The sequence below is a fragment of the Actinoplanes sichuanensis genome, assembly GCF_033097365.1.
Classification (GTDB): Bacteria; Actinomycetota; Actinomycetes; order Mycobacteriales; family Micromonosporaceae; genus Actinoplanes; species Actinoplanes sichuanensis.
This window is the reverse complement of record NZ_AP028461.1, coordinates 7,519,127-7,633,338: the sequence shown is the minus strand read 5'-3', so window position 1 is coordinate 7,633,338 and position 114,212 is coordinate 7,519,127. Positions and strand designations below refer to the sequence as shown.

Annotated in this window: 100 protein-coding genes and 3 pseudogenes; 60 read left to right on the top strand and 43 right to left on the bottom strand. The window is 70.4% G+C overall.

Annotation, left to right across the window (positions count from 1 at the left end; genetic code table 11):
* Window positions 1-86: 86 nt before the first annotated feature.
* On the top strand, window positions 87-380 hold the full coding sequence (locus Q0Z83_RS35010) for a hypothetical protein (RefSeq protein WP_317787521.1): 294 nt from the start codon (window positions 87-89) through the stop codon (window positions 378-380).
* Window positions 380-1,258: an ATP-grasp domain-containing protein gene (locus Q0Z83_RS35005; RefSeq protein ID WP_317797195.1), complete on the top strand. Its 879-nt coding sequence runs from the start codon at window positions 380-382 to the stop codon at window positions 1,256-1,258. Before Q0Z83_RS35010 ends, Q0Z83_RS35005 begins: the two co-directional genes overlap by 1 nt.
* A 171-nt stretch (window positions 1,259-1,429) precedes the next feature.
* Here the strand turns inward: Q0Z83_RS35005 and Q0Z83_RS35000 are convergent, their stop codons facing one another.
* Entirely contained in the window at window positions 1,430-2,419 is a 990-nt protein-coding gene (locus Q0Z83_RS35000) for a COX15/CtaA family protein (RefSeq protein ID WP_378078810.1), read from the bottom strand.
* A 114-nt stretch (window positions 2,420-2,533) separates the two neighbouring features.
* Between Q0Z83_RS35000 and Q0Z83_RS34995 the strand changes: the two genes are divergently transcribed.
* From Q0Z83_RS34995 to Q0Z83_RS34950, 10 genes are all read left to right on the top strand, one after another.
* Entirely contained in the window at window positions 2,534-3,256 is a 723-nt protein-coding gene (locus tag Q0Z83_RS34995; RefSeq protein WP_317787519.1) for a helix-turn-helix transcriptional regulator, read from the top strand.
* A complete protein-coding gene (gene sufB, locus Q0Z83_RS34990) occupies window positions 3,253-4,674 on the top strand; it encodes a Fe-S cluster assembly protein SufB (RefSeq protein ID WP_317787518.1) in 1,422 nt (473 codons plus the stop codon). Before Q0Z83_RS34995 ends, sufB begins: the two co-directional genes overlap by 4 nt.
* A 46-nt stretch (window positions 4,675-4,720) precedes the next feature.
* Window positions 4,721-5,848, top strand: coding sequence for a Fe-S cluster assembly protein SufD (gene sufD / locus Q0Z83_RS34985; RefSeq protein ID WP_317787517.1), 1,128 nt, complete (start codon window positions 4,721-4,723; stop codon window positions 5,846-5,848).
* Entirely contained in the window at window positions 5,838-6,170 is a 333-nt protein-coding gene (locus Q0Z83_RS34980; RefSeq protein WP_317787516.1) for a Rieske (2Fe-2S) protein, read from the top strand. Before sufD ends, Q0Z83_RS34980 begins: the two co-directional genes overlap by 11 nt.
* Entirely contained in the window at window positions 6,167-6,925 is a 759-nt protein-coding gene (gene sufC / locus Q0Z83_RS34975) for a Fe-S cluster assembly ATPase SufC (RefSeq protein ID WP_317787515.1), read from the top strand. Before Q0Z83_RS34980 ends, sufC begins: the two co-directional genes overlap by 4 nt.
* 10 nt (window positions 6,926-6,935) lie before the next feature.
* Complete coding sequence (locus Q0Z83_RS34970; RefSeq protein WP_317787514.1) at window positions 6,936-8,165, top strand: cysteine desulfurase; 1,230 nt, start codon at window positions 6,936-6,938, stop codon at window positions 8,163-8,165.
* Window positions 8,165-8,620 carry a Fe-S cluster assembly sulfur transfer protein SufU gene (gene sufU, locus Q0Z83_RS34965; RefSeq protein WP_317787513.1) on the top strand — a complete coding sequence of 152 codons (456 nt, stop codon included), beginning with the start codon at window positions 8,165-8,167 and terminating at the stop codon, window positions 8,618-8,620. The genes Q0Z83_RS34970 and sufU overlap by 1 nt, the downstream gene beginning before the upstream one ends.
* Before the next feature lie 196 nt (window positions 8,621-8,816).
* Window positions 8,817-9,263: a metal-sulfur cluster assembly factor gene (locus Q0Z83_RS34960; protein WP_317797194.1), complete on the top strand. Its 447-nt coding sequence runs from the start codon at window positions 8,817-8,819 to the stop codon at window positions 9,261-9,263.
* 69 nt (window positions 9,264-9,332) lie between these two features.
* Window positions 9,333-10,088 carry a maleylpyruvate isomerase family mycothiol-dependent enzyme gene (locus tag Q0Z83_RS34955; RefSeq protein WP_317787512.1) on the top strand — a complete coding sequence of 252 codons (756 nt, stop codon included), beginning with the start codon at window positions 9,333-9,335 and terminating at the stop codon, window positions 10,086-10,088.
* Window positions 10,089-10,288: 200 nt separating this feature from the next.
* Complete coding sequence (locus Q0Z83_RS34950; RefSeq protein WP_317787511.1) at window positions 10,289-11,149, top strand: LLM class flavin-dependent oxidoreductase; 861 nt, start codon at window positions 10,289-10,291, stop codon at window positions 11,147-11,149.
* On the opposite strand, the gene Q0Z83_RS34945 is transcribed toward Q0Z83_RS34950, so the two are convergent.
* From Q0Z83_RS34945 to Q0Z83_RS34935, 3 genes are all read right to left on the bottom strand, one after another.
* Window positions 11,118-11,867, bottom strand: a complete 750-nt coding sequence (locus tag Q0Z83_RS34945) for an alpha/beta fold hydrolase (RefSeq protein ID WP_317787510.1) — start codon at window positions 11,865-11,867, stop codon at window positions 11,118-11,120. The genes Q0Z83_RS34950 and Q0Z83_RS34945 overlap by 32 nt on opposite strands.
* Window positions 11,868-11,907: 40 nt before the next feature.
* A complete protein-coding gene (locus Q0Z83_RS34940; protein WP_317787509.1) occupies window positions 11,908-13,203 on the bottom strand; it encodes an MFS transporter in 1,296 nt (431 codons plus the stop codon).
* A 61-nt stretch (window positions 13,204-13,264) separates the two neighbouring features.
* A complete protein-coding gene (locus tag Q0Z83_RS34935; protein WP_317787508.1) occupies window positions 13,265-13,948 on the bottom strand; it encodes a histidine phosphatase family protein in 684 nt (227 codons plus the stop codon).
* A gap of 271 nt (window positions 13,949-14,219) precedes the next feature.
* Here Q0Z83_RS34935 and Q0Z83_RS34930 point away from each other — a divergent pair, with 271 nt between their 5' ends.
* The gene (locus Q0Z83_RS34930) at window positions 14,220-14,819 is read left to right on the top strand and encodes a LysE family transporter (RefSeq protein WP_317787507.1); all 600 of its coding nucleotides are present in this window, start codon (window positions 14,220-14,222) and stop codon (window positions 14,817-14,819) included.
* A 43-nt stretch (window positions 14,820-14,862) separates the two neighbouring features.
* Here Q0Z83_RS34930 and Q0Z83_RS34925 read toward each other — a convergent pair whose 3' ends face one another.
* Complete coding sequence (locus Q0Z83_RS34925) at window positions 14,863-15,543, bottom strand: DNA alkylation repair protein (RefSeq protein ID WP_317787506.1); 681 nt, start codon at window positions 15,541-15,543, stop codon at window positions 14,863-14,865.
* A gap of 91 nt (window positions 15,544-15,634) precedes the next feature.
* Between Q0Z83_RS34925 and Q0Z83_RS34920 the strand changes: the two genes are divergently transcribed.
* Window positions 15,635-16,267, top strand: coding sequence for an acVLRF1 family peptidyl-tRNA hydrolase (locus Q0Z83_RS34920; RefSeq protein ID WP_317787505.1), 633 nt, complete (start codon window positions 15,635-15,637; stop codon window positions 16,265-16,267).
* Here Q0Z83_RS34920 and ypfJ read toward each other — a convergent pair.
* Window positions 16,264-17,169, bottom strand: a complete 906-nt coding sequence (gene ypfJ / locus Q0Z83_RS34915; RefSeq protein WP_317787504.1) for a KPN_02809 family neutral zinc metallopeptidase — start codon at window positions 17,167-17,169, stop codon at window positions 16,264-16,266. The two genes, Q0Z83_RS34920 and ypfJ, sit on opposite strands and share 4 nt — an antisense overlap.
* Before the next feature lie 233 nt (window positions 17,170-17,402).
* Between ypfJ and Q0Z83_RS34910 the strand changes: the two genes are divergently transcribed.
* From Q0Z83_RS34910 to Q0Z83_RS34890, 5 genes and pseudogenes are all read left to right on the top strand, one after another.
* Window positions 17,403-19,007 (top strand): ABC-F family ATP-binding cassette domain-containing protein, encoded by a 1,605-nt coding sequence (locus tag Q0Z83_RS34910; protein ID WP_317787503.1) that lies wholly within the window; start codon window positions 17,403-17,405, stop codon window positions 19,005-19,007.
* Between the two features lie 405 nt (window positions 19,008-19,412).
* Window positions 19,413-19,640: a helix-turn-helix domain-containing protein gene (locus tag Q0Z83_RS34905; protein ID WP_020510159.1), complete on the top strand. Its 228-nt coding sequence runs from the start codon at window positions 19,413-19,415 to the stop codon at window positions 19,638-19,640.
* Window positions 19,637-20,428, top strand: coding sequence for an enoyl-CoA hydratase/isomerase family protein (locus Q0Z83_RS34900; protein ID WP_317787502.1), 792 nt, complete (start codon window positions 19,637-19,639; stop codon window positions 20,426-20,428). The genes Q0Z83_RS34905 and Q0Z83_RS34900 overlap by 4 nt, the downstream gene beginning before the upstream one ends.
* Before the next feature lie 74 nt (window positions 20,429-20,502).
* Window positions 20,503-22,362: pseudogene (locus Q0Z83_RS34895) on the top strand (ABC transporter ATP-binding protein); the annotation flags it as partial.
* An 8-nt stretch (window positions 22,363-22,370) separates the two neighbouring features.
* Window positions 22,371-22,592, top strand: a complete 222-nt coding sequence (locus tag Q0Z83_RS34890; RefSeq protein WP_317787501.1) for a hypothetical protein — start codon at window positions 22,371-22,373, stop codon at window positions 22,590-22,592.
* A gap of 275 nt (window positions 22,593-22,867) precedes the next feature.
* Here the strand turns inward: Q0Z83_RS34890 and Q0Z83_RS34885 are convergent, their stop codons facing one another.
* The 5 genes from Q0Z83_RS34885 to Q0Z83_RS34865 form a co-directional block, all read right to left on the bottom strand.
* The gene (locus Q0Z83_RS34885; protein WP_317787500.1) at window positions 22,868-24,103 is read right to left on the bottom strand and encodes a cation:proton antiporter; all 1,236 of its coding nucleotides are present in this window, start codon (window positions 24,101-24,103) and stop codon (window positions 22,868-22,870) included.
* 95 nt (window positions 24,104-24,198) lie between these two features.
* Window positions 24,199-24,828: a G/U mismatch-specific DNA glycosylase gene (mug, locus tag Q0Z83_RS34880; RefSeq protein WP_317787499.1), complete on the bottom strand. Its 630-nt coding sequence runs from the start codon at window positions 24,826-24,828 to the stop codon at window positions 24,199-24,201.
* A complete protein-coding gene (locus Q0Z83_RS34875) occupies window positions 24,825-25,586 on the bottom strand; it encodes an SDR family oxidoreductase (RefSeq protein WP_317787498.1) in 762 nt (253 codons plus the stop codon). Before Q0Z83_RS34875 ends, mug begins: the two co-directional genes overlap by 4 nt.
* On the bottom strand, window positions 25,567-26,346 hold the full coding sequence (locus Q0Z83_RS34870) for a helix-turn-helix domain-containing protein (protein ID WP_317787497.1): 780 nt from the start codon (window positions 26,344-26,346) through the stop codon (window positions 25,567-25,569). Before Q0Z83_RS34870 ends, Q0Z83_RS34875 begins: the two co-directional genes overlap by 20 nt.
* Before the next feature lie 179 nt (window positions 26,347-26,525).
* Complete coding sequence (locus tag Q0Z83_RS34865) at window positions 26,526-27,104, bottom strand: TetR/AcrR family transcriptional regulator (RefSeq protein ID WP_317787496.1); 579 nt, start codon at window positions 27,102-27,104, stop codon at window positions 26,526-26,528.
* Window positions 27,105-27,268: 164 nt separating this feature from the next.
* Here Q0Z83_RS34865 and Q0Z83_RS34860 point away from each other — a divergent pair, with 164 nt between their 5' ends.
* Together Q0Z83_RS34860 and Q0Z83_RS34855 are read left to right on the top strand one after the other, a co-directional pair.
* The gene (locus tag Q0Z83_RS34860) at window positions 27,269-27,916 is read left to right on the top strand and encodes an HAD family hydrolase (protein ID WP_317787495.1); all 648 of its coding nucleotides are present in this window, start codon (window positions 27,269-27,271) and stop codon (window positions 27,914-27,916) included.
* A 155-nt stretch (window positions 27,917-28,071) separates the two neighbouring features.
* Window positions 28,072-28,989, top strand: a complete 918-nt coding sequence (locus Q0Z83_RS34855) for a serine protein kinase RIO (RefSeq protein WP_378078809.1) — start codon at window positions 28,072-28,074, stop codon at window positions 28,987-28,989.
* A 39-nt stretch (window positions 28,990-29,028) separates the two neighbouring features.
* On the opposite strand, the gene Q0Z83_RS34850 is transcribed toward Q0Z83_RS34855, so the two are convergent.
* Window positions 29,029-29,274: a DUF2630 family protein gene (locus tag Q0Z83_RS34850; RefSeq protein WP_317787494.1), complete on the bottom strand. Its 246-nt coding sequence runs from the start codon at window positions 29,272-29,274 to the stop codon at window positions 29,029-29,031.
* A 59-nt stretch (window positions 29,275-29,333) separates the two neighbouring features.
* On the opposite strand from Q0Z83_RS34850, the gene Q0Z83_RS34845 reads away from it, so the two are divergent.
* Complete coding sequence (locus Q0Z83_RS34845) at window positions 29,334-29,924, top strand: sugar O-acetyltransferase (protein WP_317787493.1); 591 nt, start codon at window positions 29,334-29,336, stop codon at window positions 29,922-29,924.
* 121 nt (window positions 29,925-30,045) lie between these two features.
* Here the strand turns inward: Q0Z83_RS34845 and acnA are convergent, their stop codons facing one another.
* On the bottom strand, window positions 30,046-32,832 hold the full coding sequence (gene acnA, locus Q0Z83_RS34840; RefSeq protein WP_317787492.1) for an aconitate hydratase AcnA: 2,787 nt from the start codon (window positions 32,830-32,832) through the stop codon (window positions 30,046-30,048).
* A 207-nt stretch (window positions 32,833-33,039) separates the two neighbouring features.
* On the opposite strand from acnA, the gene pulA reads away from it, so the two are divergent.
* Together pulA and Q0Z83_RS34830 are read left to right on the top strand one after the other, a co-directional pair.
* Window positions 33,040-36,216: a pullulanase-type alpha-1,6-glucosidase gene (pulA, locus tag Q0Z83_RS34835; protein WP_317797192.1), complete on the top strand. Its 3,177-nt coding sequence runs from the start codon at window positions 33,040-33,042 to the stop codon at window positions 36,214-36,216.
* A gap of 37 nt (window positions 36,217-36,253) precedes the next feature.
* The gene (locus Q0Z83_RS34830) at window positions 36,254-36,784 is read left to right on the top strand and encodes a hypothetical protein (protein WP_317787491.1); all 531 of its coding nucleotides are present in this window, start codon (window positions 36,254-36,256) and stop codon (window positions 36,782-36,784) included.
* A gap of 44 nt (window positions 36,785-36,828) precedes the next feature.
* Here Q0Z83_RS34830 and Q0Z83_RS34825 read toward each other — a convergent pair whose 3' ends face one another.
* The 4 genes from Q0Z83_RS34825 to Q0Z83_RS34810 all read right to left on the bottom strand — a co-directional run bounded on the left by Q0Z83_RS34825 (window position 36,829) and on the right by Q0Z83_RS34810 (window position 42,677).
* Window positions 36,829-37,788, bottom strand: coding sequence for an alpha/beta hydrolase (locus tag Q0Z83_RS34825; RefSeq protein ID WP_317787490.1), 960 nt, complete (start codon window positions 37,786-37,788; stop codon window positions 36,829-36,831).
* 53 nt (window positions 37,789-37,841) lie between these two features.
* The gene (locus Q0Z83_RS34820) at window positions 37,842-40,565 is read right to left on the bottom strand and encodes an ATP-binding protein (protein ID WP_317787489.1); all 2,724 of its coding nucleotides are present in this window, start codon (window positions 40,563-40,565) and stop codon (window positions 37,842-37,844) included.
* A gap of 20 nt (window positions 40,566-40,585) precedes the next feature.
* A complete protein-coding gene (locus Q0Z83_RS34815) occupies window positions 40,586-42,055 on the bottom strand; it encodes an aminopeptidase P family protein (protein WP_317787488.1) in 1,470 nt (489 codons plus the stop codon).
* A 79-nt stretch (window positions 42,056-42,134) separates the two neighbouring features.
* Window positions 42,135-42,677 (bottom strand): superoxide dismutase family protein, encoded by a 543-nt coding sequence (locus tag Q0Z83_RS34810; RefSeq protein WP_317787487.1) that lies wholly within the window; start codon window positions 42,675-42,677, stop codon window positions 42,135-42,137.
* A gap of 94 nt (window positions 42,678-42,771) precedes the next feature.
* Between Q0Z83_RS34810 and Q0Z83_RS34805 the strand changes: the two genes are divergently transcribed.
* On the top strand, window positions 42,772-43,713 hold the full coding sequence (locus Q0Z83_RS34805) for a carbohydrate kinase family protein (RefSeq protein ID WP_317787486.1): 942 nt from the start codon (window positions 42,772-42,774) through the stop codon (window positions 43,711-43,713).
* Between the two features lie 94 nt (window positions 43,714-43,807).
* Here the strand turns inward: Q0Z83_RS34805 and Q0Z83_RS34800 are convergent, their stop codons facing one another.
* From Q0Z83_RS34800 to Q0Z83_RS34785, 4 genes and pseudogenes are all read right to left on the bottom strand, one after another.
* Complete coding sequence (locus tag Q0Z83_RS34800) at window positions 43,808-44,200, bottom strand: thioesterase family protein (protein WP_317787485.1); 393 nt, start codon at window positions 44,198-44,200, stop codon at window positions 43,808-43,810.
* Window positions 44,201-44,422: 222 nt separating this feature from the next.
* Window positions 44,423-45,706, bottom strand: a pseudogene (locus Q0Z83_RS34795) (PH domain-containing protein); the annotation flags it as partial.
* Window positions 45,707-46,152: 446 nt separating this feature from the next.
* Window positions 46,153-46,668, bottom strand: a complete 516-nt coding sequence (locus tag Q0Z83_RS34790) for a PH domain-containing protein (protein ID WP_317787484.1) — start codon at window positions 46,666-46,668, stop codon at window positions 46,153-46,155.
* Between the two features lie 9 nt (window positions 46,669-46,677).
* Complete coding sequence (locus Q0Z83_RS34785; protein WP_317787483.1) at window positions 46,678-46,899, bottom strand: hypothetical protein; 222 nt, start codon at window positions 46,897-46,899, stop codon at window positions 46,678-46,680.
* A gap of 356 nt (window positions 46,900-47,255) precedes the next feature.
* Here Q0Z83_RS34785 and Q0Z83_RS34780 point away from each other — a divergent pair.
* The 7 genes and pseudogenes from Q0Z83_RS34780 to Q0Z83_RS34750 all read left to right on the top strand — a co-directional run.
* Window positions 47,256-48,356, top strand: a pseudogene (locus tag Q0Z83_RS34780) (AAA family ATPase); the annotation flags it as partial.
* 365 nt (window positions 48,357-48,721) lie between these two features.
* The gene (locus tag Q0Z83_RS34775; RefSeq protein WP_317787482.1) at window positions 48,722-49,735 is read left to right on the top strand and encodes a DUF58 domain-containing protein; all 1,014 of its coding nucleotides are present in this window, start codon (window positions 48,722-48,724) and stop codon (window positions 49,733-49,735) included.
* Window positions 49,732-50,682, top strand: coding sequence for a VWA domain-containing protein (locus Q0Z83_RS34770; protein ID WP_317787481.1), 951 nt, complete (start codon window positions 49,732-49,734; stop codon window positions 50,680-50,682). The genes Q0Z83_RS34775 and Q0Z83_RS34770 overlap by 4 nt, the downstream gene beginning before the upstream one ends.
* A 475-nt stretch (window positions 50,683-51,157) precedes the next feature.
* Window positions 51,158-51,862, top strand: a complete 705-nt coding sequence (gene fabG / locus Q0Z83_RS34765; protein WP_317787480.1) for a 3-oxoacyl-ACP reductase FabG — start codon at window positions 51,158-51,160, stop codon at window positions 51,860-51,862.
* 34 nt (window positions 51,863-51,896) lie between these two features.
* Window positions 51,897-52,664: an enoyl-ACP reductase FabI gene (gene fabI, locus Q0Z83_RS34760; RefSeq protein ID WP_317787479.1), complete on the top strand. Its 768-nt coding sequence runs from the start codon at window positions 51,897-51,899 to the stop codon at window positions 52,662-52,664.
* Between the two features lie 20 nt (window positions 52,665-52,684).
* Window positions 52,685-53,716 (top strand): ferrochelatase, encoded by a 1,032-nt coding sequence (locus Q0Z83_RS34755; protein ID WP_317787478.1) that lies wholly within the window; start codon window positions 52,685-52,687, stop codon window positions 53,714-53,716.
* Entirely contained in the window at window positions 53,656-54,492 is an 837-nt protein-coding gene (locus Q0Z83_RS34750) for an HAD-IIA family hydrolase (protein WP_378078824.1), read from the top strand. The genes Q0Z83_RS34755 and Q0Z83_RS34750 overlap by 61 nt, the downstream gene beginning before the upstream one ends.
* Here Q0Z83_RS34750 and Q0Z83_RS34745 read toward each other — a convergent pair.
* Window positions 54,458-54,931: a signal peptidase I gene (locus Q0Z83_RS34745; protein ID WP_317797191.1), complete on the bottom strand. Its 474-nt coding sequence runs from the start codon at window positions 54,929-54,931 to the stop codon at window positions 54,458-54,460. The two genes, Q0Z83_RS34750 and Q0Z83_RS34745, sit on opposite strands and share 35 nt — an antisense overlap.
* Before the next feature lie 83 nt (window positions 54,932-55,014).
* On the opposite strand from Q0Z83_RS34745, the gene Q0Z83_RS34740 reads away from it, so the two are divergent.
* The gene (locus Q0Z83_RS34740) at window positions 55,015-55,137 is read left to right on the top strand and encodes a hypothetical protein (RefSeq protein WP_317787476.1); all 123 of its coding nucleotides are present in this window, start codon (window positions 55,015-55,017) and stop codon (window positions 55,135-55,137) included.
* Window positions 55,134-55,535, top strand: a complete 402-nt coding sequence (locus Q0Z83_RS34735) for an NUDIX hydrolase (protein ID WP_317787475.1) — start codon at window positions 55,134-55,136, stop codon at window positions 55,533-55,535. Before Q0Z83_RS34740 ends, Q0Z83_RS34735 begins: the two co-directional genes overlap by 4 nt.
* A gap of 12 nt (window positions 55,536-55,547) precedes the next feature.
* Here the strand turns inward: Q0Z83_RS34735 and Q0Z83_RS34730 are convergent, their stop codons facing one another.
* A complete protein-coding gene (locus tag Q0Z83_RS34730) occupies window positions 55,548-56,054 on the bottom strand; it encodes an NUDIX domain-containing protein (protein ID WP_317787474.1) in 507 nt (168 codons plus the stop codon).
* The gene (locus Q0Z83_RS34725; RefSeq protein WP_317787473.1) at window positions 56,051-56,833 is read right to left on the bottom strand and encodes a hypothetical protein; all 783 of its coding nucleotides are present in this window, start codon (window positions 56,831-56,833) and stop codon (window positions 56,051-56,053) included. The genes Q0Z83_RS34730 and Q0Z83_RS34725 overlap by 4 nt, the downstream gene beginning before the upstream one ends.
* A gap of 89 nt (window positions 56,834-56,922) precedes the next feature.
* On the opposite strand from Q0Z83_RS34725, the gene Q0Z83_RS34720 reads away from it, so the two are divergent.
* Window positions 56,923-57,738: a DUF3097 domain-containing protein gene (locus Q0Z83_RS34720; RefSeq protein WP_317787472.1), complete on the top strand. Its 816-nt coding sequence runs from the start codon at window positions 56,923-56,925 to the stop codon at window positions 57,736-57,738.
* On the opposite strand, the gene pdxR is transcribed toward Q0Z83_RS34720, so the two are convergent.
* Window positions 57,680-59,065, bottom strand: a complete 1,386-nt coding sequence (pdxR, locus tag Q0Z83_RS34715; protein ID WP_317797190.1) for a MocR-like pyridoxine biosynthesis transcription factor PdxR — start codon at window positions 59,063-59,065, stop codon at window positions 57,680-57,682. The genes Q0Z83_RS34720 and pdxR overlap by 59 nt on opposite strands.
* A 131-nt stretch (window positions 59,066-59,196) precedes the next feature.
* On the opposite strand from pdxR, the gene Q0Z83_RS34710 reads away from it, so the two are divergent.
* A complete protein-coding gene (locus tag Q0Z83_RS34710; protein WP_317787471.1) occupies window positions 59,197-60,108 on the top strand; it encodes a DMT family transporter in 912 nt (303 codons plus the stop codon).
* A gap of 118 nt (window positions 60,109-60,226) precedes the next feature.
* Here the strand turns inward: Q0Z83_RS34710 and Q0Z83_RS34705 are convergent, their stop codons facing one another.
* A complete protein-coding gene (locus Q0Z83_RS34705) occupies window positions 60,227-61,531 on the bottom strand; it encodes a serine hydrolase domain-containing protein (RefSeq protein WP_317787470.1) in 1,305 nt (434 codons plus the stop codon).
* Between the two features lie 74 nt (window positions 61,532-61,605).
* Between Q0Z83_RS34705 and Q0Z83_RS34700 the strand changes: the two genes are divergently transcribed.
* The 3 genes from Q0Z83_RS34700 (at window position 61,606) to Q0Z83_RS34690 (ending at window position 63,917) form a co-directional block, all read left to right on the top strand.
* A complete protein-coding gene (locus tag Q0Z83_RS34700) occupies window positions 61,606-62,055 on the top strand; it encodes an NfeD family protein (protein ID WP_317787469.1) in 450 nt (149 codons plus the stop codon).
* A gap of 9 nt (window positions 62,056-62,064) precedes the next feature.
* Entirely contained in the window at window positions 62,065-63,138 is a 1,074-nt protein-coding gene (locus Q0Z83_RS34695) for an SPFH domain-containing protein (RefSeq protein ID WP_317787468.1), read from the top strand.
* A 110-nt stretch (window positions 63,139-63,248) separates the two neighbouring features.
* Window positions 63,249-63,917 carry a hypothetical protein gene (locus tag Q0Z83_RS34690; RefSeq protein ID WP_317787467.1) on the top strand — a complete coding sequence of 223 codons (669 nt, stop codon included), beginning with the start codon at window positions 63,249-63,251 and terminating at the stop codon, window positions 63,915-63,917.
* On the opposite strand, the gene Q0Z83_RS34685 is transcribed toward Q0Z83_RS34690, so the two are convergent.
* On the bottom strand, window positions 63,852-64,700 hold the full coding sequence (locus Q0Z83_RS34685) for a TrmH family RNA methyltransferase (RefSeq protein ID WP_317787466.1): 849 nt from the start codon (window positions 64,698-64,700) through the stop codon (window positions 63,852-63,854). The genes Q0Z83_RS34690 and Q0Z83_RS34685 overlap by 66 nt on opposite strands.
* A gap of 51 nt (window positions 64,701-64,751) precedes the next feature.
* Between Q0Z83_RS34685 and Q0Z83_RS34680 the strand changes: the two genes are divergently transcribed.
* Window positions 64,752-66,323, top strand: coding sequence for a flavohemoprotein (locus Q0Z83_RS34680; protein WP_317787465.1), 1,572 nt, complete (start codon window positions 64,752-64,754; stop codon window positions 66,321-66,323).
* A gap of 234 nt (window positions 66,324-66,557) precedes the next feature.
* Here Q0Z83_RS34680 and Q0Z83_RS34675 read toward each other — a convergent pair whose 3' ends face one another.
* Window positions 66,558-66,920 carry a cupin domain-containing protein gene (locus Q0Z83_RS34675; protein WP_317787464.1) on the bottom strand — a complete coding sequence of 121 codons (363 nt, stop codon included), beginning with the start codon at window positions 66,918-66,920 and terminating at the stop codon, window positions 66,558-66,560.
* Between the two features lie 97 nt (window positions 66,921-67,017).
* On the bottom strand, window positions 67,018-67,404 hold the full coding sequence (locus tag Q0Z83_RS34670; RefSeq protein WP_378078808.1) for a serine hydrolase: 387 nt from the start codon (window positions 67,402-67,404) through the stop codon (window positions 67,018-67,020).
* 184 nt (window positions 67,405-67,588) lie between these two features.
* Here Q0Z83_RS34670 and Q0Z83_RS34665 point away from each other — a divergent pair, with 184 nt between their 5' ends.
* Window positions 67,589-68,041, top strand: a complete 453-nt coding sequence (locus tag Q0Z83_RS34665; RefSeq protein WP_317787462.1) for a MarR family winged helix-turn-helix transcriptional regulator — start codon at window positions 67,589-67,591, stop codon at window positions 68,039-68,041.
* Here Q0Z83_RS34665 and Q0Z83_RS34660 read toward each other — a convergent pair.
* Window positions 68,008-69,297 carry a hypothetical protein gene (locus tag Q0Z83_RS34660; RefSeq protein ID WP_317797189.1) on the bottom strand — a complete coding sequence of 430 codons (1,290 nt, stop codon included), beginning with the start codon at window positions 69,295-69,297 and terminating at the stop codon, window positions 68,008-68,010. The genes Q0Z83_RS34665 and Q0Z83_RS34660 overlap by 34 nt on opposite strands.
* 88 nt (window positions 69,298-69,385) lie before the next feature.
* Between Q0Z83_RS34660 and murD the strand changes: the two genes are divergently transcribed.
* The gene (murD, locus tag Q0Z83_RS34655) at window positions 69,386-70,738 is read left to right on the top strand and encodes a UDP-N-acetylmuramoyl-L-alanine--D-glutamate ligase (RefSeq protein WP_317787461.1); all 1,353 of its coding nucleotides are present in this window, start codon (window positions 69,386-69,388) and stop codon (window positions 70,736-70,738) included.
* A gap of 1,056 nt (window positions 70,739-71,794) precedes the next feature.
* Here murD and Q0Z83_RS34650 read toward each other — a convergent pair.
* Window positions 71,795-72,334, bottom strand: a complete 540-nt coding sequence (locus tag Q0Z83_RS34650) for a hypothetical protein (protein ID WP_317787460.1) — start codon at window positions 72,332-72,334, stop codon at window positions 71,795-71,797.
* Window positions 72,335-72,805: 471 nt separating this feature from the next.
* Here Q0Z83_RS34650 and Q0Z83_RS34645 point away from each other — a divergent pair, with 471 nt between their 5' ends.
* The 10 genes from Q0Z83_RS34645 (at window position 72,806) to Q0Z83_RS34600 (ending at window position 87,147) form a co-directional block, all read left to right on the top strand.
* Window positions 72,806-73,804: a MurR/RpiR family transcriptional regulator gene (locus tag Q0Z83_RS34645; protein WP_317787459.1), complete on the top strand. Its 999-nt coding sequence runs from the start codon at window positions 72,806-72,808 to the stop codon at window positions 73,802-73,804.
* A 41-nt stretch (window positions 73,805-73,845) separates the two neighbouring features.
* The gene (locus Q0Z83_RS34640) at window positions 73,846-75,159 is read left to right on the top strand and encodes an extracellular solute-binding protein (protein WP_317787458.1); all 1,314 of its coding nucleotides are present in this window, start codon (window positions 73,846-73,848) and stop codon (window positions 75,157-75,159) included.
* 74 nt (window positions 75,160-75,233) lie between these two features.
* The gene (locus Q0Z83_RS34635; RefSeq protein WP_317787457.1) at window positions 75,234-76,208 is read left to right on the top strand and encodes a carbohydrate ABC transporter permease; all 975 of its coding nucleotides are present in this window, start codon (window positions 75,234-75,236) and stop codon (window positions 76,206-76,208) included.
* A complete protein-coding gene (locus Q0Z83_RS34630; protein WP_317787456.1) occupies window positions 76,208-77,065 on the top strand; it encodes a carbohydrate ABC transporter permease in 858 nt (285 codons plus the stop codon). Before Q0Z83_RS34635 ends, Q0Z83_RS34630 begins: the two co-directional genes overlap by 1 nt.
* Before the next feature lie 16 nt (window positions 77,066-77,081).
* Window positions 77,082-78,527: an N-acetylglucosamine/diacetylchitobiose ABC transporter substrate-binding protein gene (gene ngcE / locus Q0Z83_RS34625; protein ID WP_317787455.1), complete on the top strand. Its 1,446-nt coding sequence runs from the start codon at window positions 77,082-77,084 to the stop codon at window positions 78,525-78,527.
* Window positions 78,528-78,573: 46 nt separating this feature from the next.
* On the top strand, window positions 78,574-79,479 hold the full coding sequence (locus Q0Z83_RS34620; RefSeq protein ID WP_317787454.1) for a carbohydrate ABC transporter permease: 906 nt from the start codon (window positions 78,574-78,576) through the stop codon (window positions 79,477-79,479).
* 23 nt (window positions 79,480-79,502) lie between these two features.
* The gene (locus tag Q0Z83_RS34615; protein WP_317787453.1) at window positions 79,503-80,402 is read left to right on the top strand and encodes a carbohydrate ABC transporter permease; all 900 of its coding nucleotides are present in this window, start codon (window positions 79,503-79,505) and stop codon (window positions 80,400-80,402) included.
* A 64-nt stretch (window positions 80,403-80,466) separates the two neighbouring features.
* On the top strand, window positions 80,467-82,104 hold the full coding sequence (locus tag Q0Z83_RS34610) for a bifunctional 3'-5' exonuclease/DNA polymerase (RefSeq protein WP_317787452.1): 1,638 nt from the start codon (window positions 80,467-80,469) through the stop codon (window positions 82,102-82,104).
* A 122-nt stretch (window positions 82,105-82,226) separates the two neighbouring features.
* The gene (metH, locus tag Q0Z83_RS34605) at window positions 82,227-85,826 is read left to right on the top strand and encodes a methionine synthase (RefSeq protein WP_317787451.1); all 3,600 of its coding nucleotides are present in this window, start codon (window positions 82,227-82,229) and stop codon (window positions 85,824-85,826) included.
* A 136-nt stretch (window positions 85,827-85,962) separates the two neighbouring features.
* Window positions 85,963-87,147 carry a zinc-dependent alcohol dehydrogenase gene (locus Q0Z83_RS34600; RefSeq protein WP_317787450.1) on the top strand — a complete coding sequence of 395 codons (1,185 nt, stop codon included), beginning with the start codon at window positions 85,963-85,965 and terminating at the stop codon, window positions 87,145-87,147.
* 21 nt (window positions 87,148-87,168) lie between these two features.
* On the opposite strand, the gene Q0Z83_RS34595 is transcribed toward Q0Z83_RS34600, so the two are convergent.
* Both Q0Z83_RS34595 and Q0Z83_RS34590 read right to left on the bottom strand, forming a co-directional pair.
* Window positions 87,169-87,990: a metal-dependent hydrolase gene (locus Q0Z83_RS34595; RefSeq protein WP_317787449.1), complete on the bottom strand. Its 822-nt coding sequence runs from the start codon at window positions 87,988-87,990 to the stop codon at window positions 87,169-87,171.
* A gap of 111 nt (window positions 87,991-88,101) precedes the next feature.
* Window positions 88,102-88,530: a DUF1707 SHOCT-like domain-containing protein gene (locus Q0Z83_RS34590; RefSeq protein ID WP_317787448.1), complete on the bottom strand. Its 429-nt coding sequence runs from the start codon at window positions 88,528-88,530 to the stop codon at window positions 88,102-88,104.
* Window positions 88,531-88,888: 358 nt separating this feature from the next.
* On the opposite strand from Q0Z83_RS34590, the gene Q0Z83_RS34585 reads away from it, so the two are divergent.
* Both Q0Z83_RS34585 and Q0Z83_RS34580 read left to right on the top strand, forming a co-directional pair.
* Window positions 88,889-90,469, top strand: coding sequence for a sensor histidine kinase (locus Q0Z83_RS34585; RefSeq protein ID WP_317787447.1), 1,581 nt, complete (start codon window positions 88,889-88,891; stop codon window positions 90,467-90,469).
* On the top strand, window positions 90,466-91,143 hold the full coding sequence (locus Q0Z83_RS34580; protein WP_317787446.1) for a response regulator: 678 nt from the start codon (window positions 90,466-90,468) through the stop codon (window positions 91,141-91,143). Before Q0Z83_RS34585 ends, Q0Z83_RS34580 begins: the two co-directional genes overlap by 4 nt.
* Window positions 91,144-91,345: 202 nt before the next feature.
* On the opposite strand, the gene Q0Z83_RS34575 is transcribed toward Q0Z83_RS34580, so the two are convergent.
* Window positions 91,346-92,923, bottom strand: a complete 1,578-nt coding sequence (locus Q0Z83_RS34575) for a GGDEF domain-containing protein (protein WP_317787445.1) — start codon at window positions 92,921-92,923, stop codon at window positions 91,346-91,348.
* Window positions 92,924-92,982: 59 nt separating this feature from the next.
* Entirely contained in the window at window positions 92,983-94,893 is a 1,911-nt protein-coding gene (locus Q0Z83_RS34570; protein ID WP_317787444.1) for an amylo-alpha-1,6-glucosidase, read from the bottom strand.
* 92 nt (window positions 94,894-94,985) lie between these two features.
* On the opposite strand from Q0Z83_RS34570, the gene Q0Z83_RS34565 reads away from it, so the two are divergent.
* Together Q0Z83_RS34565 and Q0Z83_RS34560 are read left to right on the top strand one after the other, a co-directional pair.
* Entirely contained in the window at window positions 94,986-97,622 is a 2,637-nt protein-coding gene (locus Q0Z83_RS34565) for an MGH1-like glycoside hydrolase domain-containing protein (protein WP_317787443.1), read from the top strand.
* 72 nt (window positions 97,623-97,694) lie between these two features.
* Window positions 97,695-98,429, top strand: coding sequence for a hypothetical protein (locus Q0Z83_RS34560; RefSeq protein WP_317787442.1), 735 nt, complete (start codon window positions 97,695-97,697; stop codon window positions 98,427-98,429).
* An 11-nt stretch (window positions 98,430-98,440) separates the two neighbouring features.
* Here the strand turns inward: Q0Z83_RS34560 and Q0Z83_RS34555 are convergent, their stop codons facing one another.
* The 3 genes from Q0Z83_RS34555 to Q0Z83_RS34545 form a co-directional block, all read right to left on the bottom strand.
* Entirely contained in the window at window positions 98,441-98,713 is a 273-nt protein-coding gene (locus Q0Z83_RS34555; protein WP_317787441.1) for a hypothetical protein, read from the bottom strand.
* 199 nt (window positions 98,714-98,912) lie between these two features.
* Entirely contained in the window at window positions 98,913-100,730 is a 1,818-nt protein-coding gene (locus Q0Z83_RS34550) for an anthranilate synthase family protein (protein ID WP_317787440.1), read from the bottom strand.
* A gap of 234 nt (window positions 100,731-100,964) precedes the next feature.
* Complete coding sequence (locus Q0Z83_RS34545) at window positions 100,965-101,198, bottom strand: hypothetical protein (protein ID WP_317787439.1); 234 nt, start codon at window positions 101,196-101,198, stop codon at window positions 100,965-100,967.
* Window positions 101,199-101,384: 186 nt separating this feature from the next.
* Between Q0Z83_RS34545 and Q0Z83_RS34540 the strand changes: the two genes are divergently transcribed.
* The gene (locus tag Q0Z83_RS34540; RefSeq protein WP_317787438.1) at window positions 101,385-101,759 is read left to right on the top strand and encodes a response regulator; all 375 of its coding nucleotides are present in this window, start codon (window positions 101,385-101,387) and stop codon (window positions 101,757-101,759) included.
* A 4-nt stretch (window positions 101,760-101,763) separates the two neighbouring features.
* On the opposite strand, the gene Q0Z83_RS34535 is transcribed toward Q0Z83_RS34540, so the two are convergent.
* Entirely contained in the window at window positions 101,764-103,956 is a 2,193-nt protein-coding gene (locus tag Q0Z83_RS34535) for a glycoside hydrolase family 3 C-terminal domain-containing protein (protein WP_317787437.1), read from the bottom strand.
* Window positions 103,957-104,055: 99 nt separating this feature from the next.
* Between Q0Z83_RS34535 and Q0Z83_RS34530 the strand changes: the two genes are divergently transcribed.
* Window positions 104,056-104,670, top strand: coding sequence for a TetR/AcrR family transcriptional regulator (locus Q0Z83_RS34530; RefSeq protein ID WP_317787436.1), 615 nt, complete (start codon window positions 104,056-104,058; stop codon window positions 104,668-104,670).
* 47 nt (window positions 104,671-104,717) lie between these two features.
* Here the strand turns inward: Q0Z83_RS34530 and Q0Z83_RS34525 are convergent, their stop codons facing one another.
* Window positions 104,718-105,956: an NYN domain-containing protein gene (locus Q0Z83_RS34525; RefSeq protein ID WP_317787435.1), complete on the bottom strand. Its 1,239-nt coding sequence runs from the start codon at window positions 105,954-105,956 to the stop codon at window positions 104,718-104,720.
* Between the two features lie 95 nt (window positions 105,957-106,051).
* Between Q0Z83_RS34525 and Q0Z83_RS34520 the strand changes: the two genes are divergently transcribed.
* Complete coding sequence (locus Q0Z83_RS34520) at window positions 106,052-106,615, top strand: hypothetical protein (protein WP_317787434.1); 564 nt, start codon at window positions 106,052-106,054, stop codon at window positions 106,613-106,615.
* Here the strand turns inward: Q0Z83_RS34520 and Q0Z83_RS34515 are convergent.
* Genes Q0Z83_RS34515 through Q0Z83_RS34505 form a run of 3 tightly spaced genes read right to left on the bottom strand, consistent with a single transcriptional unit; the run spans window position 106,602 to window position 111,599 of the window.
* Window positions 106,602-108,395, bottom strand: a complete 1,794-nt coding sequence (locus Q0Z83_RS34515) for a vWA domain-containing protein (protein ID WP_317787433.1) — start codon at window positions 108,393-108,395, stop codon at window positions 106,602-106,604. The genes Q0Z83_RS34520 and Q0Z83_RS34515 overlap by 14 nt on opposite strands.
* Window positions 108,396-108,404: 9 nt before the next feature.
* Window positions 108,405-109,448 carry an ATP-binding protein gene (locus Q0Z83_RS34510; RefSeq protein WP_317797188.1) on the bottom strand — a complete coding sequence of 348 codons (1,044 nt, stop codon included), beginning with the start codon at window positions 109,446-109,448 and terminating at the stop codon, window positions 108,405-108,407.
* 60 nt (window positions 109,449-109,508) lie between these two features.
* Window positions 109,509-111,599 carry a sigma-70 family RNA polymerase sigma factor gene (locus Q0Z83_RS34505; RefSeq protein WP_317787432.1) on the bottom strand — a complete coding sequence of 697 codons (2,091 nt, stop codon included), beginning with the start codon at window positions 111,597-111,599 and terminating at the stop codon, window positions 109,509-109,511.
* A gap of 294 nt (window positions 111,600-111,893) precedes the next feature.
* On the opposite strand from Q0Z83_RS34505, the gene Q0Z83_RS34500 reads away from it, so the two are divergent.
* On the top strand, window positions 111,894-113,915 hold the full coding sequence (locus Q0Z83_RS34500; RefSeq protein ID WP_317787431.1) for a DNA polymerase IV: 2,022 nt from the start codon (window positions 111,894-111,896) through the stop codon (window positions 113,913-113,915).
* The last annotated feature ends 297 nt before the right edge of the window (window positions 113,916-114,212 follow it).

Below are 114,212 nucleotides of genomic sequence, written 5' to 3'. Positions count from 1 at the left end.
GAATGTTGAAACCTGCAGGTAATTGGAGTCACAAAAACCGATCAGGGTGCACACCGTGGCGTCCTTGACTGCTTAGGCTGCGCACCATGGCAGAAGGTTCCGTTACGACACTGACCTCCTCGATCAAGTCCTTCGCCGCCGGACACGGCGGCGCCAAGGCGGTGATCGAGTACGTCGGTAAGCGCGGCGCCCGGATCGTCCTCGTCGGAGAGGACGGCGAGTGGTCCGACCAGTTCGCCCAGGACACCGGTGTCGCCCGTGAGGCGTGCGACAAGGCCGGCGTCCAGGTGGAGAACGAGTGGGAGCGCGAGCTCCTGGAGCAGATGCGGCCCAGCAACGACCTGTGGCGTTCGATGTCGCGGCGGAGCATGGCCCGCTGATGGGCCGTGACTCCCGGGTCGCGCTCGTCACCTGCGCAGCCTTCCCCGACCTGTGGGACGACGACCATCCGCTGCGTGACGCGTTGCGCGCACGCGGCCTGGTCGTCGAGGCGGTGCGCTGGGACGACCCGGAGGCCGACTGGTCCGGTTACGACCTCGTGGTCATCCGGTCCCCATGGGACTACACCGACCGGCCCGACGCGTTCGTCGCCTGGGCCCGGTCCGTCCCGCGGCTGGCCAACCCGGCCGACATCATCGCCTGGAACACCGACAAGCGGTATCTGGGCGACCTCGCGGCGGCCGGCATCCCGATCATCCCGACCGAGTATGTCGGGCCGGGTCAGAGCTGGACGCCACCCGCCGACGGTGAGTGGGTGGTCAAGCCGACGATCAGCGCCGGCAGCCGGGACACCGCCCGGTACCTCCTCCCCGGACAGGCCGCGGAGGCCGTCGCGCACGTCACCCGACTCACCGGCGGCGGGCGGACCGCGATGGTCCAGCCCTACCTGTCCGCGGTGGACACCGCCGGGGAGACCGCGGTGCTGTGCACTCCGGACGAGACCGGTGAGCTGACGTTCAGCCACGGCATCCGCAAGGGCGCGATGCTCGCCGCCCGGGGTGACGTCAAGGTGGACATCGATTCCGAGCGGATCACCCCGCGGACACCGTCCCCGGCTGAACTGGACCTGGCCGCCCGGGTCCTCACCGCCGTGCCCGGCGGGGACAAGCGTCTGCTGTACGCCCGGGTCGACCTCATCCCCGGGCCGGACGGCGCGCCGATGCTCATCGAGTTGGAGCTCACCGAGCCGGCACTGTTCCTGTTGCATGCGCCGGGCGCGGCCGAGCGGCTCGCCGACGCGATTCTCGCCCGCATCTGACCGAATCAGCGTGGTGACCCACGGTCCGTTCCGGGCCGCCGGTCACCACGCTGTTCTCCTATCCGCGCCGCGTGTCTCCTGCCCGCGCCGCGTGTCTCCTGCCCGCGCCGCGTGGCGAGGTCGCGCTGTCCGGAGCAGTCGCAGCGTCACAAGACCGACGGTCGGGTGGCGTCAGGCGGTGGGGACCGGGTCGGCGGTGGCCTCGGCCGGGGTGGCGGTCGGGGCCGGCCCGGCGGCGGGGACCACCGGGCGGGCGCGCAGCGACCACAGCGCCGACAGGGTGGCCACCCAGACCAGGCCGGAGCCGAGCATGTGGGCGGCGACCAGCAGGACCGGCAGGTGGGTGAAGTACTGCACGAAGCCGATCAGCCCCTGGCCCATCTCGACCCAGAAGAGCACCGCGGCGGCGCGGATCGCGGCTGCCGGGGCGTCGACCGCGCGGAGCGCGAACCACAGCGCCACGGTCAGGCCGATCAGCAGGAACACCAGGTCGGCGTGGATCTGGGAGACCTGCTGGGGGTCGAGGTTGTTGCGCTTGGCGCCCTGGTCACCGGAGTGCGGCCCGCTGCCGGTCACCACCACGCCGGCCGCGATCACCGCGAAACCGACCGCCGTGACCACCCGAGCGAGCTGCCGCAGCGGGGCCGGGACCAGCGGCACCGGGTCGCCGTCACCCTCGTCCACCCGGCGCCACAGCGCGAACGCCCCGGTGATCAACGCGACGGACAGGATGAAGTGCAGCCCGACCACCCACGGGTTGAGGTTGGTGAGCACCGTGATGCCGCCGATCACGCCCTGCCCGGGGATCCCGAGCGCGACCGCGACCGACAGCCTGACCAGTGAGCGCCGACGCCGGGCCAGCGCGCCGAGGAAGCAGGCCACGGCGATCGCCACCAGGACGAAGGTGAGCAGCCGGTTGCCGAACTCGATGGCTCCGTTGATCCCCATCTCGGGCGTCGACACGTAGGAGTCGTCGGTGCACCGGGGCCAGGTGGGGCAGCCCAGCCCGGACTTGGTGAGCCGGACCGCGGCGCCGGTGACGATGATGCCGATGTTGGCGACCACCGAGGCCAGCGCCAGCCCGCGCAACGAGGATCCGCACCACTGAACGGGGCGGGAGGCCAGGAAAGCGGACGCAAGGGGCGCCGTGGAGGACTTCACCCCGCGCATCGTACGCTCGCTGCTGATCTTGATCTTTGCAGCTCCGGCAGGCGGTGGGGTGGATCACCGGGGGCCGGTTTGCAGGCCCCGAATGAAATACGTAACGTTGGCGTAGTGAAAAACGAGGTGCTGATCCAGATCGGCGTGACGGCTCCGGCCGCCGCGGCCGACGGGCGCACCCGTGACCGCGTCGCGCAGCTGCTTCTGAAGCGTGGCGCCACCACCGCGGCCGAGCTCGGTGCCGCGCTGGGTCTGAGCCCCGCCGCCATCCGTAAGCATCTCGACGCGATGCTCGCCGAGAGCCTCGTCGAGACTCGTGAGCTGCGCCAGAACAAGCCGCGTGGCCGGGGCCGCCCGGCGAAGGCGTTCGTGTTGACGGCCGCCGCCCGCGAGGACCTCAATCCGCATCACTACGACGGCATCGCCACCGCCGCGCTGCGGTGGATCTCCCAGCAGCACGGCCCGGAGGCGGTCTCCGCCTTCGCCGCCGCCCAGGTCGAGGCGCTCGAGGAGCGCTGCCGAGCGGCTCTGGACGTGGCCGGCCGCGATCCGATCGCCCGGGCCGAGGCTCTCGCCGAGGTGCTGACGGCCGAGGGCTACGCTGCCAACGCCTCGACGATCGCGTCCGGCGGGCAGCTGTGCCAACATCACTGCCCGGTGGCTCACGTGGCTGCCGAGTTCCCTCAGCTGTGCGACGCCGAGACCGAAGTCATCTCCCGGCTCATCGGCACCCACGTGCAGCGCCTCGCCACCATCGCGCACGGCGACGGGGTGTGCACCACGCACATCCCCGCGCCGCACGCCACCACCGCCATCACGGTTAGGACAGATACATGACTGACCAGATCGTCACTCAGGAAGAGCACCTCGCCGCTCTTGGCAAGTACGAGTACGGCTGGGCCGATGCCGACGTCGCCGGGGCTGCCGCGCAGCGCGGTCTGTCCGAGGCCGTGGTGCGCAACATCTCCGAGCTGAAGAGCGAGCCGGAGTGGATGCTCAACCTCCGGCTCAAGGGTCTGCGGCTGTTCGACCGCAAGCCGATGCCGCACTGGGGCGCCGACCTGACCGGCATCGACTTCCAGAACATCAAGTACTTCGTGCGGTCCACCGAGAAGCAGGCCACCTCGTGGGAGGAGCTGCCGGAGGACATCAAGGCGACGTACGACAAGCTGGGCATCCCGGAGGCGGAGAAGCAGCGCCTGGTCGCCGGTGTCGCCGCGCAGTACGAGTCCGAGGTCGTCTACCACGCGATCCGTGAGGACCTGGAGGAGCAGGGTGTGCTCTTCCTGGACACCGACACCGCGCTCAAGGAGCACCCGGAGATCTTCCAGGAGTACTTCGGCACGGTGATCCCGGTCGGCGACAACAAGTTCGCCGCGCTGAACACCGCGACCTGGTCCGGCGGCTCGTTCATCTACGTGCCGAAGGGTGTGCACGTCGACATCCCGCTGCAGGCCTACTTCCGGATCAACACGGAGAACATGGGCCAGTTCGAGCGGACCCTGATCATCGCCGACGAGGGCTCCTACGTGCACTACGTCGAGGGCTGCACGGCGCCGATCTACTCGTCCGACTCGCTGCACTCCGCGGTCGTCGAGATCGTCGTGAAGAAGAACGCCCGGGTGCGGTACACGACCATCCAGAACTGGTCGAACAACGTGTACAACCTGGTCACCAAGCGCGCCACCTGTGAAGAGGGCGCGACCATGGAGTGGATCGACGGCAACATCGGTTCCAAGGTGACCATGAAGTACCCGGCCGTGTACATGACCGGCCCGCACGCCAAGGGTGAGGTTCTGTCGATCGCGATGGCCGGCGAGGGCCAGCACCAGGACTCCGGCGCCAAGATGGTGCACGCCGCGCCGCACACCTCGTCGACGATCGTCTCCAAGTCGATCGCCCGGGGCGGTGGCCGTACGTCGTACCGCGGTCTGGTCCAGGTCCTGGAGGGTTCGTCGCACTCGAAGAGCACGGTCAAGTGCGACGCGCTGCTGGTCGACACGATCTCCCGGTCCGACACGTACCCGTACGTCGACATCCGTGAGGACGACGTCAACATGGGCCACGAGGCGACCGTCTCCAAGGTCAGCGAGGACCAGCTCTTCTACCTGATGAGCCGGGGCCTGACCGAGGACGAGGCGATGGCGATGATCGTGCGCGGCTTCATCGAGCCGATCGCCAAGGAGCTCCCGATGGAGTACGCGCTGGAGCTGAACCGCCTCATCGAGCTCCAGATGGAAGGGGCCGTGGGTTAATCACCCGCGCGGCCATCCCCTGAGTAAACGCGGACTAAAGGACGAAATGACTACCGAGGCCATCGCCCCGCCGAGCACCAAGTCGCAGGTGCTGCGCTCCTTCGACGTCGCCGACTTCCCGGCCCTCAACGGCCTGGAGGAGGAGTGGCGTTTCACCCCGCTCAAGCGCCTGCGTGACCTGGTCACCGCCACGTCGCTGAGCGGGGCGGCCCCTTCCGTGGAACACGGTGACCTGCCCGCCGGCGTGACGGTGTCGACGGCGGCCGGCGTGGAGTCGGTGCTCACCCCGTTCGACCGGGTCAGCGCTCTCGCGTACGGCTCGGCCGCCGGTGTCACCCTGATCGAGGTGGCGCCCGAGACCGAGCCCGCCGAGGCCGTGGTCATCCGGCTGGTCGGCAAGGGCGGCGACGCTGCGGCCGCACGCACCTACGTCAAGGTGGGCGCCTTCGCCAAGGCGACGATCGTCCTGGAGCAGACCGGTTCGGTGACGCTGGCCGACAACGTCGAGGTCGTGATCGGCGACGGCGCGCAGCTGACCTTCGTGACGCTCGCCGAGTGGGACCGCGACGCGGTCCAGGCGCAGCACGTCAAGTTCAAGGTCGGCCGGGACGCCCGCGTCCAGCACGTGCAGGTCACCCTCGGCGGCGACCTGGTTCGCCAGTTCACCTCGGTGGAGTACGCGGGACGCGGCGGCGACGCCGAGCTGTGGGGTCTCTACTTCGCCGACTCCGGTCAGCACCACGAGCACCGCCAGCTGGTCGACCACGCCGTTCCGGACTGCCGCAGCTACGTGGGTTACCGCGGCGCGCTGCAGGGCTCGTCGGCGCACACCGTCTGGGTCGGCGACGTGCTGATCCGGGCCGCCGCCACCGGCACCGACACGTATGAGATCAACCGGAACCTGCTCCTCACCGATGGGGCGCGGGCGGACTCCGTACCCAATCTGGAGATCGAGACCGGCGAGATCGCCGGCGCCGGGCACGCCAGCGCGACCGGGCGTTTCGACGACGAGCAGCTCTTCTACCTGATGGCCCGCGGCATCCCCGAGTCCGAGGCCCGCAAGCTGGTCGTCCGTGGCTTCTTCGCCGAGCTGATCAACAAGATCCCCGCCGAGGCGCTGCGCGAGCGGCTCGGTGACGCCATCGAGGCCCGGCTGGTCGACAGTGGCTTTTGAGAATGTCGGCCCGGTGACCGACATCGCGAAAGGCACCGCTCTCCAGGTGGAGATCGACGGTGTCGAGATCGCTGTCGTGCACGCCGACGACGACAACTTCTACGCCGTCCGCGACGAGTGCAGCCACGCCTCCGTGGCGCTCTCCGAGGGGGAGGTGGACGGGTGCACGCTGGAGTGCTGGTTGCACGGTTCCCGTTTCGACCTGCGCACCGGCCAACCCTCCGGACCGCCGGCCTTCAGCCCGGTGGCGGTCTACCCCGTCGAGATCCGCGACGGCGAAATCTACGTTTCGACGACACCTAGCAATGGAGTAGAGCCGTGAGCACCCTGGAGATCCGCGACCTGCAGGTTTCGGTGAAGCTGCCGGATGGCGAGCTGAAGCCGATCCTCGCCGGGGTCGACCTCACCATCAAGTCGGGCGAGACGCACGCCATCATGGGCCCGAACGGCTCCGGCAAGTCGACGCTCGCCTACTCCATCGCGGGCCACCCGAAGTACGAGATCACCGGTGGCTCGGTGACCCTGGACGGCCAGGACATCCTGGAGCTCAGCGTCGACGAGCGCGCCCGGGCCGGCCTCTTCCTGGCCATGCAGTACCCGGTCGAGGTCCCCGGCGTCTCGGTGGCGAACTTCCTGCGTACCGCGAAGACCGCGATCGACGGCGAGGCGCCGAAGCTGCGCACCTGGGCCGGCGAGCTGCGCGGCGCCATGGAGAAGCTGCAGATGGACCCCGCGTTCGCGCAGCGCAACGTGAACGAGGGCTTCTCCGGTGGTGAGAAGAAGCGGCACGAGATCATGCAGCTCGAGCTGCTCAAGCCGAAGATCGCGATCCTCGACGAGACCGACTCCGGCCTCGACATCGACGCGCTGCAGATCGTCAGCGAGGGCGTCAACCGGGTCCGCGCGACCGGGGCGACCGGCTTCCTGCTGATCACCCACTACACCCGGATCCTGCGCTACATCAAGCCGGACTTCGTGCACGTGTTCGTCGGCGGCCGGATCGTCGAGGAGGGCGGTCCCGAGCTCGGTGAGCAGCTCGAGGCCGAGGGCTACAAGAAGTACCTGGTCAAGGCCTGAGAGGTCACTGATGAGCTTCGACGTCGAGCGGGTCCGTAAGGACTTCCCGATCTTCGAGCGGGAGGTCAACGGCCACCCGCTGGTCTACCTGGACAGCGCCAACACCTCGCAGAAGCCGGTTCAGGTGCTCGACGTCATGCGCGCGCACCAGGAGCGGTACAACGGCAACGTGTCCCGCTCCGTGCACACGCTCGGCACCGAGTCGACCGAGGCCTACGAGGGTGCCCGGGCCCGCATCGCGACCTTCATCGGCGCGGCGAGCCCGGACGAGGTGGTGTTCACCAAGAACTCCACCGAGGCGATCAACCTGGCGGCGTACTCGCTGGGTCAGATGCTGCGCCTGGGCCCCGGCGACGAGGTGGTGATCTCCGAGATGGAACACCACTCCAACCTGGTGCCGTGGCAGTTGCTCTGCGAGCGGACCGGCGCGACTCTGCGCTGGTTCGGCATCACCGACGAGGGTCGGCTCGACGAGTCGAACCTCGACGAGCTGATCACCGAACGAACGAAGATCGTTTCGGTCGTGCACATGTCGAACGTGCTGGGCACGGTCAACGACGTCGCCGGGCTCGCCTCCCGGGCGCACGCGGTCGGCGCTCTGCTGATGCTGGACTGCTCGCAGTCCGTTCCGCATCTCCCCATCGACGTGTCGACGCTCGGCGCCGACCTGATCGCGTTCACCGGTCACAAGATGCTCGGCCCGACCGGCATCGGTGTCCTGTGGGGGCGCTTCGATCTGCTCGCGCAGATGCCGCCGTTCCTGGCCGGCGGGTCGATGATCGAGACGGTCACCATGGGCGGCACCACCTTCGCCGCGCCGCCCGCGCGGTTCGAGGCCGGCACCCCGCCGATCACCGAGGCCATCGGCCTCGGCGCGGCGGTCGACTACCTGACCGGGCTCGGCATGGCGGCGATCCACGAGCACGAGCAGACCATCACGCGGTACGCGCTGGACGCGCTCTCGTCGGTGCCGGGAGTTCGGATCTTCGGTCCCGCGACGATCGAGGGCCGCGGCGGTACGGTGTCGTTCGGCGTCGACGGGGTACACCCGCACGACGTGGGACAGATCCTGGACGCGCTCGGCGTGGAGGTGCGGGTCGGGCACCACTGCGCGCGGCCGGTGTGCTCGCGATTCAGCGTGCCCGCGATGACCCGGGCCTCGTTCTACCTCTACACGACCACGGCGGAGATCGACGCGCTCGCGCGTGGGCTCGACCAGGTCCGGAAGGTGTTCGGCTGATGCTGCTCGACGGTCTGTACCAGGAGATCATCCTCGACCACTACAAGAACCCGCACGGGCGCGGTCTGCGGGACCCGTTCGACGGGGAGGCGCACCACGTCAACCCCACCTGCGGTGACGAGATCACCGTGCGGGTGTCGGCCGATCTGGGCGACATCTCGTACGACGGTCTCGGCTGCTCGATCAGCCAGGCCTCGGCCTCGGTGTTGCACGAGCTGCTGGAGGGTAAGGACGCGGCGTCGGCCTCGGCGATCCACCACGCGTTCGTGGAGCTGATGCAGAGCCGCGGCCAGGTCGAACCGGACGAGGAGGTCCTCGGCGACGGGATCGCCTTCGCCGGGGTGGCCAAGTTCCCGGCCCGGGTGAAGTGCGCGCTGCTGCCGTGGATGGCGTTCAAGGACGCCGCGGCGCGCGCCGGTGTGGACGTCGGCGTGAGCCCCGAGGTGAAGGCATGACCGCCGAACCGACCGACAACCGCGTATACGAGGGCCAGATGGGCACGCCCGAAGGAGGCACAGCATGACTGAAGCTTTGGATACTGCCCGGACCGTCGCCTCGGCTCCGGCTTCCGGCGCCGCCCCCGGCGACGGCGAAGAGGTGCCGAACTGGCTGGCCGAGGAGCGGGCCGCCGCGGCCGAGGCCGGCGAGCCGGTGGAGACGCCGGCGGTGAGCGTCGCCGCTGCGCCGTCCGGTGAGGCCGCCCCGGTCGAGACCGCCGAGGCGGAGGCCGGGACGCCCGCCGACGTCGAAGAGGCGCCGAAGACCGACGTGAAGAAGGCGTCGATCGCGGACGTCGAGGAGGCGATGAAGGATGTCGTCGACCCCGAGCTCGGCATCAACGTCGTCGACCTGGGCCTGGTCTACGGCACCCACGTGGACGACGACAACGTGGTCACCATCGACATGACGCTGACCTCGGCGGCCTGCCCGCTGACCGACGTCATCGAGGACCAGACCCGTCAGGCGCTGACGACCGGCCCCGGTGGTGGCCTGGTGCAGGACTTCCGGATCAACTGGGTGTGGCTGCCGCCGTGGGGCCCCGACAAGATCACCGACGACGGCCGGGACCAGCTTCGGGCTCTCGGTTTCAACGTCTGAAGTACGACGTGAGGGCGGTCCGCGATCATGCGGCCGCCCTTTGTCGTACCCCGGTGATAGAAACCGGGTATGACTTCGACACCGCCTTTTCCCGAGCTGCTCGCTCTGATCGAGGGACGGTCGGCGGCGTTCCGAGAGGCCGTGGCCGCCGCCCCGGATCTGTCCGTCACCGTCCCCGGCTGCCCCGATTGGTCGATCACCGATCTGGTCGCCCACCTGGGCGCCGTGCACCGCTTCTGGGCCGCCGCGGTCGCCGCCGGTGACGAGTCCGGGCCGCCGTCGGCCGACCAGCTCGGTGACCGGGAGCCCCACGGTGACCTGTTGGAGTGGTCGGCCGCCTCGACCGCGCTGCTGCTGGCGGCCCTGCGTGACGCGGGCCCCGGCGCACCCTGCTGGACGTGGTGGGGCGCCTCCGACGCCCCGCTGACCTCCACCGCGGTCGCCCGCCATCAGGTGCAGGAGGCGGCCGTGCACGCCTACGACGCACAGGAGTCGATCGGCCGGGCCGAGCCGCTGCCGGCCGCCGTCGCGGTCGACGGGGTCAGCGAGTTTCTCCAGGTCGGCCTGGGTTCGCTCGGCGCGTGGCCACACCGGCCCGCCCGGGTGGCGTTCCAGGCGATCGAGGGCCCGTCCTGGACGCTTGATCTCTCCCCATCCGGGGCCAAGGCCGACCCGCCGGCCAGTGGCGAGCCGGTCACCCGGATCCAGGCCACCGCGAGTGACCTGGTCCTGGCGCTCTACCGACGCATCCCCCTGGTCGACGTCCGGGTCGACGGTGACCGGTCGGTCGCCGGAGAGCTCACCGAGTGGAGCAAGGCGGGTTAGCCGGCGAGCATCGTCTCCAGTCCGGTCACCGGCCCAACGGACCACGTGTCCCGCCACCGGGCTGTCCGGTGACACTGTCCGCCGGCATTCCTGGTAGGCATGGAACGGTACGAACGCCGTCCGGTCACCTCCTGGTTCGCGAGGCTGGACCCGCACCAGCTGTGCCGGTGGATCACGTCCCACGAGGAGAGGGTGCCAGCGTGACCGTTCTAGGAGCCATCGCCCTGCCGCAGTTGCCGCCGGACCGCCTGCGCGGAGTCGTCGAGGCCGCCGACGAGTCCGGGCTCGACGAGCTGTGGCTCTGGGAGGACTGCTTCCTGACCAGCGGCGTCGCCACCATGGCGGCGGCGCTCGCCTGGAGCGACCGGCTCAAGGTCGGAGTCGGCCTGCTCCCGGTGCCGCTGCGCAACGTGGCGATCGCCGCGATGGAGCTGGCCACCCTGCACCGGCTCTTCCCGGGCCGGGCGCACATCGGCGTCGGTCACGGCGTGCAGGACTGGATGGGTCAGGTCGGTGCCCGTGCCGCCTCGCCGATGACCCTGCTCCGCGAGCACGTCACCGCGTTGCGGCGGCTGCTCGCGGGCGAGCGGGTGACAGTCGACGGGCGCTACGTGCATCTCGACGGCGTCGCCCTGGACTGGCCGCCGACAGCGGCCGCGCCCGTCCTGGTCGGCGCCTCCGGCCCGAAGACCCTACGGCTGGCCGGCGAGATCGGCGACGGCGTCATCATCAGCGCGGGCAACACCCCCGATGACGTACGGGCGGCGCGCGCCGTCATCGGCGACACCCCACTCGTCGTCTACCTGCACACCGCGACCGGCCCCGGATCGGCCGACCGGCTGGAGGGGGAGCGGGTCCGCTGGGGCTACGACACCATCGCGGACCGGGCCGTCACCGGCGGCGTCGACGCGGTCGCCGAGCAGGTCGAGCGGTGGGCCGGGGCCGGCGCGGACACGGTGGTCCTGCAACCGGCCCCGGACGATCCCGACCCGGAGGGGTTCGTGCGGTTCGCCGCCGAGGTCGCCGCGGTCAGGCGAGGAAGTCCCGCAGCAGCTCGTTGACCGCCTCGGGGCGCTCCAGGCTCGGCAGGTGACCGGCCCACTCCAGCTCCACATGCCGGGCCCGTGGCAGCACACCGGCCAGGTGCAGGGCGATCTCCCGGAAGTCGGGCAGATCGTGGGCGCCGGTCACCAGCAGTGTGGGTGCGGCGATCCGGGACAGGTCGGGGTCGGTGCGGACCGGCTCGTACGCCACGTCCTCGGCGGCCAGCTGCACGTCGAACGCATGCCGCTGCATCGTCCGGACCAGTTCCCGGGTCGCGTCGTCGGCCTCCGGGCCGAGCCACAGATCCACGTTCAGGTCCACGGCGCCGGCCACGTCACCCGCCTCCAGGAGCGCCTCCTCACGCTCGTCGAAGGCCTCCAGCTCGGGGCTGCCCGGGTGGCCGCGCAACGCGGTGCAGAGCAGAGCCAGCGCGGTCACCCGGTCCGGCTGACGGGCGGCGAACTCCAGGGCCAGGCGGCCGCCGCCGGATGCGCCGACCAGGGCCAGTTCGTTGATGCCGAGCCCGTCGAGGAGTTCGGCCACGGTGGCCGCCTCGTCGAAACGCCCGGTCGGCACCGGGGTGCCGCCGTGGCCGACCAGATCCAGGCGCACCACCCGATGGCCGGCGGCGGCGAGCGCAGCCACCTGGGGATCCCACATGCGGCGGTCGCAGACGGTCGAATGCAGCAGAAGTACGGCCGGGCCGTCGCCGGTCACGTCGAAGTCGAGAGTCATCGACGTGACCGTAGCCGGTGCGTAGCTTCTCCGCCGATCTTTACGCCGCCACCATCGCCGGCTTCGCCTCCGAGCGGGGACGGGCGTCGAGTTCGCGCCAGGCCGGGAAGAGGAACGGGGAGACGGTGACCGCCAGATAGCCGACCGCGGCGATCAGGGCCGCCGTCTGCAGCCCGAACCGGTCGGTCGCCCAGCCGCCGACCACCCCGCCGAACGGGATGCCCGCCCAGGAGACCGCGATCAGCACACTGATCACCCGGCCCTGAAGGTGGATCGGGATCCGGCGGTACACCTCGGCCATCAGGATCGGGTTGACCGTCGACATCAGTGCGCCCGCGATCGCCGCCGTCACCAGCACCGTCCACACCCGATCGGTCAGTGCCAGCGCCAGCAGCTGTGCCGGTCCGCCCAGGAAGAAACACAGGCCGAACGTCATCCGTCGTGGCAGTCGGGGAGCGACCACCGTGTACAGGATGTTGCCGGCCACCGCGCCTAGACCGAAGGCGGTGCCGATCACCCCCAGAGCGGCCGGGCCGTGCGGGCCCGCACGCACCCACACCGGCACGAACACGGTCGCGAACGCCTGGTCGAACATGTTCGTGGCGAACAGCATCGACATGATTCCCAGTATCAGCCGGTCCGAACGTACCCAGCGGAAGCCGTCGCGCAGGGCGTCCGCGTACCCCTGCCGCTCGCTTTCGGCCCGAGCCGCGGCGTCGGCGCAGCCGACCCGCACCAGCAACCCGATGATGATCGCGCTCACCGCGAACGACAACGCGTCGAAGAGCAGCACCGCCGCCGGGCCGAACGCGGCGATCAGCACCCCGGCCAGCGGCAGCCCGACCAGCGTCGACGCGCGGCAGACGCCGTCGTACATCGCGGTGCCTCGCTCGGTGGAGAGATCGGCCGCCGCGATCGTCCGTGGCAGCAGCGCCCGTTTCGCCGCGTCGCCGAACCCGCGCAGCGCACCGGCCACGGCGATCAGCAGCAGCAGGGCGCTCAGCGAGACGCCCTCCCAGTAGGCGACGAGCGGAATGCCGGCGACCGCCAGAACACTCGCGGTGTCCGCGGCCACCGCGGTCGGGCGGGGCCCGACCCGATCCACGATCGGGCCACCGATCAGGCCGGCCAGCACATACGGCAGCATTTCGGCGAGACCGGCGAGGCCGGCCAGCAACGCCGAGTCCTGGGTGGTCAGGACCAGCCACGGTACGGCCACGAAGGTGATCCGACTGCCGAGCATGGAGAGCGCCTCGGCGGTGAGAAGAGCGCCCAGCTGACGGTTCACCGTGACGGGCGGGCGGGTCGGCCCGCGGGAGGCAATGGCGACGGGCACTGACCGAACCTAATTTTCCCGGCGATCCAAAGCAAGACAGTCATCGATGTCTGGGCCGGTGTCACGCCGGCGGCAGATGGTCGATCACGTTGTATCGGTCCAGCTTGAGCACACCCGAAGAACCGTCGAAGCGAGTTATCGAGGCGTTGCGCACACTTCCCGAACTCTTCTCCACGGCGATCACCCCATCCCAGTCCAGCTGTTCGATGACGGCCCGCATCATCAGCACCACCGCGTCGTGCGCGACGACGATCACCCGCTCACCCGGATGGTCGGCGTGCAGATCGTCCAGAAAGGACTTGAGTCGGACCGCGATGTCCGCGAACGACTCCCCGCCCGGCGGCACGTACTCGAAATCGCCCGCCTGCGCCCGGCGTTCCGCCTCGCCCGGGAACCGCGCCGCCACCGCCGCTCTGGTCAGCAGCTCCAACTCGCCCATCAGGCGGTCGACGAGACGGTCGTCGGTGGTCGGTTCCGGCAGATCCAGGTCCTGGGCGGCGATCCGCCAGGTCTCCCGGGCCCGCAGGTACGGCGACGTGATCACCACCTGTGGGCGGCGGTCCGCCGGCAGGGCCGCCAGCCGGCGGCCGACCGCGGCGGCCTGCTCCTCGCCCGTTCCGGTCAGTGGGACCTCGGCATCGCGGCCGCTGACGACCGCTTCCATCAGCCCTTCCGCGTCGGCGGCGGGGAAGGCGACATTGGCGAGGCTCTGCCCGTGCCGGACCAGAATCAGCTCAGCGACCATGATCCGACCCTACCGAGCGGACCGCCTTCCGGTCACGCTCAGAAACCACCTCCAAACCTCCCGTGATGAACAACCGGCCATCCGTCGCCCGCCATGCCGCCGTCTCGAGGCGTCGGGACCCCGGAAAATCGGTGGCCGGGCGGGGTGGCGGGGAACAGGATGTGGGCGTGACCGAGTTGAAGCCCCGCCCTGCCGTCCCTGTCGCCGTGGCCGATCGGGCCGCGCGACAGCAGACGGCCGCCGACCGGACGGCGGTTCCACGGCAGCGGTCATGAGCGGGGCGTTCCTGGCCGGCGTGGTCGCCGGCTACGGCATCGCCGTGCCCGTCGGCGCCATCGGTGTCCTGATCGCCGGGCTCAGCGCACGAACATCACTGCGGATCGGTGCGGCCGCCGGACTGGGCGCGGCCACCGCGGACGGCGTCTATGCGCTGATCGCGGTAGTCGGGGGAGCCGCGGTGGCCGGGTTCATCGCACCCGTCGAGACGCCGTTGCGCGTTCTGGGAGCCGCGGTTCTGCTGGTCCTGGCCGGCTGGACCGCTTGGGGAGCCGTCCGCCGGCCCGGTGTCACGGAACGGGACGAGCGCCCGGCGACGGCACTCCGCGCCTTCGTCGGAGTCCTGGCCCTGACGTTGCTCAACCCGGCCACCGTGATCTACTTCGCGGCCCTGGTGCTCGCCAGTGGCGGTGCCGGCGGCGGAATCTGGTTCGTGATCGGGGCCTTCCTGGCCTCGGCGAGCTGGCAACTGTTGATCGCCGGAGGCGGTTCCCTGATCGGGCGCGCGCTCACCGGCGACCGGGGCCGCTTGATCACCGCTCTCGTCTCCAGTCTGGTGATCGCGATCCTGGCCCTACGCCTGCTGACCATCTGACGACCGCCGGGTCGGCCCGACGGTGTTGCTGGTGGGCGTGAGGTCACAGATGCTTCGCGGCCTCCCGGATCGAGAGCGGGGACAGGGCGTCGGCGTGCGCGGTGAGGAAGACCCGGACCGCGTGGGGATCGGTCCGGGCATGCCGGCGGAGCGCCCAGCCGATCGCCTTGCGGACGAAGAAGTCGCGGTGACCGGCTTGGCGAGCGCAGTAGCCGAACAGCCGATCGGTGTCGGTCGCCTCGCGATAGTGCAACTGGTGCAGGATCGCGGTGCGGACCAGCCACATGTTCGCCGTCTCGGACCAGTCGTCCATCCGGGCGACCAGCACCGGATGGTGACGGACCAGGCCGGCGACCACTCGGGTGGCGAGCGGGTCCACAGTGTCCCACCAGGACTTCGTGGTGATCAGCTCGGCCGCCGTGTCGAGGAACCCCGGACCGGCGACCTTGACGTGTGCGGTCAGATAGTCGCAGGCGAACTGCTGGAACTCCCGCTCGTCGCGAGCCCAGCAGCCCAGAGCCACCTCGCGCAGGTCGGCCTCGCCCGGTTTCGGCAGGCCGGCCACGGCGATCTTGGCCCGGCTGCGGCGGACCGCGCTGGTCAACCCGAGGAACGGGAACTGATCGCGCATGTAGGCGGCCATCCCGGCGGCCCGCTCCGGATCGCGAGCCGCCTCGAACTCCTCAGCCAGCCGACCGACGAGAACCACGCCGACGTCACCCATGTCCGCATCCTCCCACCGGGGTCCGACGAATTCCGGCGCCCGCGAGGAGGCCCCGGCGATGGCGGACGATCCTTCGCCGTAGGGTGGTGAGGTGGGGGAACGCGCGGCCGCCGGCGGTGGGAAGTGGGTCGACGTCGCTCCGGAGCGACTGCCTCGATGGCTGGCGAACTTCGGCGCGCGCCATGGGTCGTACACCGAAGAGGGTCTGACGGTGATCGGCTCGGACGGTGCGTCGGCGACGCTGCATGAGCCACCGGGAGTCGAGCCGGTCGAGGCCGTGGCCGAGTTGATCGACGCGGCGCGGGCGCCGCGGAGGCTGGGCCTGCTGCTGGCCCGCAAGGGCGCGGTCGCCGTCGGGATCGCCGACGGCGTCGAACTGGTGGCGTCCAAGGTGGACACCCACTACGTGCAGGGCCGGACCGCGGCCGGTGGCTGGTCGCAGCAGCGCTTCGCGCGCCGCCGCGACAACCAGGCGAAAGCGGCGTCGGCGGACGCGGCGGGCATCGTCGGGCGCATTCTCCTTCCGGAGGTACGGTCACTGGCCGCGCTGGTGGCAGGCGGGGACCGGTCCGCTGTGGACGCGATCCTGGCGGTGCCTCAGCTGTCCGCGGTGGCCGCGTTGCGTACCGGGAGGATGCTCGACGTGCCGGAGCCGCGGCATGCGGTCCTGGTGTCCGCAGTGGCCGCGGCCCGTGCCGTGCCGATCCTGATCCGTGAGCCTTAGAGGCTGGTGGCGCTGAACGTGTCGCACTTCTTCGGGTCGCCGGACTCCCAGCCCACCCGGAACCAGCGCTGACGCTGCTCGGACGTGCCGTGGGTGAAGCCGTCCGGGTTGATCTCGCCGCCGCCGCGCTTCTGCAGGGTGTCGTCGCCGATCTGGCCGGCGGTCTGGATGCCCTCCTGGATGTCGGCGTCGGTGAGGCTCGTGAAGATCTTGTCGCCGTCCTTGTCGACGGTGTTCGCGGCCGAGTGCGCCCAGGCGCCGGCGTAGCAGTCGGCCTGCAGTTCCAGCTTCACCGACTCCTGATTGGCGTTGCCCGGATCACGTTCCTGGCGGCGGCGCATCTCCGCCTCGGTGCCGAGGACGTCCTGCACGTGGTGGCCGTACTCGTGGGCCAGCACATACGGCTGGGCGAACTCGCCGGGCGCGCCGAGCTCCTTGGAGAGCACCTGGTAGAAGGTGAGATCGATGTAGACCTTGTCGTCGGCGGGGCAGTAGAACGGTCCGACGCCGGAGTCGGCAGCGCCGCAGCCGGTGCTGACCCGGTTGGAGAAGATGCGGGTGGGGGCCGCCTTGTACTGCTCGCCGAACGACTCCGGCAACGCCTGCTGCCAGTAGCGCTGGATCGATGTGACGTAGAGCCCGTTCCGGCACTCCAGCAGTTTGGTGCGTTCCTGCTCGTCGGCGCACTGTGTGGTCGAGTTCCCGCTGGGTGCGGTGTCCTCGCCGCCGCCCAGGGTGTTGATCCCGAAGTAGCCGCCGATCAGGGCGATGGCCAGGGTCACCACGATCCCGGCGAGCCCGCCGCCACCGATCGGCAGGCCGCCTATCCCGCCTCCGCCGCCCGATCCGCGGACGTCCTCGATCGATCCGGGGTCGATGTCGGCGCGTTCGTTGAGTTCCATGTCGTCCCACCTTCAGCACGGTTGCCCGGGCGAAGACCAGCCTTCAGCACGGTTGCCGGGCGAGTACCCGATGATCTTGTGAATTAATCGGGTGGGAGGTGCTCGTGGGCGCCCGGTAAGATGGCCGGGTGCTGCTCTGCGAAGGCTGACCTGCCCCGGCGCCGACCGTCGATCCGATGGCCGGCGCTTTTCTGCGCCCTGAGTCAGCCGTCTCACCGAGAGCGAGAAACCTCATGATCACCGCCACCGGACTGGAACTCCGCGCCGGCGCCCGCATCCTGATCTCCCCGACCACCCTTCGGGTGCAACCCGGCGACCGGATCGGCCTGGTCGGCCGCAACGGCGCCGGCAAGACCACCACCCTCAAGGTCCTTGCAGGCGAGGGCATTCCGTACGCCGGACAGGTCGAGCGGACGAGCGAGATCGGCTACCTGCCCCAGGACCCGCGGACCGGCGACCTGAACGTGACCGGCCGCGACCGGGTGCTGTCCGCCCGCGGCCTGGACACCATCCTCGCCGAGATGCAGAAGCTCGAGATCCAGCTCGAGGAGAGCTCGGAGGAGAAGCTGGTCCGGCGGTACGGCCAGTTGGAGGATCAGTTCTCCGCGCTGGGCGGCTACGGCGCCGAAGCCGAGGCCGCCCGGATCTGTGCCAACCTGGGCCTGCCCGAGCGCGCCCTGGCCCAGACGATCGGCACCCTCTCCGGTGGCCAGCGCCGCCGGATCGAGCTGGCCCGCATCCTGTTCGCCAACTCCGGGCAGAACGGCAAGGGCATCCTGCTGCTCGACGAGCCGACCAACCACCTCGACCAGGACTCGATCGCCTGGCTGCGCGGCTACATGGCGCAGCACAAGGGCGGACTGATCGTGATCAGCCACGACGTCGAGCTGCTGGACGCCGCGGTCAACAAGGTGTGGTATCTCGACGCCAACCGCTCGGTCGTCGACATGTACAACATGGGCTGGAAGACGTACCTCGAAGCCCGCGAAACCGACGAGCGGCGCCGCCGCCGCGAGCGGGCCAACGCCGAGAAGAAGGCCGGCGCCCTGATGGCGCAGGCCGACAAGATGCGCGCCAAGGCCACCAAGACGGTCGCCGCACAGAACATGGCCCGCCGCGCCGAGAAGCTGCTCGGCGGCCTCGAAGAGGTCCGGACCTCGGACAAGGTGGCCAAGGTCCGATTCCCGAGTCCGGCGCCGTGCGGCAAGACGCCGCTGACTGCCTCAGGCCTTTCCAAGTCGTACGGGTCACTGGAGATCTTCACCGACGTGAGTGTCGCGGTGGACCGTGGTTCACGGGTGGCGATCCTGGGGCTGAACGGCGCGGGTAAGACCACCCTGCTGCGGATGCTCGGTGGCCTGCTCGAACCGGACACCGGTGAGGTGCGTGCCGGGCACGGACTGCGGCTGGGCTACTACGCCCAGGAACACGAGACGCTGGACGTGGACCGGACGATCCTGGAGCACATGCGCAGCGCCGGTTCCGAGCAGACCGACACCGAGTTGCGGAAGATCCTCGGCGCGTTCCTCTTCTCCGGTGACGACGTCGACAAGCCGGCCGGGGTGCTCTCCGGTGGTGAGAAGACCCGTCTGGCCCTGGCCACGCTGGTCTGCTCGGGCGCCAACGTGCTGCTGCTGGACGAGCCGACGAACAACCTCGACCCGGTCAGCCGGGAGCAGGTGCTGGACGCGATCGCCAACTACCCGGGGGCGATCGTGCTGGTCACGCACGATGCCGGCTGTGTGCAGGCGCTCAAGCCGGACCGGGCGATCCTGCTGCCGGACGGCGACGAGGACGCCTGGAGCGACGATCTGCTGGAGCTCGTCGAGCTGGCCTGAGGTCCGATCGTCGTCGATCCTCAGTTGTCAACTGGTGCCCACACAGACAGTGCGATGTTCGGGCGTATGCCGACAGGTCGGGCAGGCGCCGGGTGGTCCGCACCAAGGTCGAGTGTCACGCCATGGAGCGATCACAGCACTCTCCGGAGCGATCGAGGGGCTCCCCTCGATCCAGTGTTTTCGCAGGTGATCGATGGTCTTGGGGGACCGCCCCGGAGGGCGGAAATGGGTCCCGAGAGGCCGACCGCAAACTGTCTGACATTGATGCCTGTGGTAACCGTCAAGTTCCTGACAGTAATAAATGGGCACGTTCACGGGGGCTAGATGCCTGGCGCATGATCGTCCGAGACGGTGTAATAGGTGGGACCGTATCTGACCGCACTGTCTGCGACGTGAGGATTCAAGATGGCAGCCACTGGCACAGCTACCAGTACTGAGAAGGGTCGTCGAATCGTCGGTAGCGAGCGGCAGTCGCTCGCCAAGGACCTGGTGAAGCGTTACACCGGCGGCGAGAGCATCCGCGCGCTGGCCGCGTCCACCGGCCGTTCCTACGGATTCGTACACCGCGTGCTCACCGAGTCTGGCGTGCAGTTGCGCCAGCGTGGTGGCGCTCGCCGCCGCAAGAAGGCGTGACGGCCGGGAACGCCGGGCCCACCACCACCGACGAGGTAGGCGTTCGCTACGAACAGGACGGGCCGGTCGCGACGGTGACGTTGTGCCGGCCCGACGTTCTCAATGCTCAGACTCCGGCGATGTGGACGGAGCTCGGCAACATTTCCCGGAAATTGCCGGGGGACGTCCGGGTCGTCATTGTCCGAGCCGAGGGACGCGCGTTTTCCGCGGGCCTGGATCTGTCGGTGGCCCGCGGTGACGGCGATTCTTCACTGTCCCGGCTGGCGCAGTTGTCAGCCACCGAGTGCGCCGATCGCATTGCCGGGTTCCAGACCGCGTTCACCTGGCTGCGCAGTCCGTCCATTGTGACGATTGCTGCAGTGCAAGGACACGCGATCGGTGCCGGCTTCCAGTTGGCGCTCAACTGCGACATGCGAGTCCTCGCGGATGACGCACGCCTCTCGATGGCCGAGGTCACCCTCGGACTGGTGCCCGACCTCGGCGGTACGAAACGGCTCACCGAGCTGGTCGGACCGTCCCGGGCGCTGGAGATCTGCGTCACCGGCCGGCGGATCTCCGCCGACGAGGCCGACCGGATCGGTCTGGCGACCACCGTCGTCGCCCGTGCCGACCTGGACGCGACCGTGTCCGACCTGGCCGCTGCGGTGCTGGCGGCGGACCGGGGAGCGGTCGCGGAGATCAAGGCCCTGCTGGCGGGTGCGCCCCTGCGGTCGTACGCGGAGCAGGACCGGGCCGAACGTGAGGCCCAGACACGGCGTCTCAGCGAGCTGCTGGGCTCCGGGGAGTAGATCACCTCCCGGGATTGTCGTACCCACGGGGCAGGATGTGTTCTGCCCGTCGAACGACGCCCGGGAGGTGAGACATGTCCACGAGCTGGAGTGTGCTGCGCTCGATTCAGAGCGCGGACCGCGTCAACCGGCATCAGGTGCGCAAGGGCACCGCTCGGCGGATCGTGCGGTTCGCCGTGCCGTACCGGCGAGACATCTCGGTCTTCCTGCTGACCGTCATGCTGGCCGCCGGTATCGGGGTCGCCACACCGCTGCTGGCCGGGCAGGTGATCAACGCGATCACCGCCGGTGGTGCCGGCGCCGCCGGAGCGGTGATCCGGCTCGCTCTGGTGATCGCCGCGCTGGCCGTCGCCGACGCGCTGCTGTCGCTCGCCCAGAGGTGGTATTCGGCGCGGATCGGCGAGGGGATCATCCTCGACCTGCGGACCCGGGTGTATGACCACGTCCAGCGGATGCCGCTGCAGTTCTTCGCGCGCACCCAGACCGGCGCCCTGGTCAGCCGGCTCAACAACGACGTGGTCGGCGCTCAGCGGGCGTTCACGTCGACCCTCTCCGGGGTGGTCAGCAACGTCATCCAGCTGGCGCTCACCGCCGGTGTGATGTTCACCCTGTCCTGGCAGATCACCGCCCTGTCGCTGCTCCTGCTGCCGGTGTTCATCGTGCCCGCCCGCCGGGTCGGGAAACGGCTCGCCGAGATCACCCGCGAGTCGTACGACCTGGACGCCAAGATGAACGCGACGATGACCGAGCGGTTCAACGTCTCCGGCGCGTTGCTGGTCAAGCTCTTCGGGCGGCCGGACACCGAGGCGTCCCGGTTCGGTGAGCGGGCCTCCCGGGTCCGCGACATCGGCGTCCAGCAGGCCATGTATTCCCGGACCTTCTTCGTCGCGATGCTGCTGGTCGCCTCACTCGCGCAGGCCTTGACATATGGGCTGGGCGGCTGGCTCGCGGTGCACGGCAACGTCTCGGCCGGCACCGTCGTCACCCTGGCCCTGCTGCTGACCAGGCTCTACGGCCCGCTCACCGCACTCAGCAACGTGCGGGTCGACGTGATGAGCGCGCTGGTCTCCTTCGACCGGGTCTTCGAGGTGCTCGACCTGGAGCCGGGCATAGCGGAGAAACCCGACGCGGTCCCGGTCCCACCCGGGTCGGGGCGGATCGAGTTCCGCGACGTCCGCTTCCGCTATCCGAGCGCCGACCAGGTGTCGCTGGCGTCGTTGGAGGATGTCAGCGCCCTCGACCGGACCGAGCAGGAGGAGGTGCTCACCGGTCTCGACTTCACCGTCGAGCCGGGGCAGATGGTCGCGCTGGTCGGCCCGTCCGGTGCCGGGAAGTCGACCACGTCGATGCTGGTGTCCCGGGTCTACGACGTGACCGGCGGGTCGGTGCTGGTCGGCGGGGTCGACGTCCGCGACGCCACCCTGGAGTCGCTGCGCGACACGGTCGGCGTGGTCACCCAGGATTCCCATCTGTTCCACGAGACCATTGCCGAGAACCTCCGGTATGCACGGCCGGGCGCGACCGAGGAGCAGATGTGGGAGGCGCTGACCGGGGCCCGGATCGCCGCCCTGGTCCGGGCGCTACCCGACGGGCTCGACACGGTGGTGGGGGAGCGCGGCTACCGATTCTCCGGCGGCGAGAAACAGCGCCTGGCCATCGCCCGGCTCCTGCTCAAGCAGCCGTCGATCGTGATCCTCGACGAGGCCACCGCCCACCTCGACAGCGAGTCCGAGGCGGCCGTGCAGCGAGCCCTGGCCGAGGCGCTGCGCGGGCGGACCGCGCTGGTGATCGCACATCGGCTCTCCACCATCCGGGAGGCCGACCAGATCCTGGTCCTGGAGAAGGGCCGGATCGTCGAGCGCGGCCGGCACGAGGATCTGGTCGCGGCAGGCGGTCTCTACGCCTCGCTGTACCGGACCCAGTTCACCGAAGCGGTGATCTGATGGCCTACCTGGCGACCTTCGCGGCGCTCGCGCTGATCTGCCTGCTGCTGATGCGGTTCGCCGGGTGGGCCCGCCGAAAGGGGATCGGCGGCGGGGTGATGGGACCGATCGACGAGGCCTGGCATCCGTCGGCTGACCGGTTCCGGCGGGAGACCGCGATCCACGAGCAGCGTGTCCTGCCACCCCGACCATCCGACGACCGCGACCGCGACCGCGACTGAGAAGGCCCCGTCCGTCCCACCCCGCCCGCACCAGTCGTCCCGCTGCCGCCGCTCTTGCCCGGTCCGCTCTCCGGGTGTGCCGCTCAGCCCGGCCGTGCCCGCCCTGCCCGTTGCGAGTGGTGTGCCGCTCAGCCCGGCCGTGCCCGCCCTGCCCGTTGCGAGTGGTGTGCCGCTCAGCCCGGCCGTGCCCGCCCTGCCCGTTGCGAGTGGTGTGCCGCTCAGCCCGGCCGTGCCCGCCCTGCCCGTTGCGAGTGGTGGGTCGGTCCGGGGCGTGGTCAGGGATCGCGGGCGGGGTGCCGGTGCAGCAGGCCGCGGGCCGGGAGGTGAGGTGCGGCCGGAGCCTCGTTCGCGGTGGCGCCGTACCTGGCCGCCAGGGGTTTCGCGGTCAGTCCGTGTGCGAAGACGCTGAACAGCACGGTCAGGCCGATCACCGCCACCGCCTGGTCGGCGGCCGGGCCCAGGTCCTCGGCGGCGAGCACGGCGAAGACGATCGACGCCAGACCCCGCGGGCCGAACCAGCCGATGAAGGCGACGGTTCGGGAGTTCATTCCGCTGCGGAGGAGAGCCAGCGCCACCGGCAGCATCCGGATCACGGTCAGGCTCAGGATCGCGTAGACGACCACCTGCCAGCCGATGTGGGTGAGGACTATCGGTACCGCGGCCGCGCCGAAGACCAACCAGGTCAGCAGCGACACCAGACCGGCCGTCTGCTCCACATAGAAGACCTCACGGGACCCGCCGCGGCCGGCCGCCGCGCCGAAGGCGATCCCGGCTACGAACGCGGCCACGAATCCGTTCCCGCCGAGCCAGTGCACGCCCGTGTAGACCGCCAGGGCCAGGGCCAGAACGCCCGGGCCGGCGAAATCCTCCGACGCCCAGCCGCGGGTCCGGGCCGTCCGCATCGCCCAGCCGCCGGCCAACCCGGCGAACACTCCGGCCGCCACCCCGATCGCCAGGCCGGTGATCGCCGTGCCCGGTCCGGTCACGGTGGCTGCGGCGCCGGCTATGGCGAGCGTCACCACCGGGGTGGCGATGCCGTCGTTGAGCCCGCTCTCCACGTTGAGCACGCGGCGGATCCGCTCCGGCACCGCCGGGTCCGTCATCACCGCCGCCCCGAGTGCCGCGTCCGTCGGGGCCAGTGCCGCGCCGATCAACAGGGCGATCCAGAAGCCGAGGTCGCCGAAGAGCAGTGCGGCGGCCAGGGTGCCGGCCCCGATCGTCAGCGGTAGTCCGACCGCGAGCAGTCGTGCGTAGAGCCCCGCGTCGGCCCGGAACTCCGGCAGCCCCACCCGGGCCGCGTCGGCGAACAGCACCCAGACCAGGGTGATCTCGGCCAGCATCCGAACCGCTTCCCGGGTGGCCTCGGGATCGGGCACCGGACCGGTGGACAGCAGCAGCCCGGCGGTGACGAACAGGATCGGAGCGGTGAGGTCGGCGCGACCCAGCCGCGCCGACCACAACCCCCAGGCGAAGACGGCGAGCAGCGCCATTGCCACCGTCGCTCCATTCATGCCCCCGATTCGACCGTGACCCCGTCACCCCACGGATCACCCCGGCCGGATGAGGGCCGGCGGCGGGCGGCTCATGTTGACCTTGGGTGGTGGGGCTACGGACTGAGTGGAAGCTCCAGGGATGGAGGGGCGGGGTGGGCCGCTGTTCGGAGGGCGGCGAACTCGGTGATCAGCGCCGGTAGCTGGAAGTGGGCGTTCAAGCCGCTCGGATTCGGTAGTACCCAGACCGGCACGCCGGAGATCGTGTCGTCCTGGGGGCCGAGTCGGGCCTTCGGGCGCCGGAACGCGGCTCGGTAGGCGGTCACGCCCAGCACCGCCAGATATCGCGGGCGCAGCCGGGCCACCCGCGCGGCGAGTCGGGCGCCGCCCTCGACGAACTCGTCGAGGGAGAGCTCGTCGGCCCGTGCTGTCGCTCGCGAGACCACGTTGGTGATGCCGAGCCCGAGTGCGGGCAGGAGATGCTGTTCGGACGGGTGCAGCAGCCGGTCGGTGAAACCGGCACCGTGCAGCGCCGGCCAGAACCGGTTCCCCGGACGGGCGAAATGGTGGCCGGTCGCGGCGGAGTAGAGGCTCGGATTGATGCCGGAGAACAGCACCAGTAGATCCGGCCCCGCCACATCGGGAATGGTGCGGTCAGCGGCCGCCGCCACCTCGGCGGCGCTGGGCCGCCGCCGGTCCGGGTCGGTATCGGTGGTGGATCGGGCGGGCGGGGCGGGATCGGTCACAGGGTTCGGAGGGCGCCACCGTCGACCGCGACCGCCACACCCGTCACGTAACTGGCCGCCGGGGACAGCAGGAAAGCGGCCGCCCGGCCGAACTCGGTGGGCTCGCCGATGCGGCGCAGCGGGATTCCCGACGCGACCGTCTCGGCGGCGGCGACCGGGTCGGCGGCCGATTCGAAGAGTTCCCGGCTGCGGTCGGTCATGAAACGGCCGGGCAGGACGCTGAGCACCCGGATGCCGCGCGGCCCGAACTCGTCGGCCATGTCCTTCGCCACCATCGCCAGCCCGGGGCGCAGACCGTTGGAGAGGCCGAGCCCGGCCAGCGGCGTCTTCACCGACGTGGACAGCACCAGGCCGATCGCGCCACCCTCCGGCAGTGCCGACGCGAACGTCCGGGCCGCCCGCACCGAACCCAGGAACACCGTCTCGAACGCGCTCGTCCACTGGTCGTCGCTCATGCCGGCCGCGCTGCCCGGCGCCGGACCGCCGACCGAGATCAGCGCGCCGTCGAGCCGCCCGAACCGCTCCTGCGCGGCATGCACCAGCTCCCGCGGGGTGCTCGGGTCGGACAGGTCGGCGGTCACGCCGAGCGCGTGCTCCGGACCGCCGAGCGCGGCGACCGCCTCGGTGACCCGGGCACCGTCACGCGATGAGACGACCACCTTCGCCCCGTCGCCGACGAGCGCCTGCGCGGTGGCGAACCCGAGGCCCCGCGATGCCCCGGTGAGGATGTAGACACGATCAGCGAGCCCAAGGTCCATGTCCCGATCCTGCCATCTCCCGGCGCAGCGCTGTCGCGGTGGCCGCGTCGGCGGGTAGGAACGCCTCGATGGCGAGCTCGGACAGGGTCACGTCACGCGGGGTGCCGAGCACCGTCGTGATGCTGAAGAACCGCAGGTCCGCATAGTGCAGCGGAACGACGAGACCGTCCGGATGGGCGGTGGTCCCGCCGCCGGGGTAGGCGGCCAGCTCGGCGCGGAGCTCGCGAAGCACCGGGTCGCCCGTCGTCGCGGCCTGCCGGTCGAGGCGGTGCAGGATGTGCGTACGCCACTCGGGCAGGTTTTTGATCTTCGGGGCCATGCCGGACGGGTGCAGTGCCAGGCGCAGGACGTTGACCGGCGGGGCCAGCAGTTCCGGCGCGCAGCCGGCGGTGAACCGGGCCACACCGTCGTTGCCGTCGACCATCGTCCAGTGCCTGTCGATCAGCACGGCCGGGTGCGGTGAGTGCCCGACGAGCACGTTGCGGAGCGCGGTCAGCACGTCGTTGAGCGGCGGCCCGTCCAGTTCGGACTCCGGGTAGGCGGGCGCGTACCCGCCGGCCAACAGCAGCTCGTTGCGGGCCCGCAAGGGCACGTCCAGTTCCTCGGCCAAGCGCAGCAGCATCTGCCGGGTGGGCCGGGACCGGCCGGTCTCCACGAACGACAGGTGCCGGGTCGACACCCCGGACCGCCCGGAGAGATCGAGTTGGCTCATCCGCCGGGTGTCCCGCCAGCCGCGCAGCAACCTGCCCACGTCGCTCATTCCGGCAGCGTAGGCGGGTGCGCGGGACGGCGGCCATTACCTCGCGGGTAATCGACGGCGTTACCCGTCGCGGGCCCGGTCGACGCTCGTCACGTCGGCGACCTCGGCCGGGGTGCCCCTCCGGCCCGGTGGTCGGGCCGAGGACGTCTCGCATCGCGGGGAGGAGATCCGCGACAGCGTCAGTGGCGGCGGACGGCTTCCTCGACCACGCCGAGGACGGCGGCCAGCTCGCCTGCCGGGCGGCCGGTGGCCAGGTGGAGGACGAGTCCGTCATAGGCCAGCTCGAGGAACTGGGTGAGCACCTCGACCGGCACGTCCTCGCGGAGCACACCGGCCTCCCGCTGGCGCTGGAGCCGCTCGCGGGTGGCGTCGGCGATGGCGGCGGACCGCTGCGCCCACCGTTTGGCGAAAGCCGGATCGGTACGCCGTCGATGCGCCACCTCGAGCTGGGTGCCGAGCCACCCGGCCGTGTCGCCCTCGCTGTTACCGGCCCGCTCGAGCAGGTCGCGCATCACCTGGACGAGGCCGTTACGGGCGACGGTCTCGGCCATCGTGGCGGCGTCGTCCTCGGCGACCGCGAGGAAGAGATGTTCCTTGTCCCGGAAATGGTGGAAAATCGCGCCGCGGGACATGCCGGTGGCCTCTTCGAGCCGGTGGACCGTCGCGCCGTTGTATCCGAACCGCGCGAAGCACGTGCGGGACGCGCTGAGGATCTCGTGGCGTCGAGCATCGAGCTGGTCCTGACTCACCCTGGGCACACCGTTGATCGTGTCATGGGCCAGGACTTTCTTGCAATCCGTACGTACGGCTTACTAGAACCGGGTGTCCCACGATCGGATGATGCGAATTTCGTCATCCTCTCAGCGTTTTGTTAACAGTCCTGGGCTGGTTGGTTCCGTGTGCGCTCACGTAAAGTGCCCGCGTGCCTCTAGTCTTCCTCGCTCTGGACGACACCCTGCTCGACCGCAGTGGTGCGTTCCGGCTGTGGGCGAAGGGGTTCCTGGATGAGATCGGGGCCGCGCAGGACGATCTGGAGTGGCTCGTCGCGGTCGACGCGGACGGTCTGACCTCCCGGTGGGACCTCGCCGACCTGATCCGCGAGCGCTACCGGCTGCGGGTCTCCTCGATCGATCTGGTCGACGAGCTGAACGGTGGGCCACAGACCTTCGAACGCCTCGACCCGATGGTCGGTTGCGCGCTGGAGATCGCCGGTGACGCCGGGCTGGTGCCGGTGGTGGTCACCAACGGGCCGGCCGAGCAGCAGGACGCCCGGATCCGGCGGACCGGTCTGGACCGGTATGTCGCCGACTGGGTGATCTCCGAGGAGTGCGGCGTGAGTAAACCCAACCCGCGGATCTTCGCGGTCGCCGCCCAGCGGGTGCGGATGCGGCTGGCCGGGGCGTGGGTGGTCGGGGACAGCCCGGAGGCCGACATCGGCGGGGCCGCCGCGCTCGGTCTGCCCAGCGTGTGGCTGCACCGCGGGCGGGAGTGGGTGGACAACAGGTTCGCGCCGACCCACGCGGTCGGTAACGTGATTCAGGGCCTGTCCGCGATCATGGCGAATCGCTGAATAAATGAGTTGCGCGCTCCGGCGTTGATCGGAAAGAGTGGGCGCGCTGTAGAGAACGTCCCGACGAGAAAGAAGGGGGTGGACCAGATGGCTGTCGTTGTGATGCCTGCTGTCCCCGCTTCCCCGAAAACTTCTTTCTCCGAGGAGAACCTCCAGTGCGCGAGCACGACTCTTACGGCTCCACCACCATGCGCGGCAAGCGCCGCAAGTTCGACGACGACGACCCCACTTTCGTAAAGCGCGGCCGGATCGAGCCGGCCCTGCAGGAGGACCCGGATCTGCCCGAAGAGGGCGACCGCTGGTCCACGTGGGACGGTGCCCTGCACGGCCCCGAGCCTCGCCCCGACTGGGTCCGCACCGAGTACGGCGCGGTCGACACCGAGCTGGGCATGCTCAAGACCGGCAAGGAAGCCGACGTGTTCCTGGTGCGCCGGGCCATCCCGGGCACCGACAAGATCAGCATGCTGGCCGCCAAGCGCTACCGCGACGGCGACCACCGGATGTTCCACCGCGACGCCGGTTATCTCGAAGGGCGCCGGGTCCGCCGGTCCCGGGAGATGCGGGCGATGACCAACCGGACCGCCTTCGGCAAGGAGATGATCTCCGGGCAGTGGTCGGCGGCCGAGTTCGGCGCGCTCGGCCGGCTGTGGGAGATCGGGCAGGAGAGCGGCCTGGTCTGTGTGCCCTACCCGGTGCAGCTGATCGGCACCGAGCTGATGATGGAGTTCATCGGCGACTGGGAGACCGGCGAGGCCGCGCCCCGACTGGCCCAGGTCCGGGTCGATCCGGATCAGCTGGCCGACCTGTGGCGGCAGATGACCGACGCGCTGTCGGTGCTGGCCCGGGCGCAGGTGGCGCATGGTGACCTGTCGCCGTACAACACGATGGTGCACGACGGGCGGCTCGTCATGATCGACCTGCCGCAGATCGTCGACGTCATCGCCAACCCGCGCGGCGGCGAGTTCATCGCCCGGGACGTGCGCAACGTGGCGAGCTGGTTCCGGTCGAGGGGCCTGACCATCGATGAGGACGAGCTGATCGAACGCCTGCACTTCGAGGCGGGTCTGCGCTGACGGGCAGCTGGGGCCGGGGCCACACGGCCCCGGCTCACCTCACTGAATGTAGCCCTCGACCTCGCCGGTGCTGTGGGCCTGCTCGGCGTCCGGATCGTGGCCGGCGTCACGGGCCGCCCGGCGGCGGCGCAGCAGGTCCCAACACTGGTCGAGGGACTCCTCCAGGTCCTTGAGGCGGGTGTGCTCCTCGTCGGACGAGATCTTGCCCTCGCTCAGCTGGCGGCGAAGCGAATGCTCCTCGTCCACCAGCTCGCTGATCCGTCCCAGAACGGTCTTGTCATCCATTCCCGAAGCCTATTCACCACCGACGGGGCGGTCACGCCGCCCCGTGGGAAGATCGCCGGGTGACGCTTGACGAGCAGCGGGAGCGCATCCTCTCCGGGGCCATGTACAACGACCTGACCAGTGAACTCGTCGAGGCTCGGGAGCGAACCGTGCTGCTGACCGACGAGTACAACTCCAGCTTCGGGCGGCCGCAGGCGGAACGCGAGGGCATCCTGCGGCGGCTACTCAAGTCGGTCGGTGACGGCTGTCACTTCGAGCCGACGTTCCGGTGCGAGTTCGGGTTCAACATCAGCATTGGGGACGCGTTCTACGCCAACTTCGACTGCGTGATGCTGGACGGCGGCGGGATCACCATCGGTGACCATGTGCTGTTCGGGCCACGGGTCGGTATCTACACGTCCAACCACGCCATCGACGCGGCCGAGCGGGCGGCCGGTGCCTGCTACGCCAAGCCGGTGACGATCGGTGACAACGTGTGGATCGGCGGCGGGGTCACCATCAACCAGGGCGTCACCATCGGTGACGGCGCGATCGTCGCCTCGGGCAGCGTCGTCACGAAACCGATCCCGGCCGGGGTGATCGCGGCAGGCGTCCCGGCGCGGGTGCTGCGCGAGATTACCGAAAAGGACAAAACCGGTTTCAAGCCCTGATTTCGGTACGGGGTGAGCGCCTCTTTCGTGAAGGCGGGGCGGGTAGCCGTACCAACGGGAAAAAGCCCGCCTCCCGGAACCGGGAAGCGGGCCTTGACCAGGCGATGTCAGCTGTGCAGCGTCAGCTGCGAAGCATCTTGCGCAGCACGTACTGCAGGATGCCGCCGTTGCGGTAGTAGTCGGCCTCGCCGGGCGTGTCGATCCGGACGACGGCGTCGAATTCGATGCCGGTGTCGGTGGTGACCTTGACCGTGCGCGGCGTGGTGCCGTCGTTGAGCTCGATGACGCCGGCGAAGGAGAAGGTCTCCGTGCCGGTCAGGCCGAGTGACGCGGCGTTCTCACCCTGCGGGTACTGCAGCGGGAGCACGCCCATGCCGATCAGGTTCGACCGGTGGATGCGCTCGTAGCTCTCGGCGATGACCGCGCGGACGCCGAGGAGCATGGTGCCCTTGGCCGCCCAGTCGCGGGACGAGCCGGAACCGTACTCCTTACCGGCCAGGATGACCAGCGGGATGCCGGCCTCCTGGTAGGCGACCGAGGCGTCGTAGATGGTGGTCTGCTCGCCGGTCAGGTGGTTGAGCGTGAAGCCACCCTCGACATCGGTCAGCAGCTGGTTGCGCAGACGGATGTTGGCGAACGTGCCACGGATCATGACCTCGTGGTTGCCGCGGCGCGAGCCGTAGCTGTTGAACTCGGCGCGCGGGACGCCGTGCTCGGCGAGGTACTTGCCGGCGGGCGAGTCCGGCTTGATCGAGCTGGCCGGGGAGATGTGGTCGGTGGTCACCGAGTCGCCCAGCTTGGCCAGCACGCGGGCGCCGGTGATGTCGGTCACCGGGCTCGGGTCGGCCTGCATGCCCTCGAAGTACGGGGGCTTCCGGACGTAGGTGGAGTCCTCGGACCACTCGAACGTCTTGCCGGTCGGGGTCGGCAGCGACTGCCACTGCTCGTCGCCGGCGAAGACGTCCTGGTAGGCGGCGCTGAAGCCCTCGGCGCCGATCGCCTGCGCGATGGTGTCGTCGATCTCCTTGGCCGACGGCCAGATCTCGTTCAGGTAGACCGGCTTGCCGTCCGACCCGGTGCCGAGCGGCTCGGTGGTGATGTCGATGTCCATCGAGCCGGCCAGCGCGTACGCCACCACCAGGGGCGGGGACGCCAGGTAGTTCATCTTGACGTCCGGGTTGATCCGGCCCTCGAAGTTACGGTTGCCGGAGAGCACACTGACCGCGGTCAGGTCGTTCTCGTTGATGGCGGCCGAGACCTCCTCGGGCAGCGGGCCCGAGTTGCCGATGCACGTGGTGCAGCCGTAACCGACCAGGTTGAAACCGATCTTGTCCAGGTACGGCGTGAGGCCGGACCGGTCGTAGTAGTCGGAGACGACCTTCGAACCGGGGGCCAGAGTGGTCTTGACCCACGGCTTGCGGGTCAGGCCGCGCTCGACGGCCTTCTTCGCGAGCAGGGCCGCACCGATCATGACCTGCGGGTTCGAGGTGTTCGTGCAGGACGTGATGGCGGCGATGACGACCGCGCCGTGGTCCAGCTCGTACTCGACGCCGTCGTCGCCCTTGACCCGGGTCGGCTTGGACGTGCGGCCGGTGGCGCCGAGGGCGGCGCTGAAGACGTGCGGCTTGTCGGCCTCGTCCTCGACACCGTTGGCCGGCGCGTCACTGGCCGGGAACGACTCCTCGCTGGCCTCGTCGGCGTGACCGTGCGGGGCGGCGTAGGTCGGCAGCGCCTCGCGCCACATAGCCTTCGCCGCGTTCAGCGGAACGCGGTCCTGCGGGCGCTTCGGGCCGGCCAGCGACGGGACGATCGTCGAGAGGTCGAGCTCCAGCTTCTCGCTGAAGTCGGGCTCCGCGTTCGGGTCGAGCCACAGGCCCTGCCGCTTGGCGTAGGCCTCGACCAGCGCGACCTGGGCCTCGCTGCGCCCGGTCATCCGGAGGTAGTCGATGGTCTGCTCGTCGATCGGGAACATCGCGGCGGTCGAACCGTACTCCGGCGACATGTTGCCGATGGTGGCCCGGTTGGCCAGCGGGACGGCGCTCACGCCGGGACCGTAGAACTCGACGAACTTGCTGACCACACCGTGCTTACGCAGCATCTCGGTGATGGTGAGCACCAGGTCGGTGGCGGTGGTGCCGGCCGGCGCCTCGCCGAACAGCTTGAAGCCGACGACCCGCGGGATCAGCATGCTGACCGGCTGGCCCAGCATCGCGGCCTCGGCCTCGATGCCGCCGACGCCCCAGCCCAGCACACCCAGGCCGTTGACCATGGTGGTGTGCGAGTCGGTGCCGACCACGGTGTCCGGGTACGCCTGGCCGTTGCGCTCCATGATGGTGCGGGCCAGATACTCGATGTTGACCTGGTGCACGATGCCGGTGCCCGGCGGGACGACCTTGAACTCGTTGAACGCGGTCTGGCCCCAGCGCAGGAACTGGTAGCGCTCACGGTTGCGCTGGTACTCCAGCTCCACGTTGCGCTGGAAGGCGTCCTCCCGGCCGAACAGGTCGGCGATGACCGAGTGGTCGATGACCATCTCGGCCGGCGACAGCGGGTTGACCTTGGTCGGGTCGCCGCCCAGGTCCTTCACGGCCTCACGCATGGTGGCCAGGTCGACCACGCAGGGGACGCCGGTGAAGTCCTGCATCAGCACCCGGGCCGGGGTGAACTGAATCTCGACGTTCGGCTGTGCGTCCTTGTCCCAGCTGCCGAGCGCATTGATGTGGTCGGCGGTGATGTTCGCGCCGTCCTCCGTGCGCAGCAGGTTCTCCAGGAGGATCTTCAAGGAGTAGGGCAGGCGCTCGTGCCCCTCCACCTTGTCGATCGTGAAAATCTCGTAGCTCGCGTCTCCGACGCGCAGCTCGCTCTTCGCACCAAAGGTGTCGAGGCTGGCCACCGTCATCTCCTTCACACCCAGCGACTGGAAGTCAAGTCTTTCGCACCGAAAGGGCGACCTCTTGGTTAGGTATGCCTAACTCTCGGTTGTGCGTCTTCGGTAAACCGTACGTCCGTCTTGCTAGCCGCTGCAAGGCGGGTCCCACGCGACGATCCTCGCAGCCTGTAGTCGAGACACCCGGAAAATGTCGTATCCCGCTGGGATGATGTGCCGGTGACGACGATGGAGATCATTGCGGGCGCTCCGGCTTCCTCCAGGACCAGGCCGCAATGGCTGATCGTGCACTACCAGCGGCCCGACGGTGACTACGCCGACTGGGTCCTGCACGCCTGGGGTGATCTCGCGCCCGGCACCGACACGCTCTATCCCGACGGCGTCCCGTTCGCCGGGGAGGACGCGTGGGGCCGGTTCGCCTGGGTGCGCATCGCGGAGAATGCTCAGGAGATCGGCTTCCTGGTGCTCAGTCGACAGGGCGGCAAAGACGTCGAGATCGACCGCTGGGTCACGCTGAGTGAGGGCAGTGAGATCTGGCTCACGGCCGGCGACAGGCGTGTCTCCCACACGCCGCCGGTCCTGCCGGAGCCGCCCGCCGAGACCGTGGTGATCCACTACCGCCGCCCCGCCGGCGACTATGCGGGGTGGGGCCTGCACGCCTGGGAGGGCGTCCCGGTCACCGAGAAGACCAGGTGGGGCCGCCCGCACATGCCGGCCCGCTTCGACGCGTTCGGTGCCGTCTTCGAGGTGCGGGTCCGGCCCGACGCCGTCGGCCTGCGTTACGTGCTGCATCGCGGCGAGGAGAAGGATCTGCCCGACGACCAGCGCCTCGACCTCACCGTGGCCCGGGAGGCCTGGCTGGTCGCCGGTTCCGTGCAGCCGGTCCGGCCCGATGTCGGCACGCACGGCCCCGAGCTCGACCCGGCCCGGGCGCACGCCGTCTTCATCGATCGGGGCACCGTCGCGCTGCCCGAGTGGTTCGCCGCCCGGGCCACGAGTCTCACCCTCGGCTCGTTGCCGCTGGTGCCACGGCCCGGCGGTCTGTTCCAGGCGCAGAGCCGCCGCTTCCCGCACCTCCGGGCGTATCGTGCGTTCGCGGTGCGTGAGCTCGACGACACGACGCTCGGTGAGCTGCTGCGCGATCAGCTGCTGGTCACCGGCCGCGACGGCGCGGGCGACGTGGTCGCGGTCACCGCCGTGCAACTGCAGGGTGTCCTCGACGATCTCTATGGTGCCGCGGTCGAGGCCGAGTTGGGCCCGGTCCTCGACGACCCGGAGCGGCCGCGCCTGTCGGTCTGGGCGCCCACCGCCCGCACCGTGGAGTTGGAGCTCTTCCGTGAGCCCGGCGAGGAGCCGCGGGTCTTCCCGATGGAGCGCGACGACACGACAGGCGTCTGGTCGGTCGTCGGCAAGCGCAAGTGGATCAATCGGTGGTATCGGTTCCGCGTCCAGGTGTGGCAGCCGGCCGTCCAGCGGATCGTCACCACCAGCGTCACCGACCCGTACTCGGTGTCGCTGGCCACCGACTCCACACACAGCCAGCTCGTCGACCTGTCCGACCCGGCGCTCGTCCCGCCCGGCTGGGCCGAGTCCACCCCGCCCGACCCGGTGCCACCGGCCCGGATGCAGATCACCGAGGTCTCGGTCCGCGACTTCTCCATCGCCGACGCCACCGTCCCGCCCGACGAGCGCGGCACCTACCTGGCCTTCACCCGCCACGGGTCGGACGGGATGCGTCACCTGCGCTCGCTGGCCGAGGCCGGGCTCACCCACGTGCACCTGCTGCCGGTCAACGACTTCGCCACCGTGCCCGACCGGCGCGCCGACCAGTCGGTGCCGCTCTGCGACCTGGCGTCGTTCCCACCCGACTCGCCGGAGCAGCAGCGGGCCGTCATGGCGGTGGCCGACTCGGACGGCTTCAACTGGGGTTACGACCCCTGGCACTGGACGACCCCGGAGGGCAGCTACGCCACCGACCCGGCCGGTCCGGCCCGGATCGCGCAGATGCGCGCGGCGGTGGCGGCGCTGCACGCGGCCGGGCTGCGGGTGGTCCTCGACGTCGTCTACAACCACACCATGGGCGACGGGCTCGACCGGTTCAGCGTGCTCGACCGGATCGTCCCCGGCTACTACCACCGGCTGCTCGCCGACGGCAGCGTCGCCGAGTCCAGCTGCTGCCCGAACACCGCGACCGAGCACACCATGATGGGTCGGCTCGTGGTCGACTCGCTGGTCACCTGGGCCCGGGAGTATCGGATCGACGGCTTCCGGTTCGACCTGATGGGTCACCACCCGCGGGCCGGCATCCTGGCCGCGCGGGAGGCCCTGCAGCGGGTCCGGCCGGATATCGCGCTCTACGGCGAGGGGTGGAATTTCGGCGAGGTGGCCTATGACGCCCGGTTCGCCCAGGCCACCCAGGTCAACATGGCCGGCACCGGGGTCGGCACGTTCAACGACCGGTTGCGCGACGCGATCCGCGGTGGCGGGGCGTTCGGCGACGACCCGGCGGTGCGCGGCTTCGCGACCGGGCTCGGCTCGGCGGTTCCGCTGTGGCTGCACGATCAGGTCAAGGTGGGGCTGTCCGGTGCGCTGGCCACCTATCGGTTCCTGGCGCACGACGGGGTCGAGCGCAGCGGTGGGCAGATCGGCTACAACGGCGCACCGGCCGGCTACGCCCACGATCCGGGCGAGGCGGTCAACTATGTGGACGCCCACGACAACGAGATCCTGTACGACGCGATGGCGTTCAAGCTGCCGGCCGGCATCGCCCAGATCGACCGGGCCCGCATGCAGGTCCTGGCGCTGTCGCTGGTGGTGCTGAGTCAGGGCGCGGGTTTCGTGGCACTCGGCACCGAGCGGCTGCGGTCCAAGTCGCTGGACCGTAACTCGTTCAACTCGGGTGACTGGTTCAACCAGATCCGCTGGGATCCGGCGCTCGGCAACGGGTTCGGCGTGGGCCTGCCACCGGAGGCCGACAACGGCGACAAGTGGGACTGGGCGCGGCCGCTGCTCGGTGACCCGTCGCTGGTCCCGGCGCCCGATGTGATCGAGCTGGCCGCCGAGCGCTATCGGGAGCTGCTGCGGATCCGCCGGTCGTCGCCGGTCTTCGGGCTGCCCACCGCCGAGGAGGTGCAACGGCGGTTGTCGTTCGCTCCGGGCGGCGGGTCGGAGCAGGCCGGGGTGATCGTGATGTGCCTGGACGGCACCGGTCTCGATCCGCACTGGGCCCGCGTGGTCGTGGTGTTCAACGCCACCGACGGCACGGTCCATCCGGCGATCCCCGACCCCGGCGGGCTGCGGCTGCACCCGGACCTGACCGGCTCGGCCGATCCGGTGCTGCGGGCGGCCACCCCGTCCGGCGTGCCGGCCCGATCGACCGCGGTGTTCGTCGCCGACATCCCCTGACCGGCGGGGCGGGCGCGGCTGCGCTACATTGCGCCGCGTGAGGCGTCGAGTGGAGGTCGTGGTGCGGGTAGAGCGTGCCCTGTGCGCGTTGGTGTTGGCCGGGCTGGTCGGGGGCTGCACCTCGTCCGGAGACGACCGGAAACCCGTCGTCCAGGACCCGAGTTCGCCGGCCGCCGCCGCGTCGGCACCGGCCTGGACCGAACCGGCCGCCTACAGCTTCACACTGACCCGCGGGTGCGAGTCCGCGCCGATCGGTGAGTACCGGGCGACCGTCAAGGACGGTGTGCTCAGCGCCGCCGAGCGGGTCGGTGCGGTCTCCGTGGTGCCGTCCTCGTCGGCCGAGGTGGAGCTCGGCCCGGTCACCGAGGGCCAGCAGGGCGAGGAGATCGACGTGCCGACCCTCGGCGAGTTGCTGACCATGGCGGCGACCGCCGGTGAGGACGGCGCCACCGTGGAGACGAAGTTCGACACCGCCGACGGTCACCCGGTCCAGGTGAAGATCAACGTCGAGGACGATCCGGCCGCCGCCGAGTGCTGGAACGTGACGGAGTACAAACCGGCGTCCTGACCGTTCTCGGGGACGCGCCGCGTCCCCGAGAGCCCGATCCTCGATCAGGGGTGCAGCGCGTCCCGCAGGAAGTCGCCGCCCTGACGGGTGGCGGCCTTCGCGGCGTGCGTGTCCTTGAGCGCGTTGAGCAGCACGAAGTCGTGGATGATGCCCTGGTAGCGGACCGCTGTCACGTCCACCCCGGCGGCACGCAACTTGGCCGCGTACGCCTCGCCCTCGTCCCGCAGCACGTCCGCCTCGGCCACGATGACCAGCGCCTTCGGCAGCCCGGCCAGTTCCTCGGCGGAAGCCCGCAGCGGCGACGCGGTGATCTGCGCCCGCTCCGCCTCGTCGGTCGTGTACTGGTCCCAGAACCACTGCATGCCGTCGCGGCGCAGGAAGTAGCCCTCGGCGAACTGGTGGTACGAATCGGTGTCGAAGCTCGCGTCGGTCACCGGGTAGAACAGCAGCTGCGCGCTGATCGCCGGGCCGGATCGCTGCTTGGCCAGGATGGTCAGGGCGGCCGTCATGTTGCCGCCGACCGAGTCACCGGCGACCGCGATGCGGGTGGCGTCCAGGTCGTGCCGGCTGCCGTGCGCGGCCACCCACTCCAGCGTGGCATAGACCTGCTCGACGGCGACCGGGTAACGGGCCTCGGGGGAACGGTCGTACTCGACGAAGACGGTGGCCGCGTTCGCCCGTACGGTCAGCTCCCGGACCAGCCGGTCGTGGGTGTTCGCGTCGCCGAAGACCCAGCCCGCGCCGTGTGTGTAGATCAGCACCGGCAGCGGGCCGGTCGCCCCGGCCGGACGCAGGACACGCACCTTCACCTCACCGGTCGGGCCGCCGGTGAACGTCAGATCCTCGACGTCGGCGGCCGGCGTCTCGACCCCGGTGCCGTCCTGGACCGACTCGACGGCCTTGCGGCCCTCCTCCGGACCGAGGTCGAACAGGTACGGCGGGTTCGCGGTCGCCTCGACGAAGGCCTGCGCGGCCGGTTCGAGCACGGGCTTCGGGTAGCTCATCGGATCCTCCTTGAGATCGGTCGAGGATCAGCCAACCCGAACTCAGTGCGTGATCAGTGCATTTCCGATGCACTCGTGATCCGGTCCACGATGGCGACGTACCGATCCACCTCCGCATCGCCGATCGCCTGCCGGTAGGCCGGTTCGTGCCGGCCCAGCAGATTCCGGAAGACGTCACACGCGGCCCGTGCCCCGTGGTGGTCGCCGAGATGGTCGCTGGCCTCGGCGAGGAAGGCGTAGATCGGGAGCCGGATATGGATCTCGCCGGGTGGGACGTGCTCGGCCGCCCACCGGGCCATCGCGGCGGCCTGCCGATGGTCGCCCAGCACCAGGGAGGTCTCGGCCAGTCGAGCCGCCGCGCTGTTGCGCAGGTCGTCGAGACCGGTGGCGAGGGCGATGTCGAACGCCTCCCGGGCCAGCGCCACGCACTCGTCCAGCTGCCCGTCCTCCTGCAGGGTTCGGGCCAGCGCGTCGATGCAGTACACCAGGACGGTCGGCTCGCCGGTCCGCCGGGCCGCCGCCACCGATCGCCGCAACAGGGGAATGGCCTTGTCACGTTCCTCCACGCGGAGCGTCAGCCCCAGGTTACGCAGCACGTGTGCCTGCCCGATCACGTCGCCGGCCCGTTCCGCGATGTCCAGGGCCCGGAGCAGCAGCAGCCGGGCGACCGCCGGATCGGTGGGGGTCTCGACGAGGGCGGCCTCGCGCAGCAGCGCCGCCTCCAGCACCGGTTCGCCGAGGCCACCGGCTACGGCCAGGACCCGCATGGTCTGCTCGCGGGAGTCCGCGTACGGCTCGGCCCGAGCCGACCGGACCGCACGTAGATAGAGCACCATCAGCACGGCTTCCCGGTGATGGCCGTGGAGCAGGGCGAGGTCGATGATGCAGGCGAGCGCTGCCTGTTCCCGGGTGTACCAGCGCAGCGCGTCGGCGAGATCCGCCATCGGCGTCGGCGTCATGTCCGGGGGGACGGGCCCGAGCGGGGCGATCTCGGGACGCCCGAAGGCCAGGTACGCCGCGCGGGCGTCGCGGAGCGAGTGCTGCACCAGCCGGCCGACAGCCTCGGCACGCTCGTCGCCGAGCAGCTCACCGGCGTACGCCCGGAGGAGGTCGTGCAACGTGTACCGCTGCCGCCCGGCCTCGGTGATCATGTGGGCCGCGCTCAACTCGGCGAGCGAGGCGCGGACGGTCGGGCCGGCGCCGGCGATGCTGGCCGCCGCCTCGACCGGGATCTCCGGCCCGGAGTGGACCGACATCAGCCGGAACAGCCGTGCGGCGGCCGGGCTCAGCGCCAGGTACGACCAGGACAGCGCGGACCGGACGTCGTCGTGCGCCTCACCGGTGGAGAGCGCGTCCAGCCGGGCCTGTGAGGACAGCTCGTCGGCCAGGTCGGCGAGTTTGAGTCCGGGCCGGACCGCGGCGTGTGCCGCGGTGATCGACAGCGCCAGCGGCAGGCCGGCGCAGAACCGGACGAGGTCGGTGGTCGCGACCGGTTCGGCGGCCAGCCGGGGCGCGCCGATCCGTTTCGCGAGCAGTTCCCGGGCGGCCGTGTCACTGAGCCGGCCGACCGGCACGGCCCGCGCCCCCTCGTGTGCCACCAGCCCGGCGAGCCGGTTGCGGCTGGTCACCAGCACCAGGCAGCCGGGCGCGCCGGGCAGCAGTGGGCGTACCTGCTCGGAGTCTCGTGCGTTGTCCAACAGGATGATCATGCGCCGGTCGGCGACCGCCGACCGGAACCGGGCCGAACGGGCGTCGACGTCGTCAGGTAGCTCGGCGAGGCCCACACCGACCGATTCGAGAAGCGTGGCCAGCGCGTCGGACGGGATCACCACCCGGCCGCTCGGGTCGAAACCACGCAGATTGAGGTAGAGCTGCCCGTCCGGATAGCGCGGTGCCAGCCGGTGCGCCCAGTCCACGGCGAGGGCGGTCTTGCCGATGCCGCCCATACCGCTGAGCACCACCATGCCGGCGCTGTGATCGGGCAGGTCACCGCGGTCCACGAAACCCGCCACCCGACGGGGCAGCTGAGCCGGCCGGTGGGCCGACGGCGGCTCCGGCTCGTCGTCGGTGAGCGCGGCCAGATGCGCGGCCCGCAACTCCGCGCCCGGATCGGTGCCCAACTCGTCGGCGAGCAACCGCCGGGTCGTGTCGAAGAGCACCAGCGCCTCGGCGCGGCGGCCGGCCACGGTCAGCAGCCGGATCACCCGGGCCTGGAGCGGCTCGTGCAGCGGCGCCGACGCGGCGATCCGCTGGAGCAGGGGGAGCAGGCGCGGCTCGGCCTGATCGGCGGCGTCCACCGCGATCTGGATCCGCTCCTGCTCGAGGGCGACGAAGGCCGGATGGGTGAGCACCTCGGCGTCCAGCCCGGCGAACACCGGCTCCTGGACCAGCTCCAGCGCCTGACGGATCGACCCCGGGGCGTCCCGTAGCGCACGGACCGCCATCAGGTCACAGCTCTGCGCGTCGGCGACCAGACGGTAGCCCTGTCCGGCCGGGAACACCCAGCTCCCGGTGGCCCGGCTGGCCAACTCCGGCTCGAACAGTCGGCGGGCCTGCCCGACCAGCCGGTGCAGCTGGTTCACCGCGCTCGGCGACGGCTCGGCGCCCCAGATCAACTCGATCAGGGTGTCCACCCCGACCGTGCCACCGCGGGCCGCGAGCAGCGCCGCCAGCAGAATCCGCAGCCGCGGCGCCCCGATGTCGACCTCGACGCCGGACCGCCACATGCGGAGCCCGCCGTAGGAACGCAGTCGCACGGCGGGCTCGGTGGTGCTCATGCCCTGATCCTGCCGGATGGTCAGCCGGGCAGGCGAGGACCGGCCTCCCGCTGCGACGCGAGCCACTGCTCGACCTCGCTCGAGGCGCGCGGCAGACCGGCCGACAGGTTGCGGCAGCCGTCCGCGGTCACCAGCACGTCGTCCTCGATCCGGACGCCGAGACCGCGTAGCTCCTCCGGGACCAGCTCGTCCTCCGGCTGGAAGTAGAGACCCGGCTCGACGGTGAGCACGTAGCCCTCCTGGAGCCGGCCCTCCCGGTACGTCTCGTTGCGCGCCGCCGAACAGTCGTGCACGTCGATGCCGAGCATGTGCCCGAAGCCGTGCAGTGTCCACCGCCGGTAGACCGTGCTGTCGTCGGCCATCGCCTCGTCCACGCTCACCGGCAGCAGGCCCAGGTCGTGCAGGCCCTCGGCGAGCACCCGCATGCAGACCTTGTGCACGTCCCGGAAGACCACACCCGGCTTGATCGCGTCCATGCCGGCCTGCTGTGACGCGTACACGATGTCGTAGACCTGCCGCTGCAGCGGCGTGAACGTGCCGTTGACCGGAACCGTCCGGGTCACGTCGGCGGTGTAGAGGTTGTCGCCCTCCACCCCCATGTCCATCAGCAGCAGCTCACCGGGCGTGGTCACACCCGTGTTGCGCACCCAGTGCAGGATCGTCGCGTGCGGGCCGGCGCCCACGATCGACGTGTAGCCGACGTCGTTGCCGTCGTGCCGGGCGCGCAGCCCGAACACTCCCTCCAGCAGCCGCTCCTTGACGCTCCGGTCGGCCGGCAGGATCCGGGCCACATCCTCGAAGCCGCGCACCGTGGCGTCGATCGCGGCCTGCAGCTGCGCGATCTCCCACTCGTCCTTGACCAGCTTGAGCTCGGAGATCACGGCGGCCAGCGCGCGGTCGCGCGGCTTGGCCCGGTCCGGCTCGTAGGCCAGCACCGCGCGGTCCACATTCGGGTCGAGGCCGCGCAGCACCCGGGTCCGGCCCGGCGCCGAACCGGCCAGCGCCGCGCCCAGGTCGCCCAGCGGTGCCGCGGTCAGCCCCAGCTCGGTCGACTTCTCCGACAGCGTGTGGGTCCGGCCCACCCACAGCTCACCGTTGCGGTCCCGGAAGAACCGGTCGGTGTCCTTCGAGTTGCGCTGCCGCGTATAAAGCACCGCGTCGTGCCCCGACCCGCTCGGGTGCAGGATCAGCACACTGTCCGGGTCGCGGTCGCCGGTCAGGTAGAAGAAGTCGCTGCCCGGGCGGAAGTGGTAGTCGGTGTCGTTGGCACGCACCTTCTCGTTGCCGCTCGGGATGATCAGGGTCTCGCCGGGGAACGCCTCGGAGAGGGCGTTGCGGCGCTTCGCGTAGTTCGGCACCTCGGGCAGGGGCGCCACGGCCAGCGGATCCTCCCGCCAACCCTGACGCATGAAGCTCAGGAACGCCTCGGGGAAGTCGGGGTCGTGTGACTCCGTCTTCGCTGCGGGCTGGGCGCCGCTGTTCTCGGCCATGTGGGTGCCTCCGTTCTCGGTGCCCCCGACGTTACCGCCGAAGCACCGGGCCCGGCAGGCCCGGGCCCGGCCACCATGATCAGGACAACGCGATCGGCAGAGTCAGGCACGCCAGCCGGGCGCCGGCCGTGCCCGCCTCACCCGGCGCGGTGTGCGTGTGCTCGGCGTGCAGCACCAGTGATCGGGCCTGCCGGTCGTCGAACGTCCAGTCCTGCGCGGTCACCGCCCGGCCGACCCCGTTGCGGTCGGCGATGAGGTCCAGCCACACCTCGTTGCGGGAGTTGGCGTAGGCCGGGTCGGTCGACGGCTTGCCCGGTCCGGCGGCGGGGTCGAGACGGTTCTGATAGTGCGGGCCGGCCGCGGCCGGATCCTTCCCACACGGGTTGGTGTGCAGGTGGGCGCCGTACGGTCGGCCGGGTGTCAGTCCGGTGGCGAGCAGGCTCACCCGTACCCCGGCATGGTTTTGGATGATCGTGACCGTGGCCCGCGCGCCTGCCGGGACCACCGCCGTGTCGTAGGTGACGGCGCGCGCCTCGTCGCGCCAGGTCTTGAAGGTCCCCTCGGTGACGGGCGGGGGCGCCAGCATCAGCGGGGCCATCATCGCCAGCACTAACGTATTCATCTCCCGATTGTCGCAAATTTCCGGAAATCGACCTGTTGATCGGTGGGGCCTGGCCCGCTTGGGACCACCCGCGCCGGGATGAGAGGCTGGCCTCGTGGGCTACGCGATGGTGATGGGCGAGGCGCTGATCGACCTGCTCGAAGCGGACGTCGACGGCGAACAGGTCTACCGGCAGGCGATCGGCGGCGCACCCCTCAACGTCGCCGTCGGCGTGGCGCGCCTCGGCGGCGACGCCCGATATGCCGGAAGTCTCAGCATCGACATCCTCGGTGACCGGATGGCCGCCTTCCTGCGCGCCGCCGGCGTCGACGGCCAGGGGGTCCGCCGCGTCGCCGCACCCACCACCCTCGCCGTCACCACGTTCGACGGGGCTGAGCCCACGTTCACGTTCTACGGCGAGCCGCCGTCCTACGCGCTGCTCGCCCCGGCCGACCTGGACCTGCCCGCGGTGGCGGGGGCGGCGGTTCTCTACACGGGCTCGATCAGCCTGCTCCGCGAGCCGTTCCTGAGCGCCGCCCGAGCCGCCTGGTCCGCGGCCGTCCCCGGGCCGCTGCGGGTCTTCGATCCGAACGTGCGGCCCACCCTGCTGCCGGACGCCGCTGCCGTGGCCGCCCTCCGCGACCTCACCGAAGAGTTCTTCGCCACCGCTGACCTGGTCAAACTCAGCTCAGCCGACGCGATCGTCCTCTACGACGAACACGATCCGGCCGCCGCCGCGGCCCGCATCCTCGCCCTCGGCGCGGGCGCGGTCGTCGTCACCTGCGGCTCCCGAGGCGCCCACGTAGCGGCCGCCGACGGCGCCACCGACATCCCGGCGCCACTGGTCAGCGCGATCGACGCCACCGGCGCCGGCGATTCGGTGATGGCCGCCCTGATCAGCCGCCTGCTCACCGACGGCCGCCCGACCGACCTCGCCGCCTGGTCCGGCCACGTCCGTTTCGCACTCTCGGTGGCCGGTCTCGTCTGCGAACGACAGGGCGGCGCCACCGCGATGCCGACCCCGTCCGACCTGCGGGCCCGCTGGGGAGATCTCTGATTCGGTACGGCCACGAGGAGCACCCACCCACACCGCGACGCGGCCCCGGTTCCGGACCGCAAGGCGTCTCACGGGCGTGGCCTCCGGTCACCGTTCAATCGCCGAGAGCCCGCGCGATGAACCGCTGCCGATCCAGCAGCACCCGCTCGACCCGGACCTCCGCGACCTGCGTGTCCCCGTCGTGGACGGTCACCTCGAACAGCAGTTTCGGCCCGTCCACCTTGGTCAGCGTGGCCTGGGCGGCGACCCGGCGGCCGACCGGCGTGGGCACCCGGTGCTCGACCTCGGCGCGGCTGCTGACCGTGGTGACACCACCGGGGATCTGCCGGGCGGTGGCGGCGACGGTGGCCGCCTCGGCGAGGGCGAGCAGCCGGGGCGTGCCGAGAACCGGCACGTCACCGGAGCCCATCGACTGGGCGGTGTCGGCGTCGGTGACCGTCAACTCGACCCGGGCGCTGAGACCGGGCGCGAACTCCGGAAGCTCCATCACCAAAGCTTAAGACTGTTCGGGCCGCTGCCAGTACGTCTCGTCGTCCGGTTCGCTGACCGGTCGATCGGCCGCGCCCGGAGGTACCGCCCCGAAACCGGGCGCCGGCGGCGTGAACCCCGCGAAGCCGGGCGTCGGTGGCGCGAAGCCGGGCTCGGCGACCGGCGGGACCAGCCCCGGCGCGAGACCGGGCGGCACGGATGCGGTGTCCGGATGCGGGACGGCGGCGCGCGCCCGCCGGGATCGGGCGGCCAGCTGGTCGGCGATCGCGTAGGCCTCGGCCAGATCCCGGTCGCGGGCTTCACCGGCCCGCCCACCGGCGGTGTCGGCGTAGACGGTGGCGAGCCCGAGCCGCCGCTGCAGCGGACCCTGGACGACCCGCACGCTCTGCAGCCGCGCATAGGGAACGAGCGTCATCTCCCGGGTGAGCCGCCCGGCCCGGCTGACGAACACCTGGTCGGCGAGCCCGGCCCCGTAGAACCGCAGCCCGAACGGGTGCAGCCACTTCGCGCGGGCGGGCGGCGGCGAGGTGGCGAGCCCGGCCAGGTCGACGCCGGGCAGGGCGGCCGCGACGAGCGCCCGTGCGGCGGCCAGGTCACCGACCGGCATGAGACGGTCGGAACCGCGGTCCTCGCCGGGTTCAGGACCGGAGACACCGGCGATGTCGAGCGTCAGGTTCAGCCACTGTTTGGCCCGCCACAGCAGCGGCCAGGTGACCCGGACGGTCTGCACGCGGTGCGGCGGCACGATCTGGCTGCGGGTCTCGGTGAGCCCGTAGTGCAGGACCAGCCGTTCCCCGCGGAACAGCCGGAAGTCCCAGTCGCGGAGCACCCGCCGGATGGGCTGCAGCAGCACACCGGCCATCGCGGTGACGGTGCTGGCGATGCCGATGAACGTCCAGGTCCCCTCCATCACGAACTGCGTGATCACCCAGGCGACACCGAACGGCAGGAAGAACGCCTGCGGCGTGAGCAGCTGACTGACCAGCAGGTCCCGGTTGCGGACCTGGTAGAGCGGCACTTCGGCGGCCGGATCACCGGGCGCGGGCACGGCGACGGCGGGCGCCCGCCCGGACAGCGCCAGCAGCCGTTCCCGCAGCACGCCGGCGTCACGCACGGTGAGATAGGCCAGCGGCGCCTCGGTCTTGCCGCCGCCGACCACTTCGAGGCGCAGTTCGGCGAGTCCGGTGAGCTGCGCGAGCAGCGGGCGCCGCACCTCGACGGCCTGGAGCCGGTCGAGCGGGATGGCCCGGTTGCGCCGCCAGATCAGCCCTTCGGCGATCCGCAGCTCCCGCCCGACCACGTGATATCCGGTGTTCCACCAGCCGATCGCCGAGAAGATCACCACGGCGACGGCCAGCCCGAGCACGATCAGCGCGAAATCGGTCGCCCCCACCTGCCCGAGCGTGTTCCAGGACAGCGCCGCGATGATCACCGCGATGCTCTTGGCGCCTTTCAGCAGCGGGCTGAGGGGATGCAACCGCTGCCGAGCCGCACCCTCCGGCAGGCCCGTCCCGGCAGGCGTTTCCCCAGCAAAACCCCCATATGGTACGGACGGCGAGCCCTCGCCGTCCGAGAGAGGCGGACTCCCGCTCCCGGGCAGGCCCGAAGACGAGAAGCCCCCGTATCCAGCCCCACCCGCCGGCACCTGCCCACCGTTGCCGACCGCACCCGCAAGAGGGCGGAAATCGTCGCCCTGGGCCCCTGGGAAAGAGCCGCCGCCCCCGGCCGGGTCGTCCGGTCGAGAGTGGGCGCCGTCGGCTGGGGCGGCCGGAGATGGGTCGGTGTCCGGTCGAGGGTGGGCGCCGTTACCGGCGGTGCCCGGATCGGAGTGGGCGGGGACACCGGCCGGAGAGGACGTGCCGGGCAGGGCGGGGGTGTCGCTTGCGGGGGCGCCCCGGACCGGGTCGCCGCCGGGGGTGGCCTGCGCGGGATGGGGGAGTCCGGCGCTGGTCACAGGCCCTCGGCCCGGTCTTCGCCGAGGGCGGTCAGCCGGTCGCGCAGGCGGGACGCCTCGTCCGGTGGCAGGCCCGGCACGCGGGCGTTGCTGGCCGCCGCGGCGGTGTGCAACTGGACGGTGGCCAGCCCGAACGCGCGCTCCAGCGGACCGGCGGTGACGTCCACGTACTGCATCCGCGCATACGGCACGATGGACAGGTGCCGGACCAGCAACCCGTGCCGGACGAGCAGGTCCTTGTCGCGCTCGGCGTAACCCCAGGCGCGGACGGCCCGGGCGGCGATGACGGCCCGCCACGCGCCCAGGGCGAGCACCGCGCCCATCCCGAACAGCCAGGGCGTGCCCTCGACGATCAGGTATCCGGCGAGCAGCCCACCGAGCAGCACCGCGGACCAGATCGCGATCCCGATGAGATGGACGATGATCAGCCGGCTGGAGACCGGGCGCCAGGCGACGGTGCCGGGCCAGGGCTCGAGGGCATCGACGGCGGTAGGCGTGGACGGCTCGCTCACAACTAGAGCCTAGGAGACGACCGCACCGTCCGACGAGGCGAAGGGAGTGACCTCACGCAGGAATCCCCGCGCGTCGAGGAACGAACTCAGGGTGGCCCGGTGCTCGCCGCAGGCCAGCCACGTCTTTCGCCGTTCCGGCGTGTGGATCTTCGGATTGTTCCAGAGGAGCTGCCACTCGGCGGCCGCACGACAGCCCTTGGAAGAGCACTGGGGTGGAAAGTCCTCGACCATGCCGCAGACATTACGGCCGGGAGAAGAAGTTTGAGCGCCGGGCGGCCACGGGGGAAGCCGCCCGGCGACGTAGCAAATGCTACACGCTTCCCAAGGTCGCGTGAGTACCCGGTGACGGTGCCCGATCCGGCGGATCGCGCAGAAAGATCCACACATTCGGCCCATGGCATTCTGGGCTGCGAAGACATGCGAATCCGGCGATGATGACGCCCGGATGACGACACGGCTCCCTATGCTGCCGTGCAGTACGGACGTGGGGTTCTTAGGAACCTCTCAGCCGTGTGCTGTTGTCTGTCGTGTAAGTCTTGACCGTCGGCGTCGAAGAGCCGGCGTTTCTCGACAGTTGTGGAGGACCGGTGGCGCAGCCGAGCACGCCCGATACCGAGACCAGCGCCGACGCCGGCGTGCCGGTGCCGCCCGCGCAGGACGCGTCGCAGCTCGAGCGGGCCATGTTCGAGGTCAAGCGGGTCATCGTCGGCCAGGATCGGATGGTCGAGCGGATGTTCGTGGCGCTGCTGGCCCGCGGTCACTGCCTGCTGGAGGGTGTGCCCGGGGTGGCCAAGACCCTCGCGGTGGAGACCCTGGCCAAGGTGGTCGGCGGCACGTTCTCCCGGGTGCAGTTCACGCCCGACCTGGTGCCCGCGGACATCGTCGGTACCCGGATCTACCGGCAGTCGAGCGAGCAGTTCGACGTCGAGCTGGGTCCGGTGTTCGTCAACTTCCTGCTGGCCGACGAGATCAACCGGGCCCCGGCCAAGGTGCAGTCGGCTCTGCTCGAGGTGATGGCCGAGCACCAGGTGTCGATCGGCGGCAAGAGCTACGACGTGCCCGACCCGTTCCTGGTGATGGCCACGCAGAACCCGATCGAGCAGGAGGGTGTCTACCCGCTGCCCGAGGCGCAACGTGACCGGTTCCTGATGAAGATCCTGGTCGGCTATCCGACCGACGCCGAGGAGCGGGAGATCGTCTACCGGATGGGGGTGAGCGCCCCCGAGCCGAAGCAGATCTTCACGCCGGCCGACCTGCTGGCCCTGCAGCGCCGTGCCGACCAGGTGTTCGTCCACAACGCCCTGGTCGACTACACGGTCCGTCTGGTGCTCGCGACCCGCGCTCCGGCCCAGCACGGCATGCCCGACGTGGCGCAGCTCATTCAGTACGGCGCGAGCCCCCGTGCCTCGCTCGGCATCGTCCGGGCCACCCGCGCCCTGGCTCTGCTGCGCGGCCGTGACTACGCACTCCCGCAGGACGTGCAGGACATCGCGCCGGACATCCTGCGGCACCGTCTGGTGCTCAGCTACGACGCGCTGGCCGACGACATCCCGGCCGACCACATCGTGGCCCGGATCATGCAGATGGTGCCGCCGCCGCAGGTGTCGTCACGCCAGGGCTCGCCGAACGGCCAGCCCGCCCCGCCCGCCGGCTTCGGCCAGCCGGGCCAGCCCGGTCACCCCGGCCAGCCGATGTTCGGCCAACCCGGCCAGCCGGTCCCGGCGCTGCCCGGCCCACTGACCCCGGTCGCCTCCGGCCAGCCCCCCACCGCCCAGTTCGTGGCCGGCCCGGCGGGAGTGACCGGCCCGGCGGGAGTGACCGGCCCGCCCGGAGCGAACGGCCCGGCGGGAATCGGCGGCCCGGCCGGAATGACCAGCGCGGCGGGAATCGGCGGCCCGGCGGGAGCGAACGGCCCGGCGGGAGCCGACGGCGGCGCGGGAGCGGGCGGCAACCCCGGCCCCGCGGGCGCGCAGCCGACCAGTGGCATCCCCGCGGCCACCTTCGACAGCCGACCCCCGCAGTCGGGCGGTAACGGCGCCTGGCCGAGCCGGTCATGACCCGGCCGGGCGCCGCGATGCCCGTCGCCCCGGAGGAGGCGGCCCGCGCCGAGGCCGTCCTCGGTCGGCTGCAACTGCTCGTCACCCGCAAACTCGACGGTCTGCTCCAGGGCGACTACGCGGGCCTGCTGCCCGGTCCGGGTACCGAGGCCGGCGAGTCCCGGGAGTACCGGCCGGGCGACGACGTGCGCCGGATGGACTGGCCGGTGACGGCCCGCACCACGATGCCGCACGTGCGCCGGACCGTGGCCGATCGCGAGCTGGAGACGTGGCTGGCCGTGGACCTGTCGGCGAGCCTCGACTTCGGCACCGCCAAATGGCTGAAACGGGATCTGGTGATCGCGGCCGCCACGGCGATGGCCCATCTGACCGTCCGGGGCGGCAACCGGATCGGCGCCGTGGTGGGCACCGGGTCCGGCGTACCGGAGAAGGGGTCTGGCGGAAGCTGGTGGCGCCGTAAGCCGGCCGCGAACCCGGAGCCGACGCCCTGGTCCCCGATTCTGCGCCTGCCGGCGCGGCCCGGCCGTAAGGAGGCGCAGGGCCTGCTGCGGGCGATCGCCGGCACGAAGATCAAGCCCGGCCGGGCCGATCTGGGTGCGCTGATCGACATGCTGAACCGGCCTCCGCGGCGGCGCGGCGTGGCCGTGGTGATCTCCGACTTCCTGGCGCCGGTGGACAACTGGGCCCGGCCGATCAAGAAACTCGGGGTCCGCCACGACGTGCTGGCCATCGAGGTGGTCGACCCGCGTGAGCTGGAGCTTCCGGACGTCGGGGTGCTGACCCTGGCCGACCCGGAGTCCGGGGCGCTGCACGAGGTGCAGACGTCCGATGCGAAACTGCGCCATCGGTACGCCGAGGCGGCCGGCGTGCAGCGTGCCGCGATCGCCCGCGCGCTGCGTGCGGCCGGCGCGAGCCACCTGCGGCTGCGCACCGACACCGACTGGCTGCTCGACATGGTCCGCTTCGTGGCCGCTTCGCGCCACGCCCGTACCCGAGGGACCACACGATGATCCGTTTCCTGGAGCCGTGGTGGCTGCTGACCCTGCTGCCGGTCCTGGCGATGGCCGGGGCCTATGTCTGGCGGCAGTTCCGTAAGCGGCAGTACGCGATGCGGTTCACCAACGTCGACCTGCTGCGCACCCTCGCACCGAAGGGCCTGGGCTGGCGCCGGCACGTGTCGGCGGCCGCGTTCCTGCTGATGCTGGGTGCGCTGGCGGCGGCGACGGCCCGCCCGTCGGTGGACACCGAGGAGCCCCTCGAACGGGCCACCGTGATGCTCGCCATCGACGTTTCGCTGTCGATGCAGGCCGAGGATGTCGAGCCGAGCCGGATCGAGGCGGCACAGGAGGCGGCGAAGGCGTTCGTCAGCGAGCTGCCACCGACGTACAACCTGGGTCTGGTGTCTTTTGCGAAGGCGGCGAACGTGCTGGTGGCGCCGACCAAGGACCGGTCCGCGGTGATCTCCGCGATCGACGGGTTGACGTTGGCCGAGGCGACCGCGACGGGTGAGGCGGTGTTCACTTCGCTGGATGCGATCCGGATGGTGCCGTCGGACGGCGCGGACGGCGCTCCGCCGGCCCGGATCGTGCTGCTCTCCGACGGGTACCGCACGTCGGGCCGGTCGATCGAGGACGCGGCGACCGCCGCCGTGCAGGCCAACGTGCCGGTGTCGACGATCGCGTTCGGCACCGACACCGGTGTGGTGGACATCCGCGGCTCGGTGCAGCGGGTGCCGGTGGACCGGCTGTCGCTGCAGGATCTGGCCGAGCAGACGAAGGGCTACTTCTACGAGGCGGCGTCGGTCAGTGAGCTGAAGCAGGTCTACGAGGACATGGGCAGCTCGATCGGGCACCGCACCGAGCCACGTGAGGTGACGCAGTGGTATGCGGCGATCGGCCTGCTGCTGGGGCTGGCCGGTGCCGCGACGAGCCTGTTGTGGACCTCGAGGCTGCCCTGATCACGGGGTGTTGTGGGCGAGCACGAACAGCACGACGACCCACGCCGAGAGCAGGGTGAAACCGAGGGGCGCGACGAAGTTACGCATGGTTGAACCGTCTTCCGCTGGCGACTGAGCAAAGGGCGCTGTGGTCGGTCGCGGCCGGAAACCATCGCACGCGGAAAAAGCCGGCGGAAAGCCGGTGGGCGTGCGGATGGGGAGTCGTCTGGTCAGCGGTCAGAAACGCTGACGAGCGTCCCGGCCACGACTAGGAGGATCGCTATCTCGCACAGCGATCACCTCCATCAGCTCGTCGGGCCTGGGAACCGGTTGGGAGCGTACTCCTTAATCGCAACTTAAGAAAATCGGCTCCGCACTGAACGGGGTGTAAGTCGGCGGGACCGTCCCTCCGCGGTGGTACGGCGGGCCGATAGTCTCGCTCTTCAGGGGCCTCTAGTGACCCTGAGTGAGTAACGCCTGTCGAATGGAGTGTGTTGTGGCTCGCACCGTTCTGGTGACCGGAGGAAACCGCGGCATCGGCCTGGCCATCGCCCAGGCGTTCGCGAAGCAGGGCGACCGGGTGGCGGTCACCCACCGTGGTTCCGGCGCGCCGGAGGGTCTGTTCGGTGTGCAGTGCGACATCACCGACTCGGACGCCGTCGACGCCGCGTTCACGACCGTGGAGAACGAGCTCGGCCCGGTCGAGGTGGTCGTCGCGAACGCCGGCATCACCGACGACACGCTGCTGCTCCGGATGAGTGAGGAGCAGTTCGAGCGGGTCGTCGACACCAACCTGACGGGCGCGTTCCGGGTGGCGAAGCGGGCCAGTTCCAAGATGCTGCGCGCCAAGTGGGGCCGGATCATCTTCATCTCGTCGGTGGTCGGCCTGTACGGCGGTCCCGGCCAGGTGAACTACGCGGCGAGCAAGGCGGGCCTGGTCGGCATGGCCCGTAGCATCACGCGTGAACTGGGCACCCGCAACATCACGGCGAACGTGGTGGCTCCCGGCTTCATCGAGACGGAGATGACCGCCGTCCTGTCGGACGCTCGCAAGGCCGAGATCATCAAGGCCGTCCCGGCCGGTCGTCTCGCCTCCACCGACGAGGTCGCCGCTGCGGTGACCTTCCTGGCAAGCGACAGCGCGGCCTACATCTCGGGCGCCGTGCTGCCGGTCGACGGTGGTCTCGGAATGGGCCACTGAAGTCCCGGGATATTTTTTCAGGAGAGAAATCAAAGTGTCTGGACTGCTGGCCGGAAAACGGCTGCTCATCACGGGGGTCATCACCGACGCCTCGATCGCCTTCTCGGCGGCGAAGATCGCCCAGGAGCAGGGGGCGACGGTCGTGCTGACCGGTTACGGCCGCCTGTCCCTGGTGGAGCGGATCGCCAAGCGGCTTCCGGAGCCGGCGCCGGTCATCGAACTGGACGCGACGAACTCCGAACACCTCGACGGGCTGGCCGACAAGGTCCGCGAGCACGTCGACGGGCTGGACGGTGTGGTCCACTCGATCGGCTTCGCGCCGCCGTCCTGCCTCGGCGGCGGTTTCCTGGACGCGCCGTGGGAGGACGTGGCCACCGCTGTCCACGTCTCCACGTACTCGTACAAGTCGCTGGCCAAGGCGGCTCTGCCGCTGATGTCGTCGGGCGGCAGCATCGTCGGCCTGACCTTCGACGCGACCAGCGCGTGGCCGGTCTACGACTGGATGGGCGTGGCCAAGGCCGGCCTCGAGTCCGCCTCCCGTTACCTGGCGCTGCACCTGGGCAAGCAGGGCATCCGCAGCAACCTGGTGGCGGCCGGCCCGCTGCGCACCATCGCCGCCAAGTCGATTCCCGGCTTCGAGCAGTTCGAGGACGCGTGGGCGGAGCGGGCGCCGCTCGGCTGGGATCTGCACGACACCAGTGCCGCCGGCAAGGCGATCTGCGCCCTGTTGTCCGACTGGTTCCCGGCCACCACGGGTGAGGTTGTGCACGTTGACGGGGGTTACCACGCGATCGGGGCATAGTCCGGTGGCAGGATGGTCGGGTGGTTTACGACGCGTTCGTCCTGCTCTCCTTCGGCGGCCCCGAGAAACCCGATGACGTGATGCCCTTCCTGCGGAATGTGGTTCGCGGGCGGGGCGTTCCGGATGAGCGCCTCGCCGAGGTGTATGAGCACTACATGCATTTCGGCGGGGTGTCCCCGATCAATCAGCAGTGCCGGGACCTGCTCGCCGCGATCGAGACCGAGTTCTCGACGCACGGCGTGAAGCTGCCCGCCTATTGGGGCAACCGCAACTGGCATCCGATGCTGGCCGACACCGTGGCGCAGATGCGCGACGACGGGGTGGAGCACGCACTCGGGTTCGCGACGAGTGCGTACGGCGGGTATTCCTCCTGCAAGCAGTACTGGGAGGACATCGCCGCGGCCCGGGCGCACGTCGGTCCGGGCGCACCGAGGATCGCCAAGCTGCGGCAGTTCCACGACCATCCCGGTTTCGTCAATCCGCACGTGGTGGGCGTGAAGCAGGCTCTGGCGAAGCTGGACCCGGCCCGCCGCGCCTCCACCCGGCTGGTCTTCACCGCCCATTCGATTCCGGTCAGCATGGCGGAGACGGCCGGCCCCACCGGCGGTCGCTACAACGCCCAGTTGGCGGAGACGGCCCGGCTGGTGCACGCCGCGGCCGCCGCCGACCTCGGTTATGACCTGGTCTGGCAGAGCCGTTCCGGCCCGCCGCAGATCCCGTGGCTGGAGCCGGACATCAACGACCACCTGGAAGGCCTCGCCGGGCAGGGGGTGACCGACGTGGTGGTCAGCCCGATCGGCTTCGTCTCCGACCACCTCGAGGTCATCTGGGACCTGGACAACGAGGCGAAGGACACCGCGGCCCGGCTGGGTCTCGGCTACGCGCGGGCCGCCACGCCCGGAGTCCACCCGGATTTCGTGTCGATGGTCCGCGAGTTGGTCCAGGAGCGGACCGATGATCAATCCCGGTCAGCGCTCGGTACGCTGCCGACCTGGGACACGTGCCAACCCGATTGTTGTCCCACCCCTGTGCGACGAGGAGCCCCCCGATGAAGGAGCGCAAGGCGATCGAGAGCTGGCTCACCGACATGGACGGTGTTCTCGTCCACGAGGGTGAGCCGGTGCCGGGCGCACCCGAGTTCGTCAACCGGATGAAGGAGAGCGGCAAGCCGTTCCTCATCCTCACCAACAACTCCATCTACACCCCCCGCGACCTGCAGGCCCGCCTCTACCGGATGGGTTTCGACGTCGACGAGAACTCGATCTGGACGGCCGCGCTGGCCACCGCGCAGTTCCTCGCCGACCAGCGGCCCGGCGGCACCGCCTATGTGATCGGTGAGGCCGGCCTGACCACGGCCATGCACGCGGCCGGCTACATCCTCACCGAGTTCGAACCGGACTATGTGGTCCTCGGCGAGACCCGCACCTACAGCTTCGAGGCGATCACCAAGGCGATCCGGCTGATCAGTGCCGGCTCCCGGTTCATCTGCACCAACCCGGACGCCACCGGACCGTCCAACGAGGGCCTGCTTCCCGCGGCCGGCTCGGTCGCGGCGATGATCTCCCAGGCGACGGGCGTGAAGCCGTACTTCGTCGGCAAGCCCAATCCGATGATGATGCGCTCCGCGCTCAACGCGATCGGCGCGCACAGCGAGACCACCGCCATGATCGGCGACCGGATGGACACCGACGTCCTCTGCGGTCTCGAAGCGGGGCTGGAGACGATCCTGGTGCTGACCGGCATCAGCAGCCGGCTGGAGAGCGAGACGTACCCGTACCGGCCGTCCCGCATCATCAACTCGGTCGCCGACCTGATCGACGAGATCTAAACCACAACCACCACGGGGGTACGGCCAGAGCCAGCGCCGTCAATACGAGGTACAGGTACCGGCCCTCGATCCACCACAGCACCGGCAGTCCGAGCCGGGGCACCCGCAGACGCCACACCCCGGTGACCGTCCCGGTCGGCACCGGGGCCGCGTCGGCGACCAGGTTCGCGTCCCCTCTGGTGACGAGCCGTCCGTCCGCGGTGGTCCCGACGATGCGGTGCAGCACGTACCGTCCGGGCCGGCGCGGGTCGTGGAACCTGATCACCAGGCCCGCCCGCAGCCGGTCCCGCGCCACCGGTGAGGTGACGACGACGTCGCCGGCTTCGACGACCGGACTCATCGAACCGGAGATCACCACCGAGGACGACCATCCGAACCGGGCCGGAACGGTGCCGCAGACCAGCACCACACCGGCCGCGACCAGGATCATCCGGATCACAACAATCCGGTCGGCCGGACCGGCTCCCACCTGAGCCCGTCCCCGTCCGCGGCCGGTCGGCGCGCTGGGATAGCGTTCCTGCCGTGCCGTGGGAAGAGCCGTACCCGAGGGAAGTCACGGGCGATCACCGGAGCCGGGCGGCGGTGCCGGTGACCCTCGACCACCTGGCCCGTTTCGAGGCCGACGAACCGTTCGTGCTCGCATGACGGCCGTGGTCGTCGCGGCGGCCTGGGTGCACGTCCGGGACCGGCGCGTCCTGACCGTCCGGGCGAACGGCTCGGACGCCTTCTACCTGCCGGGCGGCAAACCGGAGCCGGGCGAGTCCGATGCCGAGGCAGCGGCCCGCGAGGTCCTCGAAGAGGTGGGCCTGACCGTCGACCCGGCCGCGCTGCGCCCGTTTGCGACCTTCGACGCCCCGGCCCACAACCGGCCACCCGGCACCCGGGTCCGGTTGATCTGCTTCACCGGCGAGGCCACCGGCACCCCGGCCCCGGCCGCCGAGATCGCCGAACTGGCCTGGTTCACCTCGGCCGACGCCGCGCGCTGCGCCCCCGCCATCCGCCTGGTCCTGCACCGACTTCAGGCGACCGACCAGATCGACTGACCCCCAGCGGCTCTAACGGCGGTCGGTGAACCAGCGGGTCGCGATCGTCGTGTGGATGCTGAAGCCGAGTTCGGTCGGGCCGTACAGGACCTCGCGGCTCAGTGTCTCGTCGTCATCCGGCGGGGGCGGCAGATGTCCCGTGCTCGGCAACGCCGGCAGCAACCCGAACACCAGGATCGTGCCGTCCGGAGCGCTGATCGTGTCGTATAGCCGTACCCCCGAGGGGTCTGCCTCGACTCCGGTCTCCTCGAACAGCTCACGAACCGTGGCCGCCTGCCACGTCTCCCCGACGTCGATGAAGCCGCCCGGCAGGGCGAGGCGGCCACGGGCCGGCGCGATGCCGCGCCGCACCGCGAGCAGGCCCTGACCGACCGGCTGCACCGCGACGGCGACCGGGCTCGGGTTGAGATAACTGGTCTCACCGCACGCCCCGCACCGGCGTGGCCAGGTCTGACCGGTCGGGAACCGGGCACCGCAGAACGTGCAGTGCGCATACCGGTCCGGCACGGCCGTCGTCACGGGTGCAGCGGGGAGTTGCAGGCCGCGACCAGCGCCTGACGGCACGCGGCGGTGAGCGGGCGCAGCGCCTCGTCGCGCTGCTGGGCCTCGTAGCCGTTGACGGCGCCGCCCGGCGCGTTCGTCCCGGCGAGGGCGAGCACCTGGTCGAGGACGCTGGCGCGGGCGAACAGCCGACGCGAACGCGGGTCGAAGCCCGGTGGCAGGGTCTCCGTGCTCTCCGGGCGGCGTAGTGCCTGCAACGCTCCGGCGAGCTCGGGTTTCCACTGGGCGACGTCCAGTTTGGTGAGCCGGGCGGTGGCCTCGCCGAGAGCCGCGGTCAGCTGTGCCTCGGCCTCGGCGGCGCCCATCTGGAACACCGGCCGGTGCTCGGGCGCCGGCAGCACCCGCCACAGCACGGTCTCGAACTCCACACCGGAACCGGAGGTGTGCCGCCGCACCTCGGGCACCACCCCGAACGCCGGTGTCATCACCGCCTCACCGGCCAGCAGCGCCGCGCCGGTCAGGTCACCGGGGCCGGGCAGACCGCGGGGGTCGCCGGGCGCCGGCAGCACCAGGCGGATCTCGTCGGGCCGCAGCTTCGCGAAGATCGGCAGCCCCTGACCGAGCGGAACATCCGTCCAGGTGCCGGGGGCGTCGGCGACGAGGTGTTCCTCGTCCGCGGCGATCTCGTCGGCCAGCTCGTCGAACGGCACGAGGCCGGCGCGCCAGGCGCGCACCCAGGTGACGAACCTGGTGGACCGGCGTGCGGTACGGGTGGCCGCATCGGCTGCGGGAGACATGCGAGCAAGGGTACGTGGCGGCCATGACAGTTGTCTCGGCTCGGAGCGTCACCGAGGGTGTGTCCGTGATCGCGCATACAGTGCGGGGCATGTATGGGGAGGATGTGATGGCGGGCGATTGGCGCCGCCGGAAGGTGATACCGGAGGTGGCGGCCGAACCGGATCTGGTCGTCGAGGACGCCGACTCCGGGTTCTGCGGCGCCGTCGTCGGGTTCGAGCTCGGCGCCGTGGTGCTGGAGGACCGGTTCGGGAAACGCCGGAACTTCCCGCTCGCACCGGCCGCTTTCCTGCTCGACGGGGAGACGGTGACGCTGGTCCGGCCCGCGCCACGGCAGCAGCAGCGGCAGCGCCGGGTGACCGCTTCCGGATCGATCGCCGTCGACAACGTGAAGGCGCAGGTCGCGAAGGCCAGCCGGATCTGGGTGGAGGGCATCCACGACGCGGCGCTGGTCGAGCGGATCTGGGGTGACGACCTGCGCATCGAGGGGATCGTCGTGGAGCCGCTCGACGGCATCGACGACCTTTCCGCGGCGGTCGCGGAATTCGGTCCGAGTGGCCGTCGCAGACTGGGCGTCCTGGTGGATCATCTTGTCGCCGGGTCCAAGGAGAGCCGGATCGTCGCCGCCGTGACCGACCCGAACGTGCTGGTCACCGGTCATCCCTACGTGGACGTCTGGCAGGCGGTGAAGCCGGAGCGGGTCGGCCTGCGGGCCTGGCCGGTGATCCCGCCGGGCCGCCCGTGGAAGGAGGGTGTCTGCGAGGCGGTCGGTGTCCGGGAGCCGGCCGACATGTGGCGGCGGATCCTGGCCTCGGTCAGCTCCTACCGGGACGTCGAGACCCCGTTGATCAACTCGATGGAGCGCCTGATCGACTTCGTGACGGTGCTGGACGACCGTCCGAGTTGAGGGCGCGGCCGATCCGGGCGGCGGCCTCGGTGAGGCGGTCCGGCGGATGTGCGGCGTAGCCGATCACCAGGCCCGGCGGCCCGGGACCGCGTCGATGCCAGGACAGCGGATGCACCTGTACGCCGGTGGCCGCGACCCGGTCGGCCAGGACGGTGTCGTCGGCCGCGCCCGGGAGCAGCACCAGCACATGCAGCCCGGCCGCGACGCCGGCGACGCGGGCCGCCGGCAGATGCGCGCGCAGACCGGCGATCAGTGCGTCCCGGCGGGACCGCTGCCGGGTACGGACGGCGCGCAGATGCCTGTCGTGGTCACCCGAGGACAGCAACTCGGCCAGCACGAGTTGCGGCAGAGCCGGATTGCCCAGATCGGACGCGTGCTTGGCGGCGAGCAACGCGGTCTGCATGGCGCGGGGCGCGATCAGCCAGCCGGTCCGCATCGCCGGGGCCAGCGACTTCGACACGCTGCCCAGGTAGGCGACCCGCTCCGGCGCGGAACCCTGCAGTGCCGCCACCGGCGCCCGGTCATACCGGTGCTCGGCGTCGTAGTCGTCCTCGACGACCAACCCCGGCCAGGCCAGCAGCTCCCGCCGCCGCTCCGGTGACAGCACCACCCCGGTCGGGAACTGGTGCGCCGGCGTGAGCAGTGCCGCCTCCGCGCCGGTCGCGGCCAGTTCGGCGATCCGCATGCCGTGTTCGTCGACCGGCACCCCGACCGGCCGCATCCCCCAGAACACCATCTGGTCGACGGCGCCCCGCGAGCCCGGGTCCTCGACCGCGAGCAGGTCCCGGTTCTGGGCCCGCAACACCTGCGCGAGCAGGGCGAGCCCTTGCGCGACACCCGCGGTGACGATGATGTCGTCCGCCTCACAACGCACTCCACGGGTACGGGCCAGCCAGCCGACCAGAGCAGCGCGCAGCTGTGGGGTGCCGCCGGGGTCGCCGTACCGCAGGTCGGCGGCGGTCACCCGGTCGAGGACGGCCCGTTCGGCCCGCAGCCAGGCCGCCCGTGGGAACGCCGACAGGTCGGGCACCCCCGGCGACAGGTCGATGTCGACACTTTCCGGCGTGGAGATCGGTAGCCGCAGCTCGTCGAGGGTTCGCCGCCGGTCGCCGGCCGGGCGGGCCGCCCGCCGCACTCCGCGCCCGGTGACCACCGTCCCCGATCCGGTCCGGGCTTCGGCCAGGCCCTCGTCGACGATTCGCTGGTAGGCCTGCACCACCACGCCCCGGGACACGCCGAGCTCGGCGGCGAGCTGCCGGGTGGCGGGCAGCCGAGAACCGGGGGACAGCCGCCCGGCCGCGACCGCCGCCCTTAGTCCCTCGGCCAGCCATGCGGTCAGCCCTTTGGCCGGCGCCTCCTCGGCCCGTAACTGGAGGAAGTCCGATCCGGAAATTGGTCCACCTCATCGACGTCGAATTGGCCCTCGAACCGGACCATACTCCGTCCGAGCATCAACGTATGAAAGCTCTCCCGGTCCTCGCCGGTGCCACCGGCATGATCTTCGTGGGCGGTAGCGTCGCCGTCTCCGGGCACCTGACCGACGCGCCGGTCCACACCGTCCAGGCCCTCCGCTACGCCGTGGCCTGCCTCCTGCTGCTGGCCTGGGCCCGGGCCGGCGGGTCGCCGGTGCTCCGGCCGCGCGGCCGGGAGTGGCTGTGGCTGCTGGGCGTCACGGTCACCGGTCTGGTCATCTTCAACGTGGCGCTGGTGCAGGGTTCGGAGCATGCCGAACCGGCGGTGATCGGCGTGGCCGTGGCCTGCGTCCCGATCCTGCTGGCGGCCGTCGGCCCGGTCCTCGAAGGACGCCGCCCGGCCGCCCGGGTGCTGGCCGCCGCGACCGTGGTGACGATCGGCGCGATGCTGGTCCAGGGGCTCGGCCGGACCGACGCGGCAGGCCTGTTCTGGGCGGCGGTCACGTTCGGTTGCGAGGCCGCGTTCACCCTGCTGGCCGTCCCGGTGCTGGGTCGTCACGGACCGCTCGGAGTGTCGGTGCACGCGACGTGGATGGGTGCCGCGATGTTCACCGTCCTGGCCCTGACCGTCGAGGGACCGGCCGCGGTGACCCGGATCCACCGGGACGACCTGCTGGCCGGTGGCTACCTGGCGGTGCTGGTGACGGCGGTGGCGTTCCTGCTCTGGTACACGTGCGTGACCCGTCTCGGCCCCGGCCGGGCCGGCCTGCTGACCGGCCTGACCCCGATCGCCGCCGCCGCGACCGGGGTGGCCCTGGGCGGCCCGCTCCCGTCCCCGGCCGTCTGGCTCGGCATCACCATCGTGGCCACCGGCCTGGCCCTGGGCCTCACCACCCGGCCCGCCACCCGTTCCCGGCCGGTCGTCGGCGCTGCCCCCGAGCCGGCCGGACGGCCCTGAGAGGAAGGGACGGCATCAGCCCGGCGGTCGCGTCGGAGGCCGTGCCGGGCCGGTCACCTCGCGGTGTGGGTGGGGAGGGGTGGTCGCGGTCGGGGGCGGCCCACGGCGTACCGAATGATCAGGCCAGGTGCATGGGGTCGCGGCTGAAGCGGAAGGTGGCGATGTCCAGGCGTTCGGCCTGGCCGTCCGGATCGCGGAGGATACGCAGGACCTCGCCCTCGTTGGGGCCGGAGAGGCCGCGCCAGCGGTCCGGAGCCTCGCGCGCGTAGCGCGTCTCGGCGAACGGCCCGGACATCAGCAGCGTGTCGCCGTCGGGGGTGATCGAGTGTTCGCGGCCCATCCACCACCAGCGACCGCAGATCTCGGCGGCCTCACCCTGTGGCGCGGCCGGTGGGCGCCAGACCGGGACTCCGACCGGTTCGCTGTCCACGGCGGCGGTCAGGGCGTCCAGGCTGACCTGCTGGATGCTGGTGTTGTCGAGGCCGTAGGCGTTGGCGAAGACGACCGCGCCGAGCCGGCTGCCACGATGCACCGCGATGTGCGCGAGATAGCCGGGCATGGAGCCGCCGTGTCCGACGTAGACGCGTTCGCCGACCCGGAACAGTTGCGGCCCGAGTCCGTGCCCGGCGGTCCACGACTCCAGATCGCTGATCACCACCGGCGCGCACATCTCGTCGACCGTCTCCCGGGCCAGGACCGCGGGCGCCGGGTCGGCCAGGAACCCGGCCCACTTGGCCATGTCGGTGATCGTCGACCAGAGCTGCCCGGCCGGGGCCATCGCGCCGGTGTCCGGGCGCGGCTCCTCGTGCAGGGCGCCGCTGAGGGCGTGCACGACATAACCGCGGGCGTACGGCTCCATCGGGTGGTAGCTGGTGCGTTTCATGCCGAGCGGGTCGAGGACCCGTTTGCCGGCCAGCTCACTCCAGGTGGCGCCGGTGACGCGTTCCAGCACGGCGCCGAGCAGGCCGTAGGCCAGGTTCGAATAGCGATAGCGGCGGTACGGCGCACCGGCCAGCTTCTCGTAGGTCAACTCGGCCAGCAGCGCGTCCACGTCCCCGCCCGGATGGCGTTCCCACCACGGGCCGTCCGGTTCGCGCTGCAGCCCCGACACGTGCCCGAGCAGTTGGCGTAGGGTGACGCCGCCGATCGGGGTGCCCGGCAGGTGCCGGTAGAGCAGATCGTCGAGGGCGAAGAACCCCTCGTCGCGCAGTTGCATCACCATCGTCGCGGTGATCGTCTTGGTGATCGAGCCGAGCCGGTACTGGGTCTTCGGGTCCGGGTGCGGTTGTTCACCGGCGCCCGCGAAGTGCAACACCACACGGTCGCGGACGACGGCGAGAGCGAGTGACGGCACCCGGCCGGTGGACTGCGCCCGGGTGGCTATCTCATCGATGCGGCGGCACGTCTCCGGAAGCAACGTCACGCTGTGTCCTCTCCTCCTGACGAACTCATGGGTCTAACTGTTCGGAGCGTGCGCGGACGTGCCACGATCGGGGAGTGGAAGCCGTGTTATGGGTCGTCCTCGCCATTGGTCTCGCGATCGCCGAGGCCTTCACCACCACGTTCCTGGTCATCTTCTTCGCCGCCGGTGCTCTCGCCGCGGCCGGTGCGGCGGCCCTCGGCGCGGACCTGCTGGTGCAGCTGATCGTCTTCGCCGTGGTGTCCGGCATCTCGGTCGCGGCGTTGCGCCCGGTCATCCTGCGGCACGCCAAACCGGCGTTGGAGACGGGGGACCGGCCGTTCGGCATCGAGGCGATCGCGGGCTCGCTCGGCACGGTGATCGAGGAGGTGACGGGCGACCGCGGCATGATCAAGATCGACGGGGAGCTGTGGCAGGCCCGCTCCGTGGACGACAAGGAGACCTTCGTGCCGGGCGACCGTGTCCGGGTCGTCAAGCTGCACGGCGCGACTCTCCTGGTGTGGCACGACGACCTGCCCAATATTTAGGAGCGCGTGATGGAAGTGGTTCTGGCGGTTCTGGGCATCGCGATCGTCATGTTCGCGGTGATCACCCTGGCCAAGTCGGTCCGGATCATTCCGCAGCAGCGGATGGACGTGGTCGAGCGGCTCGGTAAATATCAGCGCACCCTCTCGCCCGGCCTCAATCTGCTGGTGCCGTTCATCGACTCGGTCCGGACCAAGGTCGACATGCGTGAGCAGGTCGTCTCGTTCCCGCCGCAGCCGGTGATCACCTCGGACAACCTGGTCGTCTCGATCGACACGGTGCTGTACTTCAAGGTGGTCGACCCGGTGCGGGCCACCTACGAGATCTCCAACTTCCTGCAGGCGATCGAGCAGCTCACCGTCACCACGCTGCGCAACGTGATCGGTTCCCTCGACCTGGAGCGTGCCCTGACCAGCCGCGACCAGATCAACAAGCACCTGTCCAGCGTGCTCGACGAGACCACCGGCCGCTGGGGCATCAAGGTCACCCGGGTGGAGATCAAGGCGATCGAGCCGCCGCCCAGCATCCGCGACTCGATGGAGAAGCAGATGCGCGCGGAGCGGGAGCGCCGGGCCACCATCCTGAACGCGGAGGGTCACAAGCAGGCGCAGATCCTCACCGCCGAGGGTGAGAAGCAGGCCGCGGTGCTGCGCGCCGACGGTGACCGGCAGGCCCGGATCCTGCAGGCCGAGGGTCAGGCCAAGGCCATCCGGACCGTCTTCGACGCCATCCACCAGGCCAACCCGTCGCAGAAGGTGCTGGCCTACCAGTACCTGCAGTCACTGCCGCAGATCGCCAACGGCACCGCCAACAAGGTGTGGATCCTGCCGACCGAGCTGACCAAGGCCCTGGAGGGTCTCGGTGGCGCGCTCGGCGGCCTGGCCAACATGGCCGGCGATGTGCCGCGCGACGGTGGCCTCGACCCGGCCGCCATCGAGCGGGAGGCGGAGGCCGCCGCGGCCGATGCGGCCGCCGAGGCGCGGGCCCTCGACAACGAGGCTCTGCCGGCCCCGGAGAGCATTCCGCCGGCCGCCGCTCTGGGCGGCGCCGACTACGACGGGGCGGAGCACATCGAGAAACGCTGAATATGTGAGATCGGCCGCAATCCAGGCGCGCGGTGCGGCATGCTCGCAGCAGGATTCCGACCGGTGCCCCCGGCCGCTCGGCTTGTTGCCCCTGCTACTGAGGCGGAGCCATGAGCATCAGCCATCGTCAGACGGCGAGTGGGCGGCCCCTGCGGGTCGCCCCGGCCTGGGTCGGCGCACCGACCCCGGTCGAGCTGGACGGACACCCGATGCCGGTCCGGGACGCGATCTGGATCTGGTCGGTCCGGCGGTACGCCCGGCTCGCCCTGTGGGCGCTGCCGGCCTCGGCGGTCCTCTACGGCTGGCTCACCCTCGGCGTGCAGAGCCAGCCCGGCCCGCTCGTGGTCGGGCTGCTCGCCGGCTGGCTGGCCGTGATCGCGGTGATCGCCCTGGCCGGCCTGCTCGCCGGCTCCCGGACCAGGCGGTGCGCGCTGGCCGGGCTGCTCGTCACGCTGGCCGGCGGCACCATGCTGGTCCCGCTGGCCGGTCTGAGTGAGGCGGCCGTCGAGGAGAGCGCTCCGCTGGCCGCCGGGCACGTCCCGGACCTGCTCGCCGCCGCCGTGGTCATCTCGGCGGCCGGGCTGCTGCTGCTCGGCTGGGCGGTCTTCCGGTCGAAGCTGGTGAACCCGGCCGACGGGGTGCTGCTGATGCTGGCCGCCCTGGCGATGGGCGCCGGCACCACGATGGACCAGCCGGTCCCGACCGTCGGGGCGCTACTGCTGCTGGCCGCCGGAATGGGTTTGGCCTGGACCGGTGGCCGTCTGGTTCCCCGCTCCTAGCTCGTAGAACGCGACGGCGGCGGCGGTGGCCACGTTGAGTGAGTCGACCCCGTTGAACATCGGGATGACCACCCGGACGTCGGAGGCCGCCAGCGCGGTCCGGGTCAGCCCCGGGCCCTCCGCGCCGAGCAGCAGGGCCGGCCGTTCCCGCTGCGCCGGGGTGAGCGCGCGCAGCGACACCGCGTCGGGGGCGGGTGTCATCGCCAGCAGGGTGAACCCGGCCGCCCGGATCGCCGCCAGGGTGCCCGGCCAGTCGTCGGACTTCGCGTACGGGATGGCGAACACCTCGCCCATGCTGACCCGGACCGCCCGCCGGTACAGCGGATCCGCGCAGTTCGGCGACAGCACCACGGCGTCGATGCCGAGAGCGGCCGCACTCCGGAACAGCGCGCCCAGGTTGGTGTGCGTGTTCAACCCTTCCAGCACCGCGATGCTGCGCGCCGTGGACAGGATATCCGAAATGTCGGGAAGTTCGGACCGGTGGAACGACGCCAGGATCCCCCGGTGCACATGGAACCCGGTGATCGACTCCAGCACGCCCGGCGGCGCGGTGTAGAGCGGCGCGTCCGCCGGCAGCCCGGACAGCTGGTCCACGCGTTTCTCGTCGACGAGCGCGGACCGCATCCGGTACCCGGCCCGCAACGCCCGCCCGATCACCAGCTCCCCCTCGGCGATGAACAGCCCGTTCGGCGGTTCCCAGCGGGTCCGTAGCTCGACGTCGGTGAGGGCGCGGTAGTCGCCGATCCGCGGGTCGTCCGGGTCGGTGATGGTCAGTGCGGGCACAACGGCATTATTCGCGGCGTGCCCGGTGGGGCCTGCGGGTAGGGTTCGGTTGTGTCGTCTGGTTCGGGTCCGGGGTCAGATCCGCATCTGCTGTCCCTGCTGCGCGCCATCCGGCTGCGCCAGAACGCTCCGGACGCCGCCGCCGCCGGTGCGGCCGACGCCGCCGCCGCGCTGTCTGAGATCAGCGCGAAGAAGAAAAAGGAGAAAGAGGACACTGAGCCGGAGAAGCCCCGCCCCGACGCCGGCCTGCTCTGGCGCGGCGACCCCGGCGGCACCCTGGGCCGGAGCAGTATGAAGGCGGTTCCACCGGTCGGCGGGGTCAACCCGTCCGGCCCCGCGACACCGGTGCCGCACATCCCGCCGCTCGCCGGGGCGAGACCGATCGGCGCGCCGGGCACCGAGTTCCCGTCCGCACAGAACTATCCGTCGATCCCGCGCCGCTTCCCCGGCCGCACCCTGCCCGGCGCCGGTTCCGGCCCCGGCCGCGACGGCATGGACCCGGCCGACGACGCCGCCCTCCGCGACACCCAGCGCCTGCTCAGCACCAGCCTCACCTTCGCCGGTGGCGCCGACGAGGTGGCCGGCCGCCTGTGGCACGCCCTCCAGCAGGCCCAGCCCGCCCTGCTCGACTCGCTGCCCGGCGCGCCCGACGGCCAGCGCGCCCAACTGGCCCGGGCGATCACCTGGCTGATCCACACCATGGACGATCCGCCCGCCCTGGTCACCGGCTGTTCCGCGGTCGGTGCCGCGCTCGCCGAGTGCGGCATCCAGTGGAACCAGCTGCACCTGGTCGGCGCGGCCCTCGCCGAGTCGATGCGCACCGGGATGGCCCCCGGCGCCTGGCGGCAGGACTTCGACCAGGCGTGGCGCTGGACGTGGCAGCACACCTACGAGTGGATCGTGCACGGGGGGACGCTCACCGCGTACCAGCCGACCGTCTGGGACACCGAGGTCGTCGAGCACGACCTGCGCCGCGACGACCTGGCTGTGGTCCGGCTGCGCCCGTTCCTGCCGATGCCGTACCGGCCCGGCCAGTACGCCCGCTTCGAGGTCCCCGGTGTCCCCGGGATCTGGCGGCCGTATTCGCTGGCCGGGGCCCCACACCGGGACGACGTCATCGAGCTGCACGTCCGTGCCAAGACCGAGACCGGCGTCAGCGGCACCCTGGTCCACCACACCCGCCCCGGCGACCGGATCCGTGTCACCCGCGCCGAGGGTGAGATGGCCCTCCCCGCCGAGCCTGGCCGCGGCGTCCTGATGATCGCCGGTGACACCGGGGTGGCGCCGATGAAGGCGATGCTCGCCGAGCTCGCCGCCACCGCCGACACCCGCCAGGCGGTCCTGTTCTGGGGCGTCCGCGACCTGACCGAGCTCTACGACATCGACGCGCTCACCGCGCTCGCGGCCGAGATCCCGCGCGCCACGGTCATCCCGGTCGTCGCCGAGGGCGACCCCGGGCCGTACCCGTCGGGCCTGGTCACCGACGCGGTCGCCGCCTACGGCGAGTGGTCCCGCCACGAGATCTACCTGGCCGGTCCGCCGCTCATGATCGCCGGGACCAGCGCCGCGCTCCAACAGCTCGGCGTCCCACTCACGCGGATCCACCACGATCCACCCGAATAACCCTCGGCGGTACGCCGTTCACCGCCCCCGACCGCATCCCTCCCCGTCCCGCCGCGCCACGCGAGCGACCACAGCCTCCCGACCGAACGCGCCCGCCGGGCCGAATCCGACCCTCACCGAACAGTCCACGCTGTTCTCTTCAGCCGGCCGGCCCTGGGAGCTGCTCCGGTGGGCTGTCAACAGCACTGACAGCCAGCCGGTCGGGGTGTGCGGGCTGTTTTCGAGGGTGGGGGTTCAGCGGACGGCGTAGCCGGGGATCGACGGCCAGCGCACCGTGAGGACGACGGACTCCTCGGCGGCGTACCAGGAGTGGTCCACCCCGCGCTGCCAGACCACGTAGTCGCCCCGCTTGTCGAGGACCACGGTGCGCTCCGGAAACTCCATGTGGAAGCAGCCGCTGATCAGCACCAGCAGAGCGGTCCGGTCCTCGCCGCGGACCCATTCGGCGCGTCTGTCGCCCCGTGGATGCCGGCCCCACTTGATCTCGACGTCGGTGCTGTGCCGCGGGTCGCCCTCCGGCTTGAAGTGCCCCAGCAACCAGCCCCGGTCGGCCAATGCGTCCGGGTCGGCGTTCCCCACATAGATCTCGTCACCCATCCCGGCGAGGTTACCGCCCGGCGCCCGGCCAGCCCTTCGGCCGGCTCTCCGGGCTGTCCCGAGGCCCGGGAGACAGCGCTGAGAGCCGGCCGGAAGGTCAGCGGGCCCGGAGGACCGCGGCGACCAGTGGGGCGTTCTCCGGGGCCGCTCCGCCGGGGCCGAAAACGCGGCGGGTGTAGGCGTACGTGATGTCGCGGACCGGGTCGGCGAACGCGTTGGCCCCGGCCGTCCCGGAGTGGCCGAAGGCGGACGGGCTGAGGCCCGGATAGCGGGTGTGCTGGATTTCGAAGCCGAGCCCGAAGTGCCCGCGTTCACCGGTGACCAGGTCGACGCCGGGAGAGGAGACGGCGGCGAACTCGGCGAGGACGGTCGGTTCGAGCAGTGGCGCGGTGCCGCCGGTGCCCCAGAGGGCGGCCGCGTACATGTGGGCCAGGCCGCGGGCACCGGCGACACCACCGGCCGAGGACTGGCCGAGAGCACGCATGGCCGGGACGTTGATCCAGGCGGCGAGGCACCGATCACGAACGCGTGGTAGCCGTAGGCGCGGCCGGGTGCCCAGTACGGCCGTTGGCGGGTCAGCCGGTCGACCACGAGCCGGCCACCGGCCTATAGTCACCGGAATATATAGTCAACATGGGTGACTATGAACGACTGTTACCATCTCGCGAATGCGGCGCAGTGAACGGAAACAGCAGGACCCGGACCTCGGGGTGCTCGCCGGCCGGCTCCTCTTCTCGGTGCAGGGCGAGCTGTTCGCCACGCTGGCCGAGCAGGGCCACGCGGGCCTCCGGCCGCAGCACGGCGCGGTCCTGGCCCACCTGGACGTCGAGGGCAGCCGGGCCACCGATCTGGCCCGGCACTCCGGCCAGCACAAACAGGTCGTCGGGAAACTCATCGACGAGTTGGAGACCCTGGGGTACGTGGAACGCCGCCCCGACCCCAGCGACCGCCGCGCCAAACTGATCGTGCCGACCGTCCGCGGCCTGGACCAGATGGAGCGCTCCGACGCGATCGTGGCCGCCATCGAGGAACGCGCCGCCGCCACGGTGGGCGTGGCGGCGTACGCGTCCTTCAAGGCCCTGCTGGGTCAGGTGGCCGCGGCGTCCAGCAGCTTGCGGTAGGCCGCCGGGATGTGGTTCGGCCCGCCCGGAGTGAAGACGTTGGAGTGCGATGCGTCGGCCCACGCCGAGTCGGGCACCGCAGCCCGCAACGCGACCAGCACCGGCGCGTCGTCGGTCAGCATCGAGAGGGCGACCAGGCACTCCTCGGCCTCGCCGACACACTCGAACGGCTTGTGCGCGTCGACCCCGAGCAGCTCCAGGAACCCGGGCGTCTGGGCCGGGTCGGCGAACAGATCGTGCCCGAAGATGTGCGCCAGCCGCTCGCGTGACATGTGCGGTGCCATCGCCAGGAAGACGAACCGGCACTTCGGACAGTCACCGCACCAGCGGGCCGTCGGGTCGTGCAGCTTGAACGCCTTGTTACAGCTCGTGACGACGTCGTCGTACGCGGTGTGACCGGCGAACAGCTGCGCGATGTGCAGCTCGGACAGCGGGCGGAGCAGAGAGAAGTACGGGTCGGTGAGCCCCGCGTAAGCCGCGACGGCGTCCCGCAGCAGCCCCTCCGCCTCGACCCCCTTGGACCACTGGTGGTTGACCTCGTGACCGTTCCAGATCAGGTTGGGATCGGAGGCGGACCGCTCGTTGGACATCACCACCGGCCCGAGCCCGTGCCAGACCGCGGTGGCGATCGAGATCAGCGAGTTGATTGCGGTGACCGGGATGTGCCCGTTCAGTGCGCCGGCCCTGTTCAGTTCGAAGAGCCGCGGGTCGAGTTTGCGCCGGGCGGCCAGCGCGGGCAGGCCGGAGGCGGCGTTCACGTTCTCGATCACCGGGTTCGGGTTGACCGAGAACGGCACCGGGCCGAGCCCGGCCGCCCGCAGGATCTCCAGCGTGACGATCGAGTCCTTGCCGCCGCCGACCGCGGAGAGCGGCCGGCCGGCGGGGGCGTCGGACGGTGTGGTGGCGGGCAGCACACCCGGTGTCTCGACGGTCAGTTCCAACACGTGTGGCAGCCGGTTGCGGTAGGCGTACTCCGCCATGCCCTTGGTGTAGACGGCGGTGAAGAAGGCGGCCGCCTCGACCGGCACCGGTTTCGGCGCGACCACCCGGGCCGGCGCGCCGACCTTGAAGTAGCTCACCCCGGCGACCACGTGCAGCAGGTCGAGCACCCTGGTCAGGGCCTCCGGAACGGCCGGATCGGCGGGCACCGGAAGGGTGATCGTCTCGGTGAACCGCAGCGGCGACGGCCCGTCCAGCAGGTAGTCGAACGTCGCCACCCCTGTCGCCGGATCGAACGCGTACGAGGGGAAGCGCATGACGTCGAACTGCACCCGGAACTCCTGTCGTGAAGGTCGAGGGGCAATATTAGTGCGTCCGAGGACGGCGCGACCCGAGGAGACCAACGTGCGCCTGGCAGACCTGCGGGGCCGATCGGTGGCGGTCTGGGGGACCGGCCGGGAGGGCCGGGCCGCGGTGATCGCGATCGCCCGCCACGAGCCGTCCCGCCTGATCGCGGTCGACGACAGTGCCGGCTACCTGTCCGTCGAGTGGACCGGGGAGCTGGCCGAGCTGGCCCCACTGGCCGGTGGCGAGCACGCCTTCGCGGCCCTGGCCAGTGCGGATGTGGTGGTCCGGTCGCCCGGGGTGCCCTCCACCCACCCGTTCATGATCAAGCTGCGGGAGCGCGGGATCCCGGTCACCGGCGGCAGCGCGCTGTGGATGGCCGAGCACGCCGCGACGACCGTCGGGGTGACCGGCAGCAAGGGCAAGAGCACCACGTCCAGCCTGATCAGCCACCTGCTGACCGCGGTCGGGCGGCCGAACGCCTACGGCGGCAACATCGGCGTCCCGCTGCTCGACATGCCCGAGGCCGAGCTCTACGTGCTGGAGCTGTCCAGCTATCAGTGCGCCGACCTGACCGATTCGCCCCGGGTGGCGGTGGTCACCTCGCTGTTCCCGGAGCACCTCGACGCGCACGGTGGCGAGCGCGAATATTATCGGGACAAACTAAACCTTCTCGGGTACGGACCTGAGCTGATCGTGGTGAACGGGACGGACCAGCGGCTGCGCGACGAGATCCGCGGGATCCTCGACGTGAACCACTTCCCGCCGGTCGCGGCGGCCGCTGCGGACTCCCGGTTCCGGGTCGAGGACGGCCGGTTCTGGTGCGGTGACGAGGCGCTGTTCGAGCGGGACACGTTGCGGCTCAAGGGCCGGCACAACGAGGGCAATCTGTGTGTGGCGCTGGCCGTGCTGGACGGCATGGGCGTCGACGTGCCGGGGGAGCGGGCGGTCCTGGAGGCGGCCGTGCGTGACTTCGCCGGGCTGCCGCACCGGTTGGCCGAGATCGAGGACCCGTCCGGGCTGACGTTCGTCGACGACACCCTGTCGACCAGTCCCTACGCGGCCATGCACGCCATCGAGGCGTACGAGAACCGGCCACTCACCGTATTGGTCGGCGGCACCGATCGCGGCCTCGACTACACACCGTTACGCGATTTCCTCGCCGACCGTGAACTCACCGTGATCGGCCTGCCGGACAGCGGCCCCCGGATCCTGGAGGCGCTGGCCCGGCTCCCGAGGGTCCGCACCGAACCGGCCGAGGACCTGATCGACGCGGTCCGCCTGGCCCGCAAGGTGACCCCAGCCGGCGGTGTGGTGCTGCTGTCCCCGGCGGCCCCGAGCTACGGCCGTTTCCGCAACTTCGAACACCGCTCCGAGGTCTTCGCCCAGGCGGTCCGAGAAACCGCCGAGTAGCCCACCGCCACCGACCTCCGCACCCACCCCGTCCACCCGAGCCCGCGGCCCCGGTCGGTTCCTTCCGTGCCCTTCCGCCTGTGCCCTTCCGCCTGTGGCTGCGCCGCCTGTGGCTGCGCCGCCTGTGGCTGCGCCGCCTGTGGCTGCGCCGCCTGTGGCTGCGCCGCCTGTGGCTGCGCCGCCTGTGGCTGCGCCGCATTTCCGGCGGGCCTTGCCCCGGGCCCCTCTCTGCCGCCCTTCCCTCCCGGCCCCTTCCACCCACCCCTCCGCCAGTTCCCTCAATCCGTGCGGCCCGGCCCTTTCCGGGATCTTGTGAGGCTGGGTGCCGCGGTTGGCTCAACCCTGCAAGATCGCGAAGGGGAGGCGGGGTGCGGCTCTCGCCTCGTCGTGGCGTTTGCGCGATGTTGTGAGGCTGGGTGCCGCGGTTGGCTCAACCCTGCAAGATCGGGAAGAAGGGGGCGGGGGCAGCGGTTCTCGCCTCGCCGTCGCGTTTCCGGGAACTTGTGAGGCTGGGCGCCACGGTTCGCTCAACCCTGCAAGATCGCGAAGGCAATAGGGGCAGCGGTTCTCGCCTCGCCGTCGCGTTTCCGGGAACTTGTGAGGCTGGGCGCCACGGTTCGCTCAACCCTGCAAGATCGCGAAGGCAATAGGGGTGGTGGTTCTCGCCTCGCCGTCGCGTTTGCGTGATCTTGTGATGTGGGTGCCGTCGTTGGCGCAGCCTCACAAGATCGCTGCAGCTCTTGCGGCCACCCTTCCCGCAGACATGCGAGTCCGGGCTGCCGTGGGGGGACCCCACATGATCATGCGGCGGTGCGGCGGTGCGGCGGTGCGGCGGTGCGGCGGTGCGGCGGGGTCGCGGTGCGGCGGTATGACGGTGTGGCGGTGTGGTGGGGTCGCGGTGCGGCGGTGCGGCGGGGTCGCGGTGCGGCGGTGCGGCGGGGTGACGAGCCGCGCTACGGCGGTGCGGTGGGGTCGCGAGGTCGCGGTGCGGCGGTGTGATGGGGCCGCGCTACGGCGGTGCGGCGGGGTCGCGGTGCGGCGGAGCGGCGGTGGGTGTCAGGGCTTCGGTGGGTCGGTGATCACGGTGCGCTGTTGGGGGAAGTAAGCCTGTACGTCGCGGAATTCGGCGGACAGGCCGGTGATCACGGTGGTGTTCACATACTTCGCGGAGCGGATGTCGCCGCCCCGCTCGTCCGGGCAGGGCAGGCCCGGCTCCGGGGCGACGTCCATGCTGGAGGCGCCGCTGCTCGCCCCGGTGATCCGGAAGCCGGTGAGTTCGTGGGTAGCACGGTTCCAGGTGACCACGGCGACCAGGCCGGCGCTGGTGCTGCCCGGGTTGTGGCCGACCTCCACCCGGACGCCCTTCTCGCAGGTCACCGCGTATCCGGCCTCCTTGCCGACGTGATAGGTGAACCGTACCTCCGGGGCGTTGCGGGCCAGTCCGGCCTCGTCCCAGCCGAAGGCCTTGCGGACGTCCTCGCCGTCGATGAACCCGGTGTTGGTGGCCGGGTCGAATCGGATCGCCGCGTGGGCCGGGGCGGGGGCGAGGACGCTGCCGGCGACGATCGCGCCGACGAATACGGGAAGCAGTCGCATGCCCTTTTCTCCTGATTTGTGAAGCGATCATTCGATGCTTCCACGGCGCTCCGCGGGCACTGACCAAAGGGCAGATTTCCGGCCATTCGGATGAGCCAGGCACCCACTTTCGTGGTCTGAGCGGCGGGTGGCCCGTACCGGAAATTTTTTTGATCTTGTTTCCTGCGTGACGGAGAGGTTTCGCCGCGTCACTGAGATCGTCCGAAAGACCCACCTCGTGGTGGCCGAATGGCCATCTCGCGCTCAACCAATGGATGGGTTGAAAACGGTCGTAAATCGGACATGTGATGGCGGTCACGTCGTTTCGGCCATTTGGGGATCGATGGCTGTCATGCGCCGCCGCCGAAACACGCGTTCATTCGCCCTGGCCGGTAACGGTTTTGAAAACTTCCTTCACAGTCTTGACAGTAGGGGCCCTTTAGTAAGAACTTTTACCGCGACAGTAAACAGTCCTTCCTGAAAGGGTGACCGATGGCTGAGCCGGAGATGGACGGCACCGCGTCGACCGCGGTCGCCGACTCGCTGGTTCGCGGCGCCGCCCGGATCGGGAGTGACCACGGGGGCGAGCGAATCACCACGAACGGCGTGAATCGCGCACCGGCTGACGGGGTGCTCGCTCGTGTCAGGACGCTGCTGCCGGACTTCACCGGGGCGCTGCAGCGGGTCGCCGAGCAGGTGCTCGCCGATCCGGCCGCGGCCTCCCGGGCCACCATCGTCGAGTTGGCCGAGCGCAGCGGAACCTCGCCGGCCACGATCACCCGGTTCTGCCGGGCGGTCGGTTTCGACGGTTACGCGGACCTCCGCCTCGGCATCGCGGCGGAGACCGGCCGGGCTCGCTCGGCCGGCTGGACCGTGGACATCGGCCGTGAGATCCAGCCGAACGATCCGCTCGAACGGGTCCTCGGCCAGATCATGGCGGCCGACACGCGGGCCATGCACGACACCGCCACGCTGCTGGACCTGGGCGAGGTGGAGCGGGCCGCGGTGGCGATAGCCGCCGCGCAACGCGTGAACATCTTCGGCGCCAGCGGAAGCGCGTTGGTCGGCGAGGAGATGCAGTTCAGTCTGCATCGCATCGGCATCCCGGTGTGGGCCTGGACCGACGTGCACAACGGTCTGGCCAGCGCCGCGCTGTCGCGGCCCGGCGACGTCGCGCTCGGCATCTCGCACAGTGGCGAGACCGGCGAGACGATCGAGCTGCTCGCGGAAGCGAACAGCCGGGGCGCCACCACGATCGCGCTCACCAGCTTCCCCCGATCCCCGCTGGCCGAGTTGGCGGACATCGTTCTGCTCACCGCAACCCAGGCGACGACCTTCCGGCCGGACGCGCTCAGCGCCCGCCACCCCCAGCTTGTCGTTCTCGACCTGCTGTACGTCGCCGTCGCGCAACGAACCCACGAACGTTCGCACGCCGCGTTCCAGCGCACCGCGCAAGCGGTGCACGGGCACAAGGCCGTGAAGGACAGCTGATGAAACCCTTTTCAAAGAATGAAATCCCTTCGGGAGGAAAAGTGAAGCGCAAGATCGCGGTCGCCGCGGCGCTCGCCGCGTCGCTCTTCGGGACCGCAGCCTGTGGCGGCACCAGCAGCGACGACGGCGCGACCTCGGCCAACGGCCAGGTCGACGGCAAGGGCAAGACCATCAAGGTCTGGCTCATGGTCGACGCCGAGACCTCCTGGAAGGCCGTCGTCGACGACGCCTCCAAGCGGTTCACCGACGCCACCGGCGCGCAGGTCACCGTCGAGTACCAGCAGTGGGCCAACCACCTCACCAAGCTGGACGCCACCCTGGCCGGCCAGGACGTCCCGGACGTGGTCGAGCTCGGCAACACCGAGTTCTCCAAGTACGTCTTCTCCGAGGGCTTCGCCGAGCTGAACAAGGGTGACTTCGAGAACTCCGGCACCTGGCTCTCCGGCCTCTCCGGTGCCTGCGAGTCCGACGGCAAGGTCTACTGCGTGCCCTACTACGCCGGTGCCCGCGTGATGATCTACCGCACCGACCTCTTCCAGAAGGCCGGCATCACCGACGCCCCGAAGACCTACGCCGACCTGCTGGCCGCCGCCGACAAGCTGCAGGCCGGCAACGCCGCGGACAACAAGTTCAGCGCCTTCTACATGCCGGGCCAGTACTGGTACGCCGCGATGTCCTGGGTCAAGTCGACCGGCGGCGAGATCGCGAAGAAGGAGGGCGACAAGTGGGTCGGCCAGCTCTCCACCCCGCAGTCGCAGGAGGGCCTGCAGAAGTGGGTCGACCTGACCAAGAAGTACTCCAAGGCTGACGTCACCAAGAACGAGAACGAGCAGGCCGGCATCTTCTCCCAGGGTTCCGGCGGCATCTTCTACGGCAACGCCTGGGAGCAGGGTGTGGCCGAGGAGGTCCGTAAGGACCCGAACGACCCGACCTCTCCGCTGGTCCCGACCAAGGTCAAGGGCAAGCTGGCCGCCGCGCCGCTGCCGGAGGTTCCGTCCTTCCTCGGTGGCTCGAACCTCGGCGTGACCGCCAAGAGCCAGAACAAGGAACTGGCCGCTCAGTGGATCAAGGCCTTCACCGACAGCAAGTCGATGGAGGGCCTGGTCAAGGGCGGTGCGCTGCCGAACGCCACGAGCCTGCTGGACAAGGCCGCGACCGACAACCCGAAGATCGCCCCGGCCGCGCTCGCCGCGAAGAGCAGCTGGTTCCCGCCGAACGCCCCCAAGTGGGCCGACGTGGAGAAGGCCTCCATCCTCCAGACCATGCTGACCGACATTCTGACCGGCAAGAAGTCGGTCGCCGACGGTGCCAAGTGGGCTGACGAGCAGATCGCCACGACGCTCAACGAGGCCTGATGACCCGTGCCGCCCGCTCGTCCTTCTGCCGGGCGGGCGGCACACCCCCTCCTCACGGTGGAAGAGGATCTTTGATGCACGCCGTCGACTCCCGGCCGAACCCGGCGGAGGCGCCGCAGGCACCGCCGCCGCGGCACGTGGCCCGGGTACGCAACCGAAGCCAGCGCGACTCCCGGGTGGCGTGGCTGCTCTCCCTGCCCACGCTCGCGATCCTGGTCGCGATGCTGGCCTACCCGCTCTACCGCATGATCGTGCTGTCCTTCCAGAACATGCGGCTGAAGGAGCTGTTCTCCGGTAAGACGCCGCCGTGGGCGGGTGTCGACCAGTACACGAAGGCTCTGACCGACAGCGTCTTCTGGGGCGTCGTGGGCCGTACCGCCGCCTTCACGGTCGTGTCGGTGACCCTCTCGGTCCTGGCCGGCCTCGGCATCGCGCTGCTGATGCGCCGGGTGCACGCCAAGGTCCGGCTGTTCATGATGATCGCGATGATGTTCGTCTGGGCGCTGCCCCAGCTGGTCGCCGCGCAGTCGTTCCGCTGGCTGACCGACTCCGACTTCGGTGTCCTCAACTACGTGCTCACCGAGCTGGGCTTCGACTACGCGACGCACAGCTGGTTCGTGAATCCCTGGGAGGGCTGGGCGGTGATCACCACGCTGGTGGTGTGGGCCGGCATCCCGTTCCTGGCGATCTCGCTGAGCGCCGGTCTCACCCAGGTCCCGAAGGAGCTGCTGGAAGCCGCGACGGTGGACGGCGCCTCGGCCTGGCAGGCCCTGCGCAACATCACCCTGCCGATCCTGAAGCCGCTGCTGATGATCGTCACCACGCTGTCGGTGATCTGGAACTTCGGCCTCTTCACCCAGAACTGGGCGCTGCGCGACGGGCATCCGGAGCCGGTCTACCAGACCCTGGCGACGTTCTCGTACACGCAGGCCTTCGGGCGGTCCAACTACAGCTACGGCTCGGCGATCTCGGTGATCACGGTGCTGCTGATGCTCGGCGTGATGGTCTTCTACATCCGCCAGATGTTCAAGATCGGGGAGGTGGACTGATGGCGAGGCATGACGACGGCGTCATCACCGTCGGGCGTAGCCGTATCGGTACGTTCTTCGCGAACACCACCGGTATCGTCTTCGGCCTGGTCATGATCTTCCCGGTGTACTGGGTGCTGAACACGGCGTTCAAGCCGGACTCCGAGGTTCGCAGCTTCACGCCCACGTTCTTCCCGAACGATTTCACGCTGGACAACTTCAAGTCGGCGCTCGGTGAGGAACTCTTCATCCCGAGCATGATCAACGGTTTGATCATCACGGCTATGGCGGTTGCCGCCGCCCTGGTCGTAGGGTTCCTCGCGGCACTCGCGATCGCCCGGTTCAGCTTCTACGGACGCAAGGCGATCATCCTGGTCATCCTGGCCGTACAGCTGGTGCCCTTCCTTGCTCTGCTCATCCCGCTCTTCCTGATGTTGCAGGGCGCGAACCTGACCAACTCACTGGTCGGCGTCGCACTCGTGTACCTGGTGCTGCTGCTGCCGTACACGGTGTGGACGCTCCGCGGTTTCATCTCCGGCATCCCCCGGGAGCTGGACGAGGCCGCGATGATCGACGGCTGTACCCGGGCCCAGGTGTTCTGGCGGATCATCCTGCCGCTCACCGGCCCCGGTCTGGTCGCGACCTCGGTCTACGGGTTCATCCAGGCGTGGAATGAATTCATCATCATCAACACCCTGAACAACCCGCAGAAACAGAACCTGATGGCCTGGCTGCTCTACAACCAGACCGAACGCGGTACCGCCTGGGGCCCCCTCATGGCCGGTGCGATCATCACGTCCATTCCCGTGGTGGTCTTCTTCCTGATCATTCAGCGCAACATCGCCACCGGTCTGACGGCCGGCGCCGTCAAGGGTTGACCCGAGAGGAACATCGATGTCTGACATAACGAAATCCGAGCTGGACCGTCGTAGCCTGCTGCGTCGTGCCGCCGCGGTCGGCCTGGCGGCGACCCCGGCGGTGGGCATGCTCAGCGCCTGTGTGGGTGGCGGCTCGGACGAGAAGAACGACCAGGCCACCGGTACGAAGTCGGCGGACAACCCGCTCGGCATCGACACCAAGGCGCCGGTCGAGATCGTGATCTTCGACGGCGGCCTGGGCACCAAGTACGCCACCGACGTGGACACTCCGATGTACAAGAAGAAGTGGCCGGAGTCCGAGGTCAAGTACTCGGCCACCGAGCAGATCGCCACCACGATCAAGCCGCGGCTGAACTCCGGCACCGCCCCCGACATGATCAACAACTCGGGCGCCGACATGATGGACTTCGGCGCCATCGTCAAGGCCGGCCAGGCGGCCGACCTGACCGACCTCTTCGCCGCGCCGTCGTTCGACGTCACCGGCAAGACGGTCGCCGAGACGCTGGTTCCGGGCGCCATCGAGCAGGGCACCTACGACGTCGAGGGTGGTCGTAAGCCGTTCGCGGTGAACTACTCCTTCACCGTCTTCGGCCTGTACTACAACAAGAAGCTGTTCGAGAAGAACAGCTGGACCGTGCCGACCACGTGGGCCGACTTCATCGCCCTGTGCGACAAGATCAAGGCGGCCGGCATCACCCCGTTCGCCTACGCGGGCGCCAACGCGTCGTACTACATGGTCCGCGCGATCATGACCAGTGCGGCCAAGATCGGCACCGAGCAGGTCCTCAAGGACCTCGACAACCTGAAGCCGGGTGCCTGGACGGCGCCGGCCATCAAGCAGGCGGCCGAGGCGTGGGGCCAGATCGGCGTCAAGTACATGAACAAGAGCTTCCTCGGCCTGCGTCACACCGAGGTCCAGCTCCAGCAGAACCAGGACAAGGTCGCGTTCTACCCGTGCGGCTCGTGGCTGGAGAACGAGCAGGCCGCCAGCATCACGCCGAACTTCGAGTACGCGGTCATGCCGTACCCGAGCGTCACCACCTCGGACCAGCTGCCGGCGACCGCGATCAACGCGGCCGCGGGTGAGATCTACTTCGCGTCGACCAAGGGCAGCAACGTCCAGGGCGGCAAGGAGTACCTGCGGGTCATGCTCTCCAAGGCGGCCGCGCTGGAGTTCACCAAGCTCACCAAGTCGCTCACCGTGGTGGCCGGCGCCGCCGACGGCCAGACCATCTCGCCCGGTCTGACCAGCGGTAACGAGATGCTGAGCAAGGCCGGCAAGGACATCTTCATGGGTTACCTCTGGGACACCTGGTACAAGAAGATGAACGACGCCTCGCTCGAGGCCGTCAATGCCCTGATGTTCAACGGCGGCGACGCACAGAAGTTCTGCGACACGATGGAGAAGGTGGCCCAGGACGTGGCCAAGGACTCCTCGATCTCCAAGAACACCCGCGCCTGAGCGGCCCGGTAACCCCGCACCCCGAGCAGTAGGACGGTCGAGCGCCATGCGGCACGGCAAGTACCCCTTCATCATCGGTTTCCTTGCCGTGCCGGTGGCGCTCTACGCCATCTTCGTGGTGGGCGCCTATCTCCAGATGTTCCGGCTGTCGCTGACCGACTGGTCCGGCTACGGCACCTTCAAGGACGTCGGCTTCGACAACTTCGTGAAGCTGTGGAACGACGAGGTCATCTGGATCGCCCTCCGGCACAACGGCTACCTGCTGCTCCTGTTGCCGATCGTCACGATCGCGATCGCCCTGCTGTTCGCCTTCCTGCTCAACGTGGGCGGCGGCTCCAAGGGCGGGATGACCCAGGGTGTCTGGGGCTCCAAGGTCTACCGGGTGGTCTTCTTCTTCCCGCAACTGCTCGCGCTGGCCCTGGTCGCGGTGATCTTCCAGCGCGTGTACGGCCCGGACAAGAGCGGCATGATCAACGGTCTGCTCCCGGACTCGTGGGAGCCGTGGCTGTTCCTGGCCGACGAGAAGTGGGCGCTGACCTGCATCCTGATCGTGCTGATCTGGCAGGCGGTCGGCTTCTACGTGGTGCTCTTCTCAGCCGGCATGGGCTCGATCGGGCAGGAGATCTACGAGGCGGCCGCTCTGGACGGGGCGAGCCGGATCACCCTCTTCTTCAAGATCACGCTGCCTCTGCTCTGGGGCAACATCCAGGTCGCCTGGATCTACCTCGGCATCGCCGCCTTCGACGCCTTCGCGCTGGTCAACATCATGACCGTGAACCAGGGCGGCCCGAACAACTCGACCCAGGTGCTGAGCATGCAGATCTACCTCAACGCCTTCAAGTACTCCCAGGCCGGTTACGCCTCGGCGATCGGTGTCGTGTTGTTCTTCCTGGCCCTGAGCTTCGCCTGGCTGACCCTGCGGGTCAACCGGTCCGACAGCGTCGACGCCTGATCGCCGAGAGAGGCCGAGAGACGATGACGAACCTCACCAAGACTCCCCGCGCGGCGACCACCGAGCCGGTCGTGCCGGCCAAGGACACCGGCCGCCGGGTCAACCCGCTCGGCGGGGTCGCGCACGCGGCGCTCTTCCTGTGGGCGCTGGCCACCGTCGCACCGCTGATCTGGGTCGCGCTCGCCTCGTTCAAGAGCAACGAGGAGATCTTCCTCGACGAGCCGTTCGGGCTGCCGCAGAGCTGGGCGATCGACAACTTCGCGGACGCCTGGAGCGAGGCGCACATCGGGCAGTACTTCCTGAACAGCGTCTTCGTCGTGGTGGTCAGCACGGCCGGCACCATGCTGCTCGGGTCGATGGCCGCGTACGTGCTGGCCCGTTACAAGTTCCCCGGCAACCGGTTCATCTACTACCTGTTCGTGTCCGGGCTCGCCTTCCCGACCTTCATGGCGCTGGCCCCGCTGTTCGGCATCGCCCAGGCGATGAACCTGCTCGACTCGTTCTTCGGCCTGATCGTCATCTACATCGCGTATTCGCTGTCGTTCACGGTCTTCTTCCTGGTGGCGTTCTTCAAGACGCTCCCGCACGAGATCGAGGAGGCGGCCACCGTCGACGGGGCCGGGCACGTGCGCCGGTTCTTCCAGGTGATGCTGCCGATGGCGAAGTCCGGCCTGGTCAGCATCGCGATCTTCAACATCGTCGGCCAGTGGAACCAGTACCTGTTGCCGGTCGTGATCATGCAGAGTGAGGACAAGTACGTGCTCACCCAGGGCATCGCGAACATCAGCGTGTCGGCCGGTTACCAGGCCGAGTGGGGTCAGCTGTTCGCCGCGCTGACGCTCTCCATCCTGCCGATGATCATCGTCTATGCGGTCTTCCAGCGGCAGATCCAGGCCGGTCTGACCTCGGGTGCCGTGAAATAGACAGTGGGCGCCGTCAAATCCTGCGGTCCCCGAACTTGTCATACCCCCGGGTGACAATGGCCCGGTGCGGATAGCTGTGGTGCCCGACCCGGACGGCCCTGGTGGCCGTCTGGGTCGCGCCGTCTCGGGGGAGCTGTGGCACGTTCCCGACCTGGCCGCCGAGATCACCGTGTTGGAGGCCACCGAGCAGCCACGCTGGCTCTGGACCTCGACGGCCGACGTCTACCCACCGCTGCTGCGGGCCGGGGTCCGGGTGGCCCGCTGCCACGATCTGGAGCTCACCGAGGCACTACTCTCCGGCCATGCCGGCCGCTGGGGCGAGCCACGGAGTCTGGCGGCCGCGGTCGCCCGACTGCGCGGCCTTGCGGTCCCTCCGGACCGGCCACGGCCGGATGCCGAGCCGCCAGGTTTCGCCCAGGTCGCCCTCTTCGACGCGGTCCCGGCCGATCATCCCGAGATCAAAGACCTCCTTGAGGTGTACGGGGAGCAGGCTCGCCGGATCACCGAGACGACCCACCCGGGCCGTTTCCGGCTGCTGGTGGCCGCCGAGTCGGCGGGCGCCCTGATCGCCGCCGAGATGGGTCACACCGGCCTGCCGTGGCGGCCCGACGTGCACGACGAGCTGCTGCGTGACCTGCTCGGCCCACCCCAGCCGATGGGTCCGCCCCGCCGGCTGGCCGAGCTGACCGCCGAGATCAACGCCGCGTTCGGCACCCACGGCCTGCATCCGGACCTGCCGGCCGAGGTGGTGAAGGCGTTCCATCGGGCCGGGATCGACATCCCCAACACCAGACGCTGGGTGCTGCGCCAGGTCGACCATCCGGCGGTGGCCCCGCTGCTGGAGTTCAAGGAGCTGTATCGGATCTGGACGGCACACGGCTGGGCCTGGTGCGACGCCTGGGTGCGCGACGGCCGGTTCCGCCCGGAGTATGTGGCGGGTGGGGTGGTGTCCGGCCGCTGGGCGACCCGCGGCGGCGGTGCCCTGCAGGTGCCCAAGGTGGTCCGCCGGGCGGTGATCGCCGACCCGGGCCGGCGGTTCGTGGTCGCCGACGCCGGCCAGCTGGAGCCCCGGGTGCTGGCCGCGGTCTCCGGTGACGGGCGGCTGGCCAAGGCGGCGGCGGCCGGCGATCTGTATGCGGCGCTGGCCACCGACTCGTTCGACGGTGACCGGGGCAAGGCCAAGATCGCGCTGCTCGGTGCGATGTATGGGCAGACCGGCGGCGACGCCATCCCGGCCCTGGCCGTGTTGCGCCGGCACTATCCGACCGCGTTCGAGTATGTGGAGGCTGCCGCCCGTACCGGTGAGGCCGGTGGCCTGGTCCGTTCCTGGTTGGGCCGGACCTGTCCGCCGGCGTCGGGCGCCTGGCGGGACGCCGGCCTGGACCCGCCGGACGAGGTGGCGCCCCCACCCGGCCGAGCCCGGGGCCGCTTCACCCGCAACTTCGTGATCCAGGCCACAGCCGCCGAGTGGGCGCTGGTTCTGCTGGCCACTCTGCGGACCCGGCTGGCCGGCACCGAGGCCGAACTCGTCCTGTTCGTGCACGACGAGGTGGTGGTGCACTGTCCCGAGGAGCAGGCCGAAGCGGTGGTGGAGGCGGTCCGGGAGAGCGCGCTATCGGCGGGCCGGTTGCTGTTCGGCGACACCCCGGTGCGTTTTCCTCTGGACGTCTCAGTGGTTGGTGCCTACGCCGACGCCAAATGAAAGAGTCGGTATCGTTGACGGTCCGGCCGAGAGGCGCTGCAGCGGGCCCGACACCCGTCACGCTCGACCGGTGAAACACCCGAAACAAGGGCGCCTCCGACTCACTATCGGAGGTGTTGGCGTTGACTCAGACCGTCACTCAGCTGCGCGAGCTGCTCGCCGAGCGGATCCTGGTGCTGGACGGCGCGTGGGGCACGATGCTCCAGGGCGCCAGGCTCTCCCCGGCGGACTACCGCAACGAGCTGATCCCGGCCGATCACCCGAAGGACGTCACGGGTGACCCGGACCTGCTGATCCTGACCCGGCCCGACGTCATCCTCGACGTCCACCGGCAGTATCTGGCGGCCGGCGCCGACATCACCACCACCAACACCTTCACCGCGACCAGCATCGCCCAGGCCGACTACGGGCTGGAGCACCTGGTCCGGGAGATGAACGTGCAGGGCGCCCGGCTGGCCCGGCAGGCCGCCGACGAGGCGCAGGCCCGAGACGGGCGGCCCCGGTTCGTGGCCGGTTCGGTCGGCCCGCTCAACGTCACCCTGTCGCTGTCGCCGAAGGTCGAGGACCCGGCGTATCGTGCGGTCACCTTCGACCAGGTCAAGGCCACCTACGCGGAGCAGATGTCGGCGCTGGCCGAGGGCGGCGTCGACCTGTTCCTGATCGAGACGATCTTCGACACGCTGAACGCGAAGGCGGCCATCGCGGCGGCCCGTGAGGTGGCGCCGGAGATCCCGCTGTGGATCTCCGTGACGATCGTCGACCTGTCCGGGCGCACCCTGTCCGGCCAGACCGTGGAGGCCTTCTGGCGCTCGATCGAGCGCGCCGAACCGCTGGTCGTCGGGGTCAACTGCTCGCTCGGTGCGACCGAGATGCGCCCGCACGTGTCCGACCTGGCCCGCCTGTCGAACGTCTACGTGGCCTCGCACCCGAACGCGGGCCTGCCGAACGCGTTCGGTGGCTACGACCAGACCCCGGCCGAGACCGGTGAGCTGCTCCGCGGGTTCGCGGCGGACGGCCTGGTCAACCTCGTCGGCGGTTGCTGTGGCACCAGCCCGGCGCACATCGCGGCGGTCGCCGACGCGGTCCGTGGCGCGGCTCCGCGGGTGATCGCCCCGCCCGCCCCGACCACCCGGTTCAGTGGCCTGGAGCCGTTCGAGATCGGCCCGGACACCGGGTTCGTGATGATCGGCGAGCGGACCAACGTGACCGGTTCGGCCAAGTTCCGCCGGCTGATCGAGGCCGACGACCACCAGGCCGCCGTCGACGTGGCGCTGGAGCAGGTGCGCGGCGGCGCCAACCTGCTCGACGTCAACATGGACGCCGACCTGCTCGACAGCGAGCAGGCGATGGTCACCTTCCTGAACCTGATCGCGACCGAGCCCGAGGTGGCCCGGATCCCGATCATGATCGACAGCTCGAAGTGGTCGGTGCTCGAAGCCGGCCTGAAGTGTGTGCAGGGCAAGGGTGTGGTCAACTCGATCAGCCTCAAGGAGGGCGAGGAGGTCTTCCTCGCGCACGCCCGGCGGATCCGTGACTTCGGTGCCGGTGCGGTCGTGATGGCCTTCGACGAGCAGGGCCAGGCCGACACCACCGAGCGCAAGGTGGAGATCTGCGGTCGCGCCTACGACCTGCTGGTCGCCGACGGGTTCGACCCGAACGACATCATCTTCGACCCGAACGTGCTCGCGGTCGCCACGGGTATCGCCGAGCACAACGGCTACGCGAAGAACTTCATCGACGCGCTCCCGCTGATCAAGGCGCGGTGCCCGGGTGCCCGTACCTCCGGTGGCATCTCGAATCTGTCCTTCGCCTTCCGCGGCAATGACATCGTGCGCGAGGCGATGCACTCGGCGTTCCTGTTCCACGCCGTCAAGGCGGGGCTGGACATGGGCATCGTCAACGCCGGCCAGCTCGCCGTCTACCAGGACATCCCGGCCGACCTGCTGAAACTGGTCGAGGACGTGATCTTCGACCGGCATCCGGAGGCCACCGACCGGCTGGTCACCTTCGCCTCCACGGTCACCGGCTCGGGCGCCAAGCGTGAGGTCGACCTGTCCTGGCGGGAGGCGCCGGTCGAGGAGCGGCTCAGCCACGCGCTGGTGCACGGCATCGTCGACTTCATCGAGGACGACACCGAGGAGGCCCGGCAGAAACTGCCTCGGCCGCTCGACGTCATCGAGGGCCCGCTGATGACCGGCATGGGCGTCGTCGGTGACCTGTTCGGCTCCGGCAAGATGTTCCTGCCCCAGGTGGTCAAGAGCGCCCGGGTGATGAAGCGGTCGGTCGCCTACCTGCTGCCCTTCATGGAGGACGAGAAGGAGGCGGGCTCCCGCGGTCAGGGCAAGGTGGTCCTGGCCACGGTCAAGGGCGATGTCCACGACATCGGCAAGAACATCGTCGGCGTGGTCCTCGGCTGCAACAACTACGAGGTGATCGACCTCGGTGTGATGGTGCCGACCGCGAAGATCCTGGAGACCGCGATCGCCGAGGGCGCCGACGCGATCGGGCTGTCCGGCCTGATCACCCCGTCGCTCGACGAGATGGTCGCGGTCGGTGCCGAGATGCAGCGCCGCGGGATGAGGCTGCCGCTGCTGATCGGCGGAGCGACCACGTCGAAGCAGCACACCGCGGTGCGGATCGCGCCCGCCTACGACGGGTCGACGGTGCACGTGCTCGACGCGTCCCGGGTGGTCGGCGTGGTGTCCGACCTGCTCGACCCGGAGCGCGCGGTCAAGCTCGACGAGGCCAACCGGGACGAGCAGCAGCGCCTCCGCGAGCAGCACGAGCAGCGTCACTCCAAGCCGCTGCTCACTCTCGACCAGGCCCGTGCCAACCGCGAGCAGATCGACTTCGAAGACCTTCCCAAACCCGACTTCACCGGGGTACGGGAGGTGGCGCCCACCATCGCCGAGCTGCGCGCCATGATCGACTGGCAGTTCCTGTTCCTGGCCTGGGAGCTCAAGGGCAAGTACCCGGCCATCCTGGAACAGCCGGTCGCCCGCGAGCTGTTCGACGACGCCAACACGCTGCTCGACCAGATCATCGCGCAGGGATCGTTCCAGGCTCGCGGCCTCTACGGGTTCTGGCCGGCGCACGCCGACGGCGACGACATCAAGCTGGACAACGGGACGTCCTTCCCGATGCTGCGCCAGCAGACCGAGAAGCCGGCCGGGCGGGCCAACCGCTGTCTCGCCGACTACATCGCCCCCTCGGGAGATCACCTGGGCGGGTTCGCGGTCGCCATCCACGGCGCCGACAAGCTGGCCGCCAAGTACGAGGCCGAACACGACGACTACCGGGCCATCATGGTCAAGGCGCTGGCCGACCGTCTCGCCGAGGCGTTCGCCGAGTACCTGCACCTCAAGGCCCGCCGCGACTGGTTCGAGCCGGACGCCCAGCCGCTCCTGGCCGACCTGCACGCCGAACGGTTCCGGGGCATCCGCCCGGCGCTCGGCTACCCGGCCTGCCCCGACCACAGCGAGAAGCGCGACCTGTTCGAGCTGCTCGGCACGTCCGCCATCGGGGTCGGCCTCACCGAGTCGTATGCGATGACGCCGGCCGCCGCCGTCAGTGGCCTGATCTTCGCCCATCCGGAGGCGAAGTACTTCACCGTCGGACGGCTCGGCAGGGACCAGATCGAGGACTACGCGGTACGCCGTGGCGTCCCGGTCGCCGAGGTGGAGCGCTGGCTGCGCCCCAACCTCGCCTACTCCATCGACTGACCGCTCGCCGCGGTAAGGCTCCGGCTGGTCGCCAGGGCTGTCCCGAGAACTCGGAGACAGCCCGCACGACCAGCCGGCGCCTTCTCCGTACCCCGGAGGCGGATTGGACCGCTTCTCCGTGGGCATGCCGGAGGTCATGCGAGCACTGACCTGGCAGGGCACCGGCAAGGTGTCCGTGGAAACCGTTCCCGACCCGAAGATCGAAGAGCCCACCGACGCGATCATCCGGATCACCTCGACCGCGATCTGCGGCTCTGACCTGCACCTCTACGACGTCCTCGGGATGTATCTCGACAAGGGCGACATCCTCGGCCACGAGCCGATGGGGATCGTCGAGGAGGTCGGCCCCGAGGTGACCCACATCCGGCCCGGCGACCGGGTGGTGATTCCGTTCAACATCTCCTGCGGACACTGCTGGATGTGTTCGCGCGGCCTGTTCGCGCAGTGCGAGACCACCCAGACCCGGTCCCAGGGGACCGGCGCGTCGCTGTTCGGATACACCAAGTTGTACGGGCAGGTGCCCGGCGGTCAGGCCGAGTATCTGCGGGTGCCGCAGGCCCACTTCGGCCCGATCAAGGTGCCGGACGGGCATCCCGACGAACGCTTCCTCTTCCTGTCCGATGTGCTCACCACGTCCTGGCAGGCGGTTCGGTTCGCCGAGGTCGAACCCGGCGACACGGTCCTGGTCACCGGGCTCGGCCCGATCGGGCAGATGTCCGCCCGGATCGCGAGGCACCTCGGCGCGGACCGGGTGATCGGCGTGGACAGCGTGCCCGAGCGCCTGGCGATGGCTTCGCGCAACGGCATTCAAACCCTCGACGGGGGTACGGTCGACGACATCGGAGAAGCAGTCCGGGACCTCACCGGCGGCCGTGGTGCCGACCGGGTGATCGAGGCCGTCGGCATGGAGGCGCACGGCTCGCCGATCCAGTCGGCCGCGATGAAGGCTGCCGGAATGCTGCCCGATCCGCTGGCCCGGAAGGCGACCGAGACCATCGGTGTGGACCGGATGGCCGCCCTGAACACGGCGTTCGACGCGGTCCGCCGGGCCGGCACCATCTCGATCATCGGGGTGTACGGCGGCAACGCCGACCCGTTCCCGATGAAGGACCTGTTCGACAAGGGGGTGACCCTGCGGATGGGCCAGGCACACGTGAAACGCTGGGTGGACGACCTGATGCCGCTACTGACCGGCGACGACGATCCGCTCGGTGTCGGTGACCTGGTCACCCATCGGGTGCCGCTGGAGCAGGCGCCGGACGCCTACGAGATGTTCAAGCAGAAGTCCGACGGCTGCATCAAGGTCGTCCTCAAGCCGTAGCGATCGCGGGGACGGGATCGCCTACTTGCTGGCCCAGACGTCCAGGTTGAAGCGCTCCAACACGCTCGGGATGAACAGGCCGGCGATCGACAGCAGCGAGATGACCGTGAAGGCGGTGCGCAGCACGACCACCTCGACCTTGCCGCCGACCTTCACGGCCATGCTGTTCGGGATGCCGATCATCATCCACATGCGGCGTTTGATCGGGATCGGCCAGAGGATCGGCACGCCGTTCTTGGTGATCATGTCGCCCAGGATGTGCACGAAACAGCCGACCCCGACCGCCAGGCCGAGCAGCGGATAGCCGCGGTCGCTGGGCAGGTTGGCGGCGGTGAACCAGGCGATCGCCGCCGAGGCCAGCGTCACGATGACCCAGCCGGCACGCTCGGCCCAGTCGTCGAACAGACCACGCAGCGCGAGACCGCTCATGAAGAAGACGATCCCGATGACCGCCCAGTAGCCGTAGGTGTCGGCCAGCGCGGTCGTGCCCCAGGCGAGCAGCGCGCAGAACGGCAGCGTGTGAGTGAACGTACGGTGCCCGTTGTCACGTCGCGGGTCCCGCTTCAGCTTCGTCGCCGTGTAGACGCCGAGCGAGAACTTCTCCACCACCTCGGCCACGAACAGCGACGCCACACCGAACGTGCGGGCCACCGTCGCGCCACCCTGGTTACGGGTGACCTTGCCGGACATGTCCAGGTCGGGCAGGAGCGCGCCACCCGCACAGATCGCCGTGCCGACCGCCACCTCCAGCGGCGACTGACTGATACCGGCGAACTGGTCGAGCGCCCAACTGCCTGCCAGCCAGGCGGCCGCGCCGGATAGCGCGTGCGACGGACCCATCATGTGCGTTGTCCCTCCCCGAACAAAACTCGGCCACTGTGGCAGAGAGAACGAAGAAGATCAACGATCCGATCGGCATGTCGTACGTGGGGTCGGCCACCCGACAGCGGGCGGTCAGTGCCGGTGGTGGTGGCCGAACGTGTACTCGGGACGCCAGCGGCCGTACCGCGCGTGCTTGAACAGGCCCATCACCAGGAACGCCAGCGGGATGACCGGCCAGAAGAAGGTGGCGTTGGACAGCATCCACACTCCGGTCAGGACCCCCGCGATGATCAGGATGAGACTCGCGTGCCGGCTCAGTGCCCGGCGTGTCTCGGCCCGGCGCGCCGGGGTGCGGGCCAGTGCCTGGCGACCTCCGAACGGCAGGTCGGCGGTGAGCGGCATCAGTTCGTCACGGAACTTGGCGGCGTACGCTGTGGCCAGCCGTTCCTCGCCCTCGGAGAGGTCGAGCCGACCCTCGGCCATCGCGGCGCGCAGGATCTCGGCGGTCTCCTCCCGCTCCGCGTCGGACGTCCGCAGCCGGGCGGTTCCCTGGGGGTGCATGGCAACTCCTTCGACGGTTCTCTCGGGTACCGCTCCAGCATCGGCCGTTCAAAGACCGCCCGCGTCGGCCCGGGGAGGCATCCGTCAGGCGCACCCAGCGCCGCTTTTGATCTTTCTGGTACGCCCGGAGGAGTACGGGACCGTGCGGATGTGAGACCCGGGTCGTAGGCAGGATGACCGCCCGCGGGCCGATGCCGGGGCCGGGGCGCCGGCGTAGGTTCGGCTGATGAGGCATGTGGGCCGGTGGCAGTCGCCCGACAGCCGGGGCGGTCCGCCCTGGCGGCGGTCCGGGCCCGCATGGCGTGACGGGTCTTCGTGGCGGCGGTCCGGGTCGGAGTCGTGTGACGAGGCGGAGCCGATGGTGACGTCCGAGCCGCCGTGGCGGCGTTCGCGGCGCGGCGGGCACAACGGCTGGCCGCCCGGCGCGGTGATCGCCGCCATGATCTTCCACCTCGCCGGGTCGAACGATCTCGCCGACCGCGGCGGGGTGCACCTCACCTCGCCGGTGCTGTATTACCTGTTGCTGATCGCCGGCCCGGTCGCGCTGTTCTGGAAACGCCGCGCCCCACTCGCCGTCTTCGTGATCGCCGCGGCCGCGTCGCTGCTGTTCGCCACCCACGCCGACCCCTACTGGATGTATGCGGTGGCTCCCGCGCTGGCGCTGTTCGCCCTCGCCAAAGCGGGCCGACGGACCGAGGCGGCGATCGGCGCGGCGGTGGCCTGGGTGCTCTACCTGCTGCTCGACGTGGTCCTGGCCGGCCCGCTCGGCCTACCCGCCGGGGTCACACCGGACGTGCGTGAGGCAGCGCTCGCCGGGGTCGGGCTCGGTGTGGCGGCGCTGGCCGGCACGGTGTCGAAGGTCCGGCACGAGCAGTTGGCCGCCCTCGCCCGGGCCCACGAGGAGCAGGAACGGGCGCGTGCCGAGCAGAAACGCCGGCAGGCCTCCGAGGAGCGGTTGCGGATGGCCCGCGAGTTGCACGACGTCCTCGGTCACCACCTGTCGTTGATCAACGTGCAGGCCGGAGTGGGCCTGCACCTGATGGACAGCCGCCCGGAGCAGGCCCGCGAAGCCCTGTCCGCGATCAAGACGGCGAGCGCCGAGGCGCTGCGCGAGGTCCGTTCGGTGCTGGGCGTCCTACGAACCGAGGGTGAGGCGGCGCCCCGCCAGCCCGCGCTGGGCCTGAGCCGCCTGAGCGACCTGACCGCGGATGCCGGCTTCCCGGTCCGGACCGAGATCCTCGGCGAGCCCCGCGACCTGCCCGCCGAGGTGGACCGTGCCGCCTACCGGATAGTCCAGGAGTCCCTGACGAACGTCCGCAAGCACGCCGGTCCCACCCCGACCGCGTCGGTCGAGATCAGGCAGACTTCGGACGCCCTGCACCTGTCCATAACGAACACCGGCGCCCCCGACGAGTCCCCACCCGCGGAGGGCTCAAGCGGCCTGACCGGAATGCGAGCCCGAGCCGAAAGCCTGGGCGGCTCCTTCACAGCGGGCCCGGCAGACGGCGAAACCACCGGTTACCGGGTGACCGCGTTCCTCCCCATCCCACCGGCCGGCGCCGCCCACACCCCGGATCCCGGTTCGCGATCCGTCTCCCGTCCTACCGCGTCTCCTGTCCCGGATCCCGGTTCGCGATCCGGGACCGGTCCTACCGTGTCTCCTGCTCCGGATCCCGGCTCGCAATCCGTCTCCGGGTCCACGTCTTCTCCCGCCTCCGTTTCCGTGCCGCCCGCGCCACCCCCCGATTTCGGGTCCGGAGCGGCCTCCGGGCCTGTCGCTTCTTCCGGGCCCGTTTCCGAGTCTGTTCCTTCTTCGGTATCGGATTTCGGGGCGGAGGCGGTTTCCGGGTCGGGCGCCTCGTCCGCCCCCGATTCCGGGTTCGGTTCGGCGGGTGGGAGTGTGAGGTCGGGGACCGGGCGAACGGGGGAGGCCGAATGATCTCGGTGGTGCTGGCGGATGACCAGGCGCTGGTCCGAGCCGGGTTCCGGGCGCTGCTCGACGCGGAACCCGGCATCGAGGTGGTCGGCGAGGCGGCGGACGGCCTGCGGGCGGTCGAGGTGGTCCGGGCCACCCGGCCCGACGTCGTGCTGATGGACATCCGAATGCCCGGCGTGGACGGACTGGAGGCGACCCGCCGGATCGCCGCCGATCCGGATCTGGTCGCCACCCGGGTGGTCATCCTCACCACGTTCGAGCTGGATGAATATGTGTTCGAGGCGTTGCGGACCGGGGCGTCCGGGTTCCTGGTGAAGGACACCGAACCGGTCGACCTGCTGCGCGGGGTGCGGGCGGTGGCGGCCGGTGACGGACTGCTGTCGCCGAGCGTGACCCGGCGGGTGATCGGTTCGTTCGCGGCCGCGGCTGTAGCGCACGGCCGACCACCCGAGCCGCCCCGCGACCTGGATCAGCTCACCGACCGGGAACGCGAAGTCCTGGTACTGGTAGCCGAGGGACTGTCCAACGACGAGATCGCCGCCCGCCTGGTGATCAGCCCGGCCACCGCGAAGACCCACGTGAGCCGCACGATGATCAAACTCGGCGCGCGGGACCGGGCCCAGCTGGTCGTCTACGCCTACGAGGCGGGCGTGATCCGCCCGGGATGGCTGGGTTGATCAACTCCAGCCGGCCATGAGAGCCGCCGGCATCAGGGTCCGCTCTCTCCAGCAGTGCGATACGAACGCCAAACCCCCGATAAGCAGCCGCGCTGTGCCGCTCGGTGATCGGCTTCGGGCCAGAAGGACTCGTGGTGTGCCGTTCGGCGATCCGGCTTCGGGACGGATGCGGTTGGGAGGTGGGGGTGGGAATCTCGCCGGGTCAGGGGGTGGCGGGGACCGTGCCGGCCAGGATTGAGCGGTTGCGGCCGGCTGCCTTCGCGGCGTAAAGGGCCTGGTCCGCGGCACGGAGGAGGGACTCCGGTTCGGTGCGGACGGTTCCGGTGGAGGAAAGGCCGGCGGCGGTGGGGGAGGCACCGGCGGTGGAAGAAGGGCTGGCGGTGGAAGGGCCGGCGGTGGGGGAGGCGCCGGTGGCGGAAGAACGGGGAGTCGTGGTGGTGGCGGCGCCTACCGAGACGGTTACCGAGAGGAGGTCGCCGCCGATGTCGATGGGGAGGTCGGCCACCTCGGAGCGGAGGCGTTCGGCCATGCTGAACAGTTCGGTGGGGGCGGTGTGCGGGGCCAGCACCACGAACTCCTCGCCGCCGTATCGGGCCACCACCGCGCCCGCCCGGACCGCGGAGGTCAGACGGCGGGCCACCTCGCGCAGGACCTGATCGCCGGCCGGATGGCCGTACCCGTCGTTGATCTTCTTGAAGTGATCTACGTCGATGATCAGCAGGCCCAGGTCGTGGCCGCTGCGGAGGGCACGGCGGCATTCGGTGGTGAGCGCCTCGCCGAAGAAGCGACGGGTGCGCAGGCCGGTCAGGCCGTCCGTGACGGCGGCCCGACGCTGAGCCGCCACCAGGCCCGACATCCTCGCCAGGACCAGCAGGAACATCACCGTGCAGGCGCCACTGATCAGCGGCACGCTGGGTGGTTCGCCGCGCAGCCATTGGATGAACTGGACGCCCGGCGCCATCAGCACCGCCACCGCGAGCGCGCCGAGCCGGGACGGTGACGCGTCCGGCAGGGCGGTGGCGGTGCGCCGGTCGAAGTGTTTGATGCCGGGGTGCAGTCCGGCCAGGCCTAGCAGGCCCAGCGAGAGCATCCACATCGCGTCGAGGTACGCCTCGGACACCGCCCCGCCGTCGGCGATCGCCGTGGCCAGGTAGGCGGTGTCCACGGCGAGCATCAGCGCCATGCTGGTGAGCAGCAGATACAGGACCGGGCCGCGGGTTCCGGCGCCCATCACGAGGCGGACCGCGAGGATCAACAGCATCAGATCGAGCACCGGGTACGCCGACTGGGTCAGCTTCGCGTTGAGCGGCAGTTCCGAGTCGGAGGTGAGCGGCTGGAGGATGTAGATCCAGCTGAGCAGCCCGGCGCTGATCGCGATTACCAGGGCGTCGATGGCGCTCGGCCCGTCCCAGCCGGGAGTGCGACGCCGAATGAAGATCAGCACCGCGGCCGCGAACAGCAGGTAGTAGGCGAAGTAGAAGAGGTCCGCCGGGGTGGGTTCGAGGAACTCCCCGGACAGGTAGTCGTCGGCCACCGTCAGGCCGTCCGCGACGGCGTACAGCAAGTGGGCGGCGGCCAGCAGGAACCAGCCGGCCCGGTGCGGCGGCCGGTGGCGGGCCGTGCCGTAGAGGATCACGAACGGCGTCGCCACGCTGACCACCATGTACGGCGTGACGGTCAGCAGGTACTCCGACTCGGACGTGCCGAGGAGGACACGCAGCACCACGCAGCCCGCCAGCACCACGAGCCACGCGATCCCGGTCCACCGATCACGTCCCATGTCTGGAGCATCCCCGGCCCCGGGTGCGGTTCGGGTGCGATCGGCTGACCCGCCGGGTGTCAGAGCCGCCGGGCGCGTAGGTGCTCGGCCACCGACCAGGCCTGGAACGGGCATCCGGTGGCCCGGTGCGGCGGGTCGCCGTCGGCGGTCTCCGAGATCGAGCCGAGGCCGTGTTCGGACAGGTGGCCCTCGATGTCGGTGAGCAGGTCGGCACCGCTCGCCCCGACCCGGTGCAGGGCGGTCACCCACGGCCCGGTGAGCCACGGCCAGACGGTTCCGGTGTGGTACGCGCTGTCCCGCTCGGCCGGGGTGCCGCGGTGTCGTCCGGCGTACCCGAGTTCACCCGGCGCCAGGCTGCGCGGCCCGAGGGGGGTGAGCAGCGCGGCGCCGAGCCGGTCCAGGGTGGCCCGGTCCGGGCGGGCCGGGGCGTGCGGCAGCGACCAGGCCAGCAGTTGGTTGGGGCGCAGCACCGGGTCCTCGCCGGCCCCGCCGACCACGTCGTGCAGTAGGCCGCCGGGCGCCGGATAGTGCCGGGCGAACCCCTCCCGGGCCTGCGGGCAGGCGCGTTCGGCCGGGCCGGGCGGGATCCCGGTGCGGGCGGACAGGTCCAGCACGGTCGCCAACCCGTTGATCCAGAGCGCGTTCACCTCGACCGGCTTGCCCGTGCGGGCGGTCACCGGAACCCCGTCGACGCGGGCGTCCATCCAGGTCAGGGCGTGTCCGGGGGCGCCCGCCCGGAGCAGTCCGTCGGCCGGGTCGGCGCGGATCCCGTATCTGGTGCCGGAGAGGTGGTAGGTGATCACGTCACGCAGCAGCGGCAGCATCTCGGCGGCCAGGTCGTCGTCGCCGGTCTGGGCCACGTGCCGCCCGATCGCGTGCAGGAACCAGAGCGTCCCGTCGACGGTGTTGTACTCGACCTTGCCGGTGTCCGCGGTGTTCGCGAGCATCCCCTCGGAGAGGGTGCCGGCGTAGGCGCGCAGCAACTCCCGCCCCTCGTCGGCCCGGTCGGTGGCCAGGAACAACCCCTCGTAGCTGATCATCGTGTCCCGGGACCACGACCCGAACCACGGGTAGCCGGCCACCACGTCCGGCCCGTTCGCGGTGTGCACGATGAACGCGTCGGCGGCCAGCGCCAGTGTCGCCTGTGTCCCGTCGCCGGGTGCGGCGGCCGCGACGACGGCCCGGTTCCGGGCGCGGGCGGCGGTCACGGCCGTGCCCGCGGGTGGCGGCTGATCGTTCAGGTCACCGGCCCACGCCGACACTTCGGCGATCTCTCCGGGACGACCCAGTTCGGCGTGGAAGCTTCCCGCGTACCACAGATCCTCGGTCGAAGTGAGGCCTCGCTCGTCCTCCGTGCGGTGACGGACGTCGCGGAACCACTCGCCAGCCGGGGTGAAGCCCGGCCCGCTGATCCGGTAGGCGTCCTCGACCACGCAGCCGTCCGCGGCCGTGGTGACCGCCGGAGGCGGGCCGTCCGCGGTCCGCTCGCCGTGCGCGTCCCGCCACGTGCAGAGCGCTTCGAGGGTGAGCCGGACCGGGCCGCCGGTGACCAGCCGGTGGGTGATCGCGATCGCGGGTCGGCCGTGTACGGCGGCGATCTCCCGTTCGATCACCATCGCGCCGAGCCGCCACCGCCACCGCGGCACCCCGTCGATCAGCGCGAAGCCGGCCAGCAGTCGGTGCCCGGCCGGGGCGATCGCGCCGTCCGCCCACTCGTGCACCCCCAGCCGGACGACCGCGCCGGAGGGCAGTGTCACGACCGCATCGAGAGACGCGAGTCCCATGTTTCGGGAGGCCGGTGTGTCTCCGGCCACCACGAGCAGGCCGTGATAGCGGCGGGTTCGCAGACCGCTGACCGTTCCCATGGCATAGCCGCCGACCCCATCGGGTACCAACCACTCCCGTGTGGCGCCCTCGTTGAGGCGGGCGCAGACCTGAGGACCGAAAGTGATCGGGTGGGCCGTGGGCACGGAGAAACCCCTAATCGCGCGGAGCCTTACACACTTGACACATCAGCGTGACAGTCTCAGTGTGATCGACTCCGGGATTTCGGTTAGTGGGGGTGAGAACGGACGTGTCGGAGCGGGTGCGCTTGGCCCAGGCCGATTCCGGAGAGCAGCCTTGGCGGGCGTGGGGGCCATACCTCGCCGAGCGCGCCTGGGGCACGGTCCGCGAGGACTACAGCGAACACGGCACCGCATGGGACTACTTCCCGCACGACCACGCGCGCTCCCGGGCGTACCGCTGGAATGAGGACGGCATGGCCGGCCTCTGCGACGACCGTCAGACGTTCGCCTTCGCGCTCGCCCTCTGGAACGGTAAGGACCCGATCCTCAAGGAGCGGATGTTCGGGCTCGGCGGCGACGGCGGCAACCACGGCGAGGACGCCAAGGACTACTGGTGGTATCAGGACTCCACGCCCACCCACTCGTGGATGCGCTGGCGATACCACTACCCGCAGGCCGCGTTCCCCTACGACCAGCTGGTCCGGGTCAACGGCGCCCGGTCCCGCAACGAGTCGGAGTACGAACTCGTCGACACCGGCATCTTCGACCACGACCGGTTCTGGGCGGTCACCGTCGACTACGCCAAGGCCGGGCCCACCGACGTCTGCATCGCCATCACCGTCAGCAACCGCGGTCCCGACCCGGCGATCCTGCACGTGCTGCCCACCCTGTGGTTCCGCAACACCTGGTCGTGGGGGCTGCCCAACCGGCAGACGCCGACCATGACCGGCACACCCGGGCGCCTCGACGGGCGGCACCGGTCGCTCGGTCACGTCACCCTCGACGGGCAGGGCGCGCCGGTCGCGCTGATGTGCGACAACGAGACGAACGCGCAGCGTCTGTGGGGGCTGCCGGGGCGCAGTCCGTACCCGAAGGACGGCATCAACGACCACCTGATCCACCGGACGCCGACGGTCAACCCGAACGGGGTCGGCACCAAGGGGGCGCTGCACTACCGACTGTGGATGGGGGCGGGCGAGACCCGTACCCTCCGATTGCGATTGACCCAGAGTGACCGCCCGATGCCGCCCGCGGACCTGGGGGACGGCTGGGCCGAGGTGATGGCCGCGCGCAGCGCGGAGGCCGACGAATTCTTCGCCGAAGTGCTGCCGGCGGCGGCGACCGACGCGGAGAAGGACGTCGCCCGGCAGGCCGTCGCCGGTCTCATGTGGGGCAAGCAGTTCTACCACTTCGACGTGAAGCAGTGGCTGCACGGCGATCCCGGCAACGCGCCGCCGCCACCGGGCCGGCGCTACGGGCGCAACAACAACTGGTGGCACATGAACAGCTTCGACGTCATCAGCATGCCCGACCCGTGGGAGTACCCCTGGTACGCCGCGTGGGACCTGGCCTTCCACTGTGTCAGCATCGCGCGCGTCGACCCCGGCTTCGCGAAGTCCCAGCTCCTGCTGCTGCTCCGCGAGTGGTACATGCACCCCAACGGCCAGATTCCGGCGTACGAGTGGTCGTTCTCCGACGTCAATCCACCCGTGCACGCGTGGGCGGCGTTGCAGGTGTTCCAGATCGACGGTGGTCGCGACTTCGACTTCCTGTCCCGAGTGATGCACAAGTTGCTGCTCAACTTCACCTGGTGGGTCAACCGCAAGGATGTCGGCGGCAACAACGTCTTCGAGGGCGGCTTCCTCGGTCTGGACAACGTCGGCCCGTTCGACAGGTCGGCGGCCCTGCCCGTCGCCGGTGTGCTCGAACAGTCCGACGGCACCGGCTGGATGGCCATGTACGCGCTCAACCTGCTCGACATGGCGATCATCCTGGCCCTGCACGACCGGGCCTACGAGGACATGGCCACCAAGTTCTTCGAGCACTTCACATACATCGCGGAGGCCGCGTACCGGCAGGGGCTGTGGGACGAGGAGGACAGTTTCTTCTACGACGTGCTGCGCCTGCCCGACGGTCACAAGGTGCCGCTCAAGGCCCGCTCGATCGTCGGTCTCCTGCCGCTCGCCGCCACCACCCGGCTCACCTCGGAGACCCTGGCCCGGCTGCCCGAGATCAGCGCCCGGGTCCGTTGGATGCTCCACCATCAGGGTGAATTCGGTGACGTGATCAGCGCGCGGCGCCTCGGCGGCGCCGACCGGCGCCAGCAGCGCCTCCTCAGCATGGTGGGCCAAGACCAGTTGCTCCGGATCCTGGCCCGCTTGTTGGATCCGGAGGAGTTCCTTTCGCCGTACGGCCTGCGCACCCTGTCTCGAGCACATCTGGAGAAACCGTTCACCGTCTCGCTCGGCGGCTCGGACTTCACCGTCGGCTACGAGGCGGCCGAGAGCACCAGCGGGCTGTTCGGTGGCAACTCCAACTGGCGCGGGCCGGTCTGGATGCCGGTCAACTACCTGCTCATCCAGGCGCTCCGGGAGTACGCGGAGTTCTACGGCGAGGACCTGAAAGCCGAGTACCCGACCGGGTCACAGGGCAAGGCCGGGCTCACCGAGATCGCCGACGACCTGTCCCGGCGACTGATCGGCCTGTTCGTGCCCGACCCGGTGACCGGGCGGCGGCCCATCTACGGCGCCACCGAACTCTTCCAGACCCACCCGGACTGGAAGGATCTGATCGTCTTCCCGGAGTATTTCAACGGCGACAACGGGGCCGGGCTCGGCGCCTGGCATCAGACCGGGTGGACGGCCCTGGTCATCGATCTCGTCTTCAACCTCCGGCGGCACCCGGGCACGTAAAGATCGACAATTGTCGCTAAAGTGGCCCACTCGTACGCCCGGCCGGTGCCGGGTCTCAACGGGGAGGCGACTGTGAAGAAGTTCATCGCGCTCATCGCGGCCGGGGTGCTGGCGGCCGGCGGGTGTGCCGGCTCCGACTCGACCACCACCTCGGCTCCCGGTGGCGGTGCCGTGCCGGAGAAGCAGAAGGACGCCGCCGCCGCGCTCGCCTCGGCCGCCACCGAGCTGCAGAAGGACACCTACAAGACCACCGTGAACCTCGGTGACCAGGGCACCATGACCGGCGTCGCCGACCCGAAGAGCAAGAACGCCGAGTTCGTCATGGAGAGCACGTCCGCCGGCGCCGAGGGCACCACCACCCTGCGCGTCGTCGACGGGGTCACGTACATCAAGATCGCTTTGAAGGAGTCGGGCGGGCTGCCCGGTTTCGACGGCAAGAAGTGGCGCAAGCTGGACAGCTCAGGTGAGCTCGGCACCCTCGGCAACTTCGACGCCACCCAGATGACCAAGAGCCTCGAGTCGGCGGCCGAGGTCGCCTGGGTCGACGACGACACCGTCAAGGGCACCATCGACCTGGCCGAGTCGGCCAAGCAGCTCGGCGTCGGCACCGAGGTGCTGGGCAAACTGTCCAGCACCAAACTGCCGTTCCAGGCCGACATCGACAGCGCGGGCCGGCTCGCCACCTACAAGTTCACGATGCCGGCGGTGGGGTCGCAGGCGGCCTACGACTTCGACATGAAGTACTCCGACTTCGGCACTCCGGTGAACCTGAAGGCGCCGGCCGCCAAGGACATCATGGCCTCCTGACCGACGGGCGGTCAGTGGGCGCGGGTGACGATCACCTCGGCCACATGGCGCAGTTGCGCGGGGTCCGGGTTGAAACCGGCGGCGATGTCCGGGTGCAGGCCCGCCTTCGCCTGCTCCAGGAGCATCGCGGTGACCTGTTCGACGCTCTCCCCGGCGTACTGCTGCTCGACCTTGACGGTCGCGGCCTGCAGCGCGGAGCTGAGCTGGTCCTCCAGCGGCCCGCGCAGCTTCTGCTCCACCGGGGTGAGCGTCCGCGGGTCCAGGGTGATGTGTGGCTCGGCCAAGGTTGTCCTCCGGAGGTCAGCGACGCCAGCCGGATACCCGTTTCTCTCGCGACGGTAAACCCACCACGGCCACCCCGTCCGCGTTTCACCTCGAAGAGGGTGTCGATCACCGATGCGCCTGTCGTGGCCGGGACCGCGGGAACGGGTCGGTGGTCCAAGGTGAGGCTCTCGATCACCTTGGACCACCGACACTGTTTCGCTACCCGGGAATCGCGGGGCTAATCGCTTCGGTGAGAAGTGGTGGGAGAAGTTCTTGGAGGATCTCCACGCCGTCGCGGCTCAGCACCGACTCCGGGTGGAACTGGACTCCGGCGAAACCCCGGCCCCGGAGGGCGTGGACGGTTTCGTCGGCGGGGTCGACGGCCAGGGTCACCGGGCCGTACCGGGTGGCGACCGTGGGTCGGGCGGCCACCGCCGAGAAACTGGAGTAGAAGCCGACCCGTCGTGGGGTGCCGAAGAAGTCGATCTCCCGGGCCAGACCCTGGTAGGGGGAGTCCCGACGGCGTAGCGGGAGACCCAGCAACGAGGCGAGGATCTGCTGGCCGAGGCAGACCGCGAAGAGTGGCCGGCCCGCCGCGAGCACCGAGGTGACGAGCCCGTGCAGCGCCGCCATCTTCGGGTCGCCGAGGTCCGACGGGTCCCCGGGCCCGGGCCCGACCACCACCAGATCCGCACCACTCAACACCTTCGGAAGATCCGGGGTGTCGGACACGGTGGTCCAGGGGCGGATCGTCACCGCGAGTCCCAAGGCCTTCAGCTGGTGGGCCAGCATCGCGGTGAAGGTGTCCTCAGCGTCGACGATCACCGCGTGCCGGCCCGCCAGCGCCGGGACCGTCAAGGCGCCCGGCGCCCGCGAATCGAGCCAGAAGCGGGCCAGTTCGTCGTTCCGGGACGCCAGCAGGCGCTGGATCTCCGGAGACGGTGCGGTACCCCGTACCGCCGCGGGTCGAGAAGGAACCGCGCCCAGCGCGGACAGCAGGCCGGCCGCCTTGGTGTGGGTCTCGGCCACCTCGCCCGCGGGTGTCGAATGGCGGACCAGCGTGGCGCCGACCGGCACCCGCAGCAGGCCGTCCGGGGTGATCTCGGCGGTCCGGATCAGGATCGGCGCGTCCAGCGTCTGCCGGCCCGAGTCGTCGTGGTCGAGAAGGGCGAGGACCCCCGCGTAGTAACGGCGGCCGCGGCGTTCGTGGCGGGCGATGACCCGGCAGGCGTTCTCGATGGGGCTGCCGGTGACGGTCGGCGCGAACATGGTTTCGCGCAGCACCGCCCGGACGTCCAGCGAACCACGCCCGGCCAGCAGGTATTCGGTGTGGGTGAGGCGGGCCATCTCCTTGAGGTACGGACCGGCGACCTGCCCACCGTGTTCGGCGACGGTGGCCATCATCTTGAGTTCCTCGTCGAGGACCATGTACAGCTCCTCGATCTCCTTGGGGTCGCGCAGGAAGTCGAGGATGTCGCCGGATCCGTGCCGGAACGTGCCGCTGATCGGGTTCATCATGACGATGCCGTCGAGGACGCTGACGTGCCGTTCCGGGGTGGCGCCGATCAGGATCCGGTTGCCGGTGTCGACCAGGAACGTCCAATAGGTGCCCTGCTCGGCATGCAGCAACCGGCCGAACGCGGCCCGCGGATCACCCTCGAACCCGGCCCGATAGGTGCGGTGGATGACGAAGTTGGCGCCCTCGCCGTGCCCGATCTCGTCGCGCAGCACCTCCTCGACGACCCGGGCGTAGTCGTCGTCGGACAGATCGAATCCGCCGTCCCGAAGGGTGATGTCGCCGGGCGGGAAGTTCGACAGCGGCTCGGTATGACGTGATCTGACCAGCAGACATTCGAGCGGAGCACCGTCGTCGACGCATTCGAAACCGCGTTCGGTGATCTGCCGGTAGGGAATGACGGCGAGCACCGGTGTGCCGGGTGTCATCGGGATGTCGTCGAGCGTGGCCACCGTGACGACGTCGCCGGTGAGGACTTCCACGTGGTCGGCACCGTCGCGGTGCAACAGAGCGGATGGCATGGCCCCTCGTTTCGGGTGAGCGGGTGAGGGCCGCCGAGCCGAGATCCGGCCACGAAAAAGGCCGCCTCAGCGAGGCGGCCGCGGGGTATCGCGCGGAAGGTGACCGCCTGTCAGGCGGGCCACCACATGGTCGAATGTGCGCGCATGGCGGTCAGCTTACGGCCGGCCGGCCGGTCGCGCCAGACCCCCTTTCGTGTACGGGCGACGCGTGCCCCCGTACACAAAAAGGGGTCGTCATGCGGCGAAGGCCAGCCGGATGGCGTCGCGGGCCCACAGCATCCGCAGGATCGCGCAGTCCGGGTGTTCCCCGAACTCCTGGGCGACCAGTTCAGCGCATCCGTTCTCGCCGATCCGGTCCACGACGTCGGTGACCGCGGCCCGGATCAGCTCCGCCGTCGGCGCCCAGGAGCGCTGCAGGTCGGATGCGAACAGGGCTTCGCAGCGGACGTCGTCGATCGTCGCGTTCATCGGTTCCTCCCCAGCCGTGTTGGTGCGCGGTGGTGGTCTGGACATCAGCACACCGTCCGTCGGCTGCAGGTAGGTGATCTGCCGGTTGCGACCTGGTTGCGGACGAGATTTACGAAGATCACCGACATTCGGGTGTTCATCGGTATATGGTCCGAACAAACATTGCTACGGATCGGGGGAAGCCGCGTGACGACCGTCCTGGTGGCTGACGACGACGCCGACATCCGCGACCTGGTGGCCTTCAAGTTGGAGCAGGCGGGCCTGGAGGTTCTCGCGGTCGGTGACGGTCAGGCCGCGGTGGACACGGCACGCGCCAGGCTGCCCGCACTGGCCGTGCTGGACGTGTCGATGCCGGGGCTCTCGGGCATCGACGTGTGCCGCATGCTGCGTTCCGACCCGTCCACCGCCGGGATGCTGATCATCATGCTCACCGCCCGGGTGCAGGAGCAGGACGTCGAGGGCGGCTTCAGCGCCGGCGCCGACGACTACGTGACGAAGCCGTTCAGCCCGCGCGAGCTGGTGTCCCGGATCCAGGCACTGCTCACGCGGGCGCGAACGTGACTCCCTAGTTGGCGGCCTCCACCAGTTTCTCCAGGTCGCCGGCGTTGAGTGGACTGCCCGGGAAGGCGGCCATCCGGCTCAGCGGCAGGCTGCCCAGCATCATCAGCATCTCCGGGTTGGCGGTCATCGACGCCATCAACCCCTCGGACTGCCCCGCGGCCGCCGCGAACGCCGCGCCCAGCACCTCCGCACCACGCGGGTCGGCCATCCACTCCCCGACGCTCGACTCGCTGGTCAGCGGCACCCGCGCCGGGTCGCCCGCCACGTGCACGGTCACCGAGGCGCGCACGTCCCGCGACGACGAGCCGACCTCGACCAGGTACTCGCCGTCCTCGACGATCCACCGGCCGAGCCGGGTGTCCCAGTAGGCGAGGTCCTCCCGCTCGATCGTCAGCCGCACCTCGGTGGTGTCGCCGACGCCGATCTCGACACTGGCGAACGCCTTCAGCTCGCGCGGGGCCCGCCGCACCTTCGAACCGGGACGGCTCACGTAGACCTGCACCACCTCACGGCCGTCCCGCCCGCCGGTGTTGGTGACCGGGACACGCACCTCGACACCGGCCGTGGTCGCCGATGCGTGGGCCGCGCCGTAGCCGAACGTGGTGTACGACAGCCCGAACCCGAACGGGTACGCCACCTCCTGCCCGCGCGCGTCGAAACCCCGGTAGCCGACGTGCAGGCCCTCGCCGTACCGGACGTGGCCGTGCTCGCCCGGGAAGTCCAGGTAGGACGGGTGGTCGGCGAGCCGGACCGGGATCGTCTCGGCGAGCCGGCCGGACGGGTTGACCCGGCCGAACAGCACGTCGGCGATCGCGCTGCCACCGGCCTGCCCGAGCAGCCAGCCCTCGACCAGGGCCGGTACCCGCTCGTCCCACGGCTTCGTGGCGATGACCGCGCCGTTGGAGAGCACCACGACCGTGTTCGGGTTGACGGCGGCGACCCGCTCGATCAGCGCCAGCTGCGGGGCGGGCAGGTCGATCGAGTCCCGGTCGGCGCCCTCGGTCTCGTGCACGCTGCCGACGAACACGATCGCCACGTCGGCGTTGCGTGCCGCCGCGACGGCCTCGGTGAGCAGCGCCTCGTCGGCCTCGCCCTGGACCGTGTAGCCGGGCGCGAACGTCGTGTCCCCCACGGCCGCGGTGATCTCGGTGAGGGCGTCGTCGAGCCTCGTCGGGGTGATCTGCGAGGAGCCGCCGCCCTGGTAACGCGGGGTCCGGGCGAACTCGCCGAGCACCGCGATCCGCTGGGTGCCGTCGAGCGGCAGCAGGTCACCGTCGTTCTTCAGCAGGACGATCGCCCGTCCGGCGATCTCCCGGGCGAGTGCGTGGTGGGCGTCCGCGTCATAGGTTCCGGCCGGCCGGTCCCCGGCCTTCTCCACCAGCTTGCGTACGAGCTCCGCACTCTTGTCCAGTGCGGCCGGGTCGAGCCGTCCCGCCTCCACCGCCTCGACCAGCGCCTGGTCGCCCGCCGCGTCCGGCCCCGGCATGGTCAGGTCGAGTCCGGCCGCGATCGCCGCCACCCGGTCGACCACGGCGCCCCAGTCGGACACGACCAGGCCCTCGAAGCCCCACTCGCCGCGCAGCACCTCGGTGAGCAGCCAGTGGTGCTCGCTCGCGTACACCCCGTTGACCTTGTTGTAGGCGCACATCACGGTCCACGGTTGGGCCCGGGTGACCACCTTGTGGAAGGCCCGCAGGTACATCTCCCGCAGTGTGCGCTCGTCGACGTCGGCGCTGATCCGCATCCGGTCGGTCTCCTGGCTGTTGACCGCGAAGTGCTTGAGCGACGCCCCGACGCCACGGCTCTGCAGGCCGCGCACCCACTCGGTGGCGAGCACACCGGTGAGGATCGGGTCCTCGGAGAAGTATTCGAAGTTGCGGCCGCCGAGCGGGCTGCGCTTGAGGTTGACCCCCGGCCCGAGCAGCACCGCCACGTCTTGCGCCCGGCACTCGTCGCCGAGCGCCTCACCCATCCGCCGCAGCAGTTCCGGGTCCCACGTGGAGGCACTGGCCACGGCCGGTGGGAAGCAGGTGGCGGGCACGCCGGCCAGCATGTCCTCGCCGGACGCCTGCATGCGCACTCCGTGCGGGCCGTCGGTGACGGTGACCGAGGGAATGCCCGCGGACTCGACGCCCTCGGTGTGCCAGAAGTCGCTGCCGCTGGTGATAGCCGCCTGTTCCGAGGTGCTGAGTCCCATCGGGTCCCATCCTTACTTAGTACCTACTAGGTATTAACTCCTCAGAAACATAGCCAGGTCAGAAGCGGTGTGGCAAGGGGCTGCTGGTAGGAAAGAGCTGTGCAGACCACCCCAGGAATCCGCCGCGACCGTGCCCGGTTACCCGCCGCCGAGCGCCGCCGGCAGATCCTCGAGATGACCACGAAACTGATCGCCGAGCGCGGCTTCTGGGGCCTGTCGATGCAGGATGTCGCCGACGGCTGCGGGCTCACCGTGCCCGGCATGCTGCACCACGTCGGCTCCAAGGACAGCCTGCTGGTGGCGGTTCTGGAGTACCGGGACGAGCAGGACTCCCGCTCGCTGGCCGAGAAACTGGGCCGGCCCGCCCACCAGCTCTGGACCGACGGCCGGATCAGCCTGTCCGAGGTGTGCGACGCGGTCGTCCGGCGCAACGCCGAGCAGCCGGAGATCGTCCGGCTCTTCGCGGTCCTGGAGGCCGAGTCACTGGCGCCCGGCCACCCGGCGCACGCCTACTTCAAGACCCGCCAGCGACGCACCCTGGAGGAGTTCGCCGCCCTGGCCGAGGGCGTCGTCGACGACCCGGGCGCGTTGGCCGCCCAGGTCGTCGCCATGATGGACGGCCTGCAGATCCAGTGGCTGCGCGAACCGGAGACGGTCGACCTGGTCAGCGCCTGGCAGGCGGCCGCCCGCCGCCTCTTCCCGCCGGCCGGCTAGGTCTCCGGGTCGGCCGGGCTTTCGGGTCGGTCAGGCTTTCGAGTCGGCTAGGCCTTGGGGTCGGGGGCGCCCAGCCATGAACGGACCTCGGCGCACTCCTCGTCGGTCAGGGCGATCGCGGCCGCGTCGGCCCGGTTCAGCACGTTGTCGGCGAACGCCGTGGCGATCTCCTCGGCATCCGGCGCCGGCTGCCGGTAGAGCGGCGCCCCGCCGAACGCGGTACCCCGGGTGACGAACGCGATCGCCGACCGGCTCACGTCCACCCCCTGCTCGGCCAGCAGATCCCGGGCCCAGCGGGTGGCCTCGGTCAGGTTGAAGTGGTGCGACGCCGCGTACTCGGCGAGCGCCCGGTAGACCGGCGGCCACATCTCCCGCGGCAGCCGCGGCAGACCGAGCGGGGCGCTGAGCCGCACCACCGAATCGGGCGCCGGCCCGGCCGCCCCGGTCGACTCCGGCGGGCCGTGCCGGCTGTCGTCCCAGACGAAATGATTGGAGAACTTGGCGTACGGCAACCGCAGGCTCTCCAGCGCACGCACGAAGCCACCGAAGCCGAACCAGTTCGACGAATCCACCCCGGTGCCCAGCTGCCGCCGCAGGTCGTGGGCCAGCGACGCCAGGTTGAGCGGGCCCGGCGCCGCGGTGAACCGCCAGGTCACCAGGTCACGGAACTGCTCGTAGGACGCCTCGACCTCCGGCTCGCCCGGTCCGGCGGCCGGGACCTCCTCGCTCTCCACCGGCTCGCCCTGCACCAGCTCGAGCAGCTCCTGGCTGGTGATCAGCCGGTCCGCGATCGAGGTGAAGGCCAGCGCGGCGTCGGCCGGGGAGACGATCGTGGTCCGCCGGTCCGACCGCCGCAACCGCACCAGCAGCGGTGTCATGTCCGAGTCGCCGGACGCGATCACGAACTCGTCATACGTCACCGAGTCGGCCAGCGCGTCCACCGCGTCGACCACCATCCGGATGTCGGCCGCGTTCTTCGTGTGGGTCAGCCGCGGGCAGTCGATCACCTCGAACCCCGCGTTGACGAAGAACGGCCGGAACCGTGAGTAGTACAGCCGCTGCAGGCCACTGGCCGGATCGGGGTGCGGCACCCAGCCACCCGGATTCATGTAGCACCGCAGGATCAGCCAGCGCCGGGGCCCCTCCACCGTCAGCGAGGTGGTCAGCCGGGACAGCCAGGCACCCGGCTCCTCGGCGAACTGCACGGCGACATCCGGGTCCTGCCTGATCAATGCGCTGAACACGTTGTCGAAGTCCAGGTACAGCGCGGCACGTACGCGTTCCATGTCCGAAACCTACCCCGCGTCGCACACGGTGGGCGGTCAGCCCGCTCCGAAAGCCTGTTGACTGCGGCGACACCGTCCGACGATCGGAGCCGCCGTTGCACCTCAGTCAGGTCCTCGACGTGATCGGCCGGCTGTTGCGGAACGCCGCGCACCCGGAGATCGACGCGGTGGAATGCTTCGGCGCGGATGCGGCCCCCGGCGGGCCGTCACCGGCGGGACTGCGGATCCGGTACGTGAACGGCGCTCTCGCGTACCTCTGGGGTGCGATCTGGCCGGGCGAGACCGATCTGCCGGCGCCGGACCGCCTGCCGCCACCCCGGGGTAACCGGCCGGACCGCGCCGCGGTCCTGGTCGTGCTGCTGCTGGAGGTGGCCCGGCCGCCCGAGTTCCGGTCCTGGCAGCTCGTCGCGCTGCCCGACCTCGGGCCGACCGGCGGGCGTGGCAAGGTGCCCCGTGGCCTGCGGATCGTCGCCGCCGACGGCACGTCGTTGCTGCTCCGGGCGACCGCGGCGGGCGGCCCGGACCGCGACCCGGACGAGGAGCCCTTCCCCGACTGGAACGTCCCCCTGACGATCAGCGCTGACCTCGCTTCCGGGCGCGGCGCGGATCTCGCCGCCGGGATCAGCGCGGACCTCGCCTCCGGGATCAGCGCAGACTGAACACCGGGCCGCGCGGGGTGAACGGCAGGCGGGCGCCGCGGGGCATCAGGTACGCGTGCGGCCGTCGGATCCGCAGCACGTCGCATTCGCCGTCGGTGATCACCAGGATCGGGCCGTTCGCCGGGAAGTCCTCGACGCGTTCCAGCAGGTCGATCGCCGGCTGCAGCCTGGTGCCGCCCCGGCCGCGCACCCGGACCCGACCGGCGATGTCGGCCACCGGCAGATACCCGGCGTCATAGGCGGCCGCGTCGCAGAACACCACACGCGCGGCAGGCACGTCCCGGGCCGTCGCGTACGACGCGATCGCGCCGAGCGCCTTGCCCATCAGCGCCGTGCCCATCGATCCGGAGGTGTCCACCACCACACCGAACGTGCTGCGCCGGACCGCCTCCTCCGGTCGGTGCCGGCCGGGGCGCGGGATGTCCGGGGTGGCGGCCTGCCGACGGGACGGCCGGGCGTACGTCCGGACCGGCTCCACCATCGGCACGAACTCCTCGAACCAGCGGGCCAGCCGCACGTCCCACGGCACCGGCGGCTGCTCCAACACCCGGATCTCGGCGACCAGTCCGGACGGCAGCAGCCCGCGCCCACTGCTCTGGTGATAGGCGAAACCGGTCAGCAGCGCCCGGCGGCAGTACTCGTCGACGTCCACGCCGCCGCCCCGCCGGTCGGCCCACGGCAGCGGTTCGCCCAGCATGTCGCCGGTGCCCTGTCCGCGCAGCGTGGACAGCTTCCGCATCCGGCGCAGGTCACCGGCGATCCGGTCGTACACCTGCTCGGCCGAACAACCGGCGAACGCCGGGTCGTGCAGCGTGCCGTCCGGCAACACCCCGACACCCATCTCCACCAGCCAGCCGTTGATCACGAAATCGCAGGCGACGTTCCAGAGGTACGGGTCCCGGCCACCGACCCGGTCGGCGTGCCGCAGCGCCACGTGCAGCAACTCGTGGGCCAGTACGAACCGCCACTCGTCCTCGCTCAGCGACCGCCACGGGTTCACGTAGATCTCGCCGGCCTCCGCCGACACCGCGGCGATCGAAATGCCCCAGGCCCGGGCCAGCGGCCCCTCGGCGACCAGCGTGAACCCGGCCGCCACTCCGCCGAGCAGCGGATACGACCCGATGAACCAGCTCATCGCGAGCTCCCACGGCCGGCGCCGGACCGGGCCGTCGGTCACCGACTCGCGGGCGCCACCGGCCACCTCGACACCGGCCATCGCGGCTGCGGACAGACCCAGCGCGAACCGGTCCGGCCAGCACGGCTCCTGGCCGGGCCGGAACCGGTACGGGCTCAGGTCCAGGTCGGGGGCGGCGGCCAGCTCCGGCGGCACACCCTGGCGGCGCCACCGGGCGGCCAGGTCGTCCTCCTCGGTCGTCGGCAGCAGATCGGGCAGCGGATCCGGCTCCCGGCCGAGTTTCACCGCACGCTGGAACCGGGCCACGGCGAGACAGGCCGCCGCCCGGTACGCGTCGTCGTCGCCACCATCGACCGGTGCGGTGAGGTGGTCGAAACCCAGATGGAGCAGGCAATGCGCGAGCACCCAGAGCCACTCGTCCTTGGACAGACGGCGGGATCGGCTCACGGTGATCAGACCGCCCACCGTCACCCGGGCCAGTGCCGGCAGCGGCTTTTCGACGATCTCCACGGTGGCGTGCGGTCGCGGATGGTCGAAAGTGGTCATCGGCTCGAACAACGGATGACCGGCCAACTCGCCCCAGGCGGCCTGGAAGGCGAGCATGTTCGGGTCGTTCTCCGCGGTTCGTTTCGGCTTGCGTGTCATCGGGCGGCGTCAGGCCCGGGCCGCGACCAGGCGCGGCAGGTCGCGGCTCACCTCGACCAGGAACCAGGCGGGCAGCACCGGGTTGCCGTCGTCGTCCGGGGCGATCACCAGGCGGCCGCACTCCAGCGACAGTTCGGCCAGCTCGACCAGCATCGCCTTGGCCCGGTGCGCGAACTGGCGCAGGCTGGTCGAGGCGTGCACCTTGCCGGCCGGCAGGTCCTTGATCAGGCGGGCCCGGAACGCCTCGGCCAGGAAGTAGAGCAGATCCCGGTCGTCCGGGCGGGACGGCCAGCCGGCGTCGCCACGAACGATCGCGTCCAGCCCGTACCGATGCCGGACGATCTTGACGTATCCGCCGAAGGCGGTCGCGTGCGCCGGGCTGAGCGTGCCCGCCGCCAGCAGGCCCAACGTCTCCTCGTCGATGCCGTCACCGTAGGAGCGCAGCGCGTCGGAGAGCATGTGCCAGCTGCGTGGCGTGGAGAACGCCTCCTCCACCTTGGGTGGTGCCGACCACAGGTGATCCGGGCGCTCGGTGAGGTAACCGGTCACCCAGTGGTGAATGCCGGCGTCCTGCGCCCACGCCGACCAGTCCACCCAGGACGCCCGCAGGTGCACGTGGATCAGACGGTTGACCAGTGCCGACGCCATCGGGCGGGCGAGCGCGTTGTCGCTCGACCGGTTGCCGGCACCGATCACGATCGACCCGGCCGGCAGCTCGTAGTCACCGATCCGGCGGTCCAGGATCAGCGAGTAGAACGCCTTCTGCACCTCCGGGCTCGACGAGTTCAGCTCGTCCAGGAACAGGCAGTACGGCTCGTCGCGCGCGATCGACTCGGGCGGCGCGAACCGGCTGCGGCCGTCCCGCAGCTCCGGCACCCCGATCAGATCCTCGGCGGCCAACTGGGTACCGACCAGGGTCACACAGGTCAGACCCGACGATGCGGCGAAGTCACGGACCAGCGAGCTCTTGCCGATGCCGGGGGCGCCCCACAGGAACACCGGCCGGGCCACCGCGACATGCAGGAGCAGGTCGGGCAGCTGAGCCGGGGTCACCGTGATCGCGGAGTGCATGGCGATCAGTGTGGCGTCCCGTTCCCGGCACGCGCATCCGTTTTAACCGCCGGACATCGATGCCCCGATACCGTTGCCGGTCGCCAGATAATCGGTGCCCGGCAGTTTTCCGGCCGCGGTCCGCGCGCCCTCGGCGACCGACGGATCCTCCGAGCCGAACTCGAACCCGTCCACCTGCCAGCTGTTGTTGTTCGGCTTCGCACTCGCGGAAAGAGCCTGCTCACCACGGGTGTTGCCGACCGCCGCGTTGTTACGCAGCACCGCCGGGGCGGTGGTCATCGAGAAACCCAGCCCGGCATTCTGGAAAGCCGTGTTGTTGCCCAGTTCGATCGCCCCGGTGTTGCCCTCGTCGACGAAACCCTGACCCTGATTCCCCCAGGCCGCGTTGTGCCGGACCGAATGCGGCGCCGCCATCGGTTCGGTGCCGCCACCGAGCGCGAACCCGTTGGAGCCGTTGCGGAACGACCAGTTGTACTCGACCGCCACCCGGGTGCGGAACGAGCCGAGATCGATGCCGTCCTGGCGGTTGTCCCACGCCCGGTTGCCCCGCACCAGGTTTCCGCCGCCGTCCCCGAACTGCACCGACAGCCCGGAACCCTGATTGGCGTAGAAGTCACTGTCCAGCACCTGGTTGCCCGAGGTGCCGGCGTTGCGCAGCATCAGACCGACCCCGGCGTTGTCGTGCACGGTGAGCCGCTGGAACACGTTGTTCGTGCAGGACAGACAGGTCCAGGTGGCGTTACGGGCGCCGGTGACCTCGAGGTCGTGAATGGTCCAGTAGGACGCCTCCTGGGTGATCGCCCACTGGTCGGCCGGGATCCCGGACGCGTCGATGACCGCGCGTTCCCCCTGGTAGGAGCTGATCGTCACGCGCTTCTCCGCGGTGCCGCTCGTGGTGATCGAGATCGGACTCGTCGGGCGGTAGGTGCCGGCGCGCAACGCGATCGTCTGGCCCGGTTTCACCACCGCGACGGCCTTGGCCACCGAGGCGTACGGGCGGGCCTGCGTGCCGTCACCGTCGTCCGACCCGTTCGGGGCCACGAAGATGTCGGCTTTCGCGGTTATCGCGGCCTTGGTCGACTTCGCCGATGCCGCTTCGCTCGGACTCGGAGCCGCCGCGGTGGTCGGCGCCGTCGTCGGGGTCGCGGTGACGCCCGGCGGCGGCGCGACGGCCTGCGGAGTGTCCGGCTCGTTGAAGACCGCGAAGGACAGACCGCCGCCCACCGCGACGGTCGCCGCCGTGACCGCCGCCACCAGGGTCTTGTGCTGCACCACCTGCGCGGCCAGCGAAGCGGTCGTGACCAGTGGGGGAGCGGTCACCCCGGCCTGGAAGGCGGACTGGATGCCGGCCCACAGCGCGACCGGCACCGGCAGCGCCGCCACGCCGAGCAGTAGCCGCTCCGGCGAGACCATCCCGGCCTGGTGGAAGTGGCACTTCGGGCAGTCCCGCACGTGCCGGGCCAGGCGCTTGCGCCATACCGAGTCGACGGTCCCGTCCCAGAACCGGATCGTGCTCGACAGCTCCGGGCAGATCGGTTTCGCCCGCAGCGCTCGGACCACCCCGCGGGAGAGCTCCAGCTGCGCCTTCATCCGCTGCACCCGGACCGCGGCGTGTTTCGGCGTCACCTCGATCGCGGCGGCCAGCTCGGCCCGCGACAGGTCGCCGCGCGCCTCCTGCCACCAGAGGCCGAGCAGTTGCCGGTCGGCGTCCTCCAACCAGCGGGTCGCCTCGGCCAGCTCCCGCCGCTGATCGGCGACGACCAGTTCGGCGGTGGTCCGCTCGGCGAAGTCGCCGACCGGGTCGGGCACGTCGACCGGCTCCGGCAGGTGCCGCATCAGGGTCATCTTGCGGGTACGCATGTGCATCTGGACCCGGCGGAACGCGATCGCCACCAGCCACGACCGGAACCGCTCCGGGTCACGCAGCCCGCCCAACGCGTTGATCGCCTGGAGCATCGTGTCCTGCACCAGATCGTCGACGTCCGGATGCCCGTTCAGCGCGCGACCGATGATGTTGTAGATCAGCGAGAGATGGCCGGTGATCAGCTGATCCCGGGCGGGAACGCTCCCACGCTGGGCCTCGCGGGCCAGGTCCGCCACGCCCCTCGCCGCCGTGATCTGACTCTCCGTCACCGTCTCGCTTCCTTCGTCTTGACCGGCGAAAATCGAAGGTGATGCGTGCCGTTTCCTTGATCCGTGCCCGCTAGCTGCGAGAATGCCCGCTTACTTCTGATCGAGCCGTATCGTGGCACAGCTTTCGGAGAACTGTAAAGCGGCACTTGGTGAGTTTTTGTTATCGCTCCCACGCTCGTGCATCTACTCTCCGCCACCAATCTGTTCGTTGCTGCCCCGCCTCTGCCTCGGCGATCGTTCGTCGTCGCTCCGGGGATCGGCGGAAGTGTCATACCCGGCGTTTACGCTGCGGGGGTGAGGAGGGAAGCGAGCATTCTGCACGTCGACCTCGACGCGATGTTCGCCGCGGTCGAGCAGCGTGACAAGCCGTCGCTGCGGGGCAAGCCGGTGATCGTCGGCGGCGTGGCCGGGCGTGGCGTGGTGTCCACCGCGTCCTATGAGGCGCGGGCCTTCGGCGCGCACTCGGCGATGCCGATGGCGCAGGCCCGCCGCCGGTGCCCGCCCAACACGGCGTTCCTGTCGCCACGGTTCCCGGCGTATCAGAAGACCAGCGCGGTCGTCATGGAGCTGCTCGGCACGGTGTCGCCGCTGGTCGAGCAGGTCAGCATCGACGAGGCGTATATCGACCTCGCCCCCACCGGCAGCGACCTGAGCGTCCCCGCGGTGACCGCGCTCGCCCGCCGGCTGAAATCGGAGATCGCCGCCGCCACCGGTGGGGTCACCGGCTCGATCGGCGCCGCCTCCAGCAAGCTGCTCGCCAAGATCGGCTCCGACCTGCACAAACCCGACGGCCTCACGGTCGTCCCGCCCGGCGACGAACTGCTGGTCCTGCACCCGCTGCCGGTCCGGCGCCTCGGCGGAGTCGGCCCGGCCACCGAGCAGCGCCTGCACCGCTCCGGTATCCGTACGGTCGGCGACCTGGCCGCGGCCGCTCTCGAAGACCTCGTCGACTGGTTCGGCACGGCGCACGGTCACGGCCTGTTCCGGCTGGCCCGCGCCGACGATCCGCGTGCGGTGGTCAGCTCCCGCGAGGCGAAGTCCGTCTCGGCCGAGGAGACCTTCGACATAGATGTGCGTGACCCGGCCCGCCTCACCTACGAGTTGGACCTGCTCTCCGCCCGGGTGGCCGGCCGCCTCCGTCGCGGCGGGCTGACCGGCCGGACCGTGAACATCAAGGTCCGCCACCCCGACTTCACCACGGTGACCCGAGCCGTGACCCGAGACCAGCCCACCGACGACGGCCTCCTGATCGCCCAACTGGCCCGCCGCCTCCTCGCCGAAATCCCGACGGCCGGCGGCATCCGCCTGTTGGGCGTCGGAGTTTCGACGCTCTATGACTTCGCCCAGGACGACCTGTTCTCCGCCGCGGGCGAAGACCCACCGACCCTCAACTTCCCCGAGGACCCTCCACCGGCGTCCGGGTTGCCCGTGTCCGCGCCACCTGGGTTTGGGTCGCCCGTGTCTGGGTCGCCTGTGTCTGGGTCGCCTGTGTCTGGGTCGCCTGTGTCTGGGTCGCCTGTGTCTGGGTCGCCTGTGTCTGGGGTGCCCGCGTCCGCGTCGCCTGTGTCCGCGTCGCCTGTGTCTGGGTTGCCCCTGTCCGCGCCGGCTGCGTCCGGAGCACCCGTGTCCGGGTCGCCTGCGTCGGGGTCGCCGGTGTCGTTCTTCTCCGGATCTGCGCCGCGCACGTCCGGGCCGCATTCACTGTCCGATTCCGCGTCGCTGGTGTCGGGACCGCAGGTGTCTTCCTCTGCCGAGTCTGTGTCGTCCGGTTCCGGGCCGCGCATGTCGTCCACGCCCGCGGCTGTGCGGTCCGGCCCTGCGACTGCCCCGACGACCCCGGCCGTCGAGGCCGAAACGCCTGATTCGATCGTTCCGGCCGGTCCCGGGCCGGGTCCTGGCTCGCCGACGTTCACTGGTAGGCCGCCGCTCGCTCCAGTTGCCGGGTCGGCACCTTCCACAGCGGGTGTTCCGTCGCTGCCTGCTGCTGCGTCGTCGTCTTCTGCGGCCGGTTCGGTGTCGCCTTCCTCGACCGATCCCGGGGTCGCGCCGGGTCCGTCGACTCGGCCGGCAGTCGGTCCAGCAGCGCCACCGGTTCCGGCCTCTGTTCCGGTGTGGCGCCCCGGCCAGGACGTCCGCCACGACGACCACGGCTCCGGCTGGGTTCACGGCAGCGGCGTCGGGCGCGTCACGGTCCGCTTCGAGGGCCCTTCGACCCCGATCGGCCGTGTCCGAACCTTTTTCGTCGACGACCCCCGACTTCATCCCGCCGACCCACCCGACTGGACCCTCACCGCCCCCGACCCCGCCGACACCTGACCGACTGCCACCACACCGGACCGACCGTCCCAACTCCGGACCGACTGCCACCACACCGGACCGACTGCCATAACGCCCGGTCGTCGACCTTCCGGCTTTCCGGCACTTCAGCGAGTGCAAGGCGCTTCGCCTATGCACCCGCACCGCTGCCCTGCTTCGGCTGGCTTGCCCCGCTCGAAGTCGGCCGCCCCGTTTTGAAATCCGCGGGCCCGCTTGAGGTTGGCTGCTTGATGGGGGTCAGTCATCCGCGTCGGTCAATGAGGTTTTGGGGTTTTTCCGCACTATTCAGTATTTGTC

What these genes read in the sequence shown, in the direction of transcription:
- Q0Z83_RS34665 (WP_317787462.1), top strand. Translation starts at nt 67,589, where the DNA reads ATGCGGCGCAGTGAACGGAAACAGCAGGACCCGGACCTCGGGGTGCTC.
- Q0Z83_RS34675 (WP_317787464.1), bottom strand. Translation starts at nt 66,920, where the DNA reads ATGGGTGACGAGATCTATGTGGGGAACGCCGACCCGGACGCATTGGCC.
- Q0Z83_RS34815 (WP_317787488.1), bottom strand. Translation starts at nt 42,055, where the DNA reads ATGGCCGAGAACAGCGGCGCCCAGCCCGCAGCGAAGACGGAGTCACAC.
- Q0Z83_RS34810 (WP_317787487.1), bottom strand. Translation starts at nt 42,677, where the DNA reads ATGAATACGTTAGTGCTGGCGATGATGGCCCCGCTGATGCTGGCGCCC.
- Q0Z83_RS34925 (WP_317787506.1), bottom strand. Translation starts at nt 15,543, where the DNA reads ATGGGTGACGTCGGCGTGGTTCTCGTCGGTCGGCTGGCTGAGGAGTTC.
- Q0Z83_RS34590 (WP_317787448.1), bottom strand. Translation starts at nt 88,530, where the DNA reads ATGCACCCCCAGGGAACCGCCCGGCTGCGGACGTCCGACGCGGAGCGG.
- Q0Z83_RS34600 (WP_317787450.1), top strand. Translation starts at nt 85,963, where the DNA reads ATGCGAGCACTGACCTGGCAGGGCACCGGCAAGGTGTCCGTGGAAACC.
- Q0Z83_RS34935 (WP_317787508.1), bottom strand. Translation starts at nt 13,948, where the DNA reads ATGGTCGCTGAGCTGATTCTGGTCCGGCACGGGCAGAGCCTCGCCAAT.
- Q0Z83_RS34850 (WP_317787494.1), bottom strand. Translation starts at nt 29,274, where the DNA reads ATGGATGACAAGACCGTTCTGGGACGGATCAGCGAGCTGGTGGACGAG.
- ypfJ (WP_317787504.1), bottom strand. Translation starts at nt 17,169, where the DNA reads ATGGAACTCAACGAACGCGCCGACATCGACCCCGGATCGATCGAGGAC.
- Q0Z83_RS34535 (WP_317787437.1), bottom strand. Translation starts at nt 103,956, where the DNA reads ATGGGACTCAGCACCTCGGAACAGGCGGCTATCACCAGCGGCAGCGAC.
- Q0Z83_RS34670 (WP_378078808.1), bottom strand. Translation starts at nt 67,404, where the DNA reads ATGCGTGCTCTCGGCCAGTCCTCGGCCGGTGGTGTCGCCGGTGCCCGC.
- Q0Z83_RS34620 (WP_317787454.1), top strand. Translation starts at nt 78,574, where the DNA reads ATGCGGCACGGCAAGTACCCCTTCATCATCGGTTTCCTTGCCGTGCCG.
- ngcE (WP_317787455.1), top strand. Translation starts at nt 77,082, where the DNA reads ATGTCTGACATAACGAAATCCGAGCTGGACCGTCGTAGCCTGCTGCGT.
- Q0Z83_RS35005 (WP_317797195.1), top strand. Translation starts at nt 380, where the DNA reads ATGGGCCGTGACTCCCGGGTCGCGCTCGTCACCTGCGCAGCCTTCCCC.
- Q0Z83_RS34635 (WP_317787457.1), top strand. Translation starts at nt 75,234, where the DNA reads ATGCACGCCGTCGACTCCCGGCCGAACCCGGCGGAGGCGCCGCAGGCA.
- Q0Z83_RS34800 (WP_317787485.1), bottom strand. Translation starts at nt 44,200, where the DNA reads ATGGAGCTTCCGGAGTTCGCGCCCGGTCTCAGCGCCCGGGTCGAGTTG.
- Q0Z83_RS34645 (WP_317787459.1), top strand. Translation starts at nt 72,806, where the DNA reads ATGGCTGAGCCGGAGATGGACGGCACCGCGTCGACCGCGGTCGCCGAC.
- Q0Z83_RS34695 (WP_317787468.1), top strand. Translation starts at nt 62,065, where the DNA reads ATGGAAGTGGTTCTGGCGGTTCTGGGCATCGCGATCGTCATGTTCGCG.
- Q0Z83_RS34710 (WP_317787471.1), top strand. Translation starts at nt 59,197, where the DNA reads ATGAAAGCTCTCCCGGTCCTCGCCGGTGCCACCGGCATGATCTTCGTG.
- Q0Z83_RS34875 (WP_317787498.1), bottom strand. Translation starts at nt 25,586, where the DNA reads ATGGACCTTGGGCTCGCTGATCGTGTCTACATCCTCACCGGGGCATCG.
- Q0Z83_RS34575 (WP_317787445.1), bottom strand. Translation starts at nt 92,923, where the DNA reads ATGGGACGTGATCGGTGGACCGGGATCGCGTGGCTCGTGGTGCTGGCG.
- Q0Z83_RS34945 (WP_317787510.1), bottom strand. Translation starts at nt 11,867, where the DNA reads ATGACTCTCGACTTCGACGTGACCGGCGACGGCCCGGCCGTACTTCTG.
- Q0Z83_RS34585 (WP_317787447.1), top strand. Translation starts at nt 88,889, where the DNA reads ATGGTGACGTCCGAGCCGCCGTGGCGGCGTTCGCGGCGCGGCGGGCAC.
- Q0Z83_RS34785 (WP_317787483.1), bottom strand. Translation starts at nt 46,899, where the DNA reads ATGGTCGAGGACTTTCCACCCCAGTGCTCTTCCAAGGGCTGTCGTGCG.
- Q0Z83_RS34775 (WP_317787482.1), top strand. Translation starts at nt 48,722, where the DNA reads ATGACCCGGCCGGGCGCCGCGATGCCCGTCGCCCCGGAGGAGGCGGCC.
- Q0Z83_RS34725 (WP_317787473.1), bottom strand. Translation starts at nt 56,833, where the DNA reads ATGTCTCCCGCAGCCGATGCGGCCACCCGTACCGCACGCCGGTCCACC.
- Q0Z83_RS35010 (WP_317787521.1), top strand. Translation starts at nt 87, where the DNA reads ATGGCAGAAGGTTCCGTTACGACACTGACCTCCTCGATCAAGTCCTTC.
- sufU (WP_317787513.1), top strand. Translation starts at nt 8,165, where the DNA reads ATGCTGCTCGACGGTCTGTACCAGGAGATCATCCTCGACCACTACAAG.
- Q0Z83_RS34885 (WP_317787500.1), bottom strand. Translation starts at nt 24,103, where the DNA reads ATGAATGGAGCGACGGTGGCAATGGCGCTGCTCGCCGTCTTCGCCTGG.
- Q0Z83_RS34735 (WP_317787475.1), top strand. Translation starts at nt 55,134, where the DNA reads ATGACGGCCGTGGTCGTCGCGGCGGCCTGGGTGCACGTCCGGGACCGG.
- sufB (WP_317787518.1), top strand. Translation starts at nt 3,253, where the DNA reads ATGACTGACCAGATCGTCACTCAGGAAGAGCACCTCGCCGCTCTTGGC.
- Q0Z83_RS34550 (WP_317787440.1), bottom strand. Translation starts at nt 100,730, where the DNA reads ATGCCATCCGCTCTGTTGCACCGCGACGGTGCCGACCACGTGGAAGTC.
- Q0Z83_RS34525 (WP_317787435.1), bottom strand. Translation starts at nt 105,956, where the DNA reads ATGGAACGCGTACGTGCCGCGCTGTACCTGGACTTCGACAACGTGTTC.
- Q0Z83_RS34770 (WP_317787481.1), top strand. Translation starts at nt 49,732, where the DNA reads ATGATCCGTTTCCTGGAGCCGTGGTGGCTGCTGACCCTGCTGCCGGTC.
- Q0Z83_RS34910 (WP_317787503.1), top strand. Translation starts at nt 17,403, where the DNA reads ATGATCACCGCCACCGGACTGGAACTCCGCGCCGGCGCCCGCATCCTG.
- Q0Z83_RS34930 (WP_317787507.1), top strand. Translation starts at nt 14,220, where the DNA reads ATGAGCGGGGCGTTCCTGGCCGGCGTGGTCGCCGGCTACGGCATCGCC.
- Q0Z83_RS34690 (WP_317787467.1), top strand. Translation starts at nt 63,249, where the DNA reads ATGAGCATCAGCCATCGTCAGACGGCGAGTGGGCGGCCCCTGCGGGTC.
- pulA (WP_317797192.1), top strand. Translation starts at nt 33,040, where the DNA reads ATGGAGATCATTGCGGGCGCTCCGGCTTCCTCCAGGACCAGGCCGCAA.
- Q0Z83_RS34660 (WP_317797189.1), bottom strand. Translation starts at nt 69,297, where the DNA reads ATGCGCTTCCCCTCGTACGCGTTCGATCCGGCGACAGGGGTGGCGACG.
- Q0Z83_RS34970 (WP_317787514.1), top strand. Translation starts at nt 6,936, where the DNA reads ATGAGCTTCGACGTCGAGCGGGTCCGTAAGGACTTCCCGATCTTCGAG.
- Q0Z83_RS34595 (WP_317787449.1), bottom strand. Translation starts at nt 87,990, where the DNA reads ATGATGGGTCCGTCGCACGCGCTATCCGGCGCGGCCGCCTGGCTGGCA.
- Q0Z83_RS34870 (WP_317787497.1), bottom strand. Translation starts at nt 26,346, where the DNA reads ATGAGCGACGTGGGCAGGTTGCTGCGCGGCTGGCGGGACACCCGGCGG.
- sufD (WP_317787517.1), top strand. Translation starts at nt 4,721, where the DNA reads ATGACTACCGAGGCCATCGCCCCGCCGAGCACCAAGTCGCAGGTGCTG.
- Q0Z83_RS34630 (WP_317787456.1), top strand. Translation starts at nt 76,208, where the DNA reads ATGGCGAGGCATGACGACGGCGTCATCACCGTCGGGCGTAGCCGTATC.
- Q0Z83_RS34820 (WP_317787489.1), bottom strand. Translation starts at nt 40,565, where the DNA reads ATGAGCACCACCGAGCCCGCCGTGCGACTGCGTTCCTACGGCGGGCTC.
- Q0Z83_RS34615 (WP_317787453.1), top strand. Translation starts at nt 79,503, where the DNA reads ATGACGAACCTCACCAAGACTCCCCGCGCGGCGACCACCGAGCCGGTC.
- Q0Z83_RS34825 (WP_317787490.1), bottom strand. Translation starts at nt 37,788, where the DNA reads ATGAGCTACCCGAAGCCCGTGCTCGAACCGGCCGCGCAGGCCTTCGTC.
- Q0Z83_RS34955 (WP_317787512.1), top strand. Translation starts at nt 9,333, where the DNA reads ATGACTTCGACACCGCCTTTTCCCGAGCTGCTCGCTCTGATCGAGGGA.
- Q0Z83_RS34515 (WP_317787433.1), bottom strand. Translation starts at nt 108,395, where the DNA reads ATGACACGCAAGCCGAAACGAACCGCGGAGAACGACCCGAACATGCTC.
- Q0Z83_RS34720 (WP_317787472.1), top strand. Translation starts at nt 56,923, where the DNA reads ATGTATGGGGAGGATGTGATGGCGGGCGATTGGCGCCGCCGGAAGGTG.
- Q0Z83_RS34580 (WP_317787446.1), top strand. Translation starts at nt 90,466, where the DNA reads ATGATCTCGGTGGTGCTGGCGGATGACCAGGCGCTGGTCCGAGCCGGG.
- Q0Z83_RS34905 (WP_020510159.1), top strand. Translation starts at nt 19,413, where the DNA reads ATGGCAGCCACTGGCACAGCTACCAGTACTGAGAAGGGTCGTCGAATC.
- Q0Z83_RS34890 (WP_317787501.1), top strand. Translation starts at nt 22,371, where the DNA reads ATGGCCTACCTGGCGACCTTCGCGGCGCTCGCGCTGATCTGCCTGCTG.
- Q0Z83_RS34650 (WP_317787460.1), bottom strand. Translation starts at nt 72,334, where the DNA reads ATGCGACTGCTTCCCGTATTCGTCGGCGCGATCGTCGCCGGCAGCGTC.
- Q0Z83_RS34545 (WP_317787439.1), bottom strand. Translation starts at nt 101,198, where the DNA reads ATGAACGCGACGATCGACGACGTCCGCTGCGAAGCCCTGTTCGCATCC.